The 115,343-nt window shown below is 72.8% G+C and carries 95 protein-coding genes and 1 tRNA gene (2 of these 96 cut by a window edge); 69 read left to right on the top strand and 27 right to left on the bottom strand.

The window, feature by feature from the left end:
- The 12 genes from infA to ABD350_RS21785 form a co-directional block, all read left to right on the top strand.
- Window positions 1-189, top strand: partial view of a translation initiation factor IF-1 gene (infA, locus tag ABD350_RS21730; RefSeq protein ID WP_003948620.1) — the 3' portion only. 33 nt of this gene lie to the left of the window's left edge; the window shows 189 of its 222 coding nt (coding positions 34-222); its start codon lies beyond the left edge, outside the window; the stop codon is at window positions 187-189.
- Between the two features lie 60 nt (window positions 190-249).
- Complete coding sequence (rpmJ, locus tag ABD350_RS21735) at window positions 250-363, top strand: 50S ribosomal protein L36 (RefSeq protein WP_003998809.1); 114 nt, start codon at window positions 250-252, stop codon at window positions 361-363.
- 192 nt (window positions 364-555) lie between these two features.
- Entirely contained in the window at window positions 556-936 is a 381-nt protein-coding gene (gene rpsM / locus ABD350_RS21740; protein ID WP_067240336.1) for a 30S ribosomal protein S13, read from the top strand.
- Window positions 937-1,001: 65 nt separating this feature from the next.
- Window positions 1,002-1,406 carry a 30S ribosomal protein S11 gene (gene rpsK / locus ABD350_RS21745; RefSeq protein ID WP_003956432.1) on the top strand — a complete coding sequence of 135 codons (405 nt, stop codon included), beginning with the start codon at window positions 1,002-1,004 and terminating at the stop codon, window positions 1,404-1,406.
- A gap of 209 nt (window positions 1,407-1,615) precedes the next feature.
- Window positions 1,616-2,638 carry a DNA-directed RNA polymerase subunit alpha gene (locus ABD350_RS21750; protein WP_003966937.1) on the top strand — a complete coding sequence of 341 codons (1,023 nt, stop codon included), beginning with the start codon at window positions 1,616-1,618 and terminating at the stop codon, window positions 2,636-2,638.
- A gap of 115 nt (window positions 2,639-2,753) precedes the next feature.
- Window positions 2,754-3,245, top strand: a complete 492-nt coding sequence (rplQ, locus tag ABD350_RS21755; protein ID WP_344349898.1) for a 50S ribosomal protein L17 — start codon at window positions 2,754-2,756, stop codon at window positions 3,243-3,245.
- Window positions 3,246-3,337: 92 nt separating this feature from the next.
- Window positions 3,338-4,201, top strand: coding sequence for a tRNA pseudouridine(38-40) synthase TruA (gene truA / locus ABD350_RS21760; RefSeq protein ID WP_344349899.1), 864 nt, complete (start codon window positions 3,338-3,340; stop codon window positions 4,199-4,201).
- A 381-nt stretch (window positions 4,202-4,582) separates the two neighbouring features.
- Window positions 4,583-6,001 carry a glycosyltransferase family 2 protein gene (locus ABD350_RS21765; protein ID WP_344350065.1) on the top strand — a complete coding sequence of 473 codons (1,419 nt, stop codon included), beginning with the start codon at window positions 4,583-4,585 and terminating at the stop codon, window positions 5,999-6,001.
- Window positions 6,001-7,023: a glycoside hydrolase family 26 protein gene (locus ABD350_RS21770; protein ID WP_344349900.1), complete on the top strand. Its 1,023-nt coding sequence runs from the start codon at window positions 6,001-6,003 to the stop codon at window positions 7,021-7,023. The genes ABD350_RS21765 and ABD350_RS21770 overlap by 1 nt, the downstream gene beginning before the upstream one ends.
- Entirely contained in the window at window positions 7,020-9,011 is a 1,992-nt protein-coding gene (locus tag ABD350_RS21775) for a glycosyltransferase family 39 protein (RefSeq protein WP_344349901.1), read from the top strand. Before ABD350_RS21770 ends, ABD350_RS21775 begins: the two co-directional genes overlap by 4 nt.
- Before the next feature lie 30 nt (window positions 9,012-9,041).
- Window positions 9,042-10,346, top strand: a complete 1,305-nt coding sequence (locus tag ABD350_RS21780; protein WP_344349903.1) for a UDP-glucose dehydrogenase family protein — start codon at window positions 9,042-9,044, stop codon at window positions 10,344-10,346.
- Window positions 10,346-11,089 (top strand): polyprenol monophosphomannose synthase, encoded by a 744-nt coding sequence (locus ABD350_RS21785; protein WP_344349904.1) that lies wholly within the window; start codon window positions 10,346-10,348, stop codon window positions 11,087-11,089. Before ABD350_RS21780 ends, ABD350_RS21785 begins: the two co-directional genes overlap by 1 nt.
- A 12-nt stretch (window positions 11,090-11,101) precedes the next feature.
- On the opposite strand, the gene ABD350_RS21790 is transcribed toward ABD350_RS21785, so the two are convergent.
- Window positions 11,102-11,980, bottom strand: coding sequence for a hypothetical protein (locus tag ABD350_RS21790; RefSeq protein ID WP_344349905.1), 879 nt, complete (start codon window positions 11,978-11,980; stop codon window positions 11,102-11,104).
- A gap of 268 nt (window positions 11,981-12,248) precedes the next feature.
- Between ABD350_RS21790 and rplM the strand changes: the two genes are divergently transcribed.
- The 3 genes from rplM (at window position 12,249) to glmM (ending at window position 14,823) form a co-directional block, all read left to right on the top strand.
- Window positions 12,249-12,692, top strand: a complete 444-nt coding sequence (gene rplM, locus ABD350_RS21795) for a 50S ribosomal protein L13 (RefSeq protein ID WP_014674395.1) — start codon at window positions 12,249-12,251, stop codon at window positions 12,690-12,692.
- A 42-nt stretch (window positions 12,693-12,734) separates the two neighbouring features.
- Entirely contained in the window at window positions 12,735-13,247 is a 513-nt protein-coding gene (gene rpsI / locus ABD350_RS21800) for a 30S ribosomal protein S9 (protein WP_003998795.1), read from the top strand.
- Between the two features lie 217 nt (window positions 13,248-13,464).
- The gene (glmM, locus tag ABD350_RS21805; RefSeq protein WP_344349906.1) at window positions 13,465-14,823 is read left to right on the top strand and encodes a phosphoglucosamine mutase; all 1,359 of its coding nucleotides are present in this window, start codon (window positions 13,465-13,467) and stop codon (window positions 14,821-14,823) included.
- 35 nt (window positions 14,824-14,858) lie between these two features.
- Here the strand turns inward: glmM and ABD350_RS21810 are convergent, their stop codons facing one another.
- The 4 genes from ABD350_RS21810 to ABD350_RS21825 all read right to left on the bottom strand — a co-directional run bounded on the left by ABD350_RS21810 (window position 14,859) and on the right by ABD350_RS21825 (window position 22,247).
- A complete protein-coding gene (locus ABD350_RS21810) occupies window positions 14,859-15,788 on the bottom strand; it encodes a DUF389 domain-containing protein (RefSeq protein ID WP_344349907.1) in 930 nt (309 codons plus the stop codon).
- 21 nt (window positions 15,789-15,809) lie between these two features.
- A complete protein-coding gene (coaA, locus tag ABD350_RS21815) occupies window positions 15,810-16,778 on the bottom strand; it encodes a type I pantothenate kinase (protein ID WP_344350066.1) in 969 nt (322 codons plus the stop codon).
- 138 nt (window positions 16,779-16,916) lie between these two features.
- The gene (locus ABD350_RS21820; protein WP_344349908.1) at window positions 16,917-17,516 is read right to left on the bottom strand and encodes a hypothetical protein; all 600 of its coding nucleotides are present in this window, start codon (window positions 17,514-17,516) and stop codon (window positions 16,917-16,919) included.
- A gap of 12 nt (window positions 17,517-17,528) precedes the next feature.
- Window positions 17,529-22,247 carry an RICIN domain-containing protein gene (locus ABD350_RS21825; RefSeq protein ID WP_425584196.1) on the bottom strand — a complete coding sequence of 1,573 codons (4,719 nt, stop codon included), beginning with the start codon at window positions 22,245-22,247 and terminating at the stop codon, window positions 17,529-17,531.
- Between the two features lie 764 nt (window positions 22,248-23,011).
- Here ABD350_RS21825 and glmS point away from each other — a divergent pair.
- Window positions 23,012-24,859 (top strand): glutamine--fructose-6-phosphate transaminase (isomerizing), encoded by a 1,848-nt coding sequence (gene glmS, locus ABD350_RS21830; RefSeq protein ID WP_344349910.1) that lies wholly within the window; start codon window positions 23,012-23,014, stop codon window positions 24,857-24,859.
- Between the two features lie 111 nt (window positions 24,860-24,970).
- Here glmS and ABD350_RS21835 read toward each other — a convergent pair whose 3' ends face one another.
- Complete coding sequence (locus tag ABD350_RS21835; protein ID WP_344349911.1) at window positions 24,971-25,321, bottom strand: hypothetical protein; 351 nt, start codon at window positions 25,319-25,321, stop codon at window positions 24,971-24,973.
- A 119-nt stretch (window positions 25,322-25,440) separates the two neighbouring features.
- Window positions 25,441-26,223: an SDR family NAD(P)-dependent oxidoreductase gene (locus ABD350_RS21840; protein WP_344349912.1), complete on the bottom strand. Its 783-nt coding sequence runs from the start codon at window positions 26,221-26,223 to the stop codon at window positions 25,441-25,443.
- A 64-nt stretch (window positions 26,224-26,287) separates the two neighbouring features.
- Here ABD350_RS21840 and ABD350_RS21845 point away from each other — a divergent pair, with 64 nt between their 5' ends.
- The 5 genes from ABD350_RS21845 to tsaE all read left to right on the top strand — a co-directional run bounded on the left by ABD350_RS21845 (window position 26,288) and on the right by tsaE (window position 31,474).
- Window positions 26,288-26,659, top strand: a complete 372-nt coding sequence (locus ABD350_RS21845; protein ID WP_344349913.1) for a holo-ACP synthase — start codon at window positions 26,288-26,290, stop codon at window positions 26,657-26,659.
- Between the two features lie 53 nt (window positions 26,660-26,712).
- Window positions 26,713-28,146 carry an NAD(P)H-hydrate dehydratase gene (locus tag ABD350_RS21850; RefSeq protein WP_344349914.1) on the top strand — a complete coding sequence of 478 codons (1,434 nt, stop codon included), beginning with the start codon at window positions 26,713-26,715 and terminating at the stop codon, window positions 28,144-28,146.
- A gap of 208 nt (window positions 28,147-28,354) precedes the next feature.
- Window positions 28,355-29,524 (top strand): alanine racemase, encoded by a 1,170-nt coding sequence (alr, locus tag ABD350_RS21855; protein WP_344349915.1) that lies wholly within the window; start codon window positions 28,355-28,357, stop codon window positions 29,522-29,524.
- Window positions 29,525-29,730: 206 nt separating this feature from the next.
- Window positions 29,731-30,996, top strand: a complete 1,266-nt coding sequence (locus ABD350_RS21860) for an alpha/beta fold hydrolase (protein WP_344349916.1) — start codon at window positions 29,731-29,733, stop codon at window positions 30,994-30,996.
- Entirely contained in the window at window positions 30,956-31,474 is a 519-nt protein-coding gene (gene tsaE, locus ABD350_RS21865) for a tRNA (adenosine(37)-N6)-threonylcarbamoyltransferase complex ATPase subunit type 1 TsaE (protein ID WP_344349918.1), read from the top strand. The genes ABD350_RS21860 and tsaE overlap by 41 nt, the downstream gene beginning before the upstream one ends.
- 102 nt (window positions 31,475-31,576) lie before the next feature.
- On the opposite strand, the gene ABD350_RS21870 is transcribed toward tsaE, so the two are convergent.
- Entirely contained in the window at window positions 31,577-32,131 is a 555-nt protein-coding gene (locus ABD350_RS21870; RefSeq protein WP_344349919.1) for a hypothetical protein, read from the bottom strand.
- Between the two features lie 132 nt (window positions 32,132-32,263).
- Here ABD350_RS21870 and tsaB point away from each other — a divergent pair, with 132 nt between their 5' ends.
- The 9 genes from tsaB (at window position 32,264) to ABD350_RS21915 (ending at window position 39,347) form a co-directional block, all read left to right on the top strand.
- On the top strand, window positions 32,264-32,920 hold the full coding sequence (gene tsaB / locus ABD350_RS21875; RefSeq protein WP_344349920.1) for a tRNA (adenosine(37)-N6)-threonylcarbamoyltransferase complex dimerization subunit type 1 TsaB: 657 nt from the start codon (window positions 32,264-32,266) through the stop codon (window positions 32,918-32,920).
- A 29-nt stretch (window positions 32,921-32,949) separates the two neighbouring features.
- A complete protein-coding gene (gene rimI / locus ABD350_RS21880; protein ID WP_344350067.1) occupies window positions 32,950-33,450 on the top strand; it encodes a ribosomal protein S18-alanine N-acetyltransferase in 501 nt (166 codons plus the stop codon).
- Window positions 33,443-34,555 carry a tRNA (adenosine(37)-N6)-threonylcarbamoyltransferase complex transferase subunit TsaD gene (gene tsaD, locus ABD350_RS21885; protein WP_344349921.1) on the top strand — a complete coding sequence of 371 codons (1,113 nt, stop codon included), beginning with the start codon at window positions 33,443-33,445 and terminating at the stop codon, window positions 34,553-34,555. Before rimI ends, tsaD begins: the two co-directional genes overlap by 8 nt.
- Window positions 34,552-34,809 (top strand): hypothetical protein, encoded by a 258-nt coding sequence (locus ABD350_RS21890; protein ID WP_344349922.1) that lies wholly within the window; start codon window positions 34,552-34,554, stop codon window positions 34,807-34,809. Before tsaD ends, ABD350_RS21890 begins: the two co-directional genes overlap by 4 nt.
- Window positions 34,810-34,925: 116 nt before the next feature.
- Window positions 34,926-34,998 (top strand) — tRNA-Gly (locus ABD350_RS21895).
- Window positions 34,999-35,158: 160 nt separating this feature from the next.
- Window positions 35,159-36,196, top strand: a complete 1,038-nt coding sequence (locus ABD350_RS21900; protein WP_344349923.1) for a LacI family DNA-binding transcriptional regulator — start codon at window positions 35,159-35,161, stop codon at window positions 36,194-36,196.
- Window positions 36,197-36,349: 153 nt separating this feature from the next.
- Window positions 36,350-37,405, top strand: coding sequence for an LCP family protein (locus ABD350_RS21905; RefSeq protein ID WP_344349924.1), 1,056 nt, complete (start codon window positions 36,350-36,352; stop codon window positions 37,403-37,405).
- A gap of 176 nt (window positions 37,406-37,581) precedes the next feature.
- Window positions 37,582-37,938: a YciI family protein gene (locus tag ABD350_RS21910; protein ID WP_344349925.1), complete on the top strand. Its 357-nt coding sequence runs from the start codon at window positions 37,582-37,584 to the stop codon at window positions 37,936-37,938.
- A gap of 200 nt (window positions 37,939-38,138) precedes the next feature.
- A complete protein-coding gene (locus ABD350_RS21915) occupies window positions 38,139-39,347 on the top strand; it encodes an RNA polymerase sigma factor (RefSeq protein ID WP_382466773.1) in 1,209 nt (402 codons plus the stop codon).
- Here the strand turns inward: ABD350_RS21915 and ABD350_RS21920 are convergent.
- Window positions 39,332-40,498, bottom strand: a complete 1,167-nt coding sequence (locus ABD350_RS21920; protein WP_344349926.1) for a THUMP-like domain-containing protein — start codon at window positions 40,496-40,498, stop codon at window positions 39,332-39,334. The two genes, ABD350_RS21915 and ABD350_RS21920, sit on opposite strands and share 16 nt — an antisense overlap.
- 90 nt (window positions 40,499-40,588) lie before the next feature.
- Between ABD350_RS21920 and ABD350_RS21925 the strand changes: the two genes are divergently transcribed.
- The 4 genes from ABD350_RS21925 to groL all read left to right on the top strand — a co-directional run bounded on the left by ABD350_RS21925 (window position 40,589) and on the right by groL (window position 44,625).
- Window positions 40,589-41,488 (top strand): polysaccharide deacetylase family protein, encoded by a 900-nt coding sequence (locus ABD350_RS21925; RefSeq protein ID WP_344349927.1) that lies wholly within the window; start codon window positions 40,589-40,591, stop codon window positions 41,486-41,488.
- The gene (locus tag ABD350_RS21930) at window positions 41,485-42,315 is read left to right on the top strand and encodes a polysaccharide deacetylase family protein (RefSeq protein WP_344349928.1); all 831 of its coding nucleotides are present in this window, start codon (window positions 41,485-41,487) and stop codon (window positions 42,313-42,315) included. Before ABD350_RS21925 ends, ABD350_RS21930 begins: the two co-directional genes overlap by 4 nt.
- Window positions 42,316-42,571: 256 nt before the next feature.
- Window positions 42,572-42,880, top strand: coding sequence for a co-chaperone GroES (gene groES / locus ABD350_RS21935; protein WP_004955293.1), 309 nt, complete (start codon window positions 42,572-42,574; stop codon window positions 42,878-42,880).
- Window positions 42,881-42,999: 119 nt separating this feature from the next.
- Window positions 43,000-44,625 carry a chaperonin GroEL gene (groL, locus tag ABD350_RS21940; RefSeq protein WP_344349930.1) on the top strand — a complete coding sequence of 542 codons (1,626 nt, stop codon included), beginning with the start codon at window positions 43,000-43,002 and terminating at the stop codon, window positions 44,623-44,625.
- A gap of 63 nt (window positions 44,626-44,688) precedes the next feature.
- Here the strand turns inward: groL and ABD350_RS21945 are convergent, their stop codons facing one another.
- From ABD350_RS21945 to ABD350_RS21955, 3 genes are all read right to left on the bottom strand, one after another.
- A complete protein-coding gene (locus ABD350_RS21945) occupies window positions 44,689-45,396 on the bottom strand; it encodes an ester cyclase (protein ID WP_344349931.1) in 708 nt (235 codons plus the stop codon).
- A gap of 87 nt (window positions 45,397-45,483) precedes the next feature.
- Entirely contained in the window at window positions 45,484-46,257 is a 774-nt protein-coding gene (locus ABD350_RS21950) for an SDR family NAD(P)-dependent oxidoreductase (protein WP_344349932.1), read from the bottom strand.
- A 76-nt stretch (window positions 46,258-46,333) separates the two neighbouring features.
- Window positions 46,334-47,002: an MOSC domain-containing protein gene (locus ABD350_RS21955; protein ID WP_344349933.1), complete on the bottom strand. Its 669-nt coding sequence runs from the start codon at window positions 47,000-47,002 to the stop codon at window positions 46,334-46,336.
- Window positions 47,003-47,083: 81 nt separating this feature from the next.
- Between ABD350_RS21955 and ABD350_RS21960 the strand changes: the two genes are divergently transcribed.
- Window positions 47,084-47,983 (top strand): LysR family transcriptional regulator, encoded by a 900-nt coding sequence (locus ABD350_RS21960; RefSeq protein ID WP_344349934.1) that lies wholly within the window; start codon window positions 47,084-47,086, stop codon window positions 47,981-47,983.
- A gap of 192 nt (window positions 47,984-48,175) precedes the next feature.
- Here the strand turns inward: ABD350_RS21960 and ABD350_RS21965 are convergent, their stop codons facing one another.
- Window positions 48,176-48,505: a WhiB family transcriptional regulator gene (locus ABD350_RS21965; protein ID WP_344349935.1), complete on the bottom strand. Its 330-nt coding sequence runs from the start codon at window positions 48,503-48,505 to the stop codon at window positions 48,176-48,178.
- Between the two features lie 381 nt (window positions 48,506-48,886).
- Here ABD350_RS21965 and ABD350_RS21970 point away from each other — a divergent pair, with 381 nt between their 5' ends.
- The 4 genes from ABD350_RS21970 to ABD350_RS21985 all read left to right on the top strand — a co-directional run bounded on the left by ABD350_RS21970 (window position 48,887) and on the right by ABD350_RS21985 (window position 54,034).
- On the top strand, window positions 48,887-49,498 hold the full coding sequence (locus ABD350_RS21970) for a response regulator transcription factor (RefSeq protein WP_003948568.1): 612 nt from the start codon (window positions 48,887-48,889) through the stop codon (window positions 49,496-49,498).
- Window positions 49,499-50,512: 1,014 nt separating this feature from the next.
- Window positions 50,513-51,100: a sigma-70 family RNA polymerase sigma factor gene (locus ABD350_RS21975; RefSeq protein WP_344349936.1), complete on the top strand. Its 588-nt coding sequence runs from the start codon at window positions 50,513-50,515 to the stop codon at window positions 51,098-51,100.
- Between the two features lie 163 nt (window positions 51,101-51,263).
- Window positions 51,264-52,772, top strand: a complete 1,509-nt coding sequence (gene guaB / locus ABD350_RS21980) for an IMP dehydrogenase (RefSeq protein ID WP_344349937.1) — start codon at window positions 51,264-51,266, stop codon at window positions 52,770-52,772.
- A 137-nt stretch (window positions 52,773-52,909) separates the two neighbouring features.
- Complete coding sequence (locus tag ABD350_RS21985) at window positions 52,910-54,034, top strand: GuaB3 family IMP dehydrogenase-related protein (protein ID WP_344349938.1); 1,125 nt, start codon at window positions 52,910-52,912, stop codon at window positions 54,032-54,034.
- Between the two features lie 554 nt (window positions 54,035-54,588).
- On the opposite strand, the gene ABD350_RS21990 is transcribed toward ABD350_RS21985, so the two are convergent.
- The gene (locus tag ABD350_RS21990) at window positions 54,589-55,797 is read right to left on the bottom strand and encodes a nucleotide sugar dehydrogenase (RefSeq protein WP_344349939.1); all 1,209 of its coding nucleotides are present in this window, start codon (window positions 55,795-55,797) and stop codon (window positions 54,589-54,591) included.
- A 279-nt stretch (window positions 55,798-56,076) separates the two neighbouring features.
- Between ABD350_RS21990 and ABD350_RS21995 the strand changes: the two genes are divergently transcribed.
- The 9 genes from ABD350_RS21995 (at window position 56,077) to ABD350_RS22035 (ending at window position 72,142) form a co-directional block, all read left to right on the top strand.
- Window positions 56,077-57,783 carry a glycerol-3-phosphate dehydrogenase/oxidase gene (locus ABD350_RS21995; protein ID WP_344349940.1) on the top strand — a complete coding sequence of 569 codons (1,707 nt, stop codon included), beginning with the start codon at window positions 56,077-56,079 and terminating at the stop codon, window positions 57,781-57,783.
- A gap of 285 nt (window positions 57,784-58,068) precedes the next feature.
- Window positions 58,069-58,719: a response regulator transcription factor gene (locus tag ABD350_RS22000; RefSeq protein ID WP_344349941.1), complete on the top strand. Its 651-nt coding sequence runs from the start codon at window positions 58,069-58,071 to the stop codon at window positions 58,717-58,719.
- A 231-nt stretch (window positions 58,720-58,950) separates the two neighbouring features.
- Window positions 58,951-61,038, top strand: coding sequence for a serine/threonine-protein kinase (locus ABD350_RS22005; protein WP_344349942.1), 2,088 nt, complete (start codon window positions 58,951-58,953; stop codon window positions 61,036-61,038).
- 163 nt (window positions 61,039-61,201) lie between these two features.
- Window positions 61,202-63,661 (top strand): protein kinase, encoded by a 2,460-nt coding sequence (locus ABD350_RS22010; protein WP_344349943.1) that lies wholly within the window; start codon window positions 61,202-61,204, stop codon window positions 63,659-63,661.
- A 210-nt stretch (window positions 63,662-63,871) separates the two neighbouring features.
- The gene (locus tag ABD350_RS22015; RefSeq protein ID WP_382467104.1) at window positions 63,872-65,512 is read left to right on the top strand and encodes a serine/threonine-protein kinase; all 1,641 of its coding nucleotides are present in this window, start codon (window positions 63,872-63,874) and stop codon (window positions 65,510-65,512) included.
- Between the two features lie 120 nt (window positions 65,513-65,632).
- The gene (locus ABD350_RS22020) at window positions 65,633-67,327 is read left to right on the top strand and encodes a protein kinase domain-containing protein (protein WP_344349946.1); all 1,695 of its coding nucleotides are present in this window, start codon (window positions 65,633-65,635) and stop codon (window positions 67,325-67,327) included.
- 48 nt (window positions 67,328-67,375) lie between these two features.
- Window positions 67,376-68,548 carry a serine/threonine-protein kinase gene (locus ABD350_RS22025; RefSeq protein WP_344349947.1) on the top strand — a complete coding sequence of 391 codons (1,173 nt, stop codon included), beginning with the start codon at window positions 67,376-67,378 and terminating at the stop codon, window positions 68,546-68,548.
- A gap of 127 nt (window positions 68,549-68,675) precedes the next feature.
- The gene (locus ABD350_RS22030; RefSeq protein WP_344349948.1) at window positions 68,676-70,289 is read left to right on the top strand and encodes a succinic semialdehyde dehydrogenase; all 1,614 of its coding nucleotides are present in this window, start codon (window positions 68,676-68,678) and stop codon (window positions 70,287-70,289) included.
- Between the two features lie 74 nt (window positions 70,290-70,363).
- Complete coding sequence (locus tag ABD350_RS22035) at window positions 70,364-72,142, top strand: GMC family oxidoreductase N-terminal domain-containing protein (protein ID WP_344349949.1); 1,779 nt, start codon at window positions 70,364-70,366, stop codon at window positions 72,140-72,142.
- Window positions 72,143-72,683: 541 nt separating this feature from the next.
- On the opposite strand, the gene ABD350_RS22040 is transcribed toward ABD350_RS22035, so the two are convergent.
- Window positions 72,684-72,941 carry a chorismate mutase gene (locus ABD350_RS22040; RefSeq protein WP_344349950.1) on the bottom strand — a complete coding sequence of 86 codons (258 nt, stop codon included), beginning with the start codon at window positions 72,939-72,941 and terminating at the stop codon, window positions 72,684-72,686.
- A gap of 283 nt (window positions 72,942-73,224) precedes the next feature.
- Between ABD350_RS22040 and guaA the strand changes: the two genes are divergently transcribed.
- Complete coding sequence (guaA, locus tag ABD350_RS22045; RefSeq protein WP_344349951.1) at window positions 73,225-74,805, top strand: glutamine-hydrolyzing GMP synthase; 1,581 nt, start codon at window positions 73,225-73,227, stop codon at window positions 74,803-74,805.
- Window positions 74,806-74,808: 3 nt separating this feature from the next.
- On the opposite strand, the gene ABD350_RS22050 is transcribed toward guaA, so the two are convergent.
- Window positions 74,809-75,276, bottom strand: a complete 468-nt coding sequence (locus tag ABD350_RS22050) for a pyridoxamine 5'-phosphate oxidase family protein (RefSeq protein ID WP_344349952.1) — start codon at window positions 75,274-75,276, stop codon at window positions 74,809-74,811.
- Between the two features lie 141 nt (window positions 75,277-75,417).
- On the opposite strand from ABD350_RS22050, the gene ABD350_RS22055 reads away from it, so the two are divergent.
- The 3 genes from ABD350_RS22055 to ABD350_RS22065 all read left to right on the top strand — a co-directional run bounded on the left by ABD350_RS22055 (window position 75,418) and on the right by ABD350_RS22065 (window position 78,358).
- Window positions 75,418-76,212 carry a class II aldolase/adducin family protein gene (locus ABD350_RS22055; RefSeq protein ID WP_344349954.1) on the top strand — a complete coding sequence of 265 codons (795 nt, stop codon included), beginning with the start codon at window positions 75,418-75,420 and terminating at the stop codon, window positions 76,210-76,212.
- 217 nt (window positions 76,213-76,429) lie between these two features.
- The gene (locus ABD350_RS22060) at window positions 76,430-77,710 is read left to right on the top strand and encodes an IPT/TIG domain-containing protein (RefSeq protein ID WP_344349955.1); all 1,281 of its coding nucleotides are present in this window, start codon (window positions 76,430-76,432) and stop codon (window positions 77,708-77,710) included.
- A gap of 123 nt (window positions 77,711-77,833) precedes the next feature.
- On the top strand, window positions 77,834-78,358 hold the full coding sequence (locus ABD350_RS22065) for a DoxX family protein (RefSeq protein WP_344349956.1): 525 nt from the start codon (window positions 77,834-77,836) through the stop codon (window positions 78,356-78,358).
- On the opposite strand, the gene ABD350_RS22070 is transcribed toward ABD350_RS22065, so the two are convergent.
- Window positions 78,349-78,564 (bottom strand): hypothetical protein, encoded by a 216-nt coding sequence (locus tag ABD350_RS22070; RefSeq protein WP_344349957.1) that lies wholly within the window; start codon window positions 78,562-78,564, stop codon window positions 78,349-78,351. The two genes, ABD350_RS22065 and ABD350_RS22070, sit on opposite strands and share 10 nt — an antisense overlap.
- Entirely contained in the window at window positions 78,551-80,047 is a 1,497-nt protein-coding gene (locus tag ABD350_RS22075; protein ID WP_344349958.1) for a PspC domain-containing protein, read from the bottom strand. The genes ABD350_RS22070 and ABD350_RS22075 overlap by 14 nt, the downstream gene beginning before the upstream one ends.
- Before the next feature lie 221 nt (window positions 80,048-80,268).
- On the opposite strand from ABD350_RS22075, the gene ABD350_RS22080 reads away from it, so the two are divergent.
- Window positions 80,269-81,558 (top strand): PspC domain-containing protein, encoded by a 1,290-nt coding sequence (locus tag ABD350_RS22080; protein WP_344349959.1) that lies wholly within the window; start codon window positions 80,269-80,271, stop codon window positions 81,556-81,558.
- Window positions 81,555-82,298, top strand: coding sequence for a LuxR C-terminal-related transcriptional regulator (locus ABD350_RS22085; protein WP_344349960.1), 744 nt, complete (start codon window positions 81,555-81,557; stop codon window positions 82,296-82,298). The genes ABD350_RS22080 and ABD350_RS22085 overlap by 4 nt, the downstream gene beginning before the upstream one ends.
- 28 nt (window positions 82,299-82,326) lie before the next feature.
- Here ABD350_RS22085 and ABD350_RS22090 read toward each other — a convergent pair whose 3' ends face one another.
- On the bottom strand, window positions 82,327-83,391 hold the full coding sequence (locus tag ABD350_RS22090) for a C40 family peptidase (RefSeq protein ID WP_344349961.1): 1,065 nt from the start codon (window positions 83,389-83,391) through the stop codon (window positions 82,327-82,329).
- A gap of 552 nt (window positions 83,392-83,943) precedes the next feature.
- Between ABD350_RS22090 and ABD350_RS22095 the strand changes: the two genes are divergently transcribed.
- On the top strand, window positions 83,944-84,297 hold the full coding sequence (locus ABD350_RS22095; protein ID WP_344349962.1) for a hypothetical protein: 354 nt from the start codon (window positions 83,944-83,946) through the stop codon (window positions 84,295-84,297).
- A 64-nt stretch (window positions 84,298-84,361) separates the two neighbouring features.
- Here the strand turns inward: ABD350_RS22095 and ABD350_RS22100 are convergent, their stop codons facing one another.
- Window positions 84,362-84,928, bottom strand: a complete 567-nt coding sequence (locus tag ABD350_RS22100) for a C40 family peptidase (protein ID WP_344349963.1) — start codon at window positions 84,926-84,928, stop codon at window positions 84,362-84,364.
- A gap of 1,842 nt (window positions 84,929-86,770) precedes the next feature.
- On the opposite strand from ABD350_RS22100, the gene pcrA reads away from it, so the two are divergent.
- Window positions 86,771-89,245 carry a DNA helicase PcrA gene (pcrA, locus tag ABD350_RS22105; protein ID WP_344349964.1) on the top strand — a complete coding sequence of 825 codons (2,475 nt, stop codon included), beginning with the start codon at window positions 86,771-86,773 and terminating at the stop codon, window positions 89,243-89,245.
- Between the two features lie 42 nt (window positions 89,246-89,287).
- Here pcrA and ABD350_RS22110 read toward each other — a convergent pair whose 3' ends face one another.
- Complete coding sequence (locus ABD350_RS22110) at window positions 89,288-90,811, bottom strand: peptidoglycan DD-metalloendopeptidase family protein (RefSeq protein WP_344349965.1); 1,524 nt, start codon at window positions 90,809-90,811, stop codon at window positions 89,288-89,290.
- Window positions 90,812-91,061: 250 nt separating this feature from the next.
- Window positions 91,062-91,916, bottom strand: coding sequence for an esterase/lipase family protein (locus ABD350_RS22115; RefSeq protein ID WP_344349966.1), 855 nt, complete (start codon window positions 91,914-91,916; stop codon window positions 91,062-91,064).
- Window positions 91,917-92,136: 220 nt separating this feature from the next.
- Here ABD350_RS22115 and icmB point away from each other — a divergent pair, with 220 nt between their 5' ends.
- Window positions 92,137-92,559, top strand: a complete 423-nt coding sequence (icmB, locus tag ABD350_RS22120) for a coenzyme B12-dependent isobutyryl CoA mutase small subunit (protein ID WP_344349967.1) — start codon at window positions 92,137-92,139, stop codon at window positions 92,557-92,559.
- On the opposite strand, the gene ABD350_RS22125 is transcribed toward icmB, so the two are convergent.
- Window positions 92,535-94,205, bottom strand: a complete 1,671-nt coding sequence (locus tag ABD350_RS22125) for a DUF5691 domain-containing protein (RefSeq protein ID WP_344349968.1) — start codon at window positions 94,203-94,205, stop codon at window positions 92,535-92,537. The two genes, icmB and ABD350_RS22125, sit on opposite strands and share 25 nt — an antisense overlap.
- 49 nt (window positions 94,206-94,254) lie before the next feature.
- A complete protein-coding gene (locus ABD350_RS22130; protein WP_344349969.1) occupies window positions 94,255-95,610 on the bottom strand; it encodes an SWIM zinc finger family protein in 1,356 nt (451 codons plus the stop codon).
- Between the two features lie 132 nt (window positions 95,611-95,742).
- On the opposite strand from ABD350_RS22130, the gene ABD350_RS22135 reads away from it, so the two are divergent.
- The 5 genes from ABD350_RS22135 to sucD all read left to right on the top strand — a co-directional run bounded on the left by ABD350_RS22135 (window position 95,743) and on the right by sucD (window position 103,445).
- The gene (locus ABD350_RS22135) at window positions 95,743-96,873 is read left to right on the top strand and encodes an ATP-binding protein (RefSeq protein ID WP_344349970.1); all 1,131 of its coding nucleotides are present in this window, start codon (window positions 95,743-95,745) and stop codon (window positions 96,871-96,873) included.
- Complete coding sequence (locus ABD350_RS22140) at window positions 96,870-99,782, top strand: DUF5682 family protein (protein WP_344349971.1); 2,913 nt, start codon at window positions 96,870-96,872, stop codon at window positions 99,780-99,782. The genes ABD350_RS22135 and ABD350_RS22140 overlap by 4 nt, the downstream gene beginning before the upstream one ends.
- A complete protein-coding gene (locus ABD350_RS22145) occupies window positions 99,779-100,990 on the top strand; it encodes a VWA domain-containing protein (protein WP_344349972.1) in 1,212 nt (403 codons plus the stop codon). Before ABD350_RS22140 ends, ABD350_RS22145 begins: the two co-directional genes overlap by 4 nt.
- 368 nt (window positions 100,991-101,358) lie before the next feature.
- Window positions 101,359-102,534 (top strand): ADP-forming succinate--CoA ligase subunit beta, encoded by a 1,176-nt coding sequence (gene sucC / locus ABD350_RS22150; RefSeq protein WP_344349973.1) that lies wholly within the window; start codon window positions 101,359-101,361, stop codon window positions 102,532-102,534.
- 26 nt (window positions 102,535-102,560) lie between these two features.
- Window positions 102,561-103,445: a succinate--CoA ligase subunit alpha gene (sucD, locus tag ABD350_RS22155; protein WP_030600937.1), complete on the top strand. Its 885-nt coding sequence runs from the start codon at window positions 102,561-102,563 to the stop codon at window positions 103,443-103,445.
- Window positions 103,446-103,776: 331 nt separating this feature from the next.
- On the opposite strand, the gene ABD350_RS22160 is transcribed toward sucD, so the two are convergent.
- Window positions 103,777-104,751, bottom strand: a complete 975-nt coding sequence (locus ABD350_RS22160) for an RNA polymerase sigma factor (protein WP_344349974.1) — start codon at window positions 104,749-104,751, stop codon at window positions 103,777-103,779.
- Window positions 104,752-104,844: 93 nt separating this feature from the next.
- Between ABD350_RS22160 and ABD350_RS22165 the strand changes: the two genes are divergently transcribed.
- On the top strand, window positions 104,845-107,100 hold the full coding sequence (locus tag ABD350_RS22165; protein ID WP_382466902.1) for a cell division protein PerM: 2,256 nt from the start codon (window positions 104,845-104,847) through the stop codon (window positions 107,098-107,100).
- A gap of 23 nt (window positions 107,101-107,123) precedes the next feature.
- On the opposite strand, the gene ABD350_RS22170 is transcribed toward ABD350_RS22165, so the two are convergent.
- Window positions 107,124-108,140 carry a COX15/CtaA family protein gene (locus ABD350_RS22170; protein ID WP_344349975.1) on the bottom strand — a complete coding sequence of 339 codons (1,017 nt, stop codon included), beginning with the start codon at window positions 108,138-108,140 and terminating at the stop codon, window positions 107,124-107,126.
- Window positions 108,141-108,422: 282 nt separating this feature from the next.
- Between ABD350_RS22170 and purN the strand changes: the two genes are divergently transcribed.
- Both purN and purH read left to right on the top strand, forming a co-directional pair.
- Entirely contained in the window at window positions 108,423-109,061 is a 639-nt protein-coding gene (gene purN, locus ABD350_RS22175) for a phosphoribosylglycinamide formyltransferase (protein WP_344349976.1), read from the top strand.
- Window positions 109,058-110,623, top strand: a complete 1,566-nt coding sequence (purH, locus tag ABD350_RS22180; protein ID WP_344349977.1) for a bifunctional phosphoribosylaminoimidazolecarboxamide formyltransferase/IMP cyclohydrolase — start codon at window positions 109,058-109,060, stop codon at window positions 110,621-110,623. Before purN ends, purH begins: the two co-directional genes overlap by 4 nt.
- Window positions 110,624-110,725: 102 nt before the next feature.
- On the opposite strand, the gene ABD350_RS22185 is transcribed toward purH, so the two are convergent.
- Window positions 110,726-111,385: an RDD family protein gene (locus tag ABD350_RS22185; protein WP_344349978.1), complete on the bottom strand. Its 660-nt coding sequence runs from the start codon at window positions 111,383-111,385 to the stop codon at window positions 110,726-110,728.
- A gap of 230 nt (window positions 111,386-111,615) precedes the next feature.
- Here ABD350_RS22185 and ABD350_RS22190 point away from each other — a divergent pair, with 230 nt between their 5' ends.
- The 4 genes from ABD350_RS22190 to ABD350_RS22205 form a co-directional block, all read left to right on the top strand.
- On the top strand, window positions 111,616-112,470 hold the full coding sequence (locus ABD350_RS22190; protein WP_344349979.1) for a bifunctional methylenetetrahydrofolate dehydrogenase/methenyltetrahydrofolate cyclohydrolase: 855 nt from the start codon (window positions 111,616-111,618) through the stop codon (window positions 112,468-112,470).
- On the top strand, window positions 112,460-112,954 hold the full coding sequence (locus ABD350_RS22195; RefSeq protein ID WP_344349980.1) for a DUF3017 domain-containing protein: 495 nt from the start codon (window positions 112,460-112,462) through the stop codon (window positions 112,952-112,954). The genes ABD350_RS22190 and ABD350_RS22195 overlap by 11 nt, the downstream gene beginning before the upstream one ends.
- Before the next feature lie 186 nt (window positions 112,955-113,140).
- A complete protein-coding gene (locus ABD350_RS22200; protein WP_344349981.1) occupies window positions 113,141-114,757 on the top strand; it encodes a helix-turn-helix domain-containing protein in 1,617 nt (538 codons plus the stop codon).
- A gap of 325 nt (window positions 114,758-115,082) precedes the next feature.
- Window positions 115,083-115,343, top strand: partial view of a malate dehydrogenase gene (locus tag ABD350_RS22205; RefSeq protein ID WP_344349982.1) — the 5' end (the start) only. Its footprint extends 729 nt past the window's final position; 261 of the gene's 990 nt are visible here — the first part of the coding sequence; the start codon lies at window positions 115,083-115,085; its stop codon lies off the right edge, out of view.

Here is a 115,343-nt window from a genome sequence, read left to right on the forward strand (position 1 = left end):
GGCACTGTCGTCGAGTCTCTGCCGAACGCCATGTTCAAGGTCGAGCTCCAGAACGGCCACCAGGTCCTGGCACACATCAGCGGCAAGATGCGTATGCACTACATCCGCATCCTCCCTGACGACCGGGTCGTGGTGGAGCTGTCTCCGTACGACCTGACGCGTGGCCGGATCGTCTACCGGTACAAGTAGATCTTGCCCGCGCCCCGGGCCCGCCCGGTGCGATGGCACTGACCCGGAGAACCTCACCCCATGAAGGTCAAGCCGAGCGTCAAGAAGATCTGCGACAAGTGCAGGGTGATCCGCCGTCACGGCCGGGTCATGGTCATCTGCGAGAACCCGCGCCACAAGCAGCGCCAGGGCTGACGCACGACCGTTTCCCTCTGCACCTCTATCGCAGAGTTTCGCGCGACGCGAGCTGAATATGTTCATACGCAGGACCCGAGCCATCCAGCTCGACACCCCCGGTTCGGAGGCCGGGGACCCGGTTCGTACCTGGTACGGCGGCCGGGAGCCGGTTCTGTGGAAGACCTCCGAAGAATCACCAGGAGCCATTGAATGGCACGCGTTTCCGGTGTCGACATCCCGCGCGAGAAGCGCGTGGAGATCGCGCTCACCTACGTGTTCGGCATCGGCCGGACCCTCTCGAAGGAGACGCTGGCTGCGACCGGCGTCGACCCGAACACCCGCGTTCGTGACCTGACGGAAGAGCAGCTCGTCGCGATCCGCGAGTACGTCGACAACAACATCAAGACCGAGGGTGACCTCCGTCGCGAGATCCAGGCCGACATCCGCCGCAAGGTCGAGATCGGTACCTACCAGGGTCTCCGTCACCGTCGCGGTCTGCCCGTCCGCGGTCAGCGCACCAGCACCAACGCCCGTACCCGCAAGGGCCCGCGTCGCGCCATCGCCGGCAAGAAGAAGCCGGGCAAGAAGTAGTCCGCAGCGGACGCCTGTCCACGGTCTTCGCTGTAGGACCGACCACCTCCCGTAGGAGTTAATAGATGCCCCCCAAGGGTCGTCAGGGCGCTGCCAAGAAGGTGCGCCGCAAGGAAAAGAAGAACGTCGCTCACGGCCACGCGCACATCAAGAGCACGTTCAACAACACGATCGTCTCGATCACGGACCCGTCCGGCAACGTGATCTCCTGGGCCTCCGCCGGCCACGTCGGCTTCAAGGGCTCCCGGAAGTCCACGCCGTTCGCCGCGCAGATGGCCGCCGAGTCGGCCGCCCGCCGCGCCCAGGAGCACGGCATGCGCAAGGTCGACGTGTTCGTGAAGGGCCCGGGCTCCGGTCGCGAGACCGCGATCCGTTCCCTCCAGGCCACGGGTCTTGAGGTCGGCTCCATCCAGGACGTCACCCCGACCCCGCACAACGGCTGCCGCCCGCCGAAGCGCCGCCGCGTTTGATCAGGGGCGGCGGCTGTCCCCGCTCCGGCGGGGGTGTTCCGCGCCGCCGCGTCTGACGCACGGCTGCCCCGCGCAGGCTCGGGTTCCGGGCGGTACGGCTCTTGCGGGCCGTGCCGCCCGTACCCTTGCAGTACCCGCGCTTTTCCCGGGCGCGGTTTCCGTCGGACGTCAAATAGCGGGCGTCCACGAAAGAAGGATCTGATCCACACATGCTGATCGCTCAGCGTCCCTCGTTGACCGAAGAGGTCGTCGACGAGTTCCGCTCCCGGTTCGTGATCGAGCCGCTGGAGCCGGGCTTCGGCTACACCCTCGGCAACTCCCTGCGCCGTACGCTCCTCTCCTCGATCCCGGGTGCCGCCGTCACCTCGATCCGGATCGACGGTGTCCTGCACGAGTTCACCACCGTGCCGGGCGTCAAGGAGGACGTCACCGACCTGATCCTCAACATCAAGCAGCTGGTCGTCTCCTCGGAGCACGACGAGCCGGTCGTGATGTACCTGCGCAAGCAGGGCCCGGGTCTGGTCACCGCCGCCGACATCGCGCCCCCGGCCGGTGTCGAGGTGCACAACCCCGACCTCGTCCTCGCCACGCTCAACGGCAAGGGCAAGCTGGAGATGGAGCTGACCGTCGAGCGCGGTCGCGGCTACGTCTCCGCCGTGCAGAACAAGCAGGTGGGCCAGGAGATCGGCCGTATCCCGGTCGACTCGATCTACTCGCCGGTGCTGAAGGTCACGTACAAGGTCGAGGCCACGCGTGTCGAGCAGCGCACCGACTTCGACAAGCTGATCGTCGACGTCGAGACGAAGCAGGCGATGCGTCCGCGTGACGCCATGGCCTCCGCCGGCAAGACCCTGGTCGAGCTGTTCGGTCTCGCCCGCGAGCTGAACATCGACGCCGAGGGCATCGACATGGGCCCGTCCCCGACGGACGCCGCCCTGGCCGCGGACCTGGCGCTGCCGATCGAGGAGCTGGAGCTCACCGTTCGGTCGTACAACTGCCTCAAGCGCGAGGGCATCCACTCCGTGGGTGAGCTGGTCGCGCGCAGCGAGGCCGACCTGCTGGACATCCGCAACTTCGGTGCGAAGTCCATCGACGAGGTCAAGGCGAAGCTGGCCGGCATGGGCCTGGCCCTGAAGGACAGCCCGCCCGGATTCGACCCCACGGCCGCCGCGGACGCCTTCGGCGCGGACGACGACGCGGACGCGGGTTTCGTGGAGACCGAGCAGTACTGAGTCTCCGCTTCCGGGGTTCGCGTCAGCGGACCCCGGATCTCTGACAGGCAACCGCCTGCTCAGATACTGACCCCGGTACCTGATACGGCCGGGGCAGACACCTAGGAGAAGAACCATGCCGAAGCCCACCAAGGGTGCCCGTCTGGGCGGCAGCGCCGCGCACGAGAAGCTCCTCCTCGCGAACCTCGCGAAGAGCCTCTTCGAGCACGGCCGTATCACCACCACCGAGGCGAAGGCCCGCCGCCTGCGCCCGTACGCCGAGCGTCTGATCACCAAGGCGAAGAAGGGCGACCTTCACAACCGCCGCCAGGTGCTTCAGGTGATCACGGACAAGAGCGTCGTCCACACGCTCTTCACCGAGATCGGCCCGCGTTACGAGAACCGTCCGGGTGGTTACACCCGCATCACCAAGATCGGTAACCGCCGTGGCGACAACGCGCCCATGGCTGTCATCGAGCTGGTCGAGGCGCTGACGGTGCAGCAGAAGGCCGTGGGCGAGGCCGAGGCCGCGACCAAGCGCGCGGTCAAGGAGTCCGAGGAGGCCAAGGCCGAGGAGACGAAGGTCGAGGAGACCGAGACTCCGGCCGAGGAGTCCAAGGACGCCTGAGGCTCTGCCTGAACACGGGAAGCGGGTCCGCCCTCCGGGGTGGGCCCGCTTTCGCGTTTCCTCCCATGGCACCGCCCTGAGAGGATTCCCCCGTGAGTGACGAAGTGCAGCCCGGTTACGTCCGTGTCCGTCTCGACCTGTCCTATGACGGCACCGCCTTTCACGGCTGGGCGAAGCAGGCCGGGGGCCGGCGGACCGTGCAGGGGGAGATCGAGGACGCCCTGCGGACGGTCACGCGGTCCAAGGAGACGTACGAGCTGACCGTGGCCGGGCGCACCGATGCCGGGGTGCACGCCCGGGGGCAGGTGGCGCACGTCGATCTGCCCGGGGAGCTGTGGCGCGAGCACCACCAGAAGCTGCTGAAGCGGCTGGCCGGCCGGCTGCCGAAGGACGTCCGGGTGTGGGCGCTGCGCGAGGCGCCGAGCGGTTTCAACGCGCGGTTCTCGGCGGTGTGGCGGCGCTACGCCTACCGGGTCACCGACAACCCCGGGGGAGTGGACCCGCTGCTGCGCGGCCATGTGCTGTGGCACGACTGGCCGCTCGACGTGGACGCCATGAACGAGGCCGCGCGGGAGCTGCTCGGGGAGCACGACTTCGCCGCCTACTGCAAGAAGCGCGAGGGCGCGACGACGATCCGTACGCTCCAGGAGCTGAGCCTGGTGCGGGGCGAGGACGGCATCATCACGGCGACCGTGCGGGCGGACGCCTTCTGCCACAACATGGTGCGCTCGCTGATCGGCGCGCTGCTGTTCGTCGGGGACGGGCACCGGGGGCCGGAGTGGCCGGGGAAGGTGCTGGCCGCGGGGGTGCGGGACTCCGCCGTGCATGTCGTACGGCCGCACGGGCTGACGCTGGAGGAGGTCGGCTACCCGGCCGACGAGCTGCTGGCGGCCCGGAGCAAGGAGGCCCGGAACAAGCGGTCGCTTCCCGGACTTCCGGGATGCGAAACCTGTTAGTTACGTCGCATTTCACGTCGCTTACGCCCCATGTCCGGACTTATGGGGCGTATTAGCCCATACCGACTCTTACGCGTTTCATACCTCTCGGATACAGTTGCGCCTTCCGGCCACACGTTCGATGGGGAGGCCGGATTGGCTGGGGGGTCGACGGGTCGGTAAGGCCCGGGGTGGGACAACGGAATGACTTCAGTGGATTCCGTGCGGGCCGGGGGGCGTCGTGCGGCACGGCAGGGCGGTGGGCGGCGACGGGCCGTGCGGGGCGGAAGCGCCGCACTGGGACTGCTGCCGCTCCCGCCGACGGACAAGGAGAAGTACTCCTACGCGCGACGGCATCTGTGGATCCTGACGATCAGCTCGCTGATCAGCTTCTGCTGCCTGGTGCTGAGCCAGTTCAAGCTGGCCGCGTCCACCCCGGTGCTGTGGATCTACACGCCGCTGCTCGCGTTCACGGTGATCTACTACCTGGTGTCGCTGCGGGTGAACGGCTTCACCCGGGACTTCGACATCGCCCACCACCGGCGGCTGGTGCAGAACTGGCGGCCCGAGGTGTACCCGAGCGTCGACGTGTTCCTGCCGGTGTGCGGTGAGCCCATCGAGGTGCTGCACAACACCTGGCGGCATGTGCGGGCGATGGCCGACCGCTACCCCGGGGTCTGCGTGCCGTTCGTGCTGGACGACGGCGCGAGCCCGGAGCTGGCGGCGATGGCCCGGGACTTCGGCTTCCGCTACGGCACCCGGGAGAACCGGGGCTGGTTCAAGAAGGCCGGCAATCTGCACTTCGGGTTCGCCCAGTCCGACGGCGAGTACATCCTCATCCTGGACGCCGACTTCACCCCGCGCGCCGATCTGCTGGAGGAACTGCTGCCGTACATGGACGACGATCCGCGGATCGGCATCGTCCAGTCCCCGCAGTACTTCCGGGTGCTCGACTCGCAGAACTGGATCGAGCGCGGCGCGGGCGCGGTGCAGGAGCTGTTCTACCGCTCCGTGCAGGTCTCCCGGCAGAGCAGCGACGGCGCCATCTGCGTCGGCTCCTGCGCGATCTACCGGCGGGCGGCGCTGGAGACCAACGGCGGCACCACGCTGATCGAGCACTCCGAGGACGTGCACACCGGGTTCGATCTGCGCGGGCTCGGCTGGGACCTCAGGTACGTCCCGGTCGCGGTGTCCACCGGGGTCTGCCCGGACAGCGCGGGCGCCTTCTTCAACCAGCAGTACCGGTGGTGCTCGGGCTCGATGAGCCTGCTGGGCAGCAGGAAGTTCTGGCAGGCGAAGATCAAGCTGTCCAGCCGGCTGTGCTACATGTCCGGCTTCTTCTACTACATCCACACCGCGCTGTTCACCTTCGCGGCCCCGGTCATCCCGATCGTGCTGCTGCTGGTGATGCCGGAGAAGCTCAAGGTCGAGCATCTGCTGCTGGTCCTGCCCAGCATCCTCTACACCACGATCATCTTCCCGATGTGGCACCGGGCGCCGTACCGCCTGGAGGCCTGGGCGACCCGGATGATGTACGGCTGGGCGCACGTCTTCGCCATCTGGGACATCCTGCGCAAGAACCGCATGGGCTGGCAGCCGACGGGCTCCTCCGGCGCCAAGAAGAACAAGACGCGGCGGTTCTGGATCGGCATGTGGGCGTGGAGCGGCGGCACGGCGCTGGTGTGGGTCACCGCGGCGGTGTACCGGACGTTCACCATGAACGCCCCGGACTTCGCCCTGATCCTGTCCTCCGGGCTGTTCTACGCGCTGGTCGTCGGCCGCGTGCTGGTGCAGCCGCGGTCGGGGGCGGAGGCTGCCTGATGCGACTGAAGGAACGATCCCGCAGGGCCGGCGCGGCCCTGGCCTGCGCCCTGGCCGGCGTGCTCGCGCTCGGCGGCTGCTCGCTGCTCGGCGACGACTCCGGCGGCTCGGCGGAGTCCGGCGGCGCGGCGGCCCCGCACTCCTCGGCGAGCCCCCAGGACATCCCCTACGACGTCACCCCCCTGATCAAGCCGGCCAAGAAGTACTACGGGGCGGCCGTGGCGGGCGCGCCGACCTCCATGAAGAGCATCGACGCGTACACCCGGATGACCGGCAAGCAGCCCAACCTGGTCGAGTACTACGCCGCCTGGGGCGACGGCTTCGACGCCACCGGCGTACGCAACGCCTGGGCCGAGGGCGCCCTGACGCTGATGTCCTGGGAGCCCTTCGACACTCCGCTCGCCGACATCGCGGCGGGCAGGTCGGACGCGTACATCAAGGAGTACGCGGCCGCGGTGCGCAAGCTGAACCTGCCCGTGGTGATCGACTTCGCGGACGAGTTCAACGGCCACTGGGAGAAGTGGGGCACGCGCCACGCGACCCCGGCCCAGTACGTGGCCGCCTGGCGCCACATCCACCAGACCTTCGTCGACGTGGGCGCCACCAACGTCATCTGGGCCTGGGCGCCCAACATCGTCAACCCGGTGAAGAGCGTACGGCTCAAGCCGTACTACCCGGGTGACGCCTACGTGGACTGGATCGGTCTGGTCGGCTACTTCACGATCGGCCAGGACAACGCCTTCGACAGCGTCTTCGGGCCGACCCGCGCCGAGATCCGCACCTTCACCAGGAAGCCGATGCTGCTGCTGGAGACCGCGGCCATGCCCGGGGAACGGCGGCGGGCCGATGTCCGCAACCTGTTCGCGGGCGTCGCGGCGGACGACGACATGCTCGGTTTCATCTGGTTCGACTACAAAAAGCGCGCCGACTGGCGGCTGGAGGCGAGCCCGCTGGCGCTGGAGGAGTTCAAGCGCCTGGCCGCCGACGACCGTTTCGGCTTCGACGTACGGAAGCCGTCATGACCTCTCGCCCCGAGTACTACACCCCGCAGCCGTACGACCCGTACGCCGAGGAGGAGCAGCAGGGCGGCTGGTTCAACTCCGACGGCTACCTCCCGCGCCGGCCGCAGGGCTACGACGCCCCGCAGGGGTACGACGCCTCGCAGGGGTACGACGCCTCGCACGGCTACGACGCTCCCCAGGGCTACCAGGTCCCCCAGGGGTATGACACCCCGCAGGGTTACGAGGCCCCGCACGGGCAGGCGGTCCCCCAGGGGTACGACAGCCCGCAGGGCTACCACCAGGCCCCCCAGGGGTACGACACCCCGCAGGGCCACGACGTCCCCCAGGGGTACGACCTCCCCGAGGGGTACGGGTACGACCCCGGGGCCCACGCCGACCAGCAGCCCGCCGACCAGCCGGCGTACCCCGCGCCGCCGGCCGAGGAGGAGCCGGCCGCGCCCGCCGAGCCCGGCTACCACGTGCCCGAGACGCCCGAGGTCGGCTGGGACATGGCCGCCAGCCGGCGGCGCGCCTGGGTCAGCCGGGCCGTGCTGCTGTGCGTGCTGGCCGTCCAGACGGTGCTCTCGCTGCGCCTGGCCAACACCGCGTTCCAGGACGAGGCCCTCTACCTCGCGGCCGGCCACGCCGAACTCCAGCACCTGCTGCACGGCACCCCGCTGCCCATCGACTACGCGGCCTACTTCTCCGGCTCGCCGCAGCTGTACCCGGTGCTCGCCGCCGCCGTGGACGACGTCTTCGGGCTCACCGGGGCGCGCCTGCTGAGCCTGGCGTTCATGCTGGGCACCACCGGGCTGCTGTACTCCTTCACCCGGCGGCTGTTCAACGAGCGGGCCGCGCTGGCCGGCGCCGCGCTGTTCGCCGTGGTGCAGTCCACGGTCGTCATGGGCTACTTCGCCACCTACGACGCCGCCGCGGTGTTCCTGCTGGCCCTGGCCACCTGGATCGTCGTACGCACCGACCGGGCACCGGCGGCCGCCGTGCTGCTCGCCGTCCCCGTCGCCGTCCTCGCCGTCGGCGTGAAGTACGCGGCCGGCCTGTACCTGCCGACCATCGTCGTGCTCGCGCTGCTCACCGGCTGGCCACACCAGGGCCGCAAGGCGTTCCTCCGGATGCTGCTGCTCGCCCTCGGCATCGGCGCGGTGCTGGGCATCGGCATGTACGGCACCGACCTGATGGCCGGTGTCCGGCAGACCACGACCGACCGGGACCACGGCTCCGACAGCACCGCCTTCCTGCTCCAGCGGTCCGGCGAGTGGGGCGGGCTGATGTTCCTCACCGCCGTCGGCGGCGCGGTCTCCTATGTGCGGCGCAGCCGGATGAACGAGTCACCGGTCGCCCAGCGGCTCGGCAACCCCGGATGGCGCTGGCGGGCACTGCTCGGCCTGGTGCTGTGCGGCACCGCGCTGCTCGCACCCGCCTACCAGATCCACCTGGGCACCGTCGTCTCGCTGTTCAAGCACGTCGGCTTCGGCCTGCTGTTCGCCGCGCCGATGGCCGGTGTGGGCGTGACCCGGCTGATCGGCGCCCACTTCCGCTACCCCCAGCTCGGCATCATGCTGTGGACGGCGACGCTCTGCCTCGGCATCTCGCAGGCGGACTGGCGCTTCGGCGTCTGGCCCGACTCCTCGAAGATGATCCAGGTCGTCGACTCCCACGTGGACCGCAAGGGCCACTACCTCGCCTCCACCCCCGAGGTGCCCGTCTACTACCTGCGGGACAAGACCACCCACCGGCAGTGGCAGGGCGTGTTCGCCCTGGAGTACACGGACAAGAAGGGCACGTACCACCAGGGTGACGCGGCCTACCGGGCGGCGCTGCGCGACGGCGAGTTCGACCTGATCGTCCTGGACGGCCTGACCAACCCCCGGGTGGACGCCGTCGTCGCGGACGCGGTCAAGGGCAACCCGCACTACCGGCTCCTGGCCAACCTGCCCTTCCGCAACTCCAGCGGTACCGGCCACTACCGCATCTGGACCAAGACCTCCTGAAGCAGGACCGAAGCGAGAAAGGCCGTTCCCTTGCGGCTCACCGTCATCGGCACCGGCTACCTCGGTGCCACCCATGCCGCCTGCATGGCCGAGCTGGGCCACGAGGTACTCGGCGTCGACATCGACCCGGAGAAGGCGGCCGCGCTCGGCGCCGGGCGGGTGCCCTTCCACGAGCCGGGCCTGCCCGAGCTGATCGCGCGGCACACCGGAAGCGGCCGGCTGCGGTTCACCACCTCCTTCGCACAGGCCGGGGCCTTCGGCGAGGTCCACTTCGTCTGCGTGGGCACCCCGCAGCGCGCCGACGGCGGCGCCGCCGACCTGAGCCAGGTGGACGCGGCCTTCGCCGCCCTGGCCGCGCACGCCGCGCCGGACGCGCTGCTCGTCGGCAAGTCGACCGTGCCGGTCGGCACGGCCGAGCGGCTGGCCCGGACCCATGACGCGGAGATCGCCTGGAACCCGGAGTTCCTGCGCGAGGGCTTCGCCGTCGAGGACACGCTGCGCCCCGACCGGCTGGTGTTCGGCGTCGCCTCGCAGCGCGCCGAGACCGTGCTGCGCGCCGTGTACGCGCCGGTCCTCGCCGCCGGCACCCCGCTGGTCACCGCCGACTTCCCGACCGCCGAGCTGGTCAAGACGGCCGCCAACGCCTTTCTCGCCACCAAGATCTCCTTCATCAACGCGATGGCCGAGGTCTGCGAGGCGGCCGGCGGCGATGTGCGCACGCTCGCCGAAGCGCTCGGCCACGACGACCGGATCGGGCCGAAGTTCCTGCGCGCCGGGGTCGGCTTCGGCGGCGGCTGCCTGCCCAAGGACATCCGCGCCTTCGCGCACCGGGCCGGCGAGCTGGGCGTGCCGCTGCGGCTGCTGCGCGAGGTGGACGCGATCAACATGCGGCGCCGGGACCGGGTGGTGGAGCTGGCCCGCGAGCTGTGCGGGGGAGCGGTGCTCGGCGCCCGGGTCGCCGTCCTCGGCGCCGCCTTCAAGCCCGGCTCCGACGACATCCGCGACTCGCCCGCACTGGCCGTGGCCGCCCGGCTGCGGCTGGAGGGGGCCGACGTCACCGTGTACGACCCGGTGGCCGCGGACAACGCGCGCAAGGCGTTCCCGCTGCTCGGGTACGCGGCGACGGCCGAGGACGCGCTGCGCGGGGCCGACCTGGTCCTGCATCTGACCGAGTGGCCGCAGTTCCGGGAGATCGACCCGGAGCGGGCGGCGACGCTCGTGGCCCGGCCACGGATCGTGGACGGGCGGGGGGTGCTCGACGCGGACCGCTGGGCCGCGGCGGGCTGGCGGTTCCGGGCGCCGGGCAGGCCGGCGCCCGCAGGGGAGGGACAGTGATGGCACGAAGCGAGGCCCGGGTCACCGTGGTGATGCCGACGTACAACGAGGCGGCGAACCTGCCGGGCATGGCCGAGGCGGTGCTCGGGCTGCCGCTGGACGGGCTGCGGCTGAAGATCGTCGACGACTCCAGCCCGGACGGCACCGGGCGGATCGCCGAGGAGCTGGCCGAGAGGTACAACCGCGACGGCCGGACCCGGATGAGTGTGCTGCACCGCACCGAGAAGGACGGGCTGGGCCGGGCGTACACCGCCGGGATGTCCGCCGCACTGGACGAGGGCGCCGAGTACGTCGTCCAGATGGACGCCGACGGCAGCCACCCGGTGGAGGCGGTGCCCCGCATGCTCCAGGCGGCCCTCGACTCCGGTGCCGGGCTGGTGGTCGGCAGCCGTTACGTCGAGGGCGGCTCGCTCGACGAGGAGTGGGGCGCCCACCGGGTGCTGCTGTCCCGGTTCGCCAACCGGTACGCGCGCGCCATCCTCGGCACCGACATCCAGGACATCACGGCCGGGTTCAACCTGTGGTCGGCCCGAACCCTGCGGGACGTCGGGCTGGCGTCCCTGGACAGCGCCGGCTACAGCTTCCAGGTGGAGCTGAAGTACCGGGCCGTCCGGGCCGGGCACGCGGCCGTGGAGGTCCCGATCCGGTTCACCGAGCGTACCGAGGGCGAGTCCAAGATGACGCTGCGCACCCAGCTGGAGTCGGCGGTGCTGCCGCTGCGGCTGCGGCTGAAGCGGTACTAGCGGCGGGCCGGGCTACCGCGCGGCGGCCTCGGCCTGCTCCTGGCCGCGGCGGTGGATCTGGTTGACGGTGAACTGGGCCAGGCCGTTGCCGGCGCCGAAGACGGCGGTGTCCTTCTTGGTGACGTCCTTGCCGGTGGTGAAGCCGGAGATGGTGAAGTAGGCGTAGCGGCCGTAGGCGTTGCGGGTGGAGCGGCAGAAGGCCCCGTCGCAGAAGGGCTTGACGCCGCCCTTGCCGAACAGCGAGCGGACGATGGACCGGTCGTCGGTCTGCGCCTTGGCCTGGGCGGCCTGCGCCGCGTTGTCGAAGACGGCGACGCCCACGGTGACCGCGATGTCGCCGTGGGTGTAGGTGGCGCGCATCATACGGGTGCAGCCGTTGGCGGTGAGGATGCGCGGCAGGGTGCCGCCGGCGACGGAGGCGCAGCCGGAGGTGTCGTCCGTGGCGCCCTTCGTGTACGCGGTGTCGCCGAGGGTGACCTGCTTGCCCGCGAAGAGCGTGTCGGGGCCGAGCGGAGCGGTGTCCTTCTCGGCACTGGATATGAAGTCCGCGGGGTTCAGCGGCGGCGGCGCGCTGGTCGGCTCGAAGGACGGCGTCGCCGTGCCGGTGCCGGGCAGCGAGGCGCCGGCGGGCAGGTTGCCGGGGCCGGCCTCGGGGTCGCCGCCGTTCGCGGAGACCACGGCCACGGCGACCGCGGTGCCTATCGCGATCGCGGCCAGCGCCCCGCCGGCTGTGAACAGCAGTTTGCGGCGCTTGTTCCGGGTCTCGGAGGCCTCGGCGAGCGCGGCCCAGTCGGGCGTCCCGTCGTCTTCTCCGCTGTTCCACGGCTGCTGCTGGGAATGCGGTTTCCAGGGATCCCACTGAGACTGGGGTCCCCCCTGCCCGTAACTCATGGGGCGCATCTTAGACGGGGGGCCGGTGACCCGGGGGCCGTCCGGCGACCCGCCTCGTTTTGACCCGCCCGGGGGCCAGCCGGTAACCTGCTTCTTCGTTGTGTATTGGCTTGCTCATTCTCACGGGACGGGCCCTTACACCGGTCCACCGGGCCGATGACCAGCGACCCCACGCACGCGGTTTGCGTCGCCGCCGTGGGTCAAGGCTGTCGTGATCGTTTCGGTGACCTTGTTTAGGACCATTCACTCGAAGCGAAGGCTACGAACCGTGCGTACGTACAGCCCCAAGCCCGGCGATGTGACGCGCCAGTGGCACGTCATCGACGCTCAGGACGTTGTCCTGGGCCGTCTCGCCACCACTGCTGCGACCCTCCTCCGGGGCAAGCACAAGCCGATCTACGCGCCGCACGTCGACGCTGGTGACTTCGTCATCATCATCAACGCCGACAAGGTGCACCTGTCCGGCAACAAGCGGACCCAGAAGATGGCCTACCGCCACTCCGGCTACCCGGGTGGTCTGCGCTCCGTCCGTTACGACGAGCTGCTGGACAAGAACCCGGAGAAGGCCATCGAAAAGGCCGTCAAGGGCATGCTCCCCAAGAACTCCCTGGGCCGTCAGATGCTCTCGAAGCTGAAGGTCTACAAGGGTGACCAGCACCCGCACGCGGCCCAGCAGCCCGTGCCGTTCGAGATCACCCAGGTCGCGCAGTAAGTCCGGCCACCCCCTAAGACTGAACAGAATCTGAGGAGAATCGTGGCCGAGACCACTGCCGAGCAGCCGCTCGAAGAGCTTGACATCGACAGCTACACCACCGAGTCCGAGGTCCCCGTCGAGGGCGAGTACACCTCGGAGTCCCTGGCCTCCCGCTTCGGCGAGCCGCAGCCGGCCGCCGGCCTGGGCCGCCGCAAGAACGCCATCGCCCGCGTCCGGATCGTCCCGGGCACCGGCAAGTGGAAGATCAACGGTCGCACCCTTGAGGACTACTTCCCGAACAAGGTGCACCAGCAGGAAGTCAACGAGCCGTTCAAGGTCCTGGAGCTTGAGGGCCGTTACGACGTCATCGCCCGCATCGCCGGCGGCGGTGTCTCCGGCCAGGCCGGTGCGCTGCGTCTCGGTGTCGCCCGTGCGCTGAACGAGGCCGACGTCGACAACAACCGCGGCCCGCTGAAGAAGGCCGGCTTCCTGCGCCGCGACGACCGTGCGGTCGAGCGGAAGAAGGCCGGTCTGAAGAAGGCCCGCAAGGCTCCGCAGTACAGCAAGCGCTAAGCTTCGCTGCCTGCTCGTACGTGGTACGGGCTTCGGCCCCGCGTACTCCGAACGCCCCGGCGGCACGCCACATGTGCCCCCGGGGCGTTCGCTTATCCCAGCCAAGGGCGTATAACGGCACAAGACGCTCAAAGGCTTGTGTGATCGGATACCGGGTCGCCTGCCACCCGACGCGGCGCGGTCCGCTTCCGACATCGATGCTTCCTCAGGAGGACAAGTGGGACGACTCTTCGGCACGGACGGCGTGCGCGGTGTCGCCAACGCGGATCTGACGGCCGAGCTGGCGCTGGGCCTCTCCGTCGCCGCGGCGCATGTGCTGGCCGAGGCGGGCACCTTCGAGGGCCACAAGCCGACGGCGGTGGTCGGACGGGACCCGCGCGCGTCCGGGGAGTTCCTGGAGGCGGCGGTGGTGGCCGGCCTGGCCAGCGCGGGCGTGGACGTCCTGCGGGTCGGCGTGCTGCCGACGCCCGCGGTGGCGCACCTGACCGGCGCGCTCGGCGCCGACCTCGGTGTGATGCTTTCCGCCAGCCACAACGCCATGCCGGACAACGGCATCAAGTTCTTCGCCCGCGGCGGCCACAAACTCGCCGACGAGCTGGAGGACCGGATCGAGGCGGTCTACGACTCCCACCGGCACGGTGAGCCCTGGGAGCGGCCGACGGGGGCCGGCGTCGGCCGCGTACGGTCGTACGAGGAGGGCTTCGAGCAGTACATCGCCCATCTGCTGGCGGTGCTGCCCAACCGGCTCGACGGTCTGAAGATCGTCCTGGACGAAGCGCACGGCGCGGCCTCGGGGGTCTCGCCGGAGGTGTTCGCCCGGGCCGGCGCCCAGGTCGTCACGATCGGTGCCGAGCCGGACGGCCTCAACATCAACGACGGCTGCGGCTCGACCCACCTGGACCTGCTCAAGGCCGCGGTCGTCGAGCACGGCGCGGACCTCGGCATCGCGCACGACGGTGACGCCGACCGCTGCCTGGCCGTGGACCACACCGGCGAGGAGGTGGACGGGGACCAGATCCTCGCCGTGCTCGCGCTGGCGCTGCGGGAGCGGTCCGCGCTGCCCGCCGACACGGTGGTGGCCACCGTGATGTCCAACCTCGGCTTCAAGCTGGCGATGGAACGCGAGGGCATCCGGCTCGTGCAGACGGCCGTGGGCGACCGGTACGTCCTGGAGGAGATGAAGGAGCACGGCTACTCCCTCGGCGGCGAGCAGTCCGGGCACGTCATCATCCTCGACCACGCCACCACCGGCGACGGCACGCTGACCGGCCTGCTGCTGGCGGCGCGGGTCGCGCAGACCGGCCGTACGCTGCGGGAGCTGGCCTCCGTCATGGAGCGGCTGCCGCAGGTCCTGATCAATGTGCCGGACGTGGACAAGTCGCGGGTGAGGACGTCCGCGGACCTCGCCGCCGCGGTCACCGAGGCGGAGCGCGAACTCGGCGAGACCGGGCGGGTGTTGCTGCGGCCGTCGGGCACGGAGCCGCTGGTGCGGGTCATGGTCGAGGCCGCGGACATCGAGCAGGCCCGGGCGGTCGCGGGGCGGCTGGCCGACGCGGTGAAGGCGGCGCTGGGATAGTTCGGACCGGGGCGGGGCGACAACCCCGCGCCGCGTCACGGACGTTGCCGCCGGTGCCTCCAGAAGTACTTCTGGGCGAGCAGCGTGACGGTCCCCGCCAGCACGATGCCCAGCATGTTCAGCAGGAGCTGGACGGTCGAGCCGCTGGTCTGTGACATGTCGCCGTAGGCCAGCGCCACCGCCGCGTTGGCCGCGGCCGGGACCGTGGTCACCGAGATGGCCACGCCCACCAGCGCCCCCGACTTCGCGGAGGTCAGCGAGAGGGTGCCGGCGACGCCGGCCAGGACCGCCACGATGAACGAGAAGGCGTCCGGGGCGTACACGAACGCGGTGTTGGGCCGCTCGCCCTCCAGGCTGGACCGGTGGAACAGGCCGAGGGCGTCCATGACCACGGCGAAGCCGCCCGTCACCGCCATCGCCACGGCGAAACCCACCAGCAGGGCGGTCAGCGACCGCAGCGCCAGCCGCGGCCGGCGCCGGACCAGTGCCGTGCTGATGCCGGCCAGCGGGCCGAACTCCGGGCCCACCGCCATCGCGCCCACGATCAGGATCGCGTTGTCCAGGACGACACCGCAGGCGGCGATCATCGTGGCGAGGGTGATGAAGGCGAGGTAGGTGACCGAGAGCGTCGACTCCTCGTGGGTGGCCTCGGTCAGGCCCTCCCACAGCACCGCGTCCGCGCCCTCGCCCGGCGCCTCCTCCTCGGCCTCCTCGGCCCGCCGGGACAGCGACAGGCCGATGTCCTCCACGGCGATGGAACCGGTGTCCTCCAGGCCCAGCCGCCGTAGCCCGGCGATGAGTTCGTCACCCGCCTCGCGCGCCACGTCGCACAGGACGAGGTCGCCGACGGGGTCGCGGGCGGTGCCGGGCAGGACGACGAGGTGGGTGGTGCCGACCGTCCGCTCGATCAGCCGCACCACCTCCTCGGTCCGCTCGGCCGGGGAGATCAGGCGCAGATGCAGCATGCGCCCATCCAACCGGACCGGTTACAGCTTGCGCAGCCGCAGCCGCTGCACCTTGTGGTCCGGGCCCTTGCGCAGGATCAGGGTGGCCCGGCCGCGGGTCGGGGCGATGTTCTCCACCAGGTTCGGCTGGTTGATGGTCCGCCAGAGCATGCGCGCGTAGTCCAGGGCCTCCTCCTCGGAGACCTGGGTGTACTTGCGGAAGTACGACGACGGGTTCTGGAACGCGGTCTGCCGCAGCTTCCGGAAGCGGCTGAGGTACCAGCGTTCGATGTCCTCGGTGCTCGCGTCGACGTACACGCTGAAGTCGAAGTAGTCGGCGAGACCGACCCGGGTACGGCCGTCCTTGCCGGGCAGCGCGGGCTGGAGGACGTTCAGGCCCTCCACGATGAGGATGTCCGGGCGGCGGACGACGAGCCGTTCACCCGGCACGATGTCGTAGATCAGGTGGGAGTAGACCGGCGCGGACACCTCGTCCTTGCCCGCCTTGATGTCGGCGACGAAACGGGTGAGGGCCCGGCGGTCGTAGGACTCGGGGAAACCTTTCCGCGACATCAGGCCGCGGGCCTCCAGCTCCCGGGTGGGCAGCAGGAAGCCGTCCGTCGTGACCAGTTCCACGCGAGGGTGCTCGGGCCAGCGGGAGAGCAGGGCCTGGAGCAGGCGGGCCACGGTGGACTTGCCGACGGCCACGGAGCCGGCGACGCCTATCACGAACGGGGTGCCGGACTGGGAGCCCTTTTCCCCGAGGAACGTGTTCAGCGCGCCGCGCAGGCCGTCCGTGGCGCCGACGTAGAGGTTGAGGAGCCGGGAGAGCGGGAGGTAGATGTCCCGCACCTCGTCCAGGTCGATGACGTCACCCAGACCGCGGAGCTTCTCCACCTCCTCGGCGCTGAGCGGCAACGGTGTCTTGTCGCGCAGCGCGCTCCACTCGGCGCGGGTGAGATCGACGTAGGGAGTCGCCTCCGGCCTGTGCCGGTGGGCGCTCCGGGGCATCGGGGAGACCGGTGAGATCACAGTCCATTGTTAACGGAGTTTGAACGGGCTGGGGGGTGGGGTGGGTCACGTGGCCTCCGGGGCAGACCCGACGGTGTCCCTCCCCGACCCGTTCGGAAAGGGACACCATCCGTCCCGCTACGGCCGCTCGACCAGGTACTTCACGTTGTCCACGACGAACTCGCCGTACCGGAGGGCCGATCCGACGGCTTCCAGCCTCCGGTACCGCTCCGGGGACAGCGAAGCGTCCGGCGCGTGCGTCATCGTCCTCAGCAGCACCCGGAACGCCAGGTCCGGGGTGCAACGGCGCGCGCAGTCGGTGAGCGCGGCACGGACCTCGGGGTCCAGGAACCGCGCCGCGTCGATCTCGTCGAGGACCGCGTCGAGGCAGGCGGCGCCGTCCTCCGCGTCCGCGCCCGTGAACGGGCGTACCTCCGAGGCCGACAGCCGCGCGTCAGACAGCCCGACGAGCGTCCGCGTCCACTCGGCCGCGCCTCCCAGCCACTCGATGTTCGGCATGTGTTCCGCACCGGCGTACCACAGCACCTTCAGCGCGGGTGAGGGAAGGAGGCCGAGAGTCCGAGCGTCCCGGCGCAGCGCCAGCGCCTCCTCGTCGCACGAGGACCTGAGCTGTCTTGCGACGACATCGGCGGCGTTGTCCCCGTCGTGATACCAGTCCTGATGGAAGTAGCCCATCACCCGGGAGACACCGAAGTCGAAATCCGTGTAACGCGGCATCCTGTCCCCCTCTCAGCTCGGATAGCACGTCTGTACATAAAATCCGTTTTTGTGTCCTGGTGCTCGTACGAGCTTGATGAAATACCCATTGCCTGTTGCCCTTACTGTCCTGTCAGGGTAGTAAGCGTTGCCAAGTGAGTTCCTCGCCCCGAAGCTGCCTCTCCAGGTCAGGTCCGGATCTCTGGTCTTCGTGAGCCAATTCTTGATCCTCTTGGCATTGTTGGACAGCGCGTAGTCGACGACTTGTTGAGCGGTCTGCTGGTCGATGAAAAGGCTGTTGGGTGTGATGTGACCGAGTTTTGCTGTCTTCTCGATGGCCAGTTCCACGGCCTTCTCACTGGTGACGACCCCGGCTGTGTGCTCGTCCAGCGTGTGGGCCAGCCCCGAGAACTTCTTCGCGTCGTAGACGAGGTCATTGCAGTTGTGGACCAGGACAGGACTGTCACCCGCCACGGCGTAGAAGGTGTGCAGGCCGGCGACGGTCAGGTCGTACACCGTCTGGGGCCTGGTCTCCTGCCGGTCGGTCAGTTCGGCCACGATGCGTATGCCGCCAGGGGTGCGCAGGGTGTCTCCGGGGCGGAGATCGGATGCCATGGTCCAGCCGCGGCCGACCACGAACAGCCGGTGTCCTGGCGTGCTGGTGAGACGGCCACCGTCGGTCAGTGCCACGTCGATCAGGTCGGTGGTGCCGTGGTGGAACGTACGGGTGACGGGCTCGCCCTGTGTCCGCCCGGCCTCCGGATCGGTGGCGAGCAGCAGGTCACCGGTCCGCACGTCACGCAGTGCCTTGCGGCTGCCGTCGGCCAGGATCACGTTGGTGTGCCCGGGAAAGCTGTTCACCGAGCACGCCGTACGGACTTCCTCGTAGATCGCGACCTGCTTCTCGATCGCGGCGACCGCCGCCGCGTCCACGCCTTCCAGGGCCTTGAGGGTCTTGAACGCGTCCCGGACGCCGACGCCGGTGACGAACGCGGCGTCCACGGCGCGCAGGGCCTCGGCGATGGGGCGGATGATCTTTCCCGCGGAGAGGGAGATGATGTCCACGGTCGCCCAGGCGCAGCCGCCCAGGCTTCCGCTCTCGCCGCCGGGCACGATCTTCTGGGCGCATGTGATCCAGCTGCCGAAGAGGATGTCGACCGGGTCGACGTTCTCCTGGAACTCCGCGATCGTGATCGTGTGCGAGACCGTCTGGGACAGGTTGTTGACCTTGACCTGGCCCAGGTAGTCCGTCGCGTCGGTCGGGCAGGTGTACTGCTGCGGGTTCGGATCTTCCGTGGTGCAGAGATAGAGGTCGAGGGTCGCCGTGAACCGGATCTTCGCGGTGATCGTGCAGTCGCCCTTGTAGAAGAGCTTGCTGATCCAGTTGTCACAGCTCTTCGTCTTGCTGACGACCTCCGGGCTGCCGGCCCGCTCGACACGGTCGATGACGTAGAAGACGTTGCCGATGGAGCCGCGCTCGTCGGCGACGGTTCCGGTGCCGATCTGCCGGGCCTTCTCAGCCTTCTCCGCCCTGTCGGCAGCGGTCTGGGCCTCCGCGGCGTACTCGTCGGCGTCCTTCGCGGCCTGTTCGGCCTCGGTCGCGGCGGTATCGGCGCGGTCGGCCGCGGCTCGGGCCTCCTTGGCAGCCTGTTCGGCCTGGACGGCCGCTGAGCGGGCGGCTTCGGCGTCGAGTTCGGCCGCGTCGGCGGAGGCGCGGGCGTCCTTGGCGTGGCTCTCGGCCCTGCCCGCTGCCTTGTCGGCGGCCTCGGCGTCCTCGGTGGCCTGCTTGTCGTACCCGATGGTGCGGGTCAGCGACGAGGCGGCGGCCGATGCGGCCTTGGCGGCGTCGGCCGCGTAGCCGAGGGCCTCCTTGGCGTACGTACGGGCGTCGGAGGCGTGCTTGGCGGCGTCGGCCGCGTGCTGATAGGCCTCCTTCGCGTCGCCCTTGGCCTGGTCGGCGAGGTTCTTGGCGGCCTGGGCCTCGGCGGCGGCCCTCTTGGCGTGCGCGTCGGCGACGGCCTGCTGTTGTTCGGCGATCGACTTCGCCGCCTGCCCGGTCAGCACGACGAGACCGGCGGCCGAGTCGGTGGCGACATAGGGGGAACCGAGCTGGATGGCGTCGTTGGCGGGAGCGGCGACCTGCTGGGCCGCCGTATGGGCGTCCACGGCCGCCTGGGCGGTGACATGGGCGAATCCGGCGGCCCTCGACGCGGCGGCCACCGCCTTGCCGGCTTCCTGGTGGGCGGTGTCCGCCTGAGTCTTGGCGTCCTTGGCGTGTTCGTCGGCCTCGTCGGCGAGTCGGACGGCCGTCTTCGCCTCGGCGGCGGCGTATTGGGAGGCCTTGATGGCCTCCGCGGTGGCGTCGGTGGCGGTCTTGACCGCCGCGTCCGCCTTGAGCTTGTCGGCCTGGGCGGCGTCCGCGTCGGAACGGGCCCGCTTGGCCGCCGCCTCGGCGCGGGTGGCCGCGGCATCGGCGTCGGCCGACGCCTGGGCGGCGGCGTCGGCATCCGAGCGGGCTCGCTTCGCCGCTGCCTCGGAGTCGTCGGCGGCCTTGTCCGCGTCGTTCGCGGCGGCGCGGGCCGCTTCGGCGGCAGTACCGGAGTCGAGCGAGTCGGCGTAGGCCTCCTTGGCATAGGCCTTGGCACGGGCCGCCTCGGCCTTCTGCTCGGCGTCCCAGGCATCGTCACGCATGTCCTGGGCGTGGTCGCGCGCCTTGACCGCGTCGTCCCGCTTGCTCGCGGCCGTCTTCTCCGCTGCCTCGGCCTTGTCCTTGGCGTCCTTGGCGTTCGCCGCCTCGGACTCGGCGTTCTTCTTGTGCTCGGCGGCCTCGGCGCGCTTGGCGGCGGCCTTCTCCTTCTCCGCCTGGGCCGTCTTTTCCTCGGCCTCGGCCGCGAGCCGCTTGGCGTGCGCGTCGGCGGCAGCCGCCTTGGCGTCCCCCTCGGCCTTGAGCGCGTCGGCGAGTCTGGCCTCCGCGGTTTCCTTGTCCTGCTTGGCGTTGTCCCGGTGCACCCTGGCGGCGTCCGCGGCAGCCTGGGCCTGCGATTCGGCAGTCTTCGCGGCCTCCTTGCGGAACTCCGCCTTCGCCTGTGCGGCCTGTGCCAGCGCACGCTGGGTGATGGTCGCGCTGTCCCCGGCGGCGGCACGGGTCGCGGCCTCGGCCGTCTCACCGGCCTTCTCCAGCGCCTCCAGCGCGGCCACCGCTCCCTTGGTGACCTGGTCCTTCTGCTGGCCCACGAGGAGCCCGCGGCCCCGCGGTGTGCCATTGGCGTCCGCGATCCCGTACGCGGACTGGATCGCCGCGTCCGACAAGGCCGCGGCCTTTCGCGCGGCCGCGAGCTGGGCCCTGATCGCGACCCGTTGCGGCCTGGTGTTCTTCTGGGCGGTGACGATCTCGGCCCTCACCTTGTCGAACTGCGCCTTGTCCGGGTAGCCCGACGTGGCGTCACCGTTATGGTCCGAGGGGGTGATGTCGAACTGCTGCGCGTCCGTGCCGTTGCAGGTGTAGAGCTGCGCGTCGTTTCCGCTGGCGAAGGTGTGCAGGTCCAGGCACTTGCCTGTACCGGCGTTCTTCAGGCTGGTAGTACCGCGGATCGTGGTCTGCCAGGTCTGGGACGGAGCTGAGTCGCACGACCAGATCTGGATCTTCGTGCCGTTCGCCGGGTTGTTCTTGTCGACGTCGAGGCACCTGTAGGTCGCCAGGTTCATCAGGTGGAGGTTGTCGTCGCTGCCGTAGAGCTGCCACTGCTGCGCCGGCGAGCCGTTGCACGTGTAGATCTGGACCGGCGTACCGTTCTGGTCCTTACCGCCCTGGACGTCAAGGCATTTGCCCTGTGCGGCGTGCACCTCGATGACGGTCGGACTGGTGCCTACCCAGCCGACGCCCCCCGGCATCCAGTAGGCCTGCCACCGTGCGAGGCGGTCCGCGGTCCAGGAGTTCCCCAGGAGGTTGCCCACGGCCTTCGCGCCCTTGGCGAGGGCGTCGACCGCGGTCTTGTTGGCGTCGATGATCTGGTTGCGCTGGGTGGCCTGGGAGACGATTTCCTGCTGCCACTCGTCGGCGGCAGCGGACGTGATGTCGTCGAGCACGTTGCCCGGGACCAGTGGGTCACGCCAGCCGCACGCGGCGAAGCGTGACTTGATGTCCTCCACGGCGATACGGAACTCCGGAGCCCCCGGCTGCGGAGCCGTGCGCGGGAATCCACCGGAGGAGAGGAAGATACGGGCATCGTCCGCGCCCATGCCGTCGATGGGGTCGAACAGGTAGTCGAAGGCCCGGTACTCGTCGTACGCGCGCTCCCGCGTGGACGGATCCGGGACCCATTCGGGGAGTTTCCCGTACAGCGGGCCGCCGAGTTCCTCGACCGCCTTGCGTGTCTGGTCGTCGGCCTGGGGAGTGGCCTCCTCGTAGAAGTCGTAATCGGATTGCCAGTACCGGGCGGCCACCCAGGCGGTCAGACCCGTTTGGCTGTAGAAGCCGTCCTTGCCGTCGGGCGGGGTGGAGAACTCAAGGAAGGAGAAACCGCCGGGAGCCGTGAGGCCCTTCAGGGGCTTTGCCCAGTCGTGCCGGAGAGCGTCCAGTTCGCTCTCCTCCTGGTCGGCTGCGTCCCGGTCCTTCTTGAACGCGACAGCGAGCGGGGTCTGCTCCCAATGTTGCCGGTCGGCGAGCGCATGCAGCTTGTCGGCGGGCTGGTTCAAGCCGTCCTGGGCGGTCGCGGCCATCGACGCGCCACCCAGCCGCAGGACGTCGCTCATCAGACACTGGTCCTGCCGCAGTTGTTCCGCGGCGGTGTCCTCGTACCACCCGTAGGTTCCTGCCGGCTCGGCGGGCAGTCGTACCGAACCAGGCTGCACCGCGATGCCGAACACGACGGCCAGTGCGGCAACGGAGGTCACGGCAGAGGTCAGCCCGCGTAATCTCCGTCTTCCGGGCGGGCGTAAATATGGTTTCAGGCGCACGGAAGAGCCCCTTTCTGCATGCGTCAGAGGTGTGGGCCGGAAGGCGGCCGCAGCGCACGGAGAAGCGGTGGTGCTGGAAAGCGCCTCAGAAACGCGGCGTGCGGGAGACGTTGGTGCCCGCGGTCAGCCGGTACGACGGCATGGTGGTGCGCTCCCTCCCCGTGAGCGACACCGTTCCCCCGGCCGCTCGATGATGCGCGTGGTGGCGGAGGGGGTCAGGCTCCGCCGGAGCGCGGCGCTACCTTAGGCACGCGTCCGCGGGTTCGGACAGGCGTTTACTTTCCGGGCTCGGCCCGGCTGACGCAAAGTTGTGTGACTCGTTTCTACGGTCGTTACGGTCGAGGTGCTCGTTGACCAGCCCGTATCGACATGTGGTAGCCGTGTGTTCCTTGTGTGGGGGTGGTGTGGGAAGGGTGCCGGACCCCTGATGTTGGCCGACTTCCGTCCCCCGTCGGTTCAGGGCGGGAGCCCTCGGTGGTCCTTCGTACGACGGTGGGAATTTCTGATTCCGGGCAAGCTACGGCCGTTTCTGATCGGTTGTGGCCCTTAGGCTGCCGCTCATGTGCGGAATCGTGGGATACGTAGGGTCACAGTCGGCGCTGGATGTCGTGATGGCCGGGCTGAAGCGGCTGGAGTACCGGGGGTACGACTCGGCGGGGGTCGCCGTGCTCGCGGACGGGGGGCTGGCCGCCGCGAAGAAGGCCGGGAAGCTGGTCAACCTGGAGAAGGAACTGGTCGAACGGCCGCTGCCGACCGGATCCACCGGCATCGGGCACACCCGCTGGGCCACCCACGGCGGACCCACGGACGCCAACGCGCACCCGCACCTGGACAACGCGGGCCGGGTTGCCGTGGTGCACAACGGCATCATCGAGAACTTCGCCGTACTGCGCGCCGAACTAGCCGAGCGCGGGCATGAGTTGACGTCGGAGACGGACACCGAGGTGGTCGCCCACCTGCTCGCCGAGGAGTTCTCGGTCACCGCCGACCTCGCCGAGGCGATGCGGCTGGTGTGCCGCCGGCTGGAAGGAGCGTTCACCCTGGTCGCGGTGCACGCCGACGAGCCGGACGTGGTGGTCGGCGCCCGCCGCAACTCCCCGCTGGTGGTGGGCGTCGGCGAGGGCGAGGCGTTCCTGGCCTCCGACGTCGCCGCGTTCATCGCCCACACCCGCTCCGCGATCGAGCTGGGCCAGGACCAGGTGGTCGAACTGCGCCGGGACGGCGTCACGGTGACCGGCTTCGACGGCCGCCCGGCCGACATCCGCTCCTACCACGTGGACTGGGACGCCTCGGCCGCCGAGAAGGGCGGCTACGACTACTTCATGCTCAAGGAGATCGCCGAGCAGCCCAAGGCCGTCGCCGACACCCTGCTCGGCCGCATCGACCCCTCCGGCTCGCTGACCCTGGACGAGGTGCGGATCAGCCCCTCCGAACTGCGCGAGGTCGACAAGGTCGTCATCGTCGCCTGCGGTACGGCCTTCCACGCCGGCCTGATCGCCAAGTACGCCATCGAGCACTGGACCCGCATCCCCTGCGAGGTCGAGCTGGCCAGCGAGTTCCGCTACCGCGACCCCATCCTGGACGGCCGCTCCCTGGTGATCGCCATCTCCCAGTCCGGCGAGACCATGGACACCCTGATGGCACTGCGGCACGCCCGCGAGCAGGGCTCCAAGGTGCTGGCGATCTGCAACACCAACGGCTCCACCATCCCCCGCGAGTCCGACGCCGTGCTGTACACGCACGCCGGCCCCGAGGTCGCCGTCGCCTCGACCAAGGCGTTCCTCACCCAGCTCGTCGCCTGCTACCTGGTCGCCCTGTACCTCGGCCAGGTGCGCGGCACCAAGTGGGGCGACGAGGTCCACGCGGTCATCAAGGACCTGTCCCGGATCTCGGACGAGGTGGAACGGGTCCTGGAGACCATGGAGCCGGTCCGGGCGCTGGCCCGCACCCTGGCCGCGAAGAACACCGTCCTCTTCCTCGGCCGGCACGTCGGCTATCCGGTGGCCCTGGAAGGCGCGCTGAAGCTGAAGGAGCTGGCGTACATGCACGCCGAGGGCTTCGCGGCCGGCGAGCTGAAGCACGGCCCGATCGCGCTGATCGAGGAGGACCTGCCGGTGGTGGTGGTCGTCCCGTCCCCGCGCGGCCGGTCCCTCCTGCACGACAAGATCGTGTCGAACATCCAGGAGATCCGCGCGCGCGGCGCCCGCACCATCGTCATCGCGGAGGAGGGCGACGAGACGGTGGTCCCCTACGCCGACCACCTGATCCGCATCCCGGCCACGCCGACGCTGCTCCAGCCGCTGGTGGCCACCGTGCCGTTGCAGGTCTTCGCCTGCGAACTGGCCACCGCCCGGGGCAACGAGGTGGACCAGCCACGGAACCTGGCGAAGTCCGTCACGGTGGAGTGAGGCGGCGGGAAACGGAACGGGGCGGACGGCCCATCGCCGTCCGCCCCCGGTCTTCCCGCCCGGCCCGGCCTTCTCGCCCGGCCTTCTCGCCCGGTCGGTCCGGGCCGGCGGTCACCAGTTGATGCAGGTCTTCGGCACCCAGCCGGTCTTCTTCTCGCCGCCGTAGTACCACAGGTTGCTCTTCTTGCCGCAGGCCGTGTACGAGCCGCCCTTGTAGGCCTTGCCGTCGTTGCAGACCGTGCCCTTGCGGCCCTTGCCCCAGATGCCGACGGCCGTGGCGGACGTCTTGGGCGAGGTGCGGACGTTGACGGTCTCCTTGGCCTTGACGTTGATGATCGCCTTGCTGCAGTCCCTCGGCAGGGACGCCGCGGAGGCGGAACCGGCGGTGGCGACGGTCCCGGTGAGGGCCGTGCCGACGAGTGCGGCGGTGGTGAGCGCGCTGCCCAGGAACCTCGACTTCAAAACGCTGTCCTCCCGTTGTGTGCGTGGGCGCCCGCGCTGACGCGCGCGACGCCGGTCAACAGGAAGGCTACTGGGAACGAGCCCGGCCGTGATCTTGAGGGCGTCGTCCGCGCGGGCGCTCAGTGGACGGAGAAGCCGCCGTCCACGTGGATCGACTGGCCGGTGACATAGGCGGAGGCACCGCTCGCCAGGAACACCGCCGCGCCCGCGAAGTCCTCGGCCAGGCCGTTGCGGCCGGTCATCGTGCGCGCGGCCAGGGCCGCCACCCGCTCCGGGTCGCCCGACAGCCGCGCGTTCAGCGGGGTCATCACAAAGCCCGGCACCAGGGTGTTGCAGGTGACCCCGTGCCGCGACCAGGCCTCGGCCTGGGAACGGGCCAGCGCCTCCAGCGCGCCCTTCGACACACCGTAGGCGCCGCTCTGCACGAACGCCCGGTGCGCCTGCTGGGAGCTGATGTGGATGATCCGGCCGAAGCCCCGCTCGGCCATCCCCGGCCCGAACCGCTGCCCCAGCAGGAACGGCGCCTCCAGGTTCACCGCCATGGTGGTGTCCCACACGTCCTCGTCCAGCTCGCCCAGCGGCGGACGCAGGTTGATCCCGGCGGAGTTGACGAGGATGTCGGGCTCCCCGAACACGGCCGCCGCGTCCTCGGCGGCCGCGCGCACTCCGTCCCGGCTGCCCAGGTCGCCGCTCACCCAGGCCGCCCGGCAGCCGTCCGCCGTCAACTCGTCAACGGTCTCGGCGAGTTCGCCTTCGCGCCGGGCCGCGATCACGACACTCGCCCCGGCCCGCGCCAGCGCGCCCGCGATGGCCCGTCCGATGCCCGAGCTGCCCCCGGTCACCAGCGCGACACGGCCGTCCAGCGAGAACAGGCCGGAGAGATAAGCGTTCGATGAGGTCATCTGCGCAGCGTAGGCGACGTGGCGTCGCCCGGACGCCGCCGGCCGGGGTCGTAGGGTGCTCGGCATGAGCATCATCGGGGTGGGCATCGACGTCGCCGAGATCGACCGGTTCCGGGCGTCCCTGGAACGGACGCCGGGACTGGCCGACCGGTTGTTCGTGGAACGCGAACTGCTGCTGCCCAGCGGGGAACGGCGCGGCATCGCCTCGCTGGCGGCCCGGTTCGCCGCCAAGGAAGCGCTGGCCAAGGCGCTGGGGGCGCCGCCGGGACTGCACTGGACCGACGCCGAGGTGTACGTGGAGGACAGCGGGCAGCCCCGATTGCGGGTGAAGGGCACGGTGGCCGCGCGCGCGGCCGAGCTGGGCGTGCGGGCCTGGCACGTGTCGCTCAGCCACGACGCCGGGGTGGCCTCGGCCGTGGTGGTCGCCGAGGGCTGACCGCGTCGGCGCCGGGGTGTGGACGGCGGGGAATCGGGGGCAGACTCGGTGCCATGCGTACTGCGTACAGCGTGGAGACGGTGAGGACGGCCGAACGGGCCCTGATGGCACGGCTTCCGGAGGGCGCGCTGATGCAGCGGGCCGCCGCCGGGCTGGCCGCCGCCTGCGCCGGCCTGCTCGGGCGGGTGTCCGGCAGCCGGGTGGCGCTGCTGGTCGGCAGCGGCGACAACGGCGGGGACGCCCTGTACGCGGGGGCCCGGCTGGCCCGGCGCGGCGCCGGGGTGACCGCCGTCCTGCTGTCGCCCGGACGGACCCACGAAGGAGGGCTCGCCGCGCTGCGCCGGGCGGGCGGCCGGACCGTCCCGGCGGACCGGGGCGAGGAGGCGATCGCCCGGGCCCGCCTGGTCGTGGACGGCATCGTCGGCATCGGCGGCAGGGGTGGGCTGCGGCCGGACGCCGCACGGCTGGCCGAGGCGGTCGCGCGGTCCGGGGCCGCCGTCGTCGCCGTGGACCTGCCCAGCGGAGTCGACGCGGACACCGGGGAGGTGCGGGGGGCCGCGCTGCGCGCCGACCTGACCGTCACCTTCGGCGCGTACAAGCCCGGACTGCTGGTGGATCCCGCGCGGGAGTACGCCGGAGTGGTCCGGTTCGTCGGCATCGGCATCGAACCGCCGCCCGCCGGCGCCGTACTCCAGGCACTGCAACACGCCGACGTGGCACGGCTGTTGCCCACTCCGGAGGCGGAGAGCGACAAGTACCGGCGCGGCGTGGTCGGGATCGCGGCGGGCTCGGCACGCTACCCGGGCGCGGCCGTGCTGGCGGTGTCCGGGGCGCTGCGCGGCGGGGCCGGGGCCGTACGGTACGTCGGCCCGGCCGGGGACGCGGTCCTCGCGCGCTTCCCGGAGACCCTCGTCTCCGACGCCGGACCCGCCAAGGCCGGCCGGGTGCAGGCGTGGGTGACCGGGCCGGGCGCCGGGGACGACGCGGCCACCGTGGCCGAGGTGCTGGCGGCCGACGTGCCCGTGCTGCTCGACGCGGACGGGCTGCGGCTGGCCGACCGGGACGCCGTACGGGGGCGCGGCGCGCCGACCCTGATGACCCCGCACGCGGGCGAGGCCGCCGCGCTGCTGGGGGTACGGCGGGAGGAGGTCGAGGCCGCCCGGCTGGCCGCGGTGCGCGAACTGGCCGCGCGGTACCGGGCGACGGTCCTGCTGAAGGGCTCCACCACCCTGGTCGCCGGCCCCGACGGCGGACCCGTACGGGTCAACCCCACCGGCACCCCCTGGCTGGCCACGGCCGGCAGCGGCGATGTCCTCTCCGGCCTCGCCGGCTCCCTGCTGGCGTCCGGCCTGGCCCCCCTGGACGCCGGGAGCGTGGCCGCGTACCTCCACGGCCTGGCGGGCCGCTTCGCCGCGGACGGCGCCCCGACGGGAGCGCATGACGTGGCGACCCGGATCCCCCAGGCATGGCGGAGCGTACGGGACTGAGACACCGCGCTCCCGAGCCCGGCCCCGGGCGTCGGCGGCCGTCGGGGCGTCGGGGATTGGGGTGCTGCCTCTCCGGGGTTGCTGTCCTGCCGGAGCCGGCCGGGTGCGGTGGTCATCGGGGTGTACGGGTCGGGGTGCCCGTTGCCTCGGTGCGTGGTCGGGGCCGGGCGCCGGGGGGCGTCGGCGGGCTCTGAGAGACTGGGGCGCGATGACTGAGACAGCAGCTGAGCCGACCGCCGCCCTGCGCGCCCGCGCCGAGATCGATCTGGGCGCCCTGCGCGCCAACGTGCGCGCCCTGCGCGCCCGGGCGAAGAGCGCCGCCGTGATGGCCGTCGTCAAGTCCGACGCGTACGGCCACGGCGCGGTGCCGTGCGCCCGTGCCGCCCTCGCGGCCGGTGCCACCTGGCTCGGCACGGCCACCGCCGAGGAGGCCCTCGCGCTGCGTGCCGCCGGGCTGTCCGGCCGCCTGCTGTGCTGGCTGTGGGTGCCGGGCGGCCCCTGGCGGGAGGCCGTCGAGGCCGACATCGACGTGTCGCTGAGCGGGATGTGGGCGCTGCGCGAGGTCACCGCCGCCGCCCGCGCGGCGGGCCGGCCCGCGCGCGTGCAGCTCAAGGCCGACACCGGGCTCGGCCGCAACGGCTGCCAGCCCGGCGCGGACTGGGCCGAGCTGGTCGGTGCCGCGCTGCGCGCCGAGGCCGAGGGACTGGTCCGCGTCACCGGACTGTGGTCGCACTTCGCGTGCGCCGACGAGCCGGGGCACCCGTCCATCGCCGCCCAGCTCAGCCGGTTTCAGGAGATGGTGGCCTACGCCGAGCAGCGGGGCGCCCGGCCCGAGGTGCGGCACATCGCCAACTCGCCGGCCACCCTCACCCTGCCCGAGAGCCACTTCGACCTGGTCCGCACGGGCATCGCGATGTACGGCGTCTCGCCCAGCCCGGAACTGGGCACCCCGGCGGACTTCGGACTGCGCCCGGTGATGACGCTCAGCGCCTCGCTGGCCCTCGTCAAGCACGCACCGGGCGGCCACGGCATCAGCTACGGCCACCACTACGTCACCCCCGGCGAGACCACCCTCGGCCTGGTCCCGGTCGGCTACGCGGACGGCATCCCGCGGCACGCCTCGGGCACCGGGCCGGTGCTGGTCGACGGCAAGTGGCGGACGGTCGCCGGACGGGTCGCCATGGACCAGTTCGTGGTGGACCTCGGCGGCGACGAGCCCCCGGTGGGGACCGAGGCGGTGCTCTTCGGACCGGGCGACCGGGGCGAGCCCACCGCCGAGGACTGGGCGCAGGCCTGCGGCACGATCGCGTACGAGATCGTCACCCGCATCGGCACCCGGGTTCCGCGCGTCCATGTGAACGAGCGGGAAGCCGGGTAACCCGTCCCGGAACGCGGCCCCGGAACGGACACCGGCCGCACCGGCAAGCGGCCCGGTGCCGCAGGCGGCGCTCCGGTACCGCAGGCGGCGCTCCGGGACCACCGGCGGTGCTCCGGGACCACCGGCGTCACCGGGCCCGCCGGCCACCGGGCGGCACCGGCCGTTGCACCCGTCCAGGCACTCCAGCAGGGGAAGAGGAGCGGTACGTGAGCGAGAGCAGCGCGGAGACCGTGGCGGACGTGGTCGCCTCAGCCGCCGCCGCCTCCGCCGCGGGGGCGGCCGGGAGCTGGCGCCGGGCGACCGGGATCGCCGGTGCCGCGCTGGGCGTGCTCGCCGCGGGCGCGGCGGCCGGCGTCGCCGTGGAGCGGATGACGGTGGGGCGCGGGATGCGCCGCAAGGCCCGGCTGGCGCTGGACGCGGCGGGCCCGTACGGCACCCTGCGCGGCACCCCCGGCAAGGCGTACGCCGACGACGGCACCGAGCTGTACTACGAGGTCGACGAGGCCGAGCCCGACCCGGGCCCGGACGTCTCCCCGCGCCGGCGCCGGCTCTTCGGCCGCAAGGCGCCCGCCCCGGTCACCGTCGTCTTCTGCCACGGTTACTGCCTGAGCCAGGACTCCTGGCACTTCCAGCGGGCCGCCCTGCGCGGCGTCGTCCGGTCCGTGTACTGGGACCAGCGCAGCCACGGCCGGTCCGGGCGGGGCGTGGCCCAGACCCGGGACCGGGAGCCGGTCACCATCGACCAGCTCGGCCGGGATCTGAAGGCGGTGCTCGACGCGGCCGTCCCCGCCGGCCCGGTGGTGCTCGTCGGCCATTCGATGGGCGGGATGACGGTGATGGCGCTGGCCGCCCAGTACCCCGAGCTGATCCGGGACCGGGTGGTCGCCGCCGCCTTCGTGGGCTCGTCGTCCGGACGGCTCGGCGAGGTCAACTTCGGGCTTCCGGTGGCCGGCGTCAACGCGGTGCGCCGGGTCCTGCCCGGGGTGCTCCGGGCGCTCGGCCGGCAGGCGGAGCTGGTGGAGAAGGGGCGCCGGGCCACCGCCGACCTATTCGCCGGGATCATCAAGCGGTACTCGTTCGCGGGCCGGGAGGTCGACCCGTCGGTGGAACGGTTCGCCGAGCGGATGATCGAGTCCACGCCGATCGACGTCGTCGCCGAGTTCTACCCGGCCTTCGCCGACCACGACAAGACCGAGGCGCTTCGCTGCTTCCGGGACGTGCCGGTGCTGGTGCTGGCCGGCGTGCAGGACCTGGTCACGCCCAGCGAGCACAGCGAGGCCATCGCCGGCCTGCTGCCCGACGCCGAGCTGGTGCTCGTGCCGGACGCCGGGCACCTGGTGATGCTGGAGCACCCCGAGCAGGTCACCGACCGGCTCGCCGATCTGCTCACCCGCGCGGGAGCGGTGCCCGCAGGGGCTACCGTAAGTGGCTATGGAACGACCAGCAGCACCGGCAGCGCACCAGGCCGCTGAGATCAGGCTGACGATCACCTCCCCCGAGCGGATGCGGGAGCTGGGCCGACGGCTGGCCAGGCTGCTGCGCGCGGGCGACCTGGTGATGCTCAGCGGGGAGCTCGGCGCGGGCAAGACCACCCTGACCCGCGGGCTCGGCGAGGGGCTCGGCGTACGCGGCGCGGTGACCTCGCCGACCTTCGTCATCGCCCGGGTACACCCGTCCCTCGGCGACGGCCCGCCCCTCGTGCACGTCGACGCCTACCGTCTGGCCGGCGGCCTGGACGAGATGGAGGACCTGGACCTCGACGTCTCGCTGCCCGACTCGGTGATCGTCGTGGAGTGGGGCGAGGGCAAGGTCGAGGAACTGACCGAGGACCGCCTGCAGATCCTCATCCACCGTGCGGTCGGCGACACGACGGACGAGGTCCGGCACGTGACGCTGACGGGGCTGGGGGAGCGGTGGTCGAAGGCGGACCTGGAGACGCTGACGGGCTGAGCGGCCCCGCTCCCAAGGGGCGCGGGGAACACGGTGCTCCGGACGGGCGCGGGGAGCACCGCGCGTGACCGCCGCGGCGCCGCACCCGGCGTAAGCCGCCGGTCACCGGATCACCACCACCGGCACCCCGATGGTCGCGAAAGCCCACATCGCGTCGCCGTCCGCCCGGCTCTCCCGGATGCCGCCCGTCTTCACGTTCGGGTCGGCCGCCATGCCCGAGCCGCCGCGCACCGCCGCGCTGAACCCGATCACCACCCCGTCCACGCTGGTGAACCGCACCACGTGCTCGACGGGCAGACCGTCGGTGCCGGTGGCCGCGTTGGAGCGGGAGGTGACCCAGTACGTGCCCGGCGCCGGGTCGACGCTGCCCGGCCGCACCGTGAAGGTGCGCCGCACCCGGTTGCCGGGGGCGACCAGCCAGACCCGGTCGTCGTCCACCGAGTACACCACCCGTTCACCCGTTCCCGAGCCGTCCGGCAGGGCCGTCGGGCGGTGCTGGTCCCGGGGCGCCTTCGCCGCCGCCGCGGACGCGCTCGCCGCCGGCCCGTCGCGCAGCGCGGCCGGCACGGTCGCCTGGGCCTTGAGCGCCAGGAAACCGACCGTTCCCAGGGCCGCCGCGGTGAGGCCGGCCACGATCACCGAGCTGGTCCCTGCCACCTGCGCCCACCTCTGCTTCGCGTCTGTTTGGTGTTCTTAGGGCTATATGTCGTATTCATCCAGACCGTAGCAGCCGGTGACCGTTCGTCCCGGGCGGCCGTGCGCGAGCCGCGAGCGCCGTAGGCTGTTCGCGTGCTCTTGCTCGCTCTGGATACCGCCACACCCGCCGTCACCGTCGCGCTGCACGACGGCACGGACGTCATCGCCTCGTCGAGCCAGGTGGACGCGCGCCGGCACGGAGAGCTGCTGCTGCCGGCCGTCGACCGGGTCCTCGCCGAGGCCGGACTGAAGCTGGAGGCCGTCACCGGCGTCGTCGTCGGCACCGGGCCCGGCCCCTACACCGGTCTGCGCGTCGGCCTGATGACCGCGGACACCTTCGGCCTCGCGCTCGGCGTCCCGGTGTACGGCGTGTGCACGCTGGACGGCCTCGCCTACGCCGCCGACATCGAGAAGGGCCCCTTCGTCGTGGCGACCGACGCCCGGCGCAAGGAGGTCTACTGGGCGACGTACGCCGACTCCCGCACCCGGCTGACCGATCCGGCCGTGGACCGCCCCGCCGACATCGCCGCGCGGGTCGCGGGCCTTCCCGCGGTCGGCGCGGGCGCGCTGCTCTACCCCGACACGTTCCCGAGCGCCCACGAGCCCGAGCACGTGTCCGCCGCCGCGCTCGCCTCGCTCGCGGCGGAGCGGCTGGCCGCGGGCGAGGAACTGCCCGCGCCCCGGCCGCTGTACCTGCGCCGCCCGGACGCCCAGGTCCCCAAGAACTACAAGGTGGTCACCCCCAAGTGACACAGCCGGCACCTCCCCGACTGCGCGAGATGCGCTGGTGGGACATCGACCCGGTCCTGGAGCTGGAGCGGGACCTGTTTCCCGAGGACGCCTGGTCCCGCGGGATGTTCTGGTCCGAACTGGCCCACGCCCGGGGCCCCGAGTCCACCCGGTGCTATCTCGTCGCCGAGACCGCCGACGGCCGGATCGTCGGGTACGCGGGCCTGGCCGCGGCCGGTGACGTGGCCGACGTCCAGACCATCGCCGTCGCCCGCGACCACCAGGGCACCGGACTCGGCGCCCGCCTGCTGGCGGAACTGCTGCGCGCGGCGACCGCGTTCGAATGCCCCGACGTGATGCTCGAATGCCGGGTCGACAACGTCCGCGCCCAGAAGCTCTACGAACGCTTCGGCTTCGTCCCCGTCGGTTTCCGGCGCGGCTACTACCAGCCCGGCAACGTGGACGCCCTGGTGATGCGCCTGACCACCGGATCCGACAGCGGCTCCGCCGCCGGGTCCGCCCCCGTACAAGGAACCGAGAGCAATGACTGAACGACGCGACGAGCCTCTCGTACTCGGCATCGAGACCTCCTGCGACGAGACCGGCGTCGGCATCGTCCGCGGCACCACCCTGCTGGCGGATGCCGTCGCCTCCAGCGTCGACGAGCACGCCCGGTTCGGCGGCGTCGTGCCGGAGGTGGCGTCCCGGGCCCACCTGGAGGCGATGGTCCCCACCATCGACCGCGCGCTGAAGGAGGCGGGGGTCAGCGCCAAGGACCTGGACGGCATCGCGGTCACCGCGGGCCCCGGTCTCGCGGGCGCCCTGCTCGTCGGCGTCTCGGCGGCCAAGGCGTACGCCTACGCCCTGGGCAAGCCCCTGTACGGCGTCAACCACCTCGCCTCGCACATCTGCGTGGACCAGCTGGAGCACGGCCCGCTGCCCGAGCCGACGATGGCCCTGCTGGTCTCCGGCGGCCACTCCTCGCTGCTGCTGTCCGAGGACATCACCTCCGACGTGCGTCCGATGGGCGCGACGATCGACGACGCGGCCGGCGAGGCCTTCGACAAGATCGCCCGCGTGCTGAACCTGGGCTTCCCCGGCGGTCCCGTCATCGACCGCTACGCCAGGGAGGGCGACCCGCGGGCCATCGCCTTCCCGCGCGGCCTGACCGGCCCCCGCGACCCGGCGTACGACTTCTCCTTCTCCGGCCTGAAGACCGCCGTGGCCCGCTGGATCGAGGCCAAGCGCGCGGCCGGCGAGGAGGTCCCGGTCCGCGACGTGGCCGCCTCCTTCCAGGAGGCCGTGGTCGACGTGCTGACCCGCAAGGCCGTCCGCGCCTGCAAGGACGAGGGCGTGGACCACCTGATGATCGGCGGCGGCGTCGCGGCCAACTCCCGGCTGCGGGCCCTCGCCCAGGAGCGCTGCGAGGCGGCCGGCATCCGGCTGCGTGTGCCGCGCCCCAAGCTGTGCACGGACAACGGGGCGATGGTGGCCGCGCTGGGCGCCGAGATGGTCGCCCGCAACCGGGCCGCCTCCAGCTGGGACCTGTCGGCCGACTCCTCCCTGCCGGTGACCGACCCGCACGTCCCCGGGCACGGCCATGGCCACGACCACGACCACGTGCACGAAGTCAGCAAGGAGAACCTGTACTCGTGACCGTCGCCTTGATGTGGGAGGCGCGGGCGGCCGAGGGGCGGGGCGCCGATCTGCTCGCCTGGGCCCGCGCCCAGCGCCTGGCCGAGGAGCCGCTGCGCCGGGAGACCTTCCGCGCGCCGCAGGACCGGGTGCTCGTCGTCACCTGGTGGGACGCGCCGTACGACGCCCCGCTGCCGGAGCTGCCCGAGCCGGACCCGGAGCTGGTGACGCGGGCCGCGCACCGGTGGCGGTTCGAGTCGGTGGCGGACGACTGAGACCCAGGGGCGTGAGGCTGCCGAGGCTGGTGTGACTGCCGGGGTTGCGGAGGCACCCCCTTCCTGCGCTATGATCATCACACAGCGAACGGCCGGAACACCGGCCCGGAGCAAGTGCGTTGGTGGTCCAAGGAAAGACGCCCCGCTTCCTGCGGGGAGATGCAGGTGCAAGGCCTGCCCGGCGCTCCACTCGACACCCCGCCCCCGGGATTACCGGAGGCGGGGTGTTCGCGTTGCGCCGAGAAGCGCGCGGGGGTTCGAATGTTTCGACCCGTGCGCCGAATGTTCCGAAGTGCCGTGCGGTGCACGGCACTTCGTCGTGCGCTTCCGCGCCGCTACGATCGCCGGTATGAAGCCTTCGAAGCCCGCAGAAACACAGACGGCGACGCTCGCCGAGATCGCCCGGGAGGCCGGGGTCTCCGCCCCGACTGTTTCGAAGGTCCTCAACGGCCGCGCCGACGTCGCCCCGGCGACCCGCACCCGGGTCGAGGAACTGCTGCGCTCCTACGGCTACCGGCGCCGGCGTGCCGAGGCGTCCCGCTCGCCGCTGATCGACCTCGTCTTCCACGAACTGGAGAGCGCCTGGGCGCTGGAGGTCATCCGGGGCGTGGAGAACGCGGCCAGGGACGCCGGGCTGAGCGTGGTGCTGTCCGAGTCGGCCGGCCGGCTCACCCCCGGCCGGACCTGGGCCGACCAGGTCGCCGCCCGCCGCCCGCACGGCGTGGTGCTGGTGCTGTCCGACCTCGACGAGTCCCAGCGGGCCCTGCTGACCAGCCGCTCCATCCCGTTCGTGGTGATGGACCCGGCCGGCGACCCCGGTCCGGACGTGCCCTCCATCGGCGCCACCAACTGGCAGGGCGGGCTCGCCGCCACCCGGCACCTGGTGGAGCTCGGCCACACCCGGATCGGCGCGATCAGCGGCCCGTCCCGGATGATGGGCAGCCGCGCCCGGATGGACGGCTACCGGGCGGCACTGGAGACGGCCGGGCTGCCCGTGGACCCCTCGCTGGTGCTGACCGGCGACTTCCACCACGACGCCGGGTACCGCCTGGGACTGGAGCTGCTGCGCCGCCCGGACCGGCCCACCGCCGTCTTCGCGGGCAACGACCTTCAGGCCCTCGGGCTGTACGAGGCGGCCCGGGAGCTGGGCCTGCGCATCCCGGAGGACCTCAGCGTGGTCGGCTTCGACGATCTGCCGGTGGCCCGCTGGGTGGGCCCGCCGCTGACCACCGTACGGCAGCCGCTGACCGAGATGGCCGAGGCCGCGGCCCGGCTGGTGCTGGAGCTGGGGCGGGCCGAGGACGAGCGGGCGGCGACCCGGGTCGAGCTGGCGACGAGCCTGGTGGTGCGCTCCAGCACCGCGGCACCGGCGACGTCCGGAAGCTGACGTTCCGGGGGGTCCGGTCCGGCGCGGCCGTCTTCCCGCGCCAACACCTCGCACGGCGGCCGGCGTTGGACCGTGGATGAGAATTTCACAAGAAAACCGGCTCGTGACGAAAGCGCTGACAATCCGTTCATCATTCGGACTTATGTTCCTGTCGTGACGCGACACGAGGAGCAAGGCGACGCGGGCAGACGGACGGGCCGGCGGTCCAGGGCGCTCAGGATCGCCGGCCTGACCCTGACGGGCACCCTGGTGCTGGCCGCCGCGGCGGCCGGCTGGGCGTACTGGCACCTGAACCACAACATCACGAGCGTCGACATCGACAGCGCGCTCGGCGACGACCGGCCCGCCCGCGCGATGCTCACCCCCGCACCCACCGCCCCCGCCGGCGCCTCCCCGGTGCCCACCGGCTCGCTGAACATCCTGGTCCTCGGCTCGGACTCGCGCAGCGGCGCGGCCAACCGGGAACTGGGCGGCGGGGACAGCGACGGCGCCCGGTCCGACACGGCGATGGTCGTACACCTCGACGCGGGCCGGACGACGGCGACCGTGGTCAGCATCCCGCGCGACACGCTCGTCACCCGCCCGTCCTGCCCGCTCGACTCGGGCGGCACCTCGGCACCGGCGTACGGCGCGATGTTCAACAGCGCCTACGCCGTGGGCGGTCCGGTGTGCGCGGTGAAGACCGTGGAGACCCTCACCGGCGTCCGCATGGACCACTACCTCGAAATCGACTTCTCCGGCTTCGCCCGGCTGGTCGACGCGCTCGGCGGGGTGGACGTCACCACCGGCCAGGACATCGACGACGACCAGAGCCACCTCCACCTCGCGGCCGGCACCCACCACCTCGACGGCACCCGGGCCCTGGCCCTCGCCCGCACCCGGCACGGCATCGGCGACGGCAGCGACCTGGGCCGCATAGGGCTCCAGCAGACGCTGGTGAAGGCCCTGCTGGAGCAGGTCTCCGACGCCGGACTGCTCACCGACCCGGCCCGGCTGTACCAGGTCGCCGACGCCGCCACCGCGGGCCTGACCACCGACACCGGACTGGACTCCCTGAGCGAGCTGATGAGCCTCGGCCGGAGCCTGGACGGTCTGACCGCCGACCGGGTGACGACCGTGACGATGCCGGTCGTCACGGCCCCCTCCGACCCCAACCGCGTGATCCCCGAGGAACCCCGGGCGAGCGAGCTCTGGGCGTCCCTGCGCTGACCCGCGGGGCGTTTCGGGGGCATCGGGGGGGCATCGGGGGCATCGGGGTGCTGTCAGGGGCGGCGGAAAAACTTCCCCGGAATTTTTTCCGGACGCGTGTCGATCCGGGCGTCTCCCGTTCGACGTACAGGTGAGCGGCGGGGAAAGGCCCCGCAGCCCGACCGAGGGAGACACCAATGCCCCGCTACCTGTCGCTCGTGCGCATCGACGAGACCACCGCGCCCGCCGAGGGCCCCAGCGCGGACCTGATGCGCCGGATGGGCGAGCTGATCGAGGAGATGACCAAGGCCGGCGTCCTGCTCGACACCGCCGGGCTGACCCCGGCCGCACAGGGCGCCCGGGTGGACTGGGACGGCGAGCGCGTCTCCGTCACCGACGGGCCGTTCACCGAGGCCAAGGAGGTCGTCGGAGGCTATGCGCTCATGCAGTGCAAGGACCGCGCCGAGGCCCTGGAGTGGACCCGCCGCTTCCTGGGCGTCCACGGCCCGGAGTGGACCATCGCCTGCGAACTGCGGGAGATCAACGAGGGCTGAGCCGCTTGGCCGAAGCCCCCGGACGGTGTTGCATGTGGGCTGTGCGACCACAGCCCACGGCAGCCCGGCCGACCAGTGCGTCCCCCGAGCCGCCCGACTCGGGGGCCCTGCCCGCCCGGCCCTCCGTCCCGCGACCCGGCGCCACCGCCGCCTCCACCGCCGGCCCCACTCCCGCCCACGCCATCGAGACCGTCTTCCGGATGGAGGCGCCGCGGGTGATCGCCGGCGTCGCGCGGATCGTACGGGACGTCGGCATCGCCGAGGAACTGGCGCAGGACGCGCTGGTCGCCGCGCTGGAGCGGTGGCCCCGGGACGGCGTGCCCGGCAACCCCGGCGCCTGGCTGATGGCCACCGCCCGGCACCGGGCCGTCGACCTGGTCCGGCGCCGTGAGGTCTACGCCCGCAAACTCGCCGAGATCGGCCGGCACCTGGAGACCACGGCGCCGCCCGAGGAGCCCGCCGACCCGGACGGCATCGACGACGACCTGCTCCGGCTGGTCTTCACCGCCTGCCACCCGGTGCTGTCCCCGCAGGCCCGCACCGCGCTCACCCTGCGCCTGCTCGGCGGCCTGACCACGGCCGAGATCGCCCGCGCCTGCCTGGTGCCGGAGCCGACCGTCGCCCAGCGGATCGTCCGCGCCAAGCGCACCCTGGCGGCGAAGAACGTCGCCTTCGAGGTGCCGTACGGCCCCGACCGCGAGGCCCGCCTCGGTTCCGTCCTGGACGTCATCTACCTGATCTTCAACGAGGGGTACGCGGCCACCGAGGGCGACGACTGGCTGCGCCCCGGCCTGTGCGAGGACGCGCTGCGGCTGGCCCGGGTGCTGTCCGGGCTGATGCCCGGGGAGCCCGAGGTGCACGGCCTGACCGCGCTGCTGGAGTTCCAGGCGTCCCGCACCCCCGCCCGCGTTGCCCTCGACGGCACACCGGTGCTGCTGAGGGACCAGGACCGCCGCCGCTGGAACCGCATGCTCATCGCGCGCGGGGTGCACGCGCTGGAGCGCGCCGGAGCCACCGCGGCGGGCCCGCCGGGACCGTACGCCCTCCAGGCGGCCATCGCCGCCTGCCACGCGCGCGCCCACACCTACGAGGAGACCGACTGGCGGGCCATCGCCACCCTGTACGGCCTGCTGGCCGCCCGCGCGCCGTCCCCGGTGGTCGAGCTGAACCGCGCGGTCGCCGTGGCGATGGCCGACGGCCCCGAGCGGGGCCTGGACCTGGTGGACGCCCTGGCCGCCGAGCCCGCGCTGCGTGGCTACCACCTGCTGCCCAGCGTCCGCGGCGACCTGCTGTCCCGGCTGGGACGTACCGCCGAGGCCCGCGAGGAGTTCCTCCGGGCGGCGGAGCTGACCCGCAACGGGCGCGAACGCGCGCTGCTGCTGCGCCGGGCGGATCAGCCCAGCGGCTGACCGATCAGCATCGTCGGCGCCCCCGCCACCCGGGTGAGGAAGACGGTGGCCGCGTTCGGCCCCTGCGGCCGTACCTTGCGGCGCAGCTCCTCCGGCTCGACGGCCGAGCCGCGCTTCTTCACGGTCAGCGTGCCGACCCCGCGTTCGCGCAGCAGGGCCTTGAGCCGCTTGACGTTGAAGGGCAGCCGGTCGGTGATCTCGTAGCCGGTGGCGTACGGCGTGGGCCGCGCCTCGTCGGCGGTGACGTAGGCGATGGTCGCGTCCAGCAGTCCGCCGCCGAGCTCCTCGGCCACCTCCGCGACCAGGTGCGCGCGGATGACCGCGCCGTCCGGCTCGTACAGGTACCGCCCCACCGGCCGCACCGCCGGGTCGGGCAGGCCCCGGCCGAGCAGCGTGCGCGGGCCCGGCAGCAGCGTGGCCCGTACGGCTCCCGGCGCCCCGGTCCCGAACCACAGCACGGCTTCCTTCACGTCCCCGCCGTCCGAGATCCACTCGGCCTCGGCCTCGGCCGGCACGATGTCGTGGGGGATGCCGGGGGCGATCTTCAGCGCCGCGTGGGGCGCCCGGCGGGCCGTCTCGACCGCCCAGGACAGCGGCGGCGAGTACGCCTCCGGGTCGAACACCCGGCCGCGCCCGCCGCGCCGGGCCGGGTCCGCGAACACCGCGTCGTACCCGGCGGTGTCCACCTCCGTCACATCGGCCTCGCGCACCTCGATCAGCTCGGCCAGGCCCAGCGCCTCGGCGTTGGCGCGGGCCGCCGCCGCGGTCAGCGGGTCGCGGTCCACGGCCAGCACCCGGATCCCGGCCCGCGCCAGCGCGATCGCGTCCCCGCCGATGCCGCAGCACAGGTCGGCCACGGAGGTCACGCCCAGCTCCGTCAGCCGCCGCGCCCGGTACGCCGCCACGCTCGCCCGGGTGGACTGCTCGACCCCGTTCGGGGTGAAGAACATCCGCCCGGCGTCCTGGGCCCCGAACTTGGCCACCGCCCGCTGCCGCAGCCGGGCCTGGCCCAGCGCGGCCGAGACCAGTTCGGCGGGGTGGTCGCGGCGCAGCCGGGTGGCCACGGCCAGTTCCCGCGCGGGCTCGGTGTCGCGTACCTCGTCGAGGAGGGCGCGGCCTTCGGGGGTGAGGAGGAGAGCGAGGTCGTTCACCGGCTCATTGTGGGCCAGTCGGTGGATGGTGCGCCCGCGGCGGCGGTGTCGGCCCGGGGCGCGGGCCGGGGCCTGGGAGGATCCGGCACCATGCGAGTAGTAGTACAAAATGACAAAAGTCGGGCGCGGGTCGCGAGGACGGCCGCGGCCACCACCGCCCTCGCACTGGCCGCCCTCCTGTCCGGCTGCGCCGGCGACCCCGCCCCGGCCCCCGCCCAGGGCGGCCCCGCCCACCCCCTGGACCCCCGCGCCCGCCAGGCCGCCGAACACGCCCGGCTGGCCGCCGCCGCCCGGCGCTGGGGACTGGACCGGGCCCCCCTCACCCCTCCGGCCCCGCCCGCCGAGAAACCCCGGATCACCCCCCGGGACGGCTTCGAGGTGGACGGCCAGGAGGAGGAGAACCTCCCCCCGGTCTTCACCACCGTTCCCACCCGGCAGAAGGTCGTCTTCCTCACCATCGACGACGGCGCCGAGAAGGACCCGGCGTTCCTGCGCATGATGAGCGAGTTGAAAGTGCCGTACACCGCGTTCCTCAGCAACTACGTCATCGAGGACGACTACGGCTACTTCCGCCGGATGCAGGCCCAGGGCGTCACCCTCAACAACCACACTCTCACCCACCCCTACCTGCCCGGCCTGTCCTACGAGGAGCAGCGCGACGAGATCTGCGGCATGCAGACCGTCATGAAGAAGCAGTTCGGCAAGGCGCCCACCGTCTTCCGGCCGCCGTACGGCAACTACAACGGCGACACCCTGCGGGCCGCCAAGGAGTGCGGCATCAAGTACGCGCCGATCTGGGACGAGGAGGTCTTCGTCGACCACTGGGAGTACCGCGACTGGGACCGCCGGCTGCACCCCGGCGACATCGTCCTCACCCACTTCCGCGGCCGGGACGACTGGAACGGCACGATGGTGGACGACATGCGGCGCTTCCTGAACAAGGTCACCCGCGAGGGCTACGCCGTCGCCCGTCTGGAGGACTACCTGTGAGGCGGCTGCGGGGCCCCGCCGCGGTCCTCGCCTCGGCCCTGCTCCTGACGGGCTGCGCCCAGTCCGTCGACCCCATCGAACGCCTCGGCAAGAAGGCCGCCGAAGGGGTACGCCCGCACGCCACCGCCACCGCCACCGCCACCGCCACCGCCGCCGGGCGGGCCTACCGGCACTGGGGCCTGGCCCGCCCGCTCGCCCGCTCCCCGGTCCACCCGGCCCGCCCGGTCCGCCCGCTCGCCGGACACCCGGCGGCCCCCGCCCTGCCCCCGGTGATCGACCACGTCCCCACCCGCGACCCGGTCGTCTTCCTCACCTACGACGACGGCGCCGAACGCGACCCCCGCTTCGTCGACATGGTCCGTGAACTGCGCCTCCCGGTCACCCTGTTCCTCACCGACAGCGTCGCCGCGCCCGGCTACCGCCACTTCGCCCGCCTGCGCGCGCTCGGCGCCGGCATCGGCAACCACACCCTCGACCACCGGGCCCCGGCCGGACTGCCGTACGCCGGCCAGCGCGCCGGGATCTGCGGCCAGCAGGACCGCCTCCACGCCCGCCTGGGCGTCCGCCCCCGCCTGTTCCGCCCGCCCTACGGCTCCTACGACCGCACCACCCTGCGCGCCGCCGCCGACTGCGGCATCTCCGCGGTCGTGCTGTGGCGCACCGCCCTCACCCCGGCCGGCCTCACCCGCCGTCCGGCCCCCGGCGACATCGTCCTGGTGGACCCCGACGAGCCGGCGGACGTCCCCCTGCGCGAGCGCACGGCGCGGGTTCTCCGGGCGGCCCAGGAGCAGGGCCTGACGGTGGCGCGCCTGGAGGACTACGTCTGACTTCTCCGGCACCGGCCGGCACGGTCGAGGCCCGCCGGTCAACGCCGGGACGGCCGATTCACCGCCGACGCGCCGCACGGCATTGGCACTCCGCTTGACCGAGTGCTAACCACGGTCATAGTCTCGGCTCTGGCACTCCGCAGGTGAGAGTGCCAACAAACGCGACGGGCAGGTCCGGCACCCGCGACGACGGATCGACCTGGTCGCCACCTCAGACAGTTAACCCCGTGAGATCTCCGAAGGGGGAGGTCGGATCGTGACGACCGCCAGCTCCAAGGTTGCCATCAAGCCGCTTGAGGACCGCATCGTGGTCCAGCCGCTGGACGCCGAGCAGACCACGGCCTCTGGCCTGGTCATTCCGGACACCGCGAAGGAGAAGCCCCAGGAGGGCGCCGTCCTCGCCGTGGGCCCGGGCCGGTTCGAGAACGGCGAGCGCCTTCCGCTCGACGTCAAGGTCGGCGACGTCGTCCTCTACAGCAAGTACGGCGGCACCGAGGTGAAGTACAACGGCGACGAGTACCTCGTCCTCTCGGCTCGCGACGTGCTCGCGATCATCGAGAAGTAATCACCTCAAGCGACTCTCTGCTTGAAGCTGCGCCCCTGGCCCCCGCGAATCGATAAGAAGCCGGGCGCCCGGGGCGCGGCGTTTTTCACCCACAGATTTCCGAGAGGGCTCCCGCTGCCATGGCGAAGATCCTGAAGTTCGACGAGGACGCCCGTCGCGCCCTTGAGCGCGGCGTCAACAAGCTTGCCGACACGGTCAAGGTGACGATCGGCCCCCGCGGCCGCAACGTCGTCATCGACAAGAAGTTCGGCGCCCCCACCATCACCAACGACGGTGTCACGATCGCCCGCGAGGTCGAGATCGAGGACCCGTACGAGAACCTCGGCGCCCAGCTGGTGAAGGAGGTGGCGACCAAGACCAACGACATCGCCGGTGACGGCACCACCACCGCCACCGTGCTCGCCCAGGCGCTGGTCCGCGAGGGCCTGAAGAACGTCGCCGCCGGCGCCTCCCCGGCCGCCCTGAAGAAGGGCATCGACGCCGCCGTCAAGGCCGTCTCCGAGGACCTGCTCGCCACCGCGCGCCCGATCGACGAGAAGTCCGACATCGCCGCCGTCGCCGCGCTGTCCGCCCAGGACCAGCAGGTCGGCGAGCTGATCGCCGAGGCCATGGACAAGGTCGGCAAGGACGGTGTCATCACCGTCGAGGAGTCCAACACCTTCGGTCTGGAGCTGGACTTCACCGAGGGCATGGCCTTCGACAAGGGCTACCTGTCGCCGTACTTCGTGACGGACCAGGAGCGCATGGAGGCCGTCCTCGACGAGCCGTACATCCTCATCACGCAGGGCAAGATCTCCGCCATCGCGGACCTCCTGCCGCTGCTGGAGAAGGTCATCCAGGCCGGCTCCTCCAAGCCGCTGCTGATCATCGCCGAGGACGTCGAGGGCGAGGCCCTGTCGACCCTGGTCGTCAACAAGATCCGCGGCACCTTCAACGCCGTCGCGGTGAAGGCCCCGGGCTTCGGCGACCGCCGCAAGGCGATGCTCCAGGACATGGCCGTCCTCACCGGCGCCACCGTCATCTCCGAGGAGGTCGGCCTCAAGCTCGACCAGGTCGGCCTCGACGTGCTCGGCTCCGCCCGCCGCGTCACCGTCACCAAGGACGACACCACGATCGTCGACGGCGCCGGCAAGTCCGAGGACGTGCAGGGCCGCGTCGCCCAGATCAAGGCCGAGATCGAGAACACCGACTCCGACTGGGACCGCGAGAAGCTCCAGGAGCGCCTCGCGAAGCTGGCCGGCGGCGTGTGCGTGATCAAGGTCGGCGCCGCCACCGAGGTGGAGCTGAAGGAGAAGAAGCACCGTCTGGAGGACGCCATCTCCGCGACCCGCGCCGCGGTCGAGGAGGGCATCGTCTCCGGTGGTGGTTCCGCTCTGGTCCACGCCTCCAAGGTCCTGGAGGGCAACCTCGACAAGACCGGCGACGAGGCCACCGGTGTCGCCGTGGTCCGCAACGCCGTGGTCGAGCCGCTGCGCTGGATCGGCGAGAACGCCGGCCAGGAGGGCTACGTCATCGTGTCCAAGGTCAAGGACCTGGACAAGGGCCAGGGCTACAACGCCGCCACCGGCGAGTACGGCGACCTGATCAAGGCCGGCGTCATCGACCCGGTCAAGGTCACCCGCTCCGCTCTGGAGAACGCCGCCTCCATCGCCTCCCTGCTGCTCACGACCGAGACCCTGGTCGTCGAGAAGAAGGAAGAGGAAGAGCCGGCCGCCGCGGGCCACAGCCACGGCCACGCCCACTGAGGCAGCCGCCTGTGAGTGAAGGCCCGGTACCCGTCGAGGGTGCCGGGCCTTCGCCCTGTCCGCCTACCGCTCCAGGTCGTCCAGCGCGCCGAGTTGCTGCATCAGCCCCAGCTGGTCGTGCTGCCACCACAGGTCGGTGATCTTCCCGTCGGTGCCGAACCGGAACAAGGTCATCCCGGTCATGGCGACCTGCCGGCCTGTGGGTGCGATCCCCAGGAAGTCGCCTTGGTGCGTGCCGCGCCAGGACCAGCGGGCGCAGGCCCGGTCGCCCTCGGCGAGCACCTCTTCGACCGTGAACGCGAAGTCGAAGGCGCCGCGCCACATCCGAAACTCGGCGCGCGCGTTGTCCAGTCCGAGGGTGACCTGCGGGTTCATCGGGTCGCGGCTGTGGACGTCCTCGTCCAGCAGGTCGTTCAGCGGCGGCAGCCCGCCCGCCGTGCCCAGCGCCTCGAAGAACCGGCGCACGACACGCTCCGCCGGCCGCTCGTCCCGTACGACGTCCAGACCGGTGAACGTCGGCCGCTCCTCGCACAGCGCGGCCAGCTCCCGGACGATCCGCTCCGCCTCCGGCAGGCCGGTGTCCCGCCGCGCCTCCTCGTACGAGGGGAACTCCACGACCTCCACCACGTGCGACGCGTCCGCGCGGTCCCGGCCCACCACCGCGTGCGTCGCCGTCCGTCTGCCGTGGGTCCGCCGGAGCCAGTCGTCCATCAGCCGGTTCATCTCGTCCAGCCGGCTCGTCCTGCACTCGATGAGCTGTACGAAGGTCATGGCACCGCCTCCGGCCCCCTGGTCCGGTAACCGTCCCGCCCATTTTCCCACCGGGACGGCGGCGCCACCCGCGCGCTCACCAGCCCGTCACTGCGGCCCGTACTTGCGGCCCGTACGGGAGCTGACCCCGCCCAGCAGCCCGCGCGGCGCGACCTTCACCAGCCCCATCAGCGCCTTGTACCGGGGGTCCGGGATGGACAGTGTCTTGCCGCGGGCCAGGTCGGCCAGGGCCGCCGAGACCAGCTTGTCGGCGTCCAGCCACAGCCAGCCGGGGATGTTGTCCGTGCCCATCCCGGCCCGCTGGTGGAACTCGGTGCGCACGAACCCCGGGCACAGCGCCATCAGCCGCACCCCGCTGCCCGTCAGGTCCCGCGCCACGCCCTGGGTGAACTGCACGACCCACGCCTTCGACGCGCCGTAGGTGCCGCGCGGCACGAAGGCGGCCACCGAGGCGACGTTCACCACCCCGCCCCGGCCGCGCTCGCGCATCGCCCCGGCCGCCGCCGACGTCAGCCGCAGCACCGCCTCGCAGTGCACCTTCAGCATCCGCAGCTCGTCCGCCATCGAGACGTCCAGATAGCGGCCCTTGTTGCCGAAGCCGGCGTTGTTGATCAGCAGGTCGACCGGGTTCTTCCGGTCGCCGAGCCGGCCGGCCACCGCCTCGATGCCCTCGTCGGTGGCGAGGTCGGCGGCCAGCACCTCCACCTCGACGCCGTGCCGGTCGTGCAGTTCGGTCGCCTGTTCGCGCAGCCGCCTGGTGTCCCGGGCCACCAGCACCAAGTCCTGCCCGTCCGCCGCCAGCCGCCGCGCGAACGCGGCACCGATCCCCGCGGTCGATCCCGTAATCAGAGCCGTTGTCATGGCCCAAGGGTAGTGACCCGGACCGACAGCCTCCGCTGACCGTGCCCGGGCCGCCCCGCGCCCGGCCGACGGCCGTTCAGGCCCGCTGCCCCGCCACGTACTTGCGGGCCTGCGCCAGCGTCTCCGAGTGCAGTGCCTCGCCCGCCGCGAGCAGCCGGGGCAGCAGCTCGCGCTCGGTGGTGACCGCGCGGAACTGCATCGCCGCCGTCACCCCGTGGTCCGGCCGGTGCACGATCTCCACCGGGTCGCCCGACCGGATCTCACCCGGCTCGATCACCCGGAGGTAGGCACCCGTTGCGCCCTTCTGTGTGAACCTCTTGACCCAGCCACGCTCGCCCATGTGGCCCTGGAACGTGGCGCACGGGATACGGCCCGCGGTCACCTCCAGGATCACCCCCGCACCGATCCGCCAGCGCTCGCCGATCAGCGCACCGGAGACGTCCAGACCCTCCGTCGTCAGGTTTTCGCCGAAGCAGCCGTTGGCCAGGGGCCGGCCGAGTTCCCGCTCCCATACGTCGAGGTCCTCGCGGGCGTACGCGTACACCGCCTGGTCGTTCCCGCCGTGATGGCGCGTGTCGCACACCGCGTCCCCGGCCAGCCCGCTCGCGCCGACCCCCTTCGGGCCGGGCACCACCACCCGTACCGGCCCCTCGGCGGGCTGCTTGTCGATGCCGGTCACACCGTCCGGCTGGCTCGTGTAGGACACCGGCCGGGGACGGCCCACATTGACGGAGAGAAGCTTCATCCCAGCACGCTAAGCGATCCGCGCCCAAAGCGTCGAAGCATTATCGGGCGCACCGCCCAAAGGTTGCCTTATGCTCGAAAGGTGATCGAGGCCCGTCATCTCCGTGTCCTGCGCGCCGTCGCCACCACCGGCTCCTTCTCCGCGGCCGGGCGCGAACTGGGCTGCACCCAGCCCGCCGTCAGCCAGCAGATGAAGGCCCTGGAAGCCTCGGTCGGCACCCCGCTGCTGGTCCGCAACGGACGCGAGATGCGCCTCACCCAGGCCGGCGAGGCCCTCGTCCGGCACGCCTCCGGCATCCTCGCCGGGCTCACCGCGGCCGAGGAGGAGGTCGCCGCCATCGCCGGCCTGCGCGCGGGCCGGGTCCGGCTGGTCTCCTTCCCCAGCGGTAGCTCCACGCTCGTCCCGACGGCCCTGGCCGCCCTCCGCGCCGCCCACCCCGGCACCCGCGTCTCGCTGGAGGAGGCCGAGCCCCCGAAGTCCGTGCAGCTGCTGCGGGAGGGCGACTGCGACCTGGCCCTGGCCTTCCGCTACGAGGGCGCCGCGGTCGCCGAGGAGTGGGACGACCTCGTGGTACGGCCCCTGCTCACGGACCGCCTGGTCGCCCTGGTGCCCGAACGGCACCGGCTCGCGCGCGCGGAGACCGTCGCCATCGGCGAGCTGGCCCAGGAGCCGTGGATCGCGGGCTGCCCGCGCTGCCGCGGCCAGCTGGTCGAGGTGTGCGAGGGGGCCGGATTCACCCCGCGCATCGACTTCGCCACCGACGACTATCCCGCCGTGGTCGGCCTGGTCGGCGCGGGTCTCGGGGTCGCCGTGCTGCCCCGGCTGGCCGTGGAGTCGGTACGGCCGCGAGGCGTGCGCGCGGTACGGCTGGAACCGGCGGTACGACGGGAGATCGTCGCCCTGACCCTGCCCGACCTGGCCCAGGTGCCGGCCGTGGCGGCGACGCTGGAGCAACTGGCCCGGGCGGCCGGGCGCATGTAACGGCCGGGCGCGCGGGGGAGCGGGGCGCCCGGCAGGAGTACGACGCCCGGGAGCACGCGTCGAGGAGCACGCGTCGAGGAGCACGCGTCGAGGAGTAGGCGTCGACAAGTAAGCGCCGACGGCATGGGCGCGCGCCCACGCGGGAGGGGCTGACGCACCCGGTCGGCGGACCGTGACCGGAGAAACGTTCCTTCAGCGATCCTGAGCGGTGTCCCCGCCGGTGCTGGAGGCCGTCACCAGTCGGTTGCGTGCCCGCCCCATCAACTCCTCGCGCTCGTCCTCGGTCAGGCCGCCCCAGACGCCGTACGGCTCGCGCACCGCCAGCGCGTGCGCCGCGCACTCCGCGCGGACCGGGCATCTCATGCAGACCTCTTTGGCCGAGTTCTCGCGAGCGCTCCGAGCCGCCCCGCGCTCGCCCTCCGGGTGGAAGAAGAGCGAGCTGTCCACGCCGCGGCAGGCAGCCAGCAGCTGCCAGTCCCACAGGTCCGCGTTCGGTCCGGGAAGGCGGGAGAAATCTGCCATTACGTGACCCCTTGTCGCCGATCTGGGCGGGTACGGTGCCAACGACCGTACATCTCCGGTCTAAGGAGATGAAAATATGACTCATTGCGAATCTAGCCCCGGACACTGCGAAACGGGAAGAAAAGGGGCCAAATGGGTCATAGGTTGTGATGAAAAGTTGAGAGTCCGTCGGGCATGTCTGCACCGTGTCCGTCCCCTCACATAGAGTGCCGAAGACGGCACGCGGGCCCGTAACTCTTTCGAGTGACCGTCGTTGAGAGTGCGGAGGCGGTTGAAAGAACAAGCGCTCGGGCAGGCGTCCGAGACGGTCGACCGCACAGGTGACGATTCCGTACCAGCCTGGAGGCTCAAGGTGACGCGCATCAGCTGCGGAGGGCGGTCATGACATCCGTCCTCGTCTGCGACGACTCCCCGCTTGCCCGAGAAGCGCTCCGCCGCGCGGTCGCGACCGTGCCCGGTGTCGAGCGTGTGACGACGGCGGCCAACGGCGAGGAAGTCCTCCGCCGCTGGGGCGCCGACCGCTCCGACCTCATCCTGATGGACGTGCGCATGCCCGGTCTGGGCGGCGTCGAGACCGTGCGCCGGCTGCTCTCCGCAGACCCGGGCGCGCGCATCATCATGCTCACCGTCGCCGAGGACCTGGACGGCGTGGCCCTCGCGGTCGCCGCCGGCGCCCGCGGCTACCTGCACAAGGACGCCTCGCGCGCGGAACTGCGGGCCACGGTGACCCAGGCGCTCGCCGACCCGACCTGGCGGCTCGCCCCGCGCCGGCTGCGCTCGGCGGAGATGGGCGCGGCGCCCACGCTCACCGCGCGCGAGATCCAGGTCCTGGAGGGCATGAGCCACGGCCGCTCCAACGCCGAGATCGGCCGTGAGCTGTTCCTCTCCGAGGACACGGTCAAGACGCACGCCCGCCGCCTGTTCAAGAAACTGGGCGCCTCGGACCGCGCCCACGCGGTGGCTCTCGGCTTCCGCTGGGGCCTGGTCCGGTGACACGCCGGCGTCGGCGTCGGTATCGGCTCCGGTGACATGCCGGCCTCGGCGCTCCGGGTGGCGGGCCGGACGGGACGTTTCGGGTGAACGGGCCGGGCTTGATGCCTCGGGTGACGGGCCGGACTTGATGCCTCGGGTGACCGAAGGGGACGTGGTGCTCCGGCTACGGTCCCGGCCGACGGGCGGGGCCCGGCACCCCGGACGGAGGCCCGGTCCCGCGTGTTCCGCGTGAGGTACCGGACCCGGCACTCCGGGCGACGGTCCGGGATCCGGTGTTCCGGACCGCCCGCCGGGCGTAGCGCCCCGCCGGGCCTCCGACTCGCCCCCGTACCCGTACCCCGCCCCGCCCCTGCACGCGCCCCCGCCACGGCTCCCGACCCGGGTCGCCTGCCCGAGCGGGCCGGGCGTACACGGGTGGGCCGGGGTGCCGGGATGTGCGGGCGGGTGCAGCTCGGTGAGTCCGGCCGGTCGGCCCGCGGTCACCGACGCCCACAGAAACATCCGACGCTTTCCGTGCGCGCCGAGGTCTCCGGCGTGCCGCCCGGTGCGCCGGGGCGGGTCGTGCCGTCGCGGTCCCGGTGCGGCGCGGTGCGGACGGCGCCCGACCGGCGTGGTCGCCCTGGTGGCAGTCGCTCGTGTCCATGCCACGTCGGCGCTCGATCCAGCCGTAGGTCCCGCCGTTCACCCCGGCGGGTGAGCGTGCGCTCCGGTGTGCCGCGCCCCGGGGGCGGGGATCCGGCGCACGTCGGCGCCCCCGGCACGGGGCGGGCGGCCGATCGGCGTACGCTCTGCCGGTCCCCCGGAAAGGCGTGCGCGAGGCGGCCCGCCGGACGCGCGATGCTCGTTTCGGCGCGGATGCCGCATCCTTGAGATGTGGAGTCTCTCGGGGACGAGTCGGTCGAGCGGAAGGGGAGGGCGCAGGGGATGAGTGCCGGCGCACCTGCTCATAACGCTTCGGTGCACAACCACGAGCACGATGCGACGGACCGCGCGGCCACAGGGCACCATGGACCGATGCGCGACGACGAGGCGGGCACGGCCCCCGGGGCGATCGGTGCCCTCGTGCATCGTGCCGTCGACGGGGACGAGCGGGCCACGCACGACCTGCTCGCCCGGGTCCACCCGCTGGCGCTGCGTTATTGCCGTACGCGGCTGTCCCGGCTCCCCGGCGACGCCCGCCACTTCGTGGAGGACCTCGCCCAGGAGGTCTGCGTCGCGGTCCTCCTCGCGCTGCCGCGCTACCGCGACACCGGCCGGCCCTTCGAGGCGTTCGTCTTCGCCATCGCCTCCCACAAGGTCGCCGACCTCCAGCGTGCCGCCATGCGTCACCCGGGGTCGACGGCGGTGCCGTCCGACGAGATGCCCGAGCGGCCCGACGACTCCCTCGGCCCGGAGGAGCGCGCCCTGCTCAGCAGCGACGCCGAGTGGGCCAAGAAGCTGCTGGCCAATCTCCCGGAGAACCAGCGTGAACTGCTTCTGCTGCGTATCGCCGTGGGCTTGACCGCGGAGGAGACGGGACAGATGTTGGGAATGTCACCCGGCGCGGTCCGGGTCGCCCAGCACAGGGCACTGAGCCGCCTCAGGGCGCTCGCCGAGCAGTAATCCCCCTGGACGGAGCCGCCGTAGCCCCGTCCCCGCACGGGCGCACCGACGGTTTCGTACGAAGATACGAAGCCTGAAGCGAGCCGTTACCGTGGAATTTGCTAGCGATGCTTCCCGTTAGCATGGACATCCGCACCGATCAAGGCCATTTGGGGAAGGTGTCATGACTGCCAACGTCGACGGAGTGCCCGGTAAATTCGCGACACTCGGGCTGACCTACGACGACGTGCTGTTGCTGCCGGGCCCGTCGGACATGGCGCCCGACGAGATCGACACCACCTCGTACGTCTCCCGCAATGTGCGGGTCAACATCCCGCTGCTGTCCGCCGCCATGGACAAGGTGACCGAGTCCCGCATGGCGATCGCGATGGCCCGCCAGGGCGGTGTCGGCGTTCTGCACCGCAACCTCTCCATCGAGGACCAGGCCAACCAGGTCGACCTGGTGAAGCGCTCCGAGTCCGGCATGGTGACCGATCCGATCACCATCCACCCGGAGGCCACGCTCGCCGAGGCCGACGCGCTGTGCGCCAAGTTCCGCATCAGCGGTGTCCCGGTGACCGACGGCGACAAGCGGCTCCTCGGCATCGTCACCAACCGTGACATGGCCTTCGAGAGCGACCGCAGCCGCCGCGTGCACGAGGTCATGACCCCGATGCCGCTGGTCACCGGCAAGGTCGGCATCTCCGGCCCGGAGGCCATGGAGCTGCTGCGCAAGCACAAGATCGAGAAGCTGCCGCTGGTCGACGACGCGGGCATCCTCAAGGGCCTGATCACCGTCAAGGACTTCGTCAAGGCGGAGCAGTACCCGAACGCCGCCAAGGACGCCGAGGGCCGCCTGCTGGTCGGCGCGGCGGTCGGCGTGGCCGGCGACGCCTTCGAGCGCGCCCAGGCGCTGATCGAGGCGGGTGTCGACTTCATCGTCGTGGACACCGCGCACGGCCACTCCCGGCTGGTCGGCGACATGATCGCCAAGATCAAGTCGAACTCCTCCGGCGTCGACGTCATCGGCGGCAACGTCGCCACCCGCGACGGCGCCCAGGCGCTGGTCGACGCGGGCGCCGACGGCATCAAGGTCGGCGTCGGCCCCGGCTCCATCTGCACCACCCGCGTCGTCGCAGGCGTCGGCGTGCCGCAGGTCACCGCGATCTACGAGGCCGCGCTCGCCGCCAAGGACGCCGGTGTTCCGGTGATCGGCGACGGCGGTCTGCAGTACTCCGGCGACATCGCCAAGGCCCTGGTCGCGGGCGCCGACACGGTGATGCTCGGCTCGCTGCTCGCGGGCTGCGAGGAGTCCCCGGGTGAGCTGATGTTCATCAACGGCAAGCAGTTCAAGTCGTACCGCGGCATGGGCTCGCTCGGCGCCATGCAGTCCCGCGGCGACCGCAGGTCCTTCTCCAAGGACCGCTACTTCCAGGAGGGCGTCGCCTCCGACGAGCAGCTGATCCCCGAGGGCATCGAGGGCCAGGTGCCCTACCGCGGCCCGCTGTCCTCGGTCGTGCACCAGCTGGTCGGCGGCCTGCGCCAGTCGATGTTCTACGTCGGCGGCCGGACCGTGCCCGAGCTCCAGGCCAATGGCCGGTTCGTGCGGATCACCTCGGCGGGCCTGAAGGAGAGCCACCCGCACGACATCCAGATGACGGTCGAGGCACCGAACTACAGCGGCAAGAAGTGACGCACGCGCACGCGTGAGGCTCTTCGAGGGCGGCTCCGGACGACTCCGGGGCCGCCCTCGCCGTGCGGGTGGGGGTCGCTGTCGCAGCCGTCGGCGATACTGGAAGACGCTGAAACGCATCAGGGAAAGGCCAAGACGTGACTGAGATCGAGATCGGGCGCGGCAAGCGCGGCCGCCGGGCGTACGCCTTCGACGACATCGCCGTCGTCCCCAGCCGCCGTACGCGGGACCCGAAGGAGGTCTCGATCGCCTGGCAGATCGACGCCTACCGCTTCGAGCTGCCGTTCCTGGCCGCCCCCATGGACTCCGTGGTCTCCCCGGCCACGGCGATCCGCATCGGCGAGCTGGGCGGCCTCGGTGTGCTGAACCTCGAAGGTCTGTGGACCCGGTACGAGGACCCGCAGCCGCTGCTGGACGAGATCGCCGAGCTGACCGCCGAGCAGGCGACCCGCCGCCTCCAGGAGATCTACGCGGCGCCGATCAAGGAGGAGCTGATCGGCGCCCGCATCAAGGAGGTGCGCGACGCCGGTGTGGTCACCGCCGCCGCGCTCTCCCCGCAGCGCACCGCCCAGTTCTCCAAGGCGGTCGTGGACGCCGGCGTGGACATCTTCGTCATCCGGGGCACCACCGTGTCGGCGGAGCACGTGTCGTCCTCGCACGAGCCGCTGAACCTCAAGCAGTTCATCTACGAGCTGGACGTCCCGGTGATCGTCGGCGGCTGCGCCACGTACACGGCCGCGCTGCACCTGATGCGCACCGGTGCGGCCGGCGTGCTGGTCGGCTTCGGCGGCGGCGCCGCGCACACCACGCGCAACGTCCTCGGTATCCAGGTCCCGATGGCGACGGCCGTCGCCGACGTGGCCGCGGCCCGCCGGGACTACATGGACGAGTCCGGCGGCCGGTACGTGCACGTGATCGCGGACGGCGGTGTCGGCTGGTCCGGCGACCTGCCCAAGGCGATCGCCTGCGGCGCCGACGCCGTCATGATGGGCTCCCCCCTGGCCCGTGCCACGGACGCGCCCGGCAAGGGCCACCACTGGGGCATGGAGGCGGTCAACGAGGAGCTGCCCCGCGGCAAGAAGGTCGGCCTCGGCACGGTCGGCACGATCGAGGAGATCCTCACCGGTCCGTCGCACACCCCGGACGGCTCCATGAACTTCTTCGGCGCCCTGCGCCGCGCCATGGCCACCACCGGCTACAGCGAGCTGAAGGAGTTCCAGCGGGTCGAGGTGACGGTGGCCGACAGCCAGCACCGGCGGTAGTCGCCGGGCGGTCCCCGCGACGCCCCGAGGGCCGGTCGTCCCGAGCGGACGGCCGGCCCTTTCGCATGCCCGGGCGCTCGTGCCCGGGGGCGCACTGTGCGAAAGGGGGCGCACGGTTGTGTTCGGGGCGAATGTGGGCCGAACGGGCGTAGCGGGCCGGTAATGTCCGTGACCGGCGACCCGAGCTCTCTGGGCCGCCCCCTTCCAAGGATCTGGACCGGGCTCCCGCCCTCGGGGCCCGGCCCGAATTCCAACGGACCGCCCACCGGGCCAATGGGCGGCATCGTGGAAGGGGGCGCCCATGGGACGCCACCGCAAGCCCAACCGCTGGGGCCGCACTCGCCTTCGGCTGGTGAAGTTCCGGAGGAGGTGGATCTTGCGGATCTTCGGATGGTGAGCGGCCACCCCTATGAGAACTAGGGGTGGACACTCCGTGATCCATCCAGGAGTCTGCCGCAGTGGCCTCTGCGGTGGGCTCCGTCTGTCCCCAAGGTACCGGCGGGGAATTTCCGATGCCACCAGTCCCCGGCCCCCACACCCCCGCGCGCCCCCTTTCACAACCGGTGCGCCGCCCCCGTGGGTGTGGCGCCCCGGGTGTCGAGCAGCAGCTGGGCCTTCACCGACAGGCCCTGCAAGTCGTACGTGCGGTGGTGCTGGAGCAGGATCGTGAGGTCGGCGTCGGCGGCGGCCTCGTAGAGGGAGTCGGCGCGCGGGACCGGGCGGTCCAGGACGTTCCAGGCGGGCACGTACGGGTCGTGGTAGCTCACGGACGCGCCGAACTCCATCAACCGGACGGCGATCTCCCGCGCGGGCGTGCCCTGGAGGTCGGCGAGGTCGGGCTTGTAGGTGACGCCGAGCAGCAGCACCCGGGCCCCGCGCGCGGACTTGCCGTGCTCGTTCAGGAGCGTGGCGGCGCGCTGCACGACGTACCGGGGCATCCGGCTGTTGACCTGCTGGGCCAGTTCGACCATGCGCAGGGTGCGGGTCGCGTGCCCGGTCAGGTCCTGTGCGGCGCCGTGCCCGCCGACGCCGGGGCCCGGCCGGAACGCCTGGAAGCCGAAGGGCTTGGTCTCCGCGCACCGGATGACGTCCCACAGGTCCACGCCCAGCTCGTGGCAGAGCACGGCCATCTCGTTGACCAGCGCGATGTTCACGTGCCGGTAGTTGGTCTCCAGCAACTGCACGGTCTCCGCCTCGCGCAGCCCGCGCGCGCGGACCACCTTGTCGGTGAGCCGGCCGTAGAACGCGGCGGCGGACTCGGTGCAGGCGGGGGTGAGGCCGCCGATGACCCTCGGGGTGCAGGCGGGTGTGTGGGCTCGGCTGCCGGGGTCCACGCGGCTGGGGGAGTAGGCGAGGTGGAAGTCGCGGCCGGCCCGCAGGCCCGAGCCGTCCTCCAGCAGCGGGCGCAGGAACTCCTCCGTGGTCCCGGGCAGCACGGGTGACTCCAGGATGACCGTGGTGTGCGGGCGCAGGTGCCCGGCCAGGGTGCGGGCGGCGGCCTCGACCTGGCCGAGGTCGAGGCCGCCGTCGGCGCCGCGCGGGGTGGGTGCGCAGATCACCGCGGTGCGCACCCGGCCGAGCTGGGCCGGGTCGGTGGCGAGCCGGAAGCCGGCCGAGTGCATCCGGCGCAGCTCGGCGGGGCTGAGCGGGCCCGCCTCGGGGCCGGTGGAGTAGCCGGCCGTGCGGACGCCGGCGGCGACGGCGGCCTGGGCGAGCGGCAGTCCGTAGGGGCCGAGTCCGATGACGGCGAGGTCTGCGGGCATGCGTGGGCCGTCCTTCCCAGTAGCCGAAGCGGGACAGGTGCGCAACCGCTGTGGACAGCATGAGCGGGCGCACTGACAGATTAGGTACACATATGACCGTTATGTGTGATTGTGTTTGTGTGTCTTCCGATGGTTGTGCGCGAGTTATCCACAGGTGAGAAGTCCGTGGTGGCTGAAGCGGCGCATCGCGGTCATCATTTGGGCATGAGGAGGGCATGACGGGGCTACGCCCACCGGGTGCGGCCGACGCGAGCGAGTCAGCGACAGCGGGAGGCAGCGGTGAGGACAGCGACACTGGGGCCGGCGCAGCGCGCCGAGGCACTGGCGGCGATGGCGGAACGCGAGCTGGACGTGCTGGTGGTCGGCGGCGGCGTGGTCGGCGCCGGCACCGCGCTGGACGCGGTTACCCGCGGCCTGTCGACGGGCCTGGTCGAGGCCCGGGACTGGGCGTCCGGCACCTCCAGCCGGTCCAGCAAACTCATCCACGGCGGCCTGCGCTACTTGGAGATGCTCGACTTCGCCCTGGTCCGCGAGGCCCTCAAGGAGCGCGGCCTGCTGCTCGAACGCCTCGCCCCGCACCTGGTCAAGCCGGTGCCGTTCCTCTACCCGCTCCAGCACAAGGGCTGGGAGCGGCTGTACGCGGGCTCGGGCGTCGCGCTGTACGACGCGATGTCGATGGCCCGCGGCCACGGCCGGGGCCTGCCCACGCACCGCCACCTGACCCGCCGTCACGCCCTGCGCGTGGCCCCCTGTCTGAAGAAGGACGCGCTCGTCGGCGCCCTGCAGTACTACGACGCCCAGATGGACGACGCCCGCTTCGTGGCCACCCTCGTGCGCACGGCGGCGTCGTACGGCGCGAAAGTGGCCAACCGCGCGCGCGTGACCGGGTTCCTGCGCGAGGGCGAGCGGGTCGTGGGCGCCCGGGTGCGGGACGTCGAGGGTGGCGGGGAGTACGAGATCCGCGCCCAGCAGGTCGTCAACGCCACCGGCGTGTGGACCGACGACACCCAGGCCATGGTGGGCGAGCGCGGCCAGTTCCACGTCCGCGCCTCCAAGGGCATCCACCTGGTCGTGCCCAAGGACCGCATCCACTCCACCACGGGCCTGATCCTGCGCACCGAGAAGTCCGTCCTGTTCGTCATCCCCTGGGGCCGGCACTGGATCATCGGCACCACCGACACCGACTGGGACCTGGACAAGGCCCACCCCGCCGCGTCCAGCGCCGACATCGACTACCTGCTGGAACACGTCAACTCGGTGCTGGCCGTGCCGCTCGCCCGCGACGACGTCCAGGGGGTGTACGCCGGGTTGCGCCCGCTGCTGGCCGGCGAGTCCGACGCCACCAGCAAGCTGTCCCGCGAGCACACGGTCGCCCATCCGGCGCCGGGGCTGGTGGTCGTGGCGGGCGGCAAGTACACGACCTACCGGGTGATGGCCAAGGACGCCGTCGACGAGGCGGTGCACGGCCTGGACATGCGCGTCGCCGACTGTGTCACCGAGGAGACCCCGCTGCTCGGCGCGGAGGGCTACCAGGCGCTGTGGAACGCGCGGGCGCGGATCGCCGCCCGCACCGGACTGCACGTGGTCCGCGTGGAGCACCTGCTGAACCGCTACGGCTCGCTGGCCGAGGAGGTCCTGGAACTCATCGCCGCCGACCCCGCGCTCGGCGAACCGCTGGTCGCCGCCGACGACTATCTGCGCGCCGAGGTGGTGTACGCCGCCTCGCACGAGGGCGCCCGGCACCTGGACGACGTGCTCACCCGCCGTACCCGCATCTCCATCGAGACCTTCGACCGGGGCACCCGCAGCGCCCGGGAGGCGGCGGAACTGATGGCGCCGGTCCTCGGCTGGGACGCGGAGCGGATAGCGCGCGAGGTCGAGCACTACGAGAAGCGGGTGGAGGCCGAGCGCGAGTCCCAGCTCCAGCCCGACGACCAGACGGCGGACGCGGCCCGGCTGGGGGCGCCGGACATCGTGCCGCTGTAGGGAGTCGGGCCGAGAGTGCGCAGGGTGTGTCCGTCCGGGCGGAGAAGGTCCATCTGTACCCCGGTGCACGGCTGTTGTCCCTGCGTGCATGGTGGCGGCGGATCGGCGACGGCTGGGTGCCCAGGCCTGGGATGCTCGATTCCGAGTGCATGAGTGCCCATCCGGGGGGCCCGTCGGAGTGAGTGCCGGCCGGGCTTTTGCCCGCTTGACCGGCGTGGCTCGTAGTGCCGGGGTGTGCCCGTCGCATCCCTGGGTGAGGTGTCGTGCTCCGAATCAAGGAGTTCAATGCCTGACCAGACAAGTCAAGCACCCTCGGTACCGGCGGTCGTCGTCCAGGCCGACGACCCCCTGACTCGTGACGGCACCACGGCCTGTCTCGCGGCGGACGAGCGTGTGAGGTTGCTGAACCCCGAGGAACTGGCGGAAGCGGACATCCTGCTCGTGCTCACTGCCGCGGTGACGGGGCAGACGCTCTCCGCGATGAGCCGAGCCAACCAGCTCACCGGTGGACGCATACGCATCGTCCTGGTCGCGGACCGGATCTCGGAACAGCAGATGGCATTGGCCGTCCGCCACGGCCTGGCCGGCTTCTTGGTGCGGCCGTACACCAGCTTCTCCCAGATCGTCGCCGCGGTCGTGGAGACGCGGCAGGGCAGGTCGACCGTCCCCCCTGTGCTGATGAACATGCTGCTGGACCGGATGCGCACGATGCAGAAGAACGCTTCTCCCAGCGGATTGCTGCCGGTCGAGCTGACGCAGCGCGAGATCGACGTGCTCAGGCTCCTGGCGGAAGGGATGGACACCGTGGAGATCGCCACCAAGCTCAGTTATTCGGAGCGGCTGATCAAGAGCGTCATCCAGTCCGTGGTCAAGCGGCTGGGGCTCCGCAACCGTACGCACGCCGTCGCCTACGCCATCCGCATGGGCATCCTGTGAGGCAGGGGGACGTGTGCGTCGGGGACACCGGTATGGACAGGACTGTCCGAAGCGTCGGCAGACCGGTTCCTCCCCTCTTACGGCCCATCATCCCGGTAAGCGGAACGCCCGCTTCAAGGGTGCTTTCGAAGGGGGGAGGGCGGGGCCCGGCCAGGGGCACCCTGGGCGTCGGGCACTTGTCGGGTGAGAGACAATGGAGGCTCTGTCAGGGCGGGTTGTATGAGGGGACGCATGTCGGAGGCGGAGCGGGCGGGTACATCTCGTCAGGAGACTCGTCAGGACAAGAGCGAGCGGCGTCTCCTCGCCGGGCGGTACCGGCTGGGTGATGTGCTGGGCCGGGGCGGTATGGGCACGGTCTGGCGCGCCGAGGACGAGACCCTCGGCCGGACGGTCGCCGTCAAGGAGCTGCGGTTCCCGTCGAACATCGACGAGGAGGAGAAGCGGCGCCTGATCACGCGCACCCTGCGCGAGGCCAAGGCGATCGCCCGGATCCGCAACAACAGCGCGGTGACGGTCTTCGACGTGGTCGACGAGGACGACCGGCCCTGGATCGTCATGGAGTTGGTCGAGGGCAAGTCCCTGGCCGAGGTCATCCGCGAGGACGGGCTGCTGAAGCCGAAGCGCGCCGCCGAGGTGGGTCTCGCCATCCTGGACGTGCTGCGCTCCGCGCACCGCGAAGGCATCCTGCACCGGGACGTGAAGCCGTCCAACGTGCTGATCGCCGAGGACGGCCGGGTCGTGCTCACCGACTTCGGCATCGCGCAGGTCGAGGGCGACCCGTCCATCACCTCCACCGGCATGCTCGTCGGCGCGCCCTCCTACATCTCCCCGGAGCGGGCCCGCGGCCACAAGCCGGGACCGGCGGCCGACCTGTGGTCGCTCGGCGGTCTGCTCTACGCGGCGGTCGAGGGCACGCCGCCCTACGACAAGGGCTCGGCGATCGCCACGCTCACCGCGGTGATGACCGAGCCGCTGGAGGAGCCCAAGCACGCCGGACCGCTGCGGGACGTCATCTACGGCCTGCTGACCAAGGACCCGGCCAAGCGGCTCGACGACGCCGGGGCCCGGGCCATGCTCAACGCGGTGATCCACGCGCCCGAGCCGGAGGCGATGGACGCCACCCGGGTGGTTCCGCTGCCGGTCCAGCCCGGCGGGCCGGAGGGCAAGCGGGGCGAGGAGGCGGGCGAGAAGCTGCGCGGCGCGCTGCGCTCGGTGCGCAAGGCGGCGGGGGCGGCCACCGGCGCCGCCGCCGCGCGGACCAAGAGCGAAACCGCGCCGCCCCCGCCGCCCGCCCCCGGCGCGCTGCCGGGCGCCGGTGCGGCCCCGGGGACCGGGGGAGCCGTCACCGGCGGGGCGCGGCCCGGTGCCGGTGGTTCCCTCGGCGGGGCGCGGTCCGGTTCCCCCGGCGGGGCGCGGACGGGTGCCATAGGGGCGCCCGGGGGTGCCGCCGGGCCGAACTCCAGCGCGAACAAGCCGGCGTCCGGCTGGCCCGTCGTACCGCCGCCGGACCTGGACCTGCCGCCACGGCCGGTGCCGAGGGCTCCGCTGACCGATGTGGTGCCCAAGCGCACGCTGGTGGTCATCGTCGCCGTAGTCGTGCTCGCGGTGCTCGGAACCGTGCTGGCCTTCGCGCTGAGCAACAGCGACGGCAACGGCAAGGACAGCGGGGCCAAGCCCGCGGCCGGTGCCGGCTCGTCCGCCAAGCAGGACGAGGACGCCGCAAAGGACCCGGGCGGCGGGCCGCGGACGGACGGCGCGACTTCGGCGTCCACCGCCACCGGTTCCGCCACCGGTTCCGCCGCGGAGAACGGCGCGAGCCCGGGCCCCGGCGACTCGGGCGACTCCGGCGACTCCGCCGCGTCCGAGGGCGACGACGGCGGGAGCGCGCCGGCCGAGAGCACCCGCAAGGGCGGCCAGGGCTACTCGATCGGACTGCCCAAGGGGTGGAAGTACCAGACCACCGGCCGGTCCGGGGACCGCTACACCGGTCCCCGCGGGCAGAAGCTGCTCGTCGCCTGGACCGGTACGCCCAAGGACGACCCGGTGGCGGACTGGCGGAACCAGGAGCGGTACATGGTGCGCTCCCAGTACCACAAGGTGCGCATAGAGAAGGTGGGTTACCGCGGCTGGAACACGGCCGACTGGGAGTTCACCTATGTCGACGACGGCACCAGGTTCCGCACCATCGACCGGGGTTTCGTGGTGAACGACCACCTCGGCTACGCGCTGATGTACACCGCGCGGGACGCCGACTGGCACGGCGACCTGCGCAAGGACACCTGGAAGACGCTGACGGAGTCCTTCGAGCCCAAGTCGTAACCGCCTCCCGCCGGTTTGCCGCCTGATAATCCGTCATCCGCACCGTGCGGGTTGCCTGTGGCACGTATCGTGAAGGGTCGCGGACCGTACGCGGCCGCAGGCGGGCGCGAAACGCGTCGAGGGACGAACGGACACGACCAGCCGGGCGGCCGAGGGAGGCACAGTGGACGACTACGCGGGTCGGGTGCTCGCCGACCGCTACCGCCTGCCGCTGCCGCCGTCCGACGCCTACGAGTTCACCGAGAGCCGCGCCTTCGACACCTACAGCGGCCAGGAAGTCCTCGTCCGGCAGGTGCCGTTGCCGGAGGTCGTCGAGGCCGAGGTGCTCGACGCCGAGGGGCTGCCCGAAGGGTTCACCGCCCGTGAGCGCCCGTTCCGCCGGCCGCCGGAGGCCAGGGCTGCCACCCGGCAGCCCGCCGACCCGGCGGTGCGGCGCGCCGTCGAGGCCGCGCAGGCCGCGGCCAGCGTCCCCGACCATCCGCGCCTGGACCAGGTCTTCGACGTGTTCGCCGAGGGCGGGTCCCTGTGGATCGTCAGCGAGCTGGTCGCCGCGCGTCCGCTGGCCGCCCTGCTCACCGAGCGGCCGCTGACGCCGTACCGGGCGGCCGAGGTCGCCTCCGACGTGCTCATGGCCCTCCGGGTGCTGCACGCCCATGGCTGGGTGCATCGCAACATCACCGTCCGCACGGTTCTGGTCTGCGACGACGGCCGTGTGGTGCTGACCGGTCTCGCGGCCGGCGCGGCGGAGGAGGCGCTCTGCGGGTACGACCCGGTACCGGCCGCCGAGGATCCGGCGGGAGACGGAGGCGGAGGCGCGGGGGAGGCCCTCGGTGCCGGCCCTGCCGGGCAGGCGGGCCGGCCGGGGGCGGACGCGGGCGACACCGGGGGCCCCGCGGGACCCTCCGGTTCCGGCGGTGCCGCGGGTGGTGTGGCGGACGTCGATCCCGAGGCCGCGCGGCGGGCCGCCATCCGGGCACGGGCCGCCGGGGCGCTGTCGGCGCCCGGCGGGGACGGGGTCTCCGGCGCGGCGGGGCAGCCGGCTCTGGAGACCGGTTCCGACGTCCGGGCCGCGCGGGCCGGGGCCATCGCCGCCTACCGCGCGGGCGCCCGGGCCGCCGCCCGGGTGTACGAGGCGGAGCACAGCCGGCGCCCCGCCCTGCCCGGCGCCCGCCCACCGTCCGACGCCACCGCACCTCCGGAGCCTCACGGCCCCTCGGAGCCCACCCCTGGCCCCGGCCGCCCCGTCGAGTCTTACGGTTCTTCCGAGTCCGGTCTCGTCGCCGGTCTCGGGCCCGTCCGGCGTTACGACCCTGTGCCGTCCTTGGACGCAGCCCCTGCCCCGGTCGCCGCCCCCGTCCCCGGCTGGGAAACCCCCGGTGCCGTACGCCGGGGGCCCGGCAGTGCGCTGGCCGCCGAGCGGGCCCGGCAGGTGCGGATGGCCGTGGTGGGGCCGGTCACCGAGCGGTGGGCGCCGGAGCAGGCCGGGCCCGTGCACGAGAACTGGCAGCTGGCCGCGCCCATCGGCCCCGCCACCGACCTGTGGGCGCTGGGCGCGCTGCTGTTCCGCGCCGTACAGGGACACGCGCCGTACCCGGAGGAGTCCACGGCCGAGCTGGTGCAGCTGGTGTGCGCCGAGCCGCCCGCCTTCGCCGAGGAGTGCGGGCCGCTGCGCCCGGTCGTGGAGTCGCTGCTGCGTCAGGACCCCACAGAGCGGCCGGACGTGGAAGAGCTGAGCGGCTGGCTGCGCTCCCTGGTGCGGTCCGCGCCGGAGCCGGAGGCCGGTACCCGGGTCGTCCCGGTGCCGCCCGCCGACCCGAGCCGGCTGCCGATCGTGCGGCGCCGGGGCGAACTGGTGCGGCGCCGCCGCCGCGCGGGCGCGACCGTGGCGGGCCCGCACGGCCGGCACAAGCGGGCCCCGGAGGGCGCCCGTTCGCCGCGCAGCCTCGGCCGGACCCTGCTCCTGCTGGTCCTGCTCCTGCTGGCGGGCGGGATCGCGTACGCGATGCTTTTCATGCCCAAGCAGGAGACCGGCGGGGACCGTACCGGCAGCACGGGGCGGACCGGCCCGCTGCCCACGCACACCCGGCCGCCCTCCGCCGGGCAGAGCACCCCGGACGAGGGCGGCTCCGCGCCGGCGACCGAGACCCAGACCGGCGGGAACCCCGCCGTACCCGACGGTTTCACCCTGCGCGAGGACCCCGACGGCTTCCGGGTCGCCGTCGCCGAGGGCTGGGACCGTACCCCGAGGAACGGCAGCGGCCAGGTGGTCTACGCCCGGGGGGAGTTCGAACTGATCGTCGTACCGGGCCGGGACGGCGCGTCCGCCTACGGCGGCGACCCGATGGTCTACCAGCGGGACAAGGAGCGGGAACTCCAGCCGTACCGCGACTCCAGCTGGTCCACGGCGAGCGGTCTGCGGACCACCGAGGTGGGCGGACGGACCATGGCCGAGGGGCAGTTCACCTGGACCGACGGGCGGGGACGGGACCGGTTCGTGCGGAACATGGCGCTGCTGCTGAACGGCCGCTACCACATCGTGCAGGTGCGCGGTCCGGAAGGCGAGCGGGACGAGGTGACCCGGCTGTACGAGCAGGCCGTGGCGACGTATCGCTACACGGGCTGAGCTGCGCGTACCCAGCGGCCGCGGTTCCCTCTGTCGCGTGGAAACGACCATCGTCACAGTGCGGTTACCGGTGCACCCCGCTGGTTCCCTGGGGGGAGGCCGGTCCTTAGTCTGGCCCTGTCAAGAGCATTGCGGGGCAACGTGAATCAGAAGCAGGGTCTGCTCGTAGCAGGCCGCTACCGGCTCGCCGATTCCATCGGCAGCGGCGGCATGGGCCGGGTGTGGCGCGCCCACGACGAGGTGCTGCACCGGATGGTCGCGGTCAAGGAGCTGACCGCCGCGCTCTACGCCTCCGGTGGCGACCGGGCCGTGCTGCTCGCCCGTACCCGTGCCGAGGCGCGGGCCGCCGCGCGCATCAACCACTCCGCCGTCGTCACCGTGCACGACGTCCTCGAACACGACGGCCGGCCGTGGATCGTGATGGAGCTGGTCGAGGGCGACTCGCTGGCCGACGTGGTCAAGGAACGGGGCCGGGTGGAGCCGGCGGAGGCCGCCCGGATAGGGCTGTGGGTGCTGCGGGCGCTGCGCGCCGCGCACGCCGCCGGGGTGCTGCACCGGGACGTCAAGCCCGGCAACGTGCTGCTCGGCACGGACCGCCGGGTACTGCTCACGGACTTCGGCATCGCCCAGATAGAGGGCGACTCCACCATCACCCGCACCGGGGAGGTCGTCGGCTCCGTCGACTACCTGGCCCCCGAGCGGGTGCGCGGGCACGACCCCGGACCGGCCTCCGACCTGTGGGCGCTCGGCGCCACGCTGTACACGGCGGTCGAGGGACGCTCGCCGTTCCGGCGGACCTCGCCGCTGAGCACCATGCAGGCGATCGTCGAGGAGAACACGGACGAGCCGCGTCACGCCGGTCCGCTCGGACCGGTCATCGCCGCCCTGCTGTGCAAGGACCCGGCCGGACGGCCGAGCGTCGAGGAGGCGGAGCGGATGCTCGCCGAAGCGGCGGAAGGGCGCGACCCGCGCACCACGCGGGAGTTCCCGCCGAGCCGGGGCGCGGGCGCGCACACCCCCGGGACGGCCGGTCCGGGCCACGGACCGGCCGGTTACCCGGCCGGCGGCACCCTCCCCGGGGGTCCGGCGGGCGCCACCGGTTCCGGCACCGGCCCGACGGCCGTGGCACCCGTACCGCCCGGCCCGGCGGGCCCGGTGGGCCCATCGGGCGGCCCGGCCCCGGCCCCGGTCCGGCCCCGCCGCCGGCTGCGCACCCTCGCGCTCGTCGTCACCCTCGCGGCCGTACTCGGCGCCGGCGCCGCGGTGGGCGTGCAGAAGTGGAACAGCGCCACCGGGGAGGGCGGCGGGACGAACGGCGGCCCGGCCACGTCCTCCCCCTCCGCGGGCGGCGGCGCCACGCCCGGCACCGACGGCACGATCCCGGCGTCCTGGCGCCGGTACGACGACGAGTGGGGCTTCAGCCTCTACCTGCCCAAGGGCTGGTCGCGGAAGGTCGTCGGGGTACCCGGCGACCTCCGGCAGGTCGACTACACCCCCGACGGCGGCGAGCACTTCGTCCGCATCGCCATCGACACCTCGCCCGACTTCAGGGACGCCTACTCCCACCAGCTCGACCTGGACGGCCAGCTCGCCCGGCGGCTGGCCGACTACCGGCGGGTCCGGCTGGAGAAGAACGTCTACCGGGACCTCGGCGGCTCCGTGTGGGAGTACACCTGGACCGCGCTGGCGAAGGACATCGCCTCCCCGGGGCCGCGACGCGCCGTGGAGGAGACGTACATCTCGCGCGACGGCACCGAGTACGTGATCTACATATCCTCGCCCGCCGCGGACTGGGACCGGACCAGCAAGCAGTTCAAGGCGGTGCTCCAGGGCTGGCAGGAACCGCGCTGAGCCGGCCGCCCCGGACCGCGCCGTCCGCGCCGGGAACGGTTGTCCGACCGGTGATCGCGTGTCCCCGGACCACGACCGGATTTCGAGGACGCGGGCGCCCGCTGCGGCATGATGGGGCGCATGGGGACCGAGGGAGCCGGCTTCCGGCTGATCGCGGGCCGTTACCGCCTGGAGGAACGCGTCGGGCGCGGCGGCATGGGCGTCGTGTGGCGGGCGAGCGACCAGGTGCTGGGCCGTCAGGTCGCGGTCAAGGAATTCCTTCCGGACGACTCGCTCCCGGACGACGACGCGCGCCGCCGCCGCGACCGTACCTTCCGCGAGGCCCGTGCGGTCTGCCAGCTGCGGCATCCGCACATCATCGTCGTGCACGACATGGTGGAGCACGACGGCCGGCCGTACCTCGTGATGGAACTGGTCGACGGCCCTTCGCTCGCCGAACGGATCGCCCGGGACGGCCCGGTCGACGCCGTCGAGGCCGCGCGGATCGGCATCGCCCTGCTGAGCGCGGTGCACACCGCGCACGAGGCAGGGGTGCTGCACCGGGACATCAAGCCCGCGAACGTCCTGATCGAGTCCGGCACCGACCGGGTCGTCCTCACGGACTTCGGCATCGCCCAGGTCGAGGGCGCCACCACGCTCACCGAGACCGGTTCCTTCGTGGGCTCGCCCGAGTACACCGCGCCGGAGCGGATGGCCGGGCTGCGCACCGGGCCGGAGTCCGACCTGTGGTCGCTGGGCGCGCTGCTGTGCACGGTGCTCAGCGGCGAATCGCCGTTCCGGCGCGACTCGCTGGGCGGCATCCTGCACGCCGTCGTCTCCGCCGAGATCCGCCCGCCGGCCCAGGCCGAGCCGCTGCTGCCCGTCGTCCTGGGGCTGCTGGAGCGTGACCCCGACCGGCGACTGGGCGCGGCGGACGCCGAGCGGATGCTGCGGACGTACCTGGAGACCGGCCGGACACCGGCCGCGCCGGGCGGCTACGGCACGGCGGGAGCGCACGGCGTCGGGCGCCTGCACCGGATCGGCGGCCGGATCCACAAGGCCCCGGTGTCCTACTCGCCGACCCGGCCGGACCTGCCCCAGGGCGGCCCGCCGCCGCCCGGCCCGGCCCACCCGACGGCACAGCCGCCCCCGGCCCGGCCGGCCCCGCGCGGGGTGCTGGTGGCGGCGCTGCTCGTCGCCGCGCTGGCCGGGGCGGGCGTGTCGGCCGCCACGCTGCTGCTGCACCAGAGCGGGGACGCGGGCGGCGGCACCCCGGGCGGCACGGCCACCACCCCGGCGACCGGCACCGGCACGGCCACCACCGGTCCGACGCCCTCCCCGACGGTGCCCCGGACTCCGGCCACTCCCTCACCCGGTACCGGCTCGCGCACCGCGCCCTCCGGTTACCGCACGGCCCACGACCCGGCCGGCTTCTCCCTCGCCGTCCCGGAGGGCTTCACCCGCAGCTCGCGCGGTGAACGCGTCTTCTACCTCTCGCCGGGACAGACCTTCCGCCTCGGCGTCAAGGTCACCGGCCCGCAGCCCGGCGGCCCCCGGGGCGTGCTGGAGCGCTCCGCCGCCGCCGGCCCCGAGAACAACCCCGGCTACCACGACGGCCGGGTCACCCCCACCACGCACGCCGGACACCGGGCCGCGTTCTGGGAGTTCACCTGGACCGGCTTCAGCGCGGCGGAGGGCCCGCGCCACACCTTCGACCTGTGCTGGGAGGAGAACGGCCGGCTGTACGACGTGTGGGTGTCGGCGCCGGTCGGCAAGGTGCGCGAGGCGCGGGAGTACTTCGACGTGGCCGTGGACACCTTCGCGGCCGGCGGGTGAGAGCCGCCCGCTTCGACAGCGGCGCGGTGCGCGCGGTACTGATGGGACATGACCGAAGACGGCGCACACCCGCCCGACGCACGTCTGATCGGCGGCCGTTACCGGCTGACCGGACACCTCGGCACCGGCCCGGCCGGCATCGTCTGGCGGGCCCTGGACGAACAGCGGCGGACGCCGGTCGCGCTCAAGGAGCCGCTGCTGCCCGGTGATCCGGTCACCGACGAGGAGAGCCGGCGCCTCGCCCACCGGCTCCACCACGAGGCCCGCGCCGCCACCCGGGTGCGCCACCCCTCGGCCGTGACGGTGTACGACGTGGTCACCGAGGCCGGAATCCCCTGGATCGTCATGGAGTTGGTGGCGGGCGAGTCGCTGCGCGAGGTGCTGGCGCGCGGGCCGGTGCCGCCCGCCGAGGCCGCGCGGATCGGGCTCGCCGTGCTCGGCGCGCTGCGCGCCGCCCACGCCGTCGGCATCGTGCACCGGGACGTCAAACCGGCCAACGTCCTGCTGGAGTCCGGCACCGGACGCGTCGTCCTGACCGACTTCGGCATCGGCGACGGGCCCGCCGGGGCCGCGCCGGCCGGCTTCGTGGCCCCCGAGCGGGCGGCCGGGCCCGGCGCCGGACCGGCCTCCGACCTGTGGTCCCTGGGCGCGCTGCTGCGCACCGCCGTCGGGGACACGGACCCCGGGCCGCTGGGCCCGCTGCTGGACCGGCTGCACGCCGAGGAGCCGACGGCCCGGCCGGACGCGGCGCGGACCGAGGCCGCACTCCGCGACTGCGCGGGCCTCACGTCCGCACCGGAACCGCCCCCGGACACCCAAGCCCCGGCCGCCGTACCGGCACCGGCACCGGTGCCGGACGTCCAGGCCCCGGCCCCCGTACCCGTACCGGCACCGGACGTCCAAGCCCCGGCCGCCGTAACGGAACCGGGACCGGCACCGGCACCGGACGTCCAAGCCCCGGCCGCCGTCCCCGAACCGCCCCCGGTAGCCCAGGCCCCGGCCCCCGTACCGCCCCCAGACGTCCAAGCCCCGGCCCCCGTACCCCAACCGCCCCCACAAGCCCAGGCCCCGGCCGCCGTAGCGGAACCGGTGTCGGGCCCCCAGGCACCGAGCCCCGGAACGGAGCCCGATCGCATGGCCGCGCCGGCGCCCGCCCCTCGTCGCCGCAGTCCCTTGGGCCCTCTCGCCCTGCTGTTGGCGAAAAAACCCGGGGCCGACTGATCGTCGCCCCGCCAACGCCCTGATCAGCGCATTCGATGCCAGTGATCACTGGCAGGTTGTGAGCGGACGGTGAATCCGCGTTACCGACGGGTACACAAAGGCCGCGCCGCGGCATACCCTGCGCGTCATGACGGACACGCAGGCCCCGGACACCGCCGGTACCAACCCGCTCGCGCCCGCCCCCGACGGCGCCCGTACCGCCGCCGACGTGGTCACCCCGCAGTTGGTGGCCCGGCTCACCAAGGGCGTCACAGGCTCCGGCCGTACCGCGAGCCACGCCCCGTTCACCGGCGAGAAGCTGGCCGACCTGCCCGAGTCCACCCCCGAGGACGTCCGGGACGCCTTCGCGGCGGCCCGCGCCGCGCAGACCGCGTGGGCGGCGACCCCGGTACGGCAGCGCGCCGCCGTGCTGCTGCGCTTCCACGACCTGCTGCTGGAGCGGCAGGCCGAGGTCCTGGACCTGATCCAGCTGGAGACCGGCAAGGCCCGCCTGCACGCGCACGAGGAGGTGCAGGCCGTCGCCGTCGCCGCCCGGCACTACGGCCGCCGTGCCGCCGCCTATCTGCGGCCCAAGCGGCACACGGGCGCCGTCCCGGTCCTGACGAAGGTCACCGAACTGCGCCACCCGCGCGGGGTCGTGGGCCAGATCGCCCCCTGGAACTACCCGCTGGAGCTGTCCGTCGGCGACGCCCTGCCCGCGTTCGTCGCGGGCAACGCCGTGGTGATGAAACCGGACACGGAGACCTGCCTCACCGCGCTGTGGGCGCGGGACCTGCTGACCGAGGCCGGGCTGCCCGACGGCGTCTTCCAGGTGGTCCTCGGCGAGGGCCCGGTCGTCGGCCCGGAGCTGGTCCGGCACGCCGACTACATCTCCTTCACCGGCTCCACCCGCACCGGCCGCGAGGTCGCCGTCGGCGCCGCCTCCCGCCTGGTCGGCGTCTCCCTCGAACTCGGCGGCAAGAACGCCATGCTGGTGCTCGACGACGCCGACATCGAGAAGGCCGCCGCCGGTGCCGTACGGGCCTGCTTCTCCTCCGCCGGCCAGCTGTGCATCTCCATCGAGCGGCTGTACGTCCACGAGTCCGTCGCCGACGCCTTCCTGGAGCGGTTCGCCGCCCGCACCAGGGCCATGCGGCTCGGCAACTCCCTCGCCTACGGCGCCGACATGGGCTCGCTGGTCGGCGAACGCCAGCTGAAGACCGTCGAACGGCACGTCGAGGAGGCCGTTGCCAAGGGCGCCAAGGTGATCGCGGGCGGCGTGGCCCGTCCCGACATCGGCCCCTACTTCTTCGAGCCCACCATCCTCGACGGCGTCGAACCCGCCATGGCCGTCTGCGAGGAGGAGACGTTCGGCCCGGTCGTCTCCGTCTACCGCTTCCGGACCGACGACGAGGCCGTGGAGCGCGCCAACGCCACGCCGTACGGCCTGAACGCCTCCGTGTGGACGACGAACGCCCGCCGCGGCCGGGACATCGCGGCCCGGCTGCGCACCGGCACCGTCAACGTCAACGAGGGCTACGCGCCCGCCTACGGCAGCGCCCAGTCGCCGATGGGCGGCATGAAGGACTCCGGCCTCGGCCGCCGCCACGGCTCCGAGGGCATCCTCAAGTACACGGAGGCCCAGACCGTCGCCGAGCAGCGGCTGCTGCCGATGGCGCCCTCGCTGGGCATGGACGACGAGGCGTACGCCCGGTTCATGAGCACGAGCCTCCGCCTGATGAAGGCCTTCCGGTTCAGGTAACCGGCCTCAGGGGCGCGGCGAACCGCGCGAGCAACCACAGACGGCCCGCACGCACCACTCAACGAGGAGAACACGTGCCCGAGGACGCCTACGATTACGATGTCATCGTCGTCGGCTCCGGCTTCGGCGGCTCGGTGTCCGCCCTGCGCCTGACGGAGAAGGGCTACAAGGTCGGTGTGCTGGAGGCGGGCCGCCGCTTCACCCGCGCCACCCTCCCGAAGAACTCCTGGGACCTGAAGAACTATCTCTGGGCGCCCAGGCTCGGCATGTACGGCATCCAGCGCATCCACCTGCTGGGCAACGTCATGGTGCTGGCCGGCGCCGGCGTCGGCGGCGGCTCGCTCAACTACGCCAACACCCTCTACGTACCGCCGAAGGCATTCTTCGACGACCCCCAGTGGCGGCACATCACCGACTGGCAGGAGGAGCTGAAGCCGTACTACGACCAGGCCCGGCGCATGCTCGGGGTACGGCTCAACCCCACCACGACCCCCTCCGACGTCCATCTGAAGGCGGCGGCCGGGCGGATGGGCGTCGGCGACACCTTCCATCCCGCCCCGGTGGGCGTGTTCTTCGGGGACGGCAAGGACGCCGACGGCAAGGTGACGGCCCGGCCCGGCGAGCGGGTGAGCGACCCCTACTTCGGCGGGGCCGGGCCCGACCGGCGGGCCTGCACCGAGTGCGGCGAGTGCATGACCGGCTGCCGGCACGGCGCGAAGAACACCCTCAACGAGAACTACCTCCACCTCGCCGAGAAGGCGGGCGCGGTCGTCCACCCCATGACCACCGTCGTGTCCGTCACCGACGACTCGCGCGGCGGCTACGCGGTGGCGACCCTGCCGACGGACCGCGGGCGGAAGGCCGAGGGCAGGGTGTTCACCGCCCGCCGGATCGTGCTCGCGGCCGGCACCTACGGCACGCAGACCCTGCTGCACCGCATGAAGGCGGGCCGTCAGCTGCCGTACCTGTCGCCCCGGCTCGGTGATCTGACCCGCACCAACTCCGAGGCGCTGGTGGGCGCGCAGACCGACGACCGCCGCTACCGCCGGGCGACCGGCGCGCCGAGGGCCGACTTCACCCGGGGCGTCGCCATCACCTCCTCGATCCACCCCGACGAGAACACCCACATCGAGCCGGTCCGCTACGGCAAGGGCTCCAACGCGATGGGCAGCCTGTCCATCCTCCAGGTGCCGTACGCGGAGGGTTCCTCGCGCGTGCTGGCCTGGCTGGCGAACGCGGCCCGGCACCCGGTCCAGGTCGCCCGGTCGCTGTCCAACCGGCGCTGGTCGGAGCGGACCATCATCGGCCTGGTCATGCAGTCCCTGGACAACTCGCTGACCACGTACCTCAAGCCCGCCGGGCTCGGCAGGGGCCTGCTCACCGCCCGGCAGGGGCACGGCGCGCCCAACCCCAAGCAGATCAGGGCCGCGACCGAGGCCGCCTCCGCGCTCGCCGCCGAGATCAACGGCTTCGCCGGCAGCAACATCGGCGAGCTGATGGGCACCCCGCTCACCGCGCACTTCCTGGGCGGCTGCCCCATCGGCGACTCCCCGGAGACGGGTGTGATCGACCCCTACCACCGGCTCTACGGCCACCCCGGCATCTCGGTCGTGGACGGTGCCGCGGTCTCGGCGAACCTGGGCGTCAACCCTTCGCTCACGATCACCGCGCAGGCGGAGCGGGCGATGTCGTTCTGGCCGAACAAGGGCGAGGAGGACCCGCGCCCGGCGCAGGGCGCGGCGTACGAGCGGCTGGCGCCGGTGGAGCCGAAGGCCCCGGTGGTCCCGGCGGACGCGTTCGGCGCGCTGCGGCTGCCGTTCCTGGGGGTGCCGGCGGTGCCGCCGAAGAAGTGACCGGCACGAGGGACGGGACCTGCATCCCCCTCCGAAAGCAGGTCCCGGCCATCGCTTCTTGATCCGGCAGGTTGGATCAGTCACGGGCTGGAAGGGTTGCTCGGAATCGCCGCCCTCGATATGTGATCTCGATCACATCCTGAGGGGTGGACAGGCCCTGGGCAGGGCGAAGGGCCCCGCGGGACGGAGGGGCCGCGGGGCCCTTGCTCGGTCGGCGCCCATGCCCGGTGCCGGCGCCACGCCGCGTACTGTCCACGGCTTTCCTGCGTTCTGCTGTTTCTGCGTTCTGCTGTTTTCCGCCGGCCGGCCCCGGGCGTCCCCGGAGCCGGCCGTTCTCTTGGATGACCGGGCTGCTGTCCCCTGCCGTCCGGTCATGTCCCGGAGCGAAGGTCCCATGGCGTACGGCACGACCCGTACGCCTCATCGCTCCGGTGAGCCACGCGTGGTTTCGGTCGCCCGCCCCTGGCTGGCACGGACACCCCCTCAACGAAGGGGTGCGCGGGCCGGTCACGGCACCGTACGGGTGAGAGCGGGGCCGAACTCAGATGCGACCCCGGCACAGCTCCAGCAGGGTCATGGCGAGGCCCGTGCCGGGCTTGCCGAGGGCGTCCCGGTAGCGGGCGAGGATCTCCAGCTCGCGGGACAGGTGCACCCGCCGCCCGCCGGAGGCGATCCGGGTCTGCTGGACGACGGCGGAGACGGCCATCCGCTCCTGGATCAGGCCGATGATCCGGTCGTCGAGCGCGTCGATGCGCTCACGGGCGTCGGCGATGGCCGCTTCCGGGGTGGTGGTGGTCATGCGGGGCTCCTCGGTCGGGGTGACGGAAAGCCCTGGGACGACGGAACCCGGAAAACGACAGGCGCCCCGGGCCTTGTCGGCCCGGGGCGCCTGGGAAGTCGCTTGGCGGTTGGCTCAAGCAGCACGACCATGGCAGCCGGCGGGCCGGATGCCATAGGTAAAGACGAAGGTCGAGTGCTTGCGCATGCGGTCAGTATGCCACGGCGGCTCGTCTCGGAGGTCCGGCGGCCACCCCGTTAGAATCGGAAGTACAGACCCCCGCCCGACCACCAGAAGGCACCCCGTGTCATCAGCGACCCAGTCTGCCGCCACCCCCGACACCGTCCTGGTCGTCGACTTCGGCGCGCAGTACGCCCAGCTCATCGCCCGTCGCGTCCGCGAGGCGCGGGTCTACAGCGAGATCGTGCCGAGCACCATGCCGGTCCGCGAGATGCTCGCCAAGAAGCCCGCGGCGATCATCCTCTCCGGCGGCCCCTCGTCGGTGTACGAGGAGGGCGCGCCCCGCCTCGACCGCGAGATCTTCGAGTCCGGCGTCCCCGTCTTCGGCATGTGCTACGGCTTCCAGCTGATGGCGCAGGCCCTCGGCGGCACCGTCGACAACACCGGCGCCCGCGAGTACGGCCGTACCGACCTGCACGTCTCCCGGACCTCCTCCACCCTCTTCGAGGGCACCCCGGAGGAGCAGCACGTGTGGATGTCCCACGGCGACGCCTGCTCCGCCGCCCCGGAGGGCTTCGCGGTCACCGCGTCCACGGACGTCGTCCCGGTCGCCGCGTTCGAGAACGACGACAAGAAGCTCTACGGCGTCCAGTACCACCCCGAGGTCATGCACTCCACGCACGGCCAGCAGGTGCTGGAGCACTTCCTGTACCGCGGTGCCGGGCTGCGGCCGGACTGGACCACCGGCAACGTCATCGAGGAGCAGGTCCAGGCCATCCGCGAGCTGGTCGGCGACAAGCGCGCGATCTGCGGCCTGTCCGGCGGGGTGGACTCCGCCGTCGCCGCCGCCCTCGTGCAGAAGGCCATCGGCTCCCAGCTGACCTGCGTCTACGTCGACCACGGCCTGATGCGTAAGGGCGAGACCGAGCAGGTCGAGAAGGACTTCGTCGCGGCCACCGGCGTCCAGCTGAAGGTCGTCGACGCCGAGGAGCGGTTCCTGAAGGCGCTCGCCGGGGTGACCGACCCCGAGGAGAAGCGCAAGATCATCGGCCGGGAGTTCATCCGCGTCTTCGAGCAGGCGCAGGCCGAGATCATCGCCGACGAGGGCCCGGCCGTGGAGTTCCTGGTCCAGGGCACCCTCTATCCGGACGTGGTGGAGTCCGGCGGCGGCACCGGCACCGCGAACATCAAGTCGCACCACAACGTCGGCGGTCTGCCCGAGGACCTTGAGTTCAAGCTGATCGAGCCGCTGCGCAAGCTGTTCAAGGACGAGGTCCGCATGGTCGGCAAGGAGCTCGGCCTGCCGGAGGAGATCGTCCAGCGCCAGCCCTTCCCCGGCCCCGGCCTCGGCATCCGGATCGTCGGCGAGGTCACCAAGGAGCGGCTGGACCTGCTGCGCGAGGCCGACGCCATCGCCCGCGAGGAGCTGACCGCGGCCGGCCTGGACCGCGACATCTGGCAGTGCCCGGTGGTCCTGCTCGCCGACGTCCGCAGCGTGGGCGTCCAGGGCGACGGCCGCACCTACGGTCACCCGGTCGTGCTGCGCCCCGTCTCCTCCGAGGACGCCATGACCGCCGACTGGTCCCGGCTGCCCTACGACGTCCTGGCCCGCATCTCGACCCGGATCACCAACGAGGTCCGGGACGTCAACCGGGTCGTCCTCGACGTGACGAGCAAGCCCCCGGGGACGATCGAGTGGGAGTAGGCCCTAGGCGCGCCTGAGCGTGCGCAGGGGCTCACCGGGCCGCCAGACCTGGACGACCAGATACCTGTCGTCCTCGACGTAGGTGCGGACGACCTCCGTCGGCTCGGTGCGGAAGAGGTGGAACGGCCGCGGCGGTTCCACCTCTTTCACATAGGCGGCCTTGGCCGGGCCCTCTCCGACCTCGTACGCCCGCCCGCTGATCCGGATGTCGCCGCCGCCCATGTCCGTGCCGTCACCGGGGTTGGCCTGGAGGCCGAACCGCGGGTCGCGCAGCAGGTCCAGGGCCTTGAGCGAGCGCGGCATCATGCCGAGCCACAGCTCCCCGTCCAGGAACCGCACCTCCAGGCCGGAGGTGCGGGGCGAGCCGTCCCTGCGCAGGGTCGCGAGGACGTGGTGCCGGTACGCGCCGAAGCGCTCCTCGGTGATCGCCGCCAGCTCGGGCGCGGCGGTACGGAAGGCTGTCCAGTTCATACGTGACAGCCTGCCGCCCCATCCCGACATCTTCTGTCGGGTATTCATCGCACACGTCATCTTTACCGGCCGGCTCTGCTCTTTTGCGCCGCCCGGGGGTACCTTCCGGCCCGTACCGCAGTCCCCCCGCCTGGAGGATCCATGCACGGGCCCACCCCGCCCCTGCCGCTGCCCACCGACCGGTTGCACTTCGCCATGCCGCCGATGCACGAGTCGGCCGAGGACGAACGCAGACACCGCAAGGAGCGGCTCGCGGGCGCCCTGCGGATCTTCGGCCGGGCGGGGTTCGAGGACGGGGTGTCCGGACACATCACGGCCCGCGACCCGGAGTACACCGACTGCTTCTGGGTCAACCCGTTCGGCATGCCGTTCAAGCACGTCACCGTCGGTGACCTGGTCCTCGCCAACCAGGACGGGCAGGTGATCGAGGGCCGCTACCACGTCAACCAGGCCGCGTTCACCGTGCACGCCCAGGTGCACGCGGCCCGCCCCGACGTGGTCGCCGTCGCCCACTGCCACTCCGTGCACGGCCGCGCCCTCGCCGCCCTGGGCGACCTGATCGACCCCATCACCCAGGAGAGCTGCGCCTTCTACGAGGACATCGCCCTCTACGACGCCTACACCGGCGTCACCGTCGACGCCGAGGAGGGCCGCCGGATCGCCGCCACGCTGGGCTCCCGCAAGGCGCTGGTGCTGCGCAACCACGGGCTGCTCACCGTCGGCGACTCGGTGGACGCCGCCGCCTGGTGGTTTCTGTCCCTGGAACGGTGCTGCCAGGTGCAGTTGACGGCCAAGGCGGCGGGCCGGCCGGTGCTCATCGATCACAAGGCGGCCGTCGCCACCCGCGAACAGCTGGGCGGCGACCTGGTGGCCTGGATCAACTACCAGCCGCTGTGGCAGGACATCAGCCGCGCCGAACCGGACCTGCTCAGCTGAGCCGACCGCGGAGCGGGACGCCCGGGGCCGGGTCAACACGGCGGTCCCGGGTTCACCCGCGCTGACCCGGACCGGCCCTCGCGGAGGGCCCCTGGTGCGGCACAATTCGCTGTCGTCACAGGGGAGTTGTCCGGCCGTCGCGCGAGCTTCGGGTGACGCCGGCGGGACCGGCGGCACTGGCGGGGCCGGCAGGTCGTGGGGAAGGCGGGCGACGGACGTGGCGGTACGGGAGGCGGGAGCGGACACGGGCGCCGGGGACGACCGCGAGGGCGGCTGCACCTGCGGGGACTGCCCGCACGGCGCCCGGGAGGGGCACCGGCGCGCCGTCGCCGCGTTCCTGCGCCGGCGCGACGAGCTCGCCGCCGGGCGGGGGCTGCCGGCGACCGTGGCGCACTCGGCCTCGGCGTCCCGCCAGTGGGTGTCCGAGGAACTCACCCAGCGAGCCGAGGCCGTCGCCGAACAGGTCCGCGCCGAGGGCGCGGTCCGGCTCGCCGGGCTGTGGCTGCGCACGGTGTGCGCGGTGTGGGGCGCGGTCACCGTGCTGCTGCTCGCCGAGGCGCTCACCGCGACCGGTGCGGGCTGGACCGGTGCCCGCACCGCGGCCCTGCTCGCCGCGCTCGCCGTCGCCGGCGCGCTGACCGCCGCCTGCCTCCTCCACCGGGCGCGCGGCGGAGCGCTCGCCCCACTGATCGGCGAGGACAACCGCATCTCCACCTCCCGTACCGTCGCCGCCTGCTGGGTGCTGTTCACCGGCTATGCCGTTCTGCTCCTTTCCTTCCGCCTGGCCGCCGCCTCCGACCACACCGAACGCGACGCGCTGGTCAACGGCCTCGGTCTGGCACGCGGCGCGGGCACGGTGACCGTCCTCGCCGTCGTGTGCGCCGTCGCCGTCCTGGTCGGCCGGGTGGTGGCCCTGCGCGTCCACGCCCAGCGGCTGCAGAAGGTGCCGGCCCACCGGCCGCGCGCCGCCGACCTGCTCACCGACGACTCCGGCCGGGGTGCCTTCACCGACATCCAGTACCTCGCCAGCACCGCCGTCGCCCTGCTGTTCGCCGCGGTACGGCTGGCCCGCAGCCCCGACCGGCTGCCCGACCTGCCCTGGGGCCTGGGCGTGGTCGTCCTCGTCTCGGCGGCGACCTACCTGGCCGGCAAGTACGCCGACGGCGGCCGGCCGGTGATCCACTCGGTGGTCCGCGCCCGGGAGCCCGGCGACCTCGACGGCCCGGTCCGCACCGGCGACGACATCGAGATCCGGGGCAGCGGCTTCGTCCCGCCCGGCGCCCAAAGCGCCGACCACCTCTCCCGGACGGTCGTCCGCATCGGCGCGGTCGACGTCCACGTCCCCCTGATCCCCGTCACCGGCGGCTTCCGCAATCCCACGGACACCACCCTGACCGTGCCCGTACCCGCGGACGTGGAACCCGGCCCGGTGGACGTCCAGGTGGTGACGGCGGCCGGCGTGGCGACGAACCGGTACCCGCTCCAGGTGACGGAGTGAAGGGCGGGCTCGCCGCGGAGGGCCGAAATCCGGAAAATCATCCAGGACAGGATTGAACGGGCTCCCTTCGTCATACGTATCGTCACATCAGGGGGCACAGCGGGTGAAAGGCGGCTTGTAGCGATGACTCAAGGCATGCGGACGGATACGCGCATTCCCCGGCTGAACGAGCCCCGCAGCCTCCGGGACACCGCCACCCACTACGCCCTGCTGCCCCTGCGCCTCTTCCTGGGCGTCACCTTCCTCTACGCCGGCCTGGACAAGCTCACCGACAGCGCCTTCATGCACTCCTCCGGCGCCGGCTCGATCGGCGACACCATGCGGGCCGCCCACGACTCCGCCGCGATCCCGGCGCTGATCGACCTGGCCCTGAAGAGCCCGGTCGGCTTCGGCTACGCCATCGCGCTCGGAGAGCTGGCCGTCGGGATCGCCACCCTGCTCGGTCTCGTCGGCCGCCTCGCCGCGCTCGGCGGCGCGCTGATCTCGCTCAGCCTCTGGCTGACGGTGAGCTGGGCCACCACCCCCTACTACTACGGCAACGACCTCGCCTACCTGATGGCCTGGCTCCCCCTGATCCTCGCCGGCGCGCCCTACCTCTCCGTCGACGCCGCCTGGCGGGCCCGGCGGTGGCCCGGCGGCTACCGCTGACCCTCCTCGGCGCCGCCCCGTCCGCGCATCGCCCGGGCCAGCACCGCCGTGGCGCCGGCCAGGCACAGGCCGCCGACCACCAGCGGAACCATCAGGAACCACGGGGTGTCCCACAGGCCGCCCGCGTCCCCCGCGTAGGCCACGGCGGTGGCGGTCAGGGCGAGCCCGGCGACCAGCCTCCCGGGCTGGAACTCATGACGCAGCACGGCTGACCTCCAGCTGTCCCATTCCGACGCCGAGCGTGAGCTCCAGCGTGCCCGGTGTCCCGGACACTGCGGCCGCGCCCTTGGCCGGTGCCAGCGTCACGTTCCGATGCCTGCCGGGCCGCACGTCCACGTCGTCTCCTCGGTCCCCGGGCAACCGGATGTCGCCCACCCCCACATCGAGATCCATCCGCACGGTCACATCCGCCGGCACGATCACCTTCAGATGACCCGCACCCACCCGGGCGTCGGTGGCGACCGTCTGCCCGGGGGCCGGGTGCACCCGGGTCAGGTCCAGCGTGCCCCGCCCCGTGCCGAGGTCGTACCCGGACCGCACCTGGGCCGCCGCGGCCGGTTTCCAGGACGTCTCCTTCCAGTCGGTGGTGATGTCCCGGGGCAGCGCCGCCGCCCCGGCGAGCAGGGCCGCCGTGACCAGCGCCCAGAACACCGTCCCGGCTCCGGTCCGGCCCAGGAACGCGCTGAGCGCTATGCCCAGTCCGAACACCGCCAGCGCGCAGGCCAGGCCGGTCTGGAGGCTGGTGCCGAGCGGGTGCGTGTGCCAGCCGAGCCAGGTGCCCAGGCCGCCCGCCAGCAGGGCGAGCAGGAACACCCAGCCGCCGATCCAGCGCGGACCGCGCGGTCTTCGGGGCTCGGGCGTGGGCGCGGGTACCGCCCCGGAGTGCGTCCAGGGAGTGGTGATACCGACGTCCACGACCGAGCTGAGGTCCCGGCCGCGGGCGTCGCCGGGCCCCCACAGATAGCCGGTGCCGCCGACATGGGTGCCGTCCTTGACGATCGGGTCCCGCCACCAGGAGGGGTAGGCGGTGACGACCGGCGGTGCCTGGGCCTCCGGTGGCGCGTCGGCGGCGGCCTGCGCCGCCAGGGGATCGTGGTCGGGGGCGTCACGGCGCCTCGACCAGTACCCCGCGCCCGCGAGCAGCAGCGAGAGCACCGTGGCGAACGCCAGCACCCCGCCGTTTCTCAGCATCGTCAAAAGGGTCCCGCAGCCGACCAGCGCGAACAGGACCGCGGCCAGCGCCTGGCCGTCGACCCGGCCCGTGAGGAGCTTGCGGACCTCGTTCTCCTCCTCGTCCTCGTACGGCACCAGCAGCCAGGCGAAGCCGTAGAAGATGAGGCCCAGGCCGCCCGCCGCGGACAGCACGGCCAGCGTGATCCGGTAGATCACCGGGTCCATGTCGGTCTGCCGCCCGAGCCCCGCGCACACGCCCGCGATCATCTTGTGCCCGCGGTCGCGCCGGAACCGCTCGGGAAGCCGGGGGCTCTCCCGTCGCTCCGACTCCTGCGCGGGGAAAGGGGGGCCGCCCCGGGAACCGGGGCCGAAGCCGGCGTGGGCGGGGGAGCCGGAGCCGGCCGCTCCGGTCTCTCCCGTCGCGGCGGGCGCGGCATCCGTCGGTCCGGTACCCGGGGCCGGGCGCGGGCCGGGGCCGGGTCCCGGACCCGTCGCGGCGTGCTCGTGATCGGTCATGCGTCCATGGTGACCGCCCGGCCGCCCCGGCGGCAGTCGGGACGACCCTGGGCCAACCCTGAAATCGCCCCTGAGGCGGGACGGGGAAGCGTTCGAGCGGCACGGTCCGCCGGGAAACACCGCACGTGCCGCCACCCCGACCAGCCCCCGACGGAAGATCAGGGGCCTCTCCGGGGCCGACCCTGATGCTCCGTCCCGCCGCCCGTGTGACCATCGTTGGCATGCCGGAAGCCGCAAGCCTGCCACTCGACGACCTGCGGCCCCCGCGCAAGCTCTACCGCAGCGACGACGGACGCTGGCTCGGCGGAGTGGCGCGAGGGCTCGCCGGGCATCTCGGGCTGCCCGTCGTCTGGGTGCGGCTCGTCTTCGCCGGCCTGCTCATGGCCGACGGGCTCGGAGCGCTGCTCTACGCCGCGTTCTGGTTCTTCGTCCCGCTCGGCGTCGGCGGTGTCGGCGACCAGAGGCACTCGCTGGTGGGCGCGGAGACCTCGCCGGACGGCCGGCGCAGACTGATGGCCCGCAGACCGGACCGGGGCCAGATCGCCGCCCTGCTCCTCATGGTCGTCGTCTCCATGATCTTCGTGCGCAGTGTCAACCTCGGCAGCGCCACCAAGGCCTATCTGGTGCCCTCCGTGCTCGTCGCGGCCGGTGTCGCCCTCGTCTGGCGCCAGGCGGACAACGCCCGCCGGGCCCGCTGGGTCGAGGTCGGCCGGCGGCGCCGCACCCTCACCCTGCTGCGTGCGGCCGGCGGCGTCCTGCTGGTCACGGCCGGGGTCACGGCGGTCTTCGTCCTCCAGGGATCGACCGCTCACCTGGGCGCGGTCCTCCAGGCCGCGCTCGTCGTCCTCGTCGGCATCACCCTCCTCGCCGGCCCCTACCTGGTCCGCATGACCCAGGACCTCTCCGAGGAGCGCCTGATGCGCATCCGTGCCCAGGAACGCGCCGAGGTGGCCGCCCACGTCCACGACTCCGTGCTGCACACCCTCACCCTGATCCAGCGCAACGCCGAGAACGCGAGCGAGGTGCGCCGCCTCGCCCGTGCCCAGGAACGCGACCTGCGCACCTGGCTGTACAAGCCGGAGGGCACCGGCAAGGACGAGGCCGACGAGCCGGACACGGTCGCCGAGGCGGTGCGGCGCAGCGCCGCCGAGGTGGAGGACAAGCACGGTGTGCCCATCGAGGTCGTCATAGTCGGCGACTGCCCGCTGGACGAGAGGACCGGAGCGCAGATGCAGGCCGCGCGCGAGGCCATGGTGAACGCCGCCAAGTACGGTGGCGAGGGCGGTGCCGTACAGGTCTACGCCGAAGTCGAGGGCAGATCGGTCTTCGTGTCCGTGCGGGACCGCGGCCCCGGGTTCGACCTCGACGCGATACCCGCCGACCGCATGGGTGTCAGAGAATCGATCATCGGCCGCATGGAGCGCCACGGCGGCACGGCCCGGCTGCGGGCGGTGCCCGACGGCGGCACGGAGGTCGAGCTGGAGATGGAGAGGGCGGAGAAGACGTCATGAGCGACGCGACCGAGGCGAACGGCACGGCGGGGGCGGCGGAGGCGGCCGGGTCCGGCCAACCCGGTGCCGGCGCGGGCGGGCGGCATGTGCGGGTGGTGCTCGTGGACGACCACCGGATGTTCCGCACCGGCGTTCAGGCCGAGATCGGCCAGACCGCCGAGACCGGCGTCGAGGTGGTCGGCGAGGCGGCGGACGTCGACCAGGCGGTCGCGGTCATCACCGCCACCCGGCCCGAGGTCGTCCTCCTCGACGTGCACCTCCCGGGTGGCGGCGGGGTCGAGGTGCTGCGCCGGTGCGCCGCGCTCACGGCGGACGCCGAGCGGCCCGTCCGCTTCCTCGCGCTGTCCGTGTCGGACGCCGCGGAGGACGTGATCGGGGTGATCCGCGGCGGCGCCCGCGGCTATGTCACCAAGACCATCACCGGCGCCGACCTGATCGACTCGATCTTCCGCGTCCAGGAGGGCGATGCCGTCTTCTCCCCGCGGCTGGCCGGGTTCGTCCTGGACGCCTTCGCCTCCACCGACGCCCCGCCCGTGGACGAGGACCTGGACCGCCTCACCCAGCGGGAACGCGAGGTGCTGCGTCTGATCGCCCGGGGCTACGCCTACAAGGAGATCGCCAAGCAGCTGTTCATCTCGGTGAAGACGGTCGAGTCCCATGTCTCGGCGGTCCTGCGCAAGCTCCAGCTGTCCAACCGGCACGAGCTGACCCGCTGGGCGACCGCGCGCCGGCTGGTCTGACCCCTACGGGCCCGCCCGTCCCCGTCCCCTACGCCACCCTGGTCGCGCCCGCGAACGGCATCTGGTCGACCGGGGCCAGGCGGACCGGAGCCGATGGGTTCGGGGCGTGGATCATCCGGCCGCCGCCCACGTAGATGCCGACGTGGCTGATGCCGGGGTAGAAGAACACCAGGTCGCCCGGGCGTAGTTCGGAGCGGGAGACCCGCCGGCCCGCGTTGATCTGGGCGTAGGAGGTGCGCGGCAGGGAGAGGCCGGCGGCGCGGTAGGCGGCCTGGACCAGTCCCGAGCAGTCGAAGGCGTCAGGACCGGTGGCACCCCACACATAGGGGCTGCCGAGCTTGCCGTAGGCGTAGGCGACGGCCACCGCGGCGCGTCCGCTGGGGGCCGGGACGGAGCCGGCCCGCTCCAGTGGCTCCCGCGGATCGGCGGCCGACCGGGAGGCGTGTTCCGCCGGGGTGCCGGCGGTGGTGACCTCGCCGCGCTGGTGCGGAGTCAGCCGCGCGAGCAGCCGCCTGGCCTCGTCCAGCTTGCCGGTGACGGTCTTCTTCTGCCGGCGCAGCTCGGCCTGCCGGGACCGCAGCGACTTCACCTCGACGCGGGCGGCGCCGCGTAGCCGCTCGATCTCCCGCAACTGCCGGCGTACCCCCGACACCGCGGCGGCCTGCCGGTCGCCGGCCCGCTCGGCGAGCGCGGCACCGTTCAGGTAGTTATCGGGGTCGCTGGAGAGGGCCAGTCGCCAGGCCGGGTCGATCGCGCCGTCCCGGTACTGCGCCGCCGCGATCAAGCCCAGGGCGTTCCGGGCCGAGTTCAGCCTCTGCTGCCTGCGGGCGGTCTCATCCTGCAGCGCGCTCAGCCGCCGCTGGGCCGCCTCCGCCTCCTCCTTCGCCCCGTTGTACTTCTCGGTCGCGGCCTCGGCCTCCCGGTACAACGTCGACACCCTTGCCTTCACCTGCGACGGAGTCAGCTGGGGCTCGGCGTGTCCCGTCCCGTCCAGGCAGGCCACGGTGGCCGCGCCCGCCAGGGCGAGAGTGGTGGCCGTCCGGACCGTGTGGCCGGTGAGCGGTCGGTGCGGGGGCTTGCGGTGGGCTGCCACCTGGAACCTTCACGTCCTTCCTGCGATTGGTACGACCGAGCGGTCGGTACGTGCCCCGCGGCGGCCCGTGCTGGGGGAGTGGCCGCCGCCGGGCCTTCTCGGCGGTGGTGGCCGGTTGCCGCGGTCGGCAAGGGGGAGCCGGTCACCTGGGGGAGGACGCTAGAACCGAACGTGACGGGCTGGTAACGCGGTGTACGGAACTGGCTTCCGTCGACCGTTGCGTGACCGTATGCGATCACCTGGTTGGTGCGGAGTCGTCGCCTTCACGGAGCGTGGTGATCGAAGTGGGGAAATGGGGGCTGACGGGGGTGGTGGGGTGCTATGACGCGCATTTATGCAGGCCGGGGGTTTGGGCTTGAGGCTTGAGGTTTGGGGCTGGGGGACGGGAGCCGGGGTCGGGTGTGGCGGCAGGGTGTGTGGTGGGGGTGGAGAGAGGGGCGGGGATGTCGGCAGGTGGGGCCGGGGTTGGGCCGGTGGCCGCCTGGGCTGGTCGGGCTGTCGGCAGGGGGCGGTGGCGGGGTGGACGGTGGGTTGTCGTTAGGCTCCGGCCCCATGGACGTACTCATCCATCTCTTCGTCGGCCTGCACATCATCGGAATCGCCGCGCTGCTCGGCGGTTTCCTCACCCAGATGAAGGCGATGGGCCAGGGCGCGGCCCGGTTCGTGCCCGGGATGCTGCACGGCGCGCTGACCATGCTGGTCACGGGTGTGGCTCTGGTCGGGCTCAACCAGGCCGACGACCACCACCTCAACAACATCAAGCTCGGGGTGAAGCTGGCCCTGCTGATCGTGATCCTCGGCCTGGTCTATGTGAAGCGCGACGAGGAGCGGATCGACAAGGGCGTCTTCGGGCTGGTCGGCCTGTTGACCATGGCCAACATCTTCATCGCCGTCCTCTGGACCTGATCCCCGGCGCGTCCGGCCGGAGGCCTTGCGTAGTGGCGGCGCTCCGATGGGAACCGCGCCGGCGTCAGCCCGGTCGCACCGCGCTGTGGACGGTCGCCTCGCCGAGGGCGGAGACCGGCTCCTCACGGACGTACGCGCCCGGCCTCGGCGCGTGGATCATCATGCCGTCGCCCGTACACAGTCCTACGTGGTCGGCGTCGTCATGGAAGAAGACCAGGTCACCGGCCCGGGCCTCGGCCGGCGGAACCGGGATGCCGACGCCGGCCTGCTCGGGTGCCGTGCGCGGGAGGGTGACGCCGGCGGACTTCCAGGCGGCCTGGGTGAGCCCCGCGCAGTCGTAGGAGCCGGGGCCTGCCGCGCCCCACACACATGGCTTGCCGAGCTGGGCGCGGGCGAAGGCGACGGCCCTGCCGGCCTTGGTCGCGTACGTACCCGCAGGTGAGCCGGAGGGCTCGGCGATCCGCTGGGACAGCAGTACGCGCGCGTACGTGAGCTTTTTCCTGGTGATGACCTTGACGGCCTTCGGCCCAGCGGCGGGGGCGTCCGGCCGGCCGGCGATGGTGGTGTCCGGCCGGCTGCCCGCCGGCGCCGCCGCGCTGAGGGCTTCCTGGGGGGCCGGCGGAGTCGGCATGGATTCAGCGGGCGCCGTGACCTGGAGAGGTGGGGTGAGGGCCGGGCTTTGGGCGGGGATGGCGGCGCGTTCGGCTTCGTCGGCTCCGCGTCTGAACTGGCCGGTACGGCCGCGTGCGGCGTAGTCGGTCCCGTGCCCCGGGTGGCCACTGGACCCGTGCCCCGGGTGGCCGCTGGTTCCGTGGTCGGCGTGGCTGCTGATTTCGTGCCCGGTGCGGTCCGTACTGCGGTCGGTCCGGGCGGTGCGTTGCTCGGCTTGGCTCGTGCTGTGGTCGGCGTGGTCGGTGTCTCGCTCGGTTTGGCTCGTGCCGTGCCCGGTCTGGCCCACGCCCGGCTCGACCTGGCTCGTGCCGTGCCCGGACTCGTACGTTCCGCGATTCACCTGACCCGGACCGGTACTGCCCTGGGACAGTGACATGCCGGGCTGGGGCATGCCACGCTGGGCCGGGATCACGCCTCGCGCGGCGGGCGGCATGCGCTGCCGGGCGCGCCTCGCGACCTCGTCTCGGAGCCGCTGAAGGCTGCCGTTCGGGCCGCCCGGGATCCCGGCCCGCTCGTCCGGCACGGCCCACCCGGCCGGTTCCGGGCGCCCCACCCATCCGCCGCCACGCCAGTCCTGTCCGGCGCGCCCGTCCCGTCCAGCGTGCCCGTCCCATCCGGCACGCCTGCCCTGTTCAGCGCTTCCGCCGTCCCAGCCGGCACTGTCGGCCCGTCCATCGCTCCCGGCCCGTGATCCGCCGCTCCTGGCCCGTGGTCCGCGCCAAGCCGCGTCGGCGCGCCCGGTCCGCTCGCCCCGTCCAATCCCGCCGGTGCGCTCCGTCCGCGCACCCCGTCCACTCCCATCGGCCTGCCCGGCCCGCTCCTCGTGCCCGCCCGGTTCAGCCCGTTCGGCACGCTCAGCCCGCTCCCCAGGCCCCGCCCGACCATCGAGCGCGCCCCGCCCCCCGCTCGCGGTGGTCCCTTCTTCGCGCCCACTCCACTCCCCGCGCTCAGCGCGTCCCCCGCGCCCGCCCCCTGTGACGCCCTCGTTCGCCTCCCTGGATGCACCCCGCCCCCAACGGTCAGCCCAGTCCCTGAGCCCCTCGGGTTCCCCGCGACCCTCACGATCCCCACGCCCCTCCCGCACCGCCGGCGCCCCTCGGTCCCCACGCCCCACCCGCCCCCCGGCGCCACGACGCTCCCCGGAGCCCCCGCGCTCCGCGGACGCCTCCCGCGCCGACTCTGCCTGGCGGTAGAAGTCGTCGATCTTTCGTTCGATCTCCTCCGGGGTCGGCCTGAGCCGGGCGGCCGCGAGGGCGGTTTCGGTGGGCTGGGAGAACACCGCCAGGGAGGTCAGGGCTGCGGCGGCCAGGGTGGGGGTGTGGGCGCCTGTCGGCTGGCTGCCGCCGGGGCGCGGCTTGCGGTGCGACGCCAAGGGGGCGACTCCTTCCGTGCTGCCGCCTGCCGGGCGGGCTCGGGCGGGTGCCAGCCGGGGTCTCCCACGGCTTCGTCCCGGGCGGGAGTCGGCCGATGCGGCCCAGGATCGGTGGGTCCCCGGCTCCGGGCATCGCGCGGCGCGTGCCGGATTCGGCGCAGGCCGTACGGCCCGGCGACGTTCGCCGGAGGGTGGTCGGTGCGGCCTGACGGCAACCTAGCCAACTCGTGAGTCTTCTGTGAAGGTTGGTGCGCGCTATGTCCGATACATGTCCGATACATTTCCGTGACCTGGGAGCCGCATCACGCGTCGTGACCACCGTTTCCGCTGGGTGACGCGGTGCGCGGGAAAGATCAACCGCCCCGGAAACGGGCCATGTTCCGGGGACGGCGACCGGTTGTCGGTGGGGCGCCCTAGACTCGGAGAGCGATGAGCAGCCTCTTTGACGACAGCTTCCTGGCGGACCTCCAGGCCCCTCGCGGGCCCGAGGAGGAACTTCCGCCACCGCCCGAGGATGATCACACTCCGGAGCCGATTCCGGACGATCTGTTCGGCGGGAAGTTCGACATGCCGCCGGACCGGGACGCCCACTACCGCGACGGCGCCCCGCGCCCCGCGCTGGACTCGGCGGCCCTCCTGGAGGGGCTGAACGACAACCAGCGCGCCGCTGTCGTGCACGCCGGCTCCCCGCTGCTCATCGTCGCCGGCGCCGGCTCCGGCAAGACCCGCGTGCTCACCCACCGCATCGCCTATCTGCTGGCCGAGCGGAACGTCCACCCGGGCCAGATCCTCGCGATCACCTTCACCAACAAGGCCGCGGGTGAGATGAAGGAGCGCGTCGAGCAGCTCGTCGGTCCGCGCGCGAACGCCATGTGGGTGATGACCTTCCACAGCGCGTGCGTGCGCATCCTGCGCCGGGAGAGCAAGAAGCTCGGCTTCACCTCGTCGTTCTCGATCTACGACGCCGCCGACAGCAAGCGCCTGATGGCCCTGGTCTGCCGCGACCTGGACCTCGACCCCAAGCGCTTCCCGCCCAAGTCCTTCAGCGCCAAGATCAGCAACCTGAAGAACGAGCTGATCGACGAGGAGGACTTCGCCGCCCAGGCCACCGACGGCTTCGAGAAGACCCTCGCCCAGGCCTACGCGCTCTACCAGTCGCGGCTGCGCGAGGCCAACGCGCTGGACTTCGACGACCTGATCATGACGACGGTCAACCTGCTGCGCGCCTTCCCGGACGTCGCCGAGCACTACCGCCGCCGCTTCCGGCACGTCCTGGTCGACGAGTACCAGGACACCAACCACGCCCAGTACGCCCTCGTCCGGGAACTCGTCGGCACGGGGGAGCCCGTCGCCGGCGAGGGGGACGTTCCGCCGGGCGAGTACGACATCCCGCCGGCCGAACTGTGCGTCGTAGGTGACGCCGACCAGTCGATCTACGCCTTCCGGGGTGCGACGATCCGCAACATCCTCCAGTTCGAGGAGGACTACCCGGACGCGACGACGATCCTGCTGGAGCAGAACTACCGCTCCACGCAGACCATCCTGTCCGCCGCCAACGCGGTCATCGAACGCAACGAGTCCCGCCGCCCGAAGAACCTGTGGACCAACGCCGGCCAGGGCGCCCGGATCGTCGGGTACGTCGCCGACACCGAGCACGACGAGGCCCAGTTCGTCGCCGACGAGATAGACCGCCTGGTCGACGCGGGGGAGGCGCGCGCCTCGGACGTCGCCGTCTTCTACCGCACCAACGCCCAGTCCCGTGTCTTCGAAGAGGTCTTCATCCGCGTCGGCCTGCCCTACAAGGTCGTCGGCGGGGTCCGCTTCTACGAGCGCAAGGAGGTCCGGGACGTCCTCGCCTACCTGCGCGTCCTCGCCAACCCCGAGGACTCCGTGCCGCTGCGCCGCATCCTCAACGTGCCCAAGCGGGGCATCGGCGAGCGCGCGGAGGCGATGATCGACGCCCTCGCCCAGCGCGAGAAGATCAGCTTTCCGCAGGCGCTGAAGCGGGTGGACGAGGCGTACGGCATGGCCGCGCGTTCCACCAACGCGGTCAAGCGGTTCAACACGCTGATGGAGGAGCTGCGCACGATCGTCGAGTCCGGCGCCGGGCCGGCCACCGTCCTCGAAGCGGTCCTGGAACGCACCGGATATCTGGCCGAACTCCAGTCCTCCACCGACCCGCAGGACGAGACGCGGATCGAGAACCTCCAGGAACTCGCGGCCGTCGCCCTGGAGTTCGAGCAGGAACGCGGGGAGGGCGAGCAGGGGACGCTGGCCGACTTCCTGGAGCAGGTCGCCCTGGTCGCCGACTCCGACCAGATCCCCGACGAGGAGGACGGTGACGGCGTCATCACGCTGATGACCCTGCACACCGCCAAGGGCCTGGAGTTCCCGGTGGTGTTCCTGACCGGCATGGAGGACGGCGTCTTCCCGCACATGCGGGCCCTCGGCCAGACCAAGGAACTGGAGGAGGAGCGGCGCCTGGCGTACGTCGGCATCACGCGCGCGCGGGAGCGGTTGTACCTCACGCGCGCGGCACTGCGCAGCGCCTGGGGCCAGCCGTCGTACAACCCGCCCTCCCGCTTCCTGGAGGAGATCCCGCCCGCCCATGTGGAGTGGAAGCGGACCGGGGCCACGGCGCCGGCGTCCGGGGTGGCGGCCTCGCTGTCCTCGACCCGTTCGCGTTCCTCGGCGTCGGGCGCGTCCGGGTTCGCCACCCGGCGCACGGCGGAGAAGCCGGTGGTGGCACTGGCCGTCGGGGACCGGGTCACCCACGATCAGTTCGGGCTCGGCACGGTCGTCGCGGTCAAGGGCACGGGCGCGAACGCCGAGGCGACGATCGACTTCGGCGACGCCAAGCCGAAGCGGCTGCTGCTGCGGTACGCGCCGGTGGAGAAGCTGTAGCCGTGAGGAAAAAGGGCCCCGCGGGAAGCGGGGCCCTGCGGGCTAGGTGGGGTCCAGGCCGTGGCTGCGCAGCCACGACAGTGGGTCTATGGCCGATCCGCCCGCCGGGCGCACCTCGAAGTGCAGGTGCGGGCCGGTGGAGTTGCCCGAGTTGCCGGAGTAGGCGATGGGCTCGCCGGCCTTGACGGTCGTGCCGGAGGCGACGCGGTAGCTGGACAGGTGGCAGTACCAGGTCTCCGTGCCGTCCTTCGCCGTCACGATCAGCATGTTGCCGTAGGCGCTGTTCCACTGGGTGGTGACGGTGCCGTCGGTGGCGGCCAGTACCGGGGTGCCGTAGGCGACCGGGAAGTCGATGCCGGTGTGCACCGACATCCAGTTGATGCCGGCCTGGCCGTAGTAGGCGCTGAGCCCGTGCTGCGCGACCGGCAGCGCGAACTTGGGGCGCAGCCGCTCCTTGAGCGCGGCCTGGGCCGCCGCCCTCTTCTTCTCCAGCTCCTGCTGCGCTTTGAGGTCGATCCGCTCCTGCGTACGGCTCGCCCGGTCGGCGAAGTCGTCGGCACCGGCGGACAGGGTCTGGAGCTGCGAGTCCAGCTTGCTGTTGGCGACCGCGGGCTTGACCGGCTGCGCGTCAGCGGCGGTGGTGGAGGAGGAGGTGTCCTTGGAGTCGTCGGTGAGCGCGCTGACCGAGGCGGCGGCGATCCCCGCGACCCCCATCACACAGGCCGAGGGCACGGCGACGGTCAGCAGCGCCGAGCGCTTGGCGGGCGTACGGCGCCGGGAGCGGGCCGCGCCGCGTGAGCCCGTGCGGGCCGCCGGGACCGGGGTGATCTCCTCCTGGCCGTCCAGCAGCAGGCCGGTCACGGCGGGCAGTTCGCCGGTGCCGTCCGCCTCGTCCGCGGCGGATGGCGGCTCGGTGAAAGCGGTGTCCCCGTACGGCTCTTGCCCGAAGGCCGACGGCGTGGCCGGGCCGTCGGCGGCGTGGGCGCCGACCGCCTCGAACGTCGCGGTGGCCTGCCGGTCGAAGGGTGCGCCGTCCTGCTCGGGTTCGGCCGGCGCGGTCTGCCCGGCGGAGTTCCACTGCGTGGCGTCGTAGGCGCCCGTGTCGAAGGTCTGGGTGTCCCACGCCCACTGCTGGGTGGTGTCGGCGGGGCCCGAGGGACCGTGCTGCTGCCAGGTGCTGGTGTCCCACTGGCCGCTGACATCGTTTCCGGTGGCCTGCGCGGGGATGGTCCAGGCGGTGCTGTCGTAGACACCGGAGTCGTAGGCGCCGACATGCCCGGCCGCGTACGCGTCGTAGGCCGGGAGCTGGCCGGTGCCGGTCTGCCACTGGGCGGTGCCGTAGGCGCCGGTGGTCGGCTCGCTGCCCGGGAGGGTGCCGAAGAGCGGGTCCGCGTGGAAGGCCGTGCTCCCGGAACCGTCGGTAAAACCGGTGGCGTCATAGCCGCCGTACGTGGTGAGGTCGTCGTAGGGGGCTTCCTGCGCTCCGTACGGCGCGTAGTGCCCGGTGGAGGCGTCGGAAGCCGGGGCCGGGGTGGTCATCGTCCCCGACGGGTGACGGTCGTTCACCAACTTCTCTTTCGCCTCGACAACAGGGGCTGCCAGAGCAGTGCGGCGACTGTACCCGGCGGTACCTGGGCGCGACAATCTTCGGACGGTTTCGCGTGGGCCGGAAACGGGCATTCGGCCGTGTTTCGGGGGCTCCCAACGCGACTTTGGCCTTGCGTTCGAAGAATGTTCGATATCGAGCGGTGATTTGTGCCGACTGTGTACGTCCTGTGAGGCGCCCGTGCGCTCCCTCGGCGGGGCTCGGCCGGCCTCAGGCCACCGTCAGGCCGCCGGTGATCCGGTCCCCGGGGTGCGGGGCGTCGAGGACCTCGCGTATGACCGCCGCGACGGCCGGGTGCACGGGCAGGGCGAGATGGCCGATGCCGCTCACCCGGATGTTGTGCGCGTCGAGGTCGGGATGTTCCAGGCAGGCCGACTCCAGCGGGACCATCAGGGAGTCCAGGTCGCTCCAGAAGCTCACGAACCGGGTCCGGCAGCCGGGCGCGGGCCGGGCCAGCTCCTCGATCACCGCCGAGCCCGGCCGCATCTGCCGCACGATCGGATGCGCGTCCGCCAGCGGCGCCACCCGCGTCCCGGAGTGCGGGGTACCGAGCGTGACCAGCGTGCGTACCCGCAGGTCACCGCCGAGGCACTGGACGTAGTAACGCGCGATCAGGCCGCCGAGGCTGTGCCCCACGATGTCGACCCGCGCGCTGCCGGTGCGCTCGCAGATCTCCTCGATGTGCCGGCCGAGCAGCTCGGCCGCGGTGCGTATGTCACAGGTCAGTGGAGAGTAGTTCAGTGACTCGACGCGCTGGCGGCCGTGCTGCGCGAGGGCGCGGCGCAGCAGGACGAACACCGAGCGGTTGTCGATGAAGCCGTGCAGCAGCACGACCGGCGGGGCCGGCCGGACCGGCAGCCGGGCGGTGCCGTCGTCCGGGGCGGGCAGGGCGGCGGAGTGGTGTTCCCGGATCAGGCCGGTCGGATAGAGCAGGAGGTGGCCCGCCAGGATCGCGGCCTCCAGGGCCGTGGCCCGCAGCAGCGTCACGGACAGTCCGGCCAGTCTGCCCGGCCACAGGCGGCGGCAGAGCGGGAGGATTGGCGGCAGTACCCCGGTGACCTTCATTGGCCGACCTCCTGTCGGCACGCGAGGGTCGTCCTCGACCCCCGTGCGCCTCATGTCCCACCATGTGATTTCCCCCTCGCCGCGTGCCGTAAAACTGCCCGGTGCGGGATGCTGGAGATAACGTTCGTTCACTTCGACGATGGCGGGACGCGCCAAAAGTGCGGTACTTGTCGGTACGAACGGAAGCGATCGCTTCCGTGGTCGCTTGATGGAGGCAGTGATGGGTGTGGCAGCCGGTCCGATCCGCGTGGTGGTCGCCAAGCCGGGGCTCGACGGCCACGATCGCGGGGCCAAGGTCATCGCGCGGGCTCTGCGCGACGCCGGTATGGAGGTCATCTACACCGGGCTCCACCAGACGCCGGAGCAGATCGTCGACACCGCCATCCAGGAGGACGCCGACGCGATCGGCCTGTCCATCCTCTCCGGCGCCCACAACACGCTGTTCGCCGCGGTCATCGACCTGCTCAAGGAGCGCGAGGCCGAGGACATCCTCGTCTTCGGCGGCGGCATCATCCCGGAGGAGGACATCGCGCCGCTGAAGGAGAAGGGCGTCGCGGAGATCTTCACCCCGGGGGCGACGACCACGGCGATCGTGGAGTGGGTCCGGGAGAACGTCCGTCAGCCGGCCGCGTCCGGCGGCTGAGCGCCCTCCTCCCGCGGAGCGGCGGGCGGCCTGAGCTCCCGCGTCATCTCCGCCCGCAGCCGCAGCGTGGTGACCAGCCGCTGGAACGCCTCCGCCCAGTACCCGCCGGCGCCCGGCGCGGCGTCCTCCGGCTCGTCGGGTACCGCCAGCAGCGTCTCCAGCCGTGTGGCCTCGGCCGGGTCCAGGCAGCGCTCCGCCAGCCCCATCACCCCGCTGAAGCTCCACGGGTAACTGCCCGCGTCCCGGGCGATGTCCAGGGCGTCCACCACCGCCCGGCCCAGCGGTGGCGCCCACGGCACCGCGCACACGCCGAGCAGCTGGAACGCCTCCGACAGACCGTGCGTGGCGATGAACCCGGCGACCCACGCGGCCCGTTCGTCCGGTCCCAGCGCGGCCAGCAGCTTCGCCCGTTCCGCCAGGGACACCGCGCCCGGCCCGCCCGCCTCCGGTGCCGACGGCGAGCCGAGCAGCGCCCGCGACCACGCGGTGTCCCGCTGCCTGACCGCCGCCCGGCACCAGGCCGCGTGCAGTTCGCCCTGCCAGCCGTCCGCCACCGGAAGCGCCACGATCTCCTCGGGCGTCCGTCCGCCCAGCCGCCGCGGCCAGCTGCCGAGCGGCGCGGACTCCACCAACTGCCCCAGCCACCACGACCGTTCCCCCCGGCCCGCCGGGGGCGTGGCCACCACGCCGTCGCGCTCCATGTCCGCGTCGCATTCCAGCGGCGCCTCCACCACGATCGCCGGCGCGTCCCCGGTACGGTCCAGGGCCACGCACGCCATGGCGCGCACGGCCATCCGCGCGGCGAGCGCGGAGGCCGGCAGCGCCGACAGCAGATCCGCCGCCGTGGCCCGGACGTTGCGGCTGCGGTCGCCCAACGCCCGCTCCAGGAACGGCTCGTCCGCCTCCGACAGGCCCGTGCGCAGCGAGTCGAGGAACATCAGCCGGTCCTCCGCCCGTTCCGTCGCCCACGTCGACGCCAGCAGTTCCCGCCCCCGCGCGGGCGTACGGGAGCGCAGCGCGGCGAGCAGCGCCGCCCGCTCCGCGAACAGCCCCTCCTGCCACAGCCGGTGCACCGCCTCCGCGTCCTCGGTGTCCGGCAGCGCCGACCCGCCGCCGGGGGCCGCGCGCAGGGCGAACCGCCAGTCCGGGTTCAGCCGGGCCAGCCACAGCGCGCGCGGGCCCGCGAAGGCCAGCGCCGCCGGCCGCAGATCGGTGCGGCCACGGGCCGCGTCCAGGAGGGCGGGCAGCGCCTGCGGGGGCGCCGCGTACCCGTGCGCGTTGGCCGTCACCAGCCACTGGGGGAGCAGCTCCATCAGATCCGGGGAGCTGCCCCGCCGCCCGCCGCCCGCCCCGCCGGACCGGTCGGCCAGCAGGGTGGTGAGCCGGCGTGCGGCCGCCGCGGGCAGCGGCGGACGCGGATCGGCGGGCGCCCGCTCGGGCCGGCGCGCCGCCCGTCCGGGGCGCAGCCCGGCCCGCCGCCGTACGGTCGCCACGGCCGCCGCGTCGAGCAGCGCGGCCGGTGCCGTACGGCCGGGCGGGACGTGCGCCGGGGCGCGCCGGTCGGTGCCGAGGAGTGCGGTGGTGACCAGCTCCTCCCAGGTGCCGTCCGGTATCGCCGTGTCCCTGCCGCCCGGTGCCCCGCTCATCGCGCGTCCTCCCCTTCGCCTGCCTGCCCTCGTGTCTGCCTGATGCCGGTCAGCACAGCGGCACCGCCTCGCCCGTCCCCTCCGGCCAGGCCGTGAGCGGGGTGAACCCGCGGTGGCCGCACTCCCCGAAGACGGTGACGGGGGCGCCGCCGGACAGCGCGACCAGCCGCCACAGGCCGGGCCGGGAGCGGACGGACCCGGTCAGCGGCAGGGCCGTGTCCGTGTCGGCGTCGGCCAGCTGCCACCGGTCGCCGTCCGGAACCGGTATCACCCGGTCCAAGGTCACCGGGACCGACTCCAGCCAGGGGTCGTCGCGCAGTGCCTCGCCGTACCGGGCCGCCGCCTCGGCGGTGGTCGTCCCCGGCGGGCGGAACGCGGCCGGAGCCGGCGCGGCGAACCGCTCGCCCAGGGCGGCCCGGGCCCGGCCGCCGTCCGGATAGGCCGTCAGTTCCGCCTCCAGCGCCAGCCCGACCGGCAGGGACAGCTCCGGAGCCCGGCCCGCCGCGCCGTGGGACAGCAGCTGCCGGGTCCGGCCGGAGTCGGCGCCGTGCAGCCATATCCGGCGTGTCGTCAGTTTCGGGTCCACCACGTCGTACTGCGCGAGGACCAGCCAGCGGTCGCGCAGCGGCGGGCCGTCCGGTGCCGTGGGCAGGCCGATCCGGGAGCGGACCGTGGCCGCGAGGGCGTCCGGCAGCCGGTCCCGGCGCAGCCAGCCCTGGTCGAGCAGGTGCAGCAGCGCGCACTCCTCCAGCAGCCGGGCCGGCCAGCCCGCGCCGGACGCCGGGACCGCCCCCAGTTCCCGGACGCGTGCGGCCAGACCCGGCGCCTGGGCGTCGACCATGCGGGCCGCCGTCTCGTCCCACCATCCGTACCCCGCCTGTTCGGCCGTGGCCAGGCCGCCGCGGAGCAGGTCCGCCAGGCGCTGCTCCAGTTCGGTCGCGCCCGCCGTGACCCGCTCGGCCCGGCGCTCGGCCCGCCGCCGGGCCGCCTCCGGATCCGCGGGACCGCCGACCGGACCCCCCTCCTCCCGGGCCTTCTCGGCCTTCTCCCGGCCCCGCCGGCCCGCGAGCCACTGCCCGGCCCACTCCGGCGGCTGCCCGCCGGACGGCACCGCGTCCTCGTCACCCGCCCACAGCAGGAGCAGGCCGAGCGCGTGCTTGCACGGGAACTTACGGCTCGGACAACTGCACTTGTAGCCCGGACCGGCCGCTCCGGCCAGGTCCACCACCGTCTGGTACGGCCTGCTGCCACTGCCCTTGCACAGCCCCCACACCGTCCCCTCTCCGCTCCCGGTCCCGGACCACGGCCCGGCCACCCCGAGCTTGCTCCCCGCCTTGCGTGACGCGGCGTCAGGCGCCAGTGCCAGCACCTGATCCGCGGTCCAGCGCACCCCCTGCTCAGTCATGCCACCGACGGTAGGCCCCGCCACTGACAATCACCCCGGAGAGCGCGTTTGCGCAGGTCACAGCGATTGTCAGTGGCGTGGTGCACGGTGGATGCCAGAACCGAACCGGCCGAGCTGGAGGGGGCCTCAGCCATGATTGTGTCCGTGGAACCGACGACCGCCACACCCCACCGCGACGAGACCACGCAGGCGCTGCGACCGCACGCCGAGCAGGCCTTCGCGGCCGAACTCGCCGCGCTCGCCGCGCAGGACGACCGCCCGCGCCCGGCCCGCTGGAAGCTGTCGCCGTGGGCGGTGGCGACCTATCTGCTCGGCGGTACCCTGCCGGACGGCACGGTGATCACACCCAAGTACGTGGGCCCGCGCCGCATCGTCGAGGTCGCCGTCACCACGCTCGCCACCGACCGCGCCCTGCTCCTGCTCGGCGTCCCCGGCACCGCCAAGACCTGGGTGTCCGAGCACCTGGCCGCCGCCGTCAGCGGGGACTCGACGCTGCTGGTGCAGGGCACGGCCGGCACCCCGGAGGAAGCCATCCGCTACGGCTGGAACTACGCGCGGCTCCTCGCCCACGGCCCGAGCCGTGACGCCCTCGTACCCAGCCCCGTCATGCGGGCCATGGCCGAGGGCATGACGGCCCGGGTGGAGGAGCTGACCCGGATCCCGGCCGACGTGCAGGACACGCTGATCACGATCCTGTCCGAGAAGACCCTGCCCATCCCCGAACTGGGCGAGGAGGTCCAGGCGGTCCGCGGCTTCAACCTCATCGCCACCGCCAACGACCGCGACCGCGGGGTCAACGACCTCTCCAGCGCCCTGCGCCGCCGCTTCAACACCGTGGTGCTGCCGCTGCCCGAGAGCGCCGACGCCGAGGTGGACATCGTCACCCGCCGGGTCGAACAGCTCGGCCGCTCCCTGGACCTGCCCGCCGCGCCCGACGGCATCGAGGAGATCCGCCGGGTCGTCACCGTCTTCCGTGAGCTGCGCGACGGCATCACCGCCGACGGCCGCACGAAACTCAAGTCCCCGAGCGGCACGCTGTCCACGGCGGAGGCCATCTCCGTCGTCACCAACGGCCTCGCCCTCGCCACCCACTTCGGCGACGGCGTACTGCGCCCGGGCGATGTCGCCGCCGGCATCCTCGGCGCCGTCGTCCGCGACCCGGCGGCCGACCGGGTCGTCTGGCAGGAGTACCTGGAGACGGTCGTGCGCGAGCGCGAGGGCTGGACCGACTTCTACCGCGCCTGCCGGGAGGTGAGCGCATGACCGGCGCCCGGGAGAGCACGGCCTACGACGCCGGGCCGCTGCTGCTGGGCGTGCGGCACCACGGGCCCGGTTCCGCGCGCGCGGTACGGGCCGCGCTGGAGGCCGCCCGGCCGGCCGTCGTCCTCATCGAGGGTCCGCCCGAGGCCGACGCGCTGATCCCGCTGGCCGCCGACCCCGGTCTGCGGCCCCCGGTCGCCCTCCTCGCGCACGCCGTGGACGAGCCCGGCCGCTCGGCGTTCTGGCCGTTCGCCGAGTTCAGCCCCGAGTGGGTGGCCATCCGCTGGGCCCTGGACCACGACGTCCCGGCCCGCTTCATCGACCTGCCGGCCACGCACACGCTGGCGTGGGGGGAGGAGGCGGGGGAGTCCGGGTCCGGTGGGCGTGAGGGGGGTGACGACGACCGGGGGGACGGCCCGGACGACCGCGGGCGGGGTGACGACGACCGGGAGCCCGGCGCCGGAGGAAGTGGGGCCGGTTCCGGGGGGAGCGGGTCCGGCGCGGACGGGAACGTGCCGGGTTCCGACGGGAAGGCGGACCGCGGCGGGCCGGGCTCCGGTGAGCACGCGCCCGGTCCCGGCGGCCGCCGGTTCCCACCCGACGACGCCGAGGAGGTCCGGGTCGATCCGCTCGCCGTACTCGCCGGCGCGGCCGGGTACGACGATCCGGAGCGCTGGTGGGAGGACGTCGTCGAGCACCGGGGGCCGGGCGCCGGTGATCCCTTCGCGCCGTTCACGGCGGTGGGGGAGGCCATGGCGGCACTGCGCGAGCGGTACGGCGCCGGCGGGCGCCGGGACCTCGTCCGCGAGGCGCACATGCGGCTGCGGCTGCGGGCGGCGCGCAAGGAGTTCGGGCACGCCGTGGCCGTGGTGTGCGGGGCCTGGCACGTACCCGCGCTGCGGGAGAAGACCACCGTCACCGCCGACCGGGCCCTGCTCCGGGGCCTGCCCAAGGTCAGGACCGACGTGACCTGGGTGCCGTGGACGCACCGCAGGCTGGCCCGGTCCGGCGGGTACGGCGCGGGCATCGACTCGCCCGGCTGGTACGGGCATCTCTTCCAGGCCCCCGACCGGCCGGTGGAGCGGTGGCTGACCAAGGTGGCCGGGCTGCTGCGCGCGGAGGACCGGATCGTGTCCTCCGCGCACGTCATCGAGGCCGTCAGGCTCGCGGAGACGCTGGCCGCGCTGCGCGGGCGCCCGCTGCCCGGCCTCGGCGAGACCACCGACGCCGTCCGCGCGGTGCTCTGCGAAGGCTCGGACGTGCCGCTGGCGCTGGTGCACGACCGGCTGGTGGTCGGAGACGCGCTGGGCGAGGTGCCCGAGTCGGCACCCGCGGTGCCGTTGCAGCGCGACCTGGCCCGGCAGCAGCGCTCGCTGCGGCTCAAGCCCGAGGCGCTGGAGCGCGACCTGGAGCTGGACCTGCGCGGCGACACCGACGCCGGGCGCAGCAGGCTGCTGCACCGGCTGCGGCTGCTCGGCGTCGGCTGGGGCGAGCCGGCCCGGTCCCGGGGCGGCACGGGCACCTTCCGGGAGACCTGGCGGCTGCGCTGGGAACCGGAGTTGTCGGTGCGGGTCGCCGAGGCGGGCGTGTGGGGGACGACCGTACAGGCGGCGGCCCGGGCCAAGGCCGAGGCGGACGCGGCGGCGGCGCGCGTCCTGGCCGACGTGACCGCGCTCGCCGAGCAGTGCCTGCTGGCGGGGCTGCCGGAGGCGCTGCCCGTGGTGATGCGGGTACTCGCCGACCGGGCCGCCCTGGACACGGACGTCGGCCGGCTGGCCCAGGCCCTGCCCGCCCTGGTCCGCTCGCTGCGCTACGGCGATGTGCGGGGCACCGACACCGGGGCGCTGGCCGAGGTCGCCGCGGGACTCGCCGAGCGCGTCTTCGTCGGCCTTCCCCCGGCCTGCGCCGCGCTCGACACGGACGCCGCGGAGGAGATGCGCGCCCACGTGGACGCCGTACACACGGCGGTGGGTCTGCTGGCGGAGAGCCTGGCCGGGACGGGCCCGGCCGACGACACGGACACGGCCGGGCCGACAGCCACCGGTGGGAAGGCCGAGGGGGCCGGGAGCGGTGCCGGTGGCGACAGCGGCGTACCGGCGGACGCAGGCGGCGCATCGACCGGCGCGGGACAGGCCGACGGCGCGTCCACCGGGGGCCGCCCCGCAGACGGAACCCTTGACGAACAAGCCGCCGGTCAGGACGGAGGCGGCCGGACCGCCGACAGAGACGGCCGGACACCGCACGGGTACGGCCAGGACCCCGGCAGGGGTGGCGTGCTTCCCCGGGGTGGGGCGGGGCGGGCGGTCGGTGGGGGGTTGCGGGAGCGCTGGCGGGGGGTGTTGCGGGCGCTGTCGCTGCGGGACACCGTGCCCGGTGTGATCCGGGGGCGGGCCGTGCGGCTGCTGCTGGACGACGGCGCGTTGCGGCCCGAGGAGGCGGCCCGGCTGATGGGGCTCGCGCTGTCGCCGGGGACGCCGCCCGCCGCTGCCGCCGCCTGGATCGAGGGCTTCGCCGGCGGTGGGGGCGGACTGCTGCTGGTCCACGACGAGCGGCTGCTCGGCCTGCTCGACACCTGGCTGACCGGGGTGCCGGCGGACGCCTTCACCGACGTACTGCCGCTGCTGCGGCGCACCTTCGCGGCGTACGAGCCGGGGGTGCGCAGGACGCTCGGCGAACTGGTCCGGCGTGGCCCCGGTGACCGTCCCGGCGGTGCCGCCCAGGCAGCCGCGGTCCCCGGCTTCGCCACCGAACCGGACACCGCGCGTGCCGACGCCGTACTGCCCGTGCTGCGGCTGCTGCTCGGCCTGACGGCGGACGACGGCATGGACACGACGAACACGACGGATACGACCGACACGACCGACACGACGCAGAGCACGGATCAGGAGAGCCTCGCGGGGGTGGGCACATGACGGACACGACGGCCGGACAGACACCGGTATCGGCACCGGCACCGGCACCGGTACAGACGGCCGACCCGGCGCGGGAGCGGCTGCGGCGCTGGCGGCTGGTGCTCGGCGGGGACCAGGCCGACGGCACCGGATACACGCCGACCGGCCGGGACGCGGCGATGGACGGCGCACTGGCCGCGCTCTACGGCAAGTCGGACAAACCGCGGTCCGGCCGGGACCGTTCGGCCGGGCTCGGCGCCTCGGCGCCGTCCGTGGCGCGCTGGCTCGGGGACATCCGCGACTACTTCCCGTCCTCCGTCGTCCAGGTCATGCAGCGCGACGCCATCGACCGGCTCGGCCTGGCCTCCCTGCTGCTGGAGCCGGAGATGCTCCAGGCGGTGGAACCCGACGTGCACCTGGTCGGCACGCTGCTCTCGCTGCACAAGGCGATGCCCGAGACGACCCGGGAGACGGCCCGCGCGGTGGTGCGCACGGTGGTCGAGGAGCTGGAGAAGCGGCTCGCCACCCGCACCCGGGCCACCCTCACCGGCGCCCTGGACCGCAGCGCGCGCGTCCAGCGCCCGCGCCACCACGACATCGACTGGAACCGCACCATCGCGGCCAATCTCAAGCACTACCTGCCGGAGTACCGCACGGTCGTACCCGAGCGGCTGATCGGCTACGGGCGGGCCGCGCGGTCGGTGAAGAAGGAGGTCGTGCTCTGCATCGACCAGTCCGGGTCGATGGCGGCGTCCGTGGTCTACGCGTCGGTGTTCGGCGCGGTCCTCGCCTCCATGCGGTCGATCAGCACCCGGCTCGTCGTCTTCGACACGGCGGTCGTAGACCTCACCGACCAGCTGGACGACCCCGTCGACGTGCTCTTCGGCACCCAGCTCGGCGGCGGAACGGACATCAACCGGGCGCTCGCCTACTGCCAGGAGCGGATCACCCGGCCGGCCGAGACCGTGGTCGTGCTGATCAGCGACCTCTACGAGGGCGGCATCCGCGACGAGATGCTCAAGCGGGTCGCCGCGATGAAGGCGTCCGGGGTGCAGTTCGTGGCGCTGCTCGCGCTGTCGGACGAGGGCGCGCCCGCGTACGACCGGGAGCACGCGGCGGCGCTCGCCGCGCTCGGCGCACCGGCCTTCGCCTGCACCCCCGACCTGTTCCCCGAGGTGATGGCGGCGGCCCTGGAGAAGCGCCCGCTGCCGATACCCGACCCGGCCTGACTCCGGGACGGCACCGTGCCCGCCGTGCCGCGGGCCGGCCGGAGCCGGGCCGGAGCCGTCCGGAGCCGCGGGTCTCACCGGGCCCGTCCCCGCCCGGTGAGACCGCGCAGACCACCCGCGGGCACGCAACCACGCCCATACGACGGCACTGCGTGCCAGTGAACGCGGCATCATGTGACAGGTATCACCGCGCGTGTGTGACCCTCGATTTAGGGAGCCCCCTCAAGCGGCGATAACCTGCGAGACGGACATGCCGCGCGCTCGGACACCGTGTGCGCCTCCCTTGTGACAAGCGGACGTCACGTTGCCCTTCGCGGCACGCCCACGCATCCAACGAACCGCGAGATCACTGATAGGGACGGAAGCGCGTGGACCTGTTCGAGTACCAGGCGAGGGACCTCTTCGCCAAGCACGATGTACCGGTGCTGGCCGGTGAAGTCATCGACACGCCTGAGGCGGCGCGCGAGATCACCGAGCGGCTCGGCGGCAAGTCCGTCGTCAAGGCGCAGGTGAAGGTCGGTGGCCGCGGTAAGGCCGGTGGCGTGAAGCTGGCCGCCACCCCGGACGAGGCCGTCGCCCGCGCGACGGACATCCTCGGCATGGACATCAAGGGCCACACGGTCCACAAGGTCATGATCGCCGAGACCGCTCCGGAGATCGTCGAGGAGTACTACGTCTCCTTCCTCCTCGACCGCGCCAACCGCACCTTCCTCTCCATCGCCTCCGTCGAGGGCGGCATGGAGATCGAGGAGGTGGCGGCCACCCGCCCCGAGGCCGTCGCCAAGACCCCGATCGACGCCATCGACGGTGTGGACGAGGCCAAGGCCCGCGAGATCGTCGAGGCCGCCAAGTTCCCGGCGGAGGTCGCGGACAAGGTCGCGAACGTCCTGGTCAAGCTGTGGGACACCTTCATCAAGTCGGACGCCCTGCTGGTCGAGGTCAACCCGCTGGCCAAGGTCGCCTCCGGTGAGGTCATCGCCCTCGACGGCAAGGTGTCGCTGGACGACAACGCCGAGTTCCGCCACGACTGGGACGAGCTCCACGACAAGGCCGCCGCCAACCCGCTTGAGGCCGCCGCCAAGGAGAAGGGCCTCAACTACGTCAAGCTGGACGGCGAGGTCGGCATCATCGGCAACGGCGCCGGTCTCGTCATGAGCACCCTGGACGTCGTCGCGTACGCCGGTGAGAAGCACGGTGGCGTCAAGCCCGCCAACTTCCTGGACATCGGTGGCGGCGCCTCCGCCCAGGTCATGGCGAACGGCCTGGAGATCATCCTGGGCGACCCGGACGTGAAGTCCGTCTTCGTGAACGTCTTCGGTGGCATCACCGCCTGCGACGAGGTCGCCAACGGCATCGTGCAGGCCCTGAAGCTCCTGGAGGACCGCGGCGAGAAGGTCGAGAAGCCGCTCGTCGTCCGCCTCGACGGCAACAACGCCGAGCTGGGTCGGAAGATCCTCACGGACGCCAACCACCCGCTGGTGCAGCGCGTCGACACCATGGACGGCGCGGCCGACAAGGCCGCCGAGCTGGCCGCCGCCAAGTAAGTACGAGGACGAGGACTCAAACCACCATGGCTATCTGGCTCAACAAGGACAGCAAGGTCATCGTCCAGGGCATGACCGGCGCCACCGGCATGAAGCACACCAAGCTCATGCTCGGTGACGGCACGAACGTCGTGGGCGGCGTGAACCCGCGCAAGGCGGGTCAGACCGTGGACTTCGACGGCACCGAGGTACCCGTCTTCGGCACCGTCAAGGAGGCCATCGAGGCCACCGGCGCCAACGTCTCCGTCATCTTCGTGCCGGAGAAGTTCACCAAGGACGCGGTCGTCGAGGCCATCGACGCCGAGATCCCGCTGGCCGTCGTCATCACCGAGGGCATCGCCGTGCACGACACGGCCGCGTTCTGGGCGTACGCCGGCAAGAAGGGCAACAAGACCCGCATCATCGGCCCGAACTGCCCCGGCATCATCACCCCGGGCCAGTCGAACGTCGGCATCATCCCGGGCGACATCACCAAGCCGGGCCGCATCGGCCTGGTGTCGAAGTCCGGCACGCTGACCTACCAGATGATGTACGAGCTGCGGGACATCGGCTTCACCACCGCCGTCGGCATCGGTGGCGACCCGATCATCGGCACCACCCACATCGACGCCCTGGCCGCGTTCCAGGACGACCCCGAGACCGACCTCATCGTGATGATCGGTGAGATCGGCGGCGACGCCGAGGAGCGTGCCGCGGCGTTCATCAAGGAGAACGTGACGAAGCCGGTCGTCGGTTACGTCGCGGGCTTCACCGCGCCCGAGGGCAAGACCATGGGTCACGCCGGCGCCATCGTCTCCGGCTCCTCCGGCACCGCACAGGCCAAGAAGGAGGCCCTGGAGGCCGCGGGCGTCAAGGTCGGCAAGACCCCGACCGAGACGGCGAAGCTGGCCCGGGAGATCCTCTCGGCCTGAACGGCCTAGCCACCGCCGGCAGGCCCGCCCCCTCGCCCGGGGCGGGCCTGCCGACGTTTACCAGGCGCTGCGCAGGAGCGCGGACCGCTCCCGCCTCCGCGAACGCGCCCCGCCCCCATCCGCCGAACGGCCCCACCCCAAGGCGAGGCCCGATGCGGAAGCCGGCAGCCCCGCCCACGACGGGAGCCCCGGCCCCAACGCGGGACGCTCGGCTCCACGGCCGGACACCCGGCCGCGCCGCCGGCCGGACCAGCCCGCCACCGGTCGGCCGGACCAGCCCCGCGCCACCCGGACGGCCGGACCAGCTCCCCGCCGCCCAGCCGGCCGGTGTTCACCGCGGCTGTGGGAACACTCTCTCCGGGCCGCTGGTCTCCGCCTTTCTCAGTTTCTCCCGTAGGGCTCGCTCCTCCCGTGACAGCGGGCCCATTTCTCCCCCCGCGGGCACGCCGCGCACCGCCTGTGCCGGAGCGACCGGTGGTTCGTAGCGGGTCGGTGCCGTCCGCAGCGTGAGCGTCGTCGCGCCGACGATCGTCACCGTGAAGGCGATGGCCGCCCGGGTCCAGAAGACGTTCCGGCGCTCGGAGCCGGTGCGTACGTGTGTCGGCCGGGCCGCGTTCAGCCGCTCGGCCGACGCCAGTTCGAGCAGCCGGCGGTGGAGTGCGGTGGGATCGGCCAGCTCCGGCAGCCGCGCGGCCACCGCCTCGCGCGCATGGGTCAGCCGGTTGGCGGCGGCCGGGGTGCTCGCCTCCGTCTCCGCCGCCGTCTCCGGAAGGTCGAGCCCCACACCGTCATACAGGACGAGGGTGCGCCGGTATGCCGGCGGCAGGGTGAGCAGCGCGTGCAGCAGTTCCCGGTCGGCCGGGTCGGCGGGCGGGGGTTCCGCGGACCGGTGGCGGGGGCGGAAGCGGTGCCAGGGGGAGAGCGCGCAGTCGTACGCCACCGCCCGCACCCATCCGGCCGGATCCCGGTCCCGGGCCACGTCCGGCCAGCGCTGCCAGGCCAGCTGGAAGGCCCGTTCCACCGCCTCGCGGGCCAGCTCCCGGCGCCCGGTGAGCAGATAGGTCTGGCGTACGAGGGCGGGGGCGCAGAAGGCGTAGAGGGCGTCGAAGGCTTGATCGGGTGTCAACTGCTGCGGCCGGCCGGACGGGACATCGGGCTCCTCGGCCCGTTGCTCCGCTCCGGCGTCCGCGGTGTCCGGGGCGGTCCGCCCGGACGGGTCCTGAGCCGGTGTCAGGGGCCGGGACCGGCGCAGGCGTCGGCGGCTGCCCGACGGTCGCGGGCCGGCAGGGTTCTGCGTCGTCACCATGCACCCTTTCGTACGAAAAAGAACATAAACATATATTGGGCGACACAGCGGGGGTTCGCCCGTTACACCGGGAAAGCGCGTGTCGTTGGGAGCATGGCGTGCGTGATCCGGATGACCGTGCGCCCCTCGTCGTCGTCGCCCGCCCTCTCCCGGCTGCGCGACCGCTCGCCCGGACTCGCCGCGAGCCTGCTGGGCGGAGCCGTCGCGGCCGGCCTGGGTCTCGGCGTCATGGCGGTCCTCGTCATGGTGCTGTGGGTCAGCTCGCCGTACCCCGACAGCGGACCGGCCGGTGCCCTGCATGTCACCGCCGCCCTGTGGCTGCTCGCGCACGGCGTCGAACTGGTCCGCACCGACACGCTGTCCGGCGCCCCCATGCCCGTCGGCGTCACCCCGCTACTGCTGCTCGCCTTGCCGGTGTGGCTGCTGTACCGGGCGGCGCGGGAGGCCACCGACGCGTCCGCCGAACCGGACGGCCCGCCGCCGGTGCCCGCGCGCACGGCGTGGACCGGCGTGGTCCTCGGCTACCTGGGGGTCGGCGTCGCCGCGGCGCTGTACTGCTCCGGCGGCGAACTGCGTCCCCACTGGGGCTGGCTGACGGTATGTCTTCCGGCCGTGGTGGCGAGCGCGGCCGGTGCCGGGGTGTGGTCGGGCCACGGCTGCCCGCCCGAGCCCCTGCTGCGCGTGCTCGCGGTGCTGCCGGAACGGGTGCGACGGCCGGTGTTCGGCACGGACGAGCCGGCCCGGCTGGGCGCGGCGGTACGGGCCGCCGGCGCCGCCACCGCGGTGCTCCTCGGCGGCGGCGCCGTGCTGGCCGGGGTGTCGCTGGTGTGGCACGGCGCGGCGGCGCGGACGTCCTTCCTCCAGCTGACGGAGGGCTGGACGGGCCGGTTCGCCGTGCTGCTGCTCGGCGTCGCGCTGATCCCCAACGCCGCGCTGTGGGCCGCCTCCTACGCCCTCGGCCCCGGGTTCGCCCTCGGCGCCGGACACGTGGTCGACCCGTTCGCGTCCGACCCCGCCCCGCTGCTGCCGCCGTTCCCGCTGCTGGCCGCGGTGCCGGAACCGGGTGCCGGTACGCCGCAGCACTGGGTGGTGGGGCTGGTGCCGGCGGTGGCCGGGATGACGGCGGGGTGGTTCGTGGCGCGGGCGGCGGTACCGCCACCGGGGCCCGGGGAGCCGGCCCGGGCCCGCTGGTCGGCCGGCCGGACCGCCGGGGTGGTGCTGTTGACGGCGGTGGTCTGCGCGGCGGCCGTAGCCCTGCTCACCGCGCTGGCCGGCGGTCCGCTGGGCGTGGCCGCGCTGTCCCGGTTCGGCCCGCTGTGGGCGCGCGCCGGGGGAGCGGCCGGGCTCTGGACGCCGGTGTTCGCGCTGCCGGTGGCGCTGACCGTCCGCGGCTGGCGGCTGCTGCGCGGCCGGCATCCGCGTTCCGGCGAAGGCCCGGCGCAGGGCGCGGAGGCGGAGGCGGGGGCGGGGAGTACGGCGCCGAAGGGGATGGAGGCGCGGAGTACGGCGCCGGAGCGGGCGGAGGCACGGGGTACGGCGTCGAAGGGGGAGGAGGCACGGGGCGCCGCGCCGGAGGGGGTGCAAGGGGAGGAGGAGAAGGACGGAGCCGAGACGGCGGCCGTGGCGCCCCCGGCCTCGGCGGGGACGGGGGCGGCGGCCGGAGGGAAACCGGATTCGGGCCGGACGTCGGATCCGGGCCGGACGCCGGACCCGGGCCGGACACCGGACCCGGGCCGGACACCGGACCCGGGCCGGACACCGGACCCGGGAACGGGCGCTGCCGGGACGCAGGCTCGGGCCGACACGGGGCCGGCACCGGCCGACCGTGGGGACGGCGCCGGCGCCGGGCGGTGGGGCTGGGGCAGGAGGAAAGCGTCCGGGCGGGCGCAGGCCGCGGCCGAGGTCGCCGAGGAGGACCTCTACGACTTCCTTCCGGCCGAGGACCCGTTCCCCACGCCGTTCACCGAGTCCCGCGCCGGGGACTGGCACGACGACGTGTCCCGCGCCTCCCGCTGGTCGGCCCTGAGGCAGGCCGCGTCCGGTCCCGCCCCCACACCGGCCACCGACCCGCGCCTCACCGACCCGCCCCTCGCCGGGCAGCCCCCTGCCGAGCCACCCCTCGCCCAGCAGTGGCAGGCCGCGTCCGGTCCCGCCCCCACACCGGCCACCGACCCGCGCCTCACCGACTCACCCCTCGCCGGGCAGCCCCGCGCCGGGCAACCCCCCGCCGAGTCGTCACCTGCCGAGCCACCCCTCGCCCAGCAGTCATCCGCCGAGCGGTCTTCCCCCGGACAGCCGCCCGCCGGTCATAAACCGCCGGTGCCCCGTCCCGGCGGCTCCTCTGGGTGAGCGGCGCCGGGCGGTAAGCGGACTCAGCCGTTCTGGTCGCCCAGTACGCCCCGCAGTTCGCGCGGCAGCAGGGTCTCGCAGGACTGCTTGGCCTCGTGGGTGAGGGCGTCGCCGACGCAGGTGTAGTAGTCGCGGTAGACCAGCTGGACGGTGAACGTCGAGGCCACCAGGACCAATGCCAGGGACGCCGTGACCAGGCCGCCGATCGCCGCCGTCGTATGGGGCCGGCCGGGCGGCGCCGCCGGGGCGTCCGGGGTCTGGCCGCGCGGCTTGGCGCGCAGCGCGCTGCTGCCCCAGTACAGGGACAGCGCCCCCAGCAGCAGGGCCACGTACGGCCAGCTGAACAGGACGAAGAAGACGGCCCACATGCCGGAGAGCAGGGCGTACCGCGCGCGGCGCTGGGCCGGGTCCCTCGGGTCCCAGCGCATGCCGGGGCCGGTCGGTCCGCCGGGCCGCTGCGGTCCGCCGCCCGGCCGCTCGCCGAAGCCGTCGGGGGAGCGGCCGGGCTGCCGGTCACTCCACTGACTGCCCCAGGGCGCCCCGCCCCCGGGCCCCGGCCCCTGACCCGGGGCGCCCTGTCCCTGTCCCTGACCGGAACCCTGTCCCTGACCGGAACCCTGACCCGCGCCGGGGCCTCCCCACTGACCGGACCCGGGGCCCTGCCCCGCGCCGGCCTCCGGCCACGGGGCGTACCCGTGCCCCTGATCCCGCTGTCCCGCGCCGGGGCCCTGCCCCGGCCCGTACCCGGGGCCGTCCGCGTCCCCGGGATTCCCCGGGTTCCGGGGCCGCCAGGGCCGGTCCGGAGTGCCCTCCGGCGGCGGCGCGAACGGATTGTCGTCCTGCCGCTCGCCACCCTGTCCGTAGCCACCCTGCCCGGATCCGCCCTGCCCCGAGCCGCCGTGTCCGGAGCCGTCGCCCCCGCCTCCCGGGGTGCGGGCCGGCGGCGAGGACGGGCGCTCGCGCAGCAGTGCGGCGCCCCGCTCGCCTCCCTGGGCCGGGCGCGGCGGGAACGTGAGGTGTCGCAGGCTGCGATCGGGCATCAAAAGAGCGTCTTCCCCTAGGTGACTACGGCGGTTCCGTCGTGAGCTTCCTCTCCCAGAACGCACCGCACGACGACCGCGTTCCCGAGGTTGCTCTTTCGTGATTCCCCGCGAACGCTACCGTCCGGCCGGCCACCCGTCCCGAGGGGCCCGTCCGGACTGCCGGTATCGTTGCTGACGGCCGGCCGCTTCGTAGACTTCCCCGTATCCGGGGGCGTGAAGCATTCGTACGACCGTACAAACCGGCCGAACGTGAATCGCAACCCGAGAAAGGGCCCCATCGTGGCCGCCACCTCCGCCGGCCCGGCAGTCAAGCGCCTCGTCGTGCTGGTCTCCGGCTCCGGCACCAACTTGCAGGCGCTGCTGGACGAGATCGCCGCCGTCGGCCCCGAGGCGTACGGCGCCCGGGTCGTGGCCGTGGGCGCCGACCGGGACGGCATCGAGGGGCTGGCCCGGGCCGAGCGCGCCGGCATCGCCACCTTCGTGCGGAAGGTCAAGGACTACGGCACCCGCGAGGAGTGGGACGCCGCCCTCGCCGAGGCCGTCGCCGCCCACGAGCCCGACCTCGTGGTCTCCGCCGGGTTCATGAAGATCGTCGGCAAGGAGTTCCTGGCCCGGTTCGGCGGACGCTTCGTCAACACCCACCCCGCCCTGCTCCCCAGTTTTCCCGGCGCCCACGGCGTCCGCGACGCGCTCGCGTACGGCGCCAAGGTGACCGGCTGCACCGTCCACTTCGTTGACGACGGCGTCGACACCGGGCCGATCATCGCCCAGGGCGTGGTCGAGATCCGGGACGAGGACGACGAGAGCGCGCTGCACGAGCGCATCAAGGAAGTCGAGCGAAGGCTGCTCGTAGAGGTCGTGGGACGGCTTGCCCGCCACGGCTATCGCATTGAGGGACGAAAGGTAGTTATCCAGTGACCGCCGAGAGCAACGCCAAGCGGGCCATCCGCCGTGCGCTTGTCAGCGTCTATGACAAGACCGGGCTCGAAGAGCTGGCCCGCGGGCTGCACGAGGCCGGTGTGGAGCTGGTCTCCACCGGCTCCACGGCCGGCCGGATCGCCGCCGCCGGCGTCCCCGTCACCAAGGTCGAGGAGCTCACCGGCTTCCCCGAGTGCCTGGACGGCCGGGTGAAGACCCTGCACCCCAAGGTGCACGCGGGCATCCTCGCCGACCTGCGCCTGGACAGCCACCGTGAGCAGCTCGCCGAGCTGGGCGTGGAGCCGTTCGACCTGGTCGTGGTGAACCTCTACCCGTTCCGCGAGACCGTCGCCTCCGGCGCGTCGCCCGACGAGTGCGTGGAGCAGATCGACATCGGCGGCCCCTCGATGGTCCGCGCCGCCGCCAAGAACCACCCGTCCGTGGCCGTGGTCACCAGCCCGGAGCGGTACGCCGACGTCCTCGCCGCGGTCAAGGACGGCGGCTTCGACCTCACCGCGCGCAAGCGGCTGGCCGCCGAGGCGTTCCGGCACACCGCGGAGTACGACCTCGCCGTCTCCTCCTGGTTCGCCACGTCCTACGCCCCCGTCGACGACTCCGGCTTCCCGGACTTCCTGGGCGCCGCCTACACGCGCAAGAACACCCTGCGCTACGGCGAGAACCCGCACCAGGACGCCGCTCTCTACGTCGACGGCACCGGCGGCCTGGCCGAGGCCGAGCAGCTGCACGGCAAGGAGATGTCGTACAACAACTACACGGACACGGACGCCGCCCGCCGTGCCGCGTACGACCACGACGAGCCGTGCGTCGCGATCATCAAGCACGCCAACCCGTGCGGCATCGCGGTCGGCGCGGACGTCGCCGAGGCGCACCGCAAGGCGCACGCCTGCGACCCGCTGTCCGCGTTCGGCGGTGTGATCGCGGTGAACCGGCCGGTCAGCAAGGAGATGGCCGAGCAGGTCGCCGAGATCTTCACCGAGGTCATCGTCGCCCCGGACTACGAGGAGGGCGCGCTGGAGGCCCTCACCAAGAAGAAGAACATCCGCGTGCTGCGCTGCCCCGCCGGCCCGGCCCAGAGCATCGAGGTCAAGCCGGTCGACGGCGGTGCGCTGCTCCAGGTCGCCGACCGGCTCCAGGCCGACGGCGACGACCCCGCCACCTGGACGCTGGCCAGCGGTGAGGCGCTCTCCGCCGAGGAGCTGAAGGAACTCGCCTTCGCCTGGAAGGCCTGCCGCGCGGTGAAGTCCAACGCGATCCTGCTCGCCAAGGACGGCGCCTCGGTCGGCGTCGGCATGGGCCAGGTCAACCGCGTCGACTCCTGCAAGCTGGCCGTCGAGCGGGCCGGCGAGGAGCGGGCCCGGGGCGCCTACGCGGCCTCGGATGCCTTCTTCCCCTTCCCCGACGGTCCGCAGATCCTGATCGACGCCGGGGTCCGGGCGATCGTCCAGCCGGGCGGCTCGATCCGGGACGAGCAGGTCGTGGAGGCCGCCAAGAAGGCGGGCGTGACGATGTACTTCACGGGCACGCGCCACTTCTTCCACTGAGCCCCGCACCTCGGCGTGATCCCGCCCGCCGCCTGGCGGGCGGGATCACGCGCGGAAGCCGTGCACCCGTCTGGGCGCACGGCTTCCGTGGGGCGCGTACGGTCAGTTCTGGATGACCATGGTGCTCGCGGCCTTGTCGTGCCAGCCCTGCTGGCGGCCGGACTTGTCCCAGAACGGGGACAGGTAGACGACCAACTGGCCGATTCCGCAGGCGAAGCTGCCCACGATGGGGATGATCCAGCGCAGGAAGGACTTGCCCAGGCCCGGCTTCTGGCCGTCCTCGACCTTGACCACGCGGATGCCGACGGCCAGCTTGCCGAGGGTCGCGCCCCACAGGCCGGTCATCAGCCACTCGTAGACCAGGCCGATCAGCGCCATGACACCGATGGCCGCGGCCAGGCCGCTGGCGATGCCCGAACCGGCGTTGTCCATGCAGGTGTCGTAGCCGATCGACGACGGGTCGCACTTCTCGGCCTCGCCGACGATGCCGGCGACGCCGATCGCGATCAGGATGCCGTAGATCACGAGGAAGATGACGCCGTCGATCAGACGGGCACCGCAGCGGCGGCCCATCGAGGCCACGCGCGGGGCCGGGCCACCGGGGAAGCCCGGTGCCTGCGGGTAGCCGTACCCGCCGTCCTGAGGCGGGAGGCCGGGGGCCTGCGGGTAGCCGTAACCGGGCTGGCCCTGCTGCGGGTAGCCGTAGGGCTGCTGGGGGTCCTGGGGCGGACCGTAGCCGGGGTTGGGCGAGCCGTAACTCATGACGGATTTCCTCTGTTAACACTTCGGGGACGGCGCGGAAGGCACGGAGGAACGTCAGGAACTGAGCGGTTTGCCCCCCACCAGACCGCGGTACTGCGCCGATCATCGTCCTGGCAAGAGTCGACATTTGTCCAGCCGGGAAGCTCAGGCGTTGTGCAAGTGCAACATCAACGGGCGAGCCGTGGCACCCGGATTGGAACCCGGAGCGGGTCATCCGCGAGGATGGGGACATGACCGCCCAGATTCTCGATGGCAAGGCCACCGCAGCCGAGATCAAGTCCGATCTGACCGCCCGCGTGGCGGCGCTGAAGGAGAAGGGCGTCACGCCCGGCCTCGGCACGATCCTGGTCGGGGACGACCCCGGCAGCCAGAAGTACGTCGCCGGCAAGCACCGCGACTGCGCCCAGGTGGGCATCGCCTCCATCCAGCGCGAACTGCCCGCAACGGCCACCCAGGAGGAGATCGAGGCGGTCGTCCGCGAGTTGAACGACGACCCGGCCTGCACCGGCTACATCGTCCAGCTGCCGCTGCCCCGGGGCATCGACGAGAACCGCGTCCTGGAACTGATGGACCCGGCCAAGGACGCCGACGGCCTGCACCCGATGAACCTCGGCCGGCTGGTCCTGAACGAGCCCGCCCCGCTGCCCTGCACCCCCAACGGCATCCTCACCCTGCTGCGCCGCCACGGCGTGGAGATCAAGGGCGCCGAGGTCGTGGTCGTCGGCCGCGGTGTCACCATCGGCCGCCCGATGCCGCTGCTGCTCACCCGGCGCAGCGAGAACGCCACCGTCACCCAGTGCCACACCGGCACCCGTGATCTGTCCGCCCACCTCAGGCGCGCCGACATCGTCATCGCGGCGGCCGGCTCCCCGCACCTGATCCGCGCCGAGGACGTCAAGCCCGGCGCGGCCGTCCTGGACGTCGGCGTCTCCCGCAACGCCGAGGGCAAGATCGTCGGTGACGTCCACCCGGACGTCACCGAGGTGGCCGGCTGGATCTCCCCGAACCCCGGCGGCGTCGGCCCGATGACCCGGGCCCAGCTGCTGGTCAACGTGGTCGAGGCGGCGGAGCGCAGTGCCGGCTGAGGACGCCCGCGGGCACGCGGCCCCGACCCTGCGGGAGAGGATCACCGCGGCGGCCGGGCCGGGCCGCGCGCGCCGCTCCCCGCGTGGGGGCGCGGGGCGGATACCCCCCAGGAGATGGCGTACGAAGGACACCGCCCGGCCCGAGGGCGGCGGCCGGGCCGCGCCCGGCGACGCCCCGGCGCCCGCCCGGCAGTGGCCGCTGCTCACCGTCGTCGGCCTGGTCGCGCTCGGCCTGCTGATCACCGCGCTGGACGCGTTCCGCGCGGGCACGCTGATCATCGGCCTCGCGCTGCTGGGCGGCGCGGTGCTGCGCTGGCTGCTGCCCGACGTCGGCATGCTCGCCGTACGCTCCCGCTTCACGGACATCGCCACGTACGGTTTCCTGGGCCTGGCCATCGTGCTGCTGGCGCTGATGATCCAGCCCGACCCGCTGCTGAAGCTGCCCTTCCTGAAGGACATCCTGCACTTCACGCTCACCAAGTAGCGCACGCCGTACGCCAGGTGGCCCGCTCCTCCCTCCCCGGGGGCGCGGGCCACCCGCCGTACCTCCCCGCTCCCGGCCGCCCGTGTGCGTACGGCCCCGGGAACTGGGATCCTTGGTCAGCGCATCCCTGTGGGTGGCCGGGGTGTGTGAGATCGACAGCACGACCGGGGGAAGAGGGGGAAACCCATGCCTCGATGGAAAGCCTTGCCGGACGATCTGGACCCGCAGATCAAGGAGTTCACCGTCGGACTGCGGCAACTCGTGGACCGCAGCGGTCTGGACGTCGCGGCACTGGCCGACCGGACGGGCTACGGTACGACGTCCTGGGAGCGGTACCTGGGCGGCCGGCTGCTGGCGCCCAAGGGCGCGGTCATCGCCCTCGCCGAGGTCACCGGCGCCCCTCCGGGCCCGCTGACCACCCTGTGGGAACTGGCCGAACGTGCCTGGAGCCGGGCGGAGCTGCGGGACGGCAGCACGTTGCAGGCGCTGCGGATCGCGGAGGGGGAGAGCGACCCGAAGAGCGCCGGCAAGGGAACCGGACCGGGTCTCGGCAAGGGCGTGGGCCGGGCTGTCGGGAAGGGTGCCGAAGTCAGCGCCGGACAGGGCGTCGGCAAGGGACTCGGCAAGAGCGTCGGCAAGGGGGCCGGCAAGGGCTCCGGGACGGGCGGCGCCGGTACCGCCGTGGCACCGCGGAGCGCCCGCCCCGGCTGGGTCTCGGCGGCCATCCCCGCCCAGCCGTCGGCCCGGGACGCCGACACCGACGCCCGTGACGGCGAAGCGGACGGCCCGGAGAGCGAGGGCGGCGCGGGTACGGCCGGCCGGAACGACACCGGCCCGGCACCCGACGGCGGCCCGGCACGCGGCGGCGGCTCCGGCCGGGCGAGCGGGAGCGGCGGGGGCACGGCCACCGACAGCGGCTCCGGCGCGCGGGCGACGGCCGCCGGAGGGGCGGTCACCGAAGGCCGTTCCGGTGGGCGTACGGCCGGTGGTGGCACGGTCGGTGACGGTCGTTCCGGTGCGCGTACGGCGGATGGTGGCCGTAAGGTCTCCGGTGGCTCCGGTGGGGCGGGCGTGCCCGTCAAGAACTCCTGGGGCGTGGCCGGTTACCGGGGGCCCTCCCCGGCGAGCGCCCGTCCGGGTGCCCGGCCCGCGGGCCGGGCGAACGGAGCCGCGGCCGCCACCCCGGCCGCTCCCCTCGGCGGTCCGGCCGGAGTCGACGCCACCCGGCCCCTCGGCGCCCCGCCCGCCGGCACCGCGCCCGGCCCCGCCCGTGCCCCCGAGGGGCGCCCCGCGCCGGGGGAGCGCTCGTCCGCGCGCCGGCAGCAGGTGGTGATGTTCTTCGCCGGACTGGTCGGCGTACTCGCCCTCATCGGCGGCGTCTTCTACTTCACCCACCGCGACGGCGACGGCCCGGCCGGTGCGGCCAAGTCGCCCTCCCCGTCGGCCTCCGCCCCGGTCGGTCCGCCCCCCGGCGTCAAGTGCGCCGGCTCCGCCTGCACCGGCAAGGACGCCGAGGCCATGGGATGCGGCGGCGAGCAGGTGACCACCGCCAAGACCGCCACCGTCGGCACCACCACCCTGGAGGTCCGCTACAGCAAGGTCTGCGGCACGGCCTGGGGCCGGATCACCAGCGGCGCGCCCGGCGACACCGTGCGGGTCACCGCGGGCGGGGAACGGCAGACGGGCGACATCACTGCCGTAGGGGACACCATCGGGTACACCCCGATGGTCGCCGTACGGAACGCGGCCCAGGCCAGGGCCTGTGCCACGCTCGCCTCGGGCCAGAAGGGCTGCACGGAGTGAGAAATTCCGGTCCGCGTGCATAGCCTGCCGGATCCTGGGCACGCGAACCGTACCCCCACGGGAGACCGGAACTCCGGCCCCCACAGGCGGCCGTCGTCGTCCCTCCTCTCCCGGACGGCGGACGGCCGCCTTTCGTATGCGCCCCCACCACGGCCGTCCAGGCGATACGTCCCCCTGGTCCCCTTGTGGGGTGAGCCACACGGCCCCGGGGGTCTCACATGCCGGATGCGCGATAGCCTGACCGCTGATCTCTCTTGATACCAAGAGATCGATCATCCGCCCGGGGCAGGGACGCCCCACCGCCAGCTGTCATACGGAGAACGCCATGACCCGCACTCCCGTGAACGTCACCGTCACCGGCGCGGCCGGCCAGATCGGTTACGCCCTGCTCTTCCGCATCGCCTCCGGCCAGCTGCTCGGCGCGGACGTTCCGGTCCGGCTGCGCCTCCTGGAGATCACGCCGGCGCTCAAGGCCGCCGAGGGCACCGCGATGGAGCTGGACGACTGCGCCTTCCCGCTGCTGCAGGGCATCGACATCACCGACGACCCGAACGTGGCCTTCGACGGCGCCAACGTGGCCCTGCTG

Source organism: Streptomyces nogalater, assembly GCF_039532885.1.
Lineage (GTDB): Bacteria > Actinomycetota > Actinomycetes > Streptomycetales > Streptomycetaceae > Streptomyces > Streptomyces nogalater.

Excerpts from the sequence above, each read along its gene's own strand:
- rpmJ (WP_003998809.1), top strand. The coding sequence starts at position 250 with ATGAAGGTCAAGCCGAGCGTCAAGAAGATCTGCGACAAGTGCAGGGTG.
- rpsM (WP_067240336.1), top strand. The coding sequence starts at position 556 with ATGGCACGCGTTTCCGGTGTCGACATCCCGCGCGAGAAGCGCGTGGAG.
- rpsK (WP_003956432.1), top strand. The coding sequence starts at position 1,002 with ATGCCCCCCAAGGGTCGTCAGGGCGCTGCCAAGAAGGTGCGCCGCAAG.
- ABD350_RS21750 (WP_003966937.1), top strand. The coding sequence starts at position 1,616 with ATGCTGATCGCTCAGCGTCCCTCGTTGACCGAAGAGGTCGTCGACGAG.
- rplQ (WP_344349898.1), top strand. The coding sequence starts at position 2,754 with ATGCCGAAGCCCACCAAGGGTGCCCGTCTGGGCGGCAGCGCCGCGCAC.
- ABD350_RS21770 (WP_344349900.1), top strand. The coding sequence starts at position 6,001 with ATGCGACTGAAGGAACGATCCCGCAGGGCCGGCGCGGCCCTGGCCTGC.
- ABD350_RS21775 (WP_344349901.1), top strand. The coding sequence starts at position 7,020 with ATGACCTCTCGCCCCGAGTACTACACCCCGCAGCCGTACGACCCGTAC.
- ABD350_RS21785 (WP_344349904.1), top strand. The coding sequence starts at position 10,346 with ATGGCACGAAGCGAGGCCCGGGTCACCGTGGTGATGCCGACGTACAAC.
- ABD350_RS21790 (WP_344349905.1), bottom strand. The coding sequence starts at position 11,980 with ATGAGTTACGGGCAGGGGGGACCCCAGTCTCAGTGGGATCCCTGGAAA.
- ABD350_RS21810 (WP_344349907.1), bottom strand. The coding sequence starts at position 15,788 with ATGCTGCATCTGCGCCTGATCTCCCCGGCCGAGCGGACCGAGGAGGTG.
- coaA (WP_344350066.1), bottom strand. The coding sequence starts at position 16,778 with ATGCCCCGGAGCGCCCACCGGCACAGGCCGGAGGCGACTCCCTACGTC.
- ABD350_RS21820 (WP_344349908.1), bottom strand. The coding sequence starts at position 17,516 with ATGCCGCGTTACACGGATTTCGACTTCGGTGTCTCCCGGGTGATGGGC.
- ABD350_RS21825 (WP_425584196.1), bottom strand. The coding sequence starts at position 22,247 with ATGAGCGACGTCCTGCGGCTGGGTGGCGCGTCGATGGCCGCGACCGCC.
- glmS (WP_344349910.1), top strand. The coding sequence starts at position 23,012 with ATGTGCGGAATCGTGGGATACGTAGGGTCACAGTCGGCGCTGGATGTC.
- ABD350_RS21840 (WP_344349912.1), bottom strand. The coding sequence starts at position 26,223 with ATGACCTCATCGAACGCTTATCTCTCCGGCCTGTTCTCGCTGGACGGC.
- ABD350_RS21845 (WP_344349913.1), top strand. The coding sequence starts at position 26,288 with ATGAGCATCATCGGGGTGGGCATCGACGTCGCCGAGATCGACCGGTTC.
- ABD350_RS21850 (WP_344349914.1), top strand. The coding sequence starts at position 26,713 with ATGCGTACTGCGTACAGCGTGGAGACGGTGAGGACGGCCGAACGGGCC.
- alr (WP_344349915.1), top strand. The coding sequence starts at position 28,355 with ATGACTGAGACAGCAGCTGAGCCGACCGCCGCCCTGCGCGCCCGCGCC.
- tsaE (WP_344349918.1), top strand. The coding sequence starts at position 30,956 with ATGGAACGACCAGCAGCACCGGCAGCGCACCAGGCCGCTGAGATCAGG.
- rimI (WP_344350067.1), top strand. The coding sequence starts at position 32,950 with ATGCGCTGGTGGGACATCGACCCGGTCCTGGAGCTGGAGCGGGACCTG.
- tsaD (WP_344349921.1), top strand. The coding sequence starts at position 33,443 with ATGACTGAACGACGCGACGAGCCTCTCGTACTCGGCATCGAGACCTCC.
- ABD350_RS21900 (WP_344349923.1), top strand. The coding sequence starts at position 35,159 with ATGAAGCCTTCGAAGCCCGCAGAAACACAGACGGCGACGCTCGCCGAG.
- ABD350_RS21910 (WP_344349925.1), top strand. The coding sequence starts at position 37,582 with ATGCCCCGCTACCTGTCGCTCGTGCGCATCGACGAGACCACCGCGCCC.
- ABD350_RS21915 (WP_382466773.1), top strand. The coding sequence starts at position 38,139 with ATGGAGGCGCCGCGGGTGATCGCCGGCGTCGCGCGGATCGTACGGGAC.
- ABD350_RS21925 (WP_344349927.1), top strand. The coding sequence starts at position 40,589 with ATGCGAGTAGTAGTACAAAATGACAAAAGTCGGGCGCGGGTCGCGAGG.
- groL (WP_344349930.1), top strand. The coding sequence starts at position 43,000 with ATGGCGAAGATCCTGAAGTTCGACGAGGACGCCCGTCGCGCCCTTGAG.
- ABD350_RS21945 (WP_344349931.1), bottom strand. The coding sequence starts at position 45,396 with ATGACCTTCGTACAGCTCATCGAGTGCAGGACGAGCCGGCTGGACGAG.
- ABD350_RS21950 (WP_344349932.1), bottom strand. The coding sequence starts at position 46,257 with ATGACAACGGCTCTGATTACGGGATCGACCGCGGGGATCGGTGCCGCG.
- ABD350_RS21955 (WP_344349933.1), bottom strand. The coding sequence starts at position 47,002 with ATGAAGCTTCTCTCCGTCAATGTGGGCCGTCCCCGGCCGGTGTCCTAC.
- ABD350_RS21965 (WP_344349935.1), bottom strand. The coding sequence starts at position 48,505 with ATGGCAGATTTCTCCCGCCTTCCCGGACCGAACGCGGACCTGTGGGAC.
- ABD350_RS21970 (WP_003948568.1), top strand. The coding sequence starts at position 48,887 with ATGACATCCGTCCTCGTCTGCGACGACTCCCCGCTTGCCCGAGAAGCG.
- ABD350_RS21975 (WP_344349936.1), top strand. The coding sequence starts at position 50,513 with ATGCGCGACGACGAGGCGGGCACGGCCCCCGGGGCGATCGGTGCCCTC.
- guaB (WP_344349937.1), top strand. The coding sequence starts at position 51,264 with ATGACTGCCAACGTCGACGGAGTGCCCGGTAAATTCGCGACACTCGGG.
- ABD350_RS21990 (WP_344349939.1), bottom strand. The coding sequence starts at position 55,797 with ATGCCCGCAGACCTCGCCGTCATCGGACTCGGCCCCTACGGACTGCCG.
- ABD350_RS22000 (WP_344349941.1), top strand. The coding sequence starts at position 58,069 with ATGCCTGACCAGACAAGTCAAGCACCCTCGGTACCGGCGGTCGTCGTC.
- ABD350_RS22005 (WP_344349942.1), top strand. The coding sequence starts at position 58,951 with ATGTCGGAGGCGGAGCGGGCGGGTACATCTCGTCAGGAGACTCGTCAG.
- ABD350_RS22015 (WP_382467104.1), top strand. The coding sequence starts at position 63,872 with ATGGGCCGGGTGTGGCGCGCCCACGACGAGGTGCTGCACCGGATGGTC.
- ABD350_RS22020 (WP_344349946.1), top strand. The coding sequence starts at position 65,633 with ATGGGGACCGAGGGAGCCGGCTTCCGGCTGATCGCGGGCCGTTACCGC.
- ABD350_RS22025 (WP_344349947.1), top strand. The coding sequence starts at position 67,376 with ATGACCGAAGACGGCGCACACCCGCCCGACGCACGTCTGATCGGCGGC.
- ABD350_RS22030 (WP_344349948.1), top strand. The coding sequence starts at position 68,676 with ATGACGGACACGCAGGCCCCGGACACCGCCGGTACCAACCCGCTCGCG.
- ABD350_RS22040 (WP_344349950.1), bottom strand. The coding sequence starts at position 72,941 with ATGACCACCACCACCCCGGAAGCGGCCATCGCCGACGCCCGTGAGCGC.
- ABD350_RS22050 (WP_344349952.1), bottom strand. The coding sequence starts at position 75,276 with ATGAACTGGACAGCCTTCCGTACCGCCGCGCCCGAGCTGGCGGCGATC.
- ABD350_RS22055 (WP_344349954.1), top strand. The coding sequence starts at position 75,418 with ATGCACGGGCCCACCCCGCCCCTGCCGCTGCCCACCGACCGGTTGCAC.
- ABD350_RS22065 (WP_344349956.1), top strand. The coding sequence starts at position 77,834 with ATGACTCAAGGCATGCGGACGGATACGCGCATTCCCCGGCTGAACGAG.
- ABD350_RS22075 (WP_344349958.1), bottom strand. The coding sequence starts at position 80,047 with ATGACCGATCACGAGCACGCCGCGACGGGTCCGGGACCCGGCCCCGGC.
- ABD350_RS22080 (WP_344349959.1), top strand. The coding sequence starts at position 80,269 with ATGCCGGAAGCCGCAAGCCTGCCACTCGACGACCTGCGGCCCCCGCGC.
- ABD350_RS22085 (WP_344349960.1), top strand. The coding sequence starts at position 81,555 with ATGAGCGACGCGACCGAGGCGAACGGCACGGCGGGGGCGGCGGAGGCG.
- ABD350_RS22095 (WP_344349962.1), top strand. The coding sequence starts at position 83,944 with ATGGACGTACTCATCCATCTCTTCGTCGGCCTGCACATCATCGGAATC.
- ABD350_RS22100 (WP_344349963.1), bottom strand. The coding sequence starts at position 84,928 with ATGCCGACTCCGCCGGCCCCCCAGGAAGCCCTCAGCGCGGCGGCGCCG.
- pcrA (WP_344349964.1), top strand. The coding sequence starts at position 86,771 with ATGAGCAGCCTCTTTGACGACAGCTTCCTGGCGGACCTCCAGGCCCCT.
- ABD350_RS22115 (WP_344349966.1), bottom strand. The coding sequence starts at position 91,916 with ATGAAGGTCACCGGGGTACTGCCGCCAATCCTCCCGCTCTGCCGCCGC.
- icmB (WP_344349967.1), top strand. The coding sequence starts at position 92,137 with ATGGGTGTGGCAGCCGGTCCGATCCGCGTGGTGGTCGCCAAGCCGGGG.
- ABD350_RS22125 (WP_344349968.1), bottom strand. The coding sequence starts at position 94,205 with ATGAGCGGGGCACCGGGCGGCAGGGACACGGCGATACCGGACGGCACC.
- ABD350_RS22130 (WP_344349969.1), bottom strand. The coding sequence starts at position 95,610 with ATGACTGAGCAGGGGGTGCGCTGGACCGCGGATCAGGTGCTGGCACTG.
- ABD350_RS22135 (WP_344349970.1), top strand. The coding sequence starts at position 95,743 with ATGATTGTGTCCGTGGAACCGACGACCGCCACACCCCACCGCGACGAG.
- ABD350_RS22140 (WP_344349971.1), top strand. The coding sequence starts at position 96,870 with ATGACCGGCGCCCGGGAGAGCACGGCCTACGACGCCGGGCCGCTGCTG.
- ABD350_RS22145 (WP_344349972.1), top strand. The coding sequence starts at position 99,779 with ATGACGGACACGACGGCCGGACAGACACCGGTATCGGCACCGGCACCG.
- sucD (WP_030600937.1), top strand. The coding sequence starts at position 102,561 with ATGGCTATCTGGCTCAACAAGGACAGCAAGGTCATCGTCCAGGGCATG.
- ABD350_RS22160 (WP_344349974.1), bottom strand. The coding sequence starts at position 104,751 with ATGGTGACGACGCAGAACCCTGCCGGCCCGCGACCGTCGGGCAGCCGC.
- ABD350_RS22165 (WP_382466902.1), top strand. The coding sequence starts at position 104,845 with ATGGCGTGCGTGATCCGGATGACCGTGCGCCCCTCGTCGTCGTCGCCC.
- ABD350_RS22170 (WP_344349975.1), bottom strand. The coding sequence starts at position 108,140 with ATGCCCGATCGCAGCCTGCGACACCTCACGTTCCCGCCGCGCCCGGCC.
- ABD350_RS22185 (WP_344349978.1), bottom strand. The coding sequence starts at position 111,385 with ATGAGTTACGGCTCGCCCAACCCCGGCTACGGTCCGCCCCAGGACCCC.
- ABD350_RS22190 (WP_344349979.1), top strand. The coding sequence starts at position 111,616 with ATGACCGCCCAGATTCTCGATGGCAAGGCCACCGCAGCCGAGATCAAG.
- ABD350_RS22200 (WP_344349981.1), top strand. The coding sequence starts at position 113,141 with ATGCCTCGATGGAAAGCCTTGCCGGACGATCTGGACCCGCAGATCAAG.